Source organism: Pontimicrobium sp. MEBiC06410 (genome assembly GCF_053601615.1).
The window spans coordinates 1-115,343 of the sequence record NZ_JBSHNT010000157.1 but is presented as its reverse complement, the minus strand read 5'-3'; the positions used below and the strand labels follow the sequence as shown (position 1 = coordinate 115,343).

The following is a 115,343-nucleotide window of genomic DNA, read 5'->3' as shown; positions in this document are numbered from 1 at the left end:
GTTATTATGCCTACGGGAGGAGGTAAATCTTTATGTTACCAATTACCAGCTTTAATGAAAGACGGAACTGCAATTGTAGTTTCGCCATTAATTGCATTAATGAAAAACCAAGTGGATGCTATCCGAGGACTTTCTGATGAGAATGGAGTAGCACACGTACTTAATTCTTCTTTAAATAAAACTGAAGTAAAACAAGTAAAAGAAGATATTACCAATGGTATAACAAAACTACTTTATGTAGCACCAGAATCTTTAACTAAAGAGGAGAATGTAGAGTTTTTACGTTCTGTAAAAATTTCATTCATGGCGGTAGACGAGGCACACTGTATTAGTGAATGGGGGCATGACTTTAGACCAGAGTATAGAAACTTAAGAAGTATAATTGGTCGTATTGGAGATAATATTCCCATTATAGGCTTAACGGCAACAGCTACGCCTAAAGTACAAGAAGATATTCTTAAAAATCTAAGAATGGGAGATGCTAAAACCTTTAAAGCATCTTTTAATAGACCAAATCTATACTACGAAATACGTCCAAAAACTAAAAACGTAGATTCAGATATTATTCGTTTTATAAAACAAAACGAAGGAAAAACTGGGATTGTATACTGTTTAAGTAGAAAACGAGTAGAAGAATTAGCACAAGTATTACAAGTTAATGGTATTAAAGCATTACCATACCATGCAGGGTTAGATGCAAAAACAAGAGCAAAACATCAAGACATGTTTTTAATGGAAGATGTAGATGTTGTTGTTGCAACTATTGCTTTTGGAATGGGAATAGATAAACCAGATGTTCGTTTTGTAATACACCACGATATTCCAAAAAGTATAGAAAGTTACTACCAAGAAACTGGACGAGCAGGAAGAGATGGAGGAGAAGGACACTGTTTAGCGTTCTATGCATATAAAGACATTGAAAAACTTGAAAAATTCATGTCTGGAAAACCTGTAGCAGAACAAGAAATTGGACATGCTCTACTGCAAGAGGTTGTTGCTTTTGCAGAGACATCTATGTCTAGACGAAAATTTATTTTGCACTACTTTGGAGAAGAGTTCGATAATGAAACTGGAGAAGGAGGAGATTTAGACGATAACATGCGTCATCCTAAAAAGCAACAAGAAGCCCAAGATGATGTTAAGCTTTTAATAGAAATTGTGCAGGCTACCAATGAAAAATATAAATCTAAAGATTTGGTAAATGTTATAATAGGAAAAGAAAATGCTTTAATAAAATCTCATAAAACCGAAACAAAACCATTTTTTGGAAAAGGAAATTACCAAACCAATAAATATTGGATGGCTTTAATACGCCAAGTTTTAGTAGCTGGCTATTTAAAGAAAGATATAGAAACCTATGGAGTAATAAAAGTAAATCCAGAAGGGATAGATTTTGTTGAAAATCCAGTTTCGTTTATGATGACCGAAGATCATGCTTTTGATGAAAACCATGACGACAACATTGTTACAGCTAATAAAGGAGGCGGAGCTGTTGTAGATAAAGCATTAATGGCAATGCTTAAAAACCTCAGAAAAACTAATGCAAAAAAACTGGGGGTACCTCCTTTTGTTATTTTTCAAGACCCTTCTTTGGAAGATATGGCACTTAAATACCCTATAACATTACAAGAATTAGGAAATGTACATGGTGTTGGTGAAGGTAAAGCAAAAAAATATGGAAAAGATTTTATTGCTTTAATAGAAAAATATGTAAGCGATAATGATATAACACGTCCAGATGATTTAGTTGTAAAATCTACAGGAAGCAACTCTGGATTAAAACTATATATTATTCAAAATGTTGATAGAAAATTACCGTTAACAGATATTGCATCTGCCAAGGGGATGGAAATGGAAGCATTTATTAAAGAAATGGAAGCCATTGTATTCTCTGGAACAAAATTGAATATTAATTACTGGATTGATGATATTTTAGATGAAGACCAGCAAGAAGAACTACACGATTATTTTATGGAATCTGAAACCGATAAGATAGATGTAGCTATGGAAGAATTTGATGGCGATTATGAAGACGAAGAATTACGCCTTTATCGTATTAAATTTATTAGCGAGGTTGCAAATTAAATCTCAAGAAATAAAATAACCCGATAGCTCATTTTATACCATAATACTACTTATAATACTATGCTGAACTTGTTTTAGCATTTCTTAACATCTAAAAACATAGACGCTACATGGTGAGAACCATGAAACACGTTTAAGTAGATGGTAGACTTTATAGTTGATTACGGATATTTAATAAAATAAATATTAAGTTGGATTTTTATCTGCATAAGGTAAAAATTCAACTTTTGTTTTTTTAGCAGACAATACTAAGCCTTTAATTTTGGCTGTATTTAATTTAGGAATGTTGTCTTCATGAACTTCAAAATCTATATTAGTAATATATCTATCAGAAACATTAGAAAAATCAGATTCTAACTCATCCATATCAGATTTTAAAGTTAGTTCAAAGTCGGAAGCTTTTATAGTTAACGAAGCTCCTTTAAATGTTTTAATACGGAACGCTCCAACAATAGTAGTTCTTAAATAATAATAACCACCAAGCTCACTAGAAGCGGCATAAATTACATTTTTATTAGAAATGCCTAATGGTTTGGCTTCAATACTTTTAATAATATGTTCTGTATAGTCTTCTGTTTGTATATCTTCTTTAGCTTTTGCACTTCCTATAGAAGCAAAGAATTTATTAATTTTATTTCTCATACTAATTTTTTAATGTAGTGCAATGATAAAATTTAATTCACTAATTTAAAATGATATAAAAAAATAATTCATAAAACCTTGTTATCTTTGCACCTTAAAAAATAATACAATGCAAGACGGTTTATACGCAAAATTTAATACTACTAAAGGAGAAATATTAGTAGGTTTAGAATATCAAAAAACACCAGGTACAGTAGGAAACTTTGTAGCTTTAGCAGAAGGAAATATGGAAAATGCTGTTAAGCCACAAGGAACACCATACTATGATGGATTAAAGTTTCATAGAGTAATAGCAGATTTTATGATTCAAGGAGGTTGTCCTCAAGGTACCGGAACAGGAAACCCTGGGTATAAGTTTGATGATGAATTTCATCCAGATTTAAAGCACAGTGGGCCAGGTGTACTATCTATGGCTAATTCTGGACCTGGAACTAATGGAAGTCAATTTTTTATAACACATGTTGCTACAGATTGGTTAGATGGTAACCATACTGTATTTGGAAAAGTAGTAGAGGGACAAGATGTAGTAGATGCTATAGCACAAGGAGATGAAATTAAAACATTAGAAATTGTACGTGTTGGCGCAGACGCAGAAGCATACAATGCAATAGAAGCTTTTAGAACATTTGAAGGTGCTCGTGAAGCTCGTATAGCAGCAGAGAGAGCAGCAAAAGCAGCAGAATTAAATAAGTATGCAGAAGGTTTTGAAGCTACAAAAAGCGGGTTACGTTACCAAATTCTTCAAAAAGGAGAAGGTGCTAAAGCCGAAAAAGGGAAAACTGTTTCTGTACACTACAAAGGATCTTTAACAGATGGTACAGTATTCGATTCTTCATACAAACGTAATGAACCTATAGATTTTGTTCTTGGAGCAGGTCAAGTAATTTCAGGTTGGGATGAAGGTATTAGTTTATTAAATGTTGGAGATAAAGCTCGTTTTGTAATCCCTAGCGATTTAGCTTATGGTGCTAGAGGAGCAGGTGGTGTTATTCCTCCAAACGCTATTCTAATTTTCGATGTAGAATTAATGGGAATTAAATAATTAAAAACGCTATTTAATATAACTTCTTTTTAAAATATTTTTTAGAAAGTAAGTAACGAAAATAAATTTTAGGCGTCTCATTTTGCATGAGACGCTTTTTTATGCGTACAATTTATTATTTTCAATCAATCAAAATCAAACCACAATGAAAACTAAATCCTTATTCCTTCTTTTTATAGTAATTATATCTAGCTGCTCTAAGAGTATAGATTATACTCCAGAGTATAAAGCGCAAACAGCTGGGCGTTATTTGTTTAGCCAAGATGAAGTTATAGACGTATATTATAAAGACAATACATTATTTTTAAAATGGAGAGGCGCAGATAAAATAAAGCCTATTGTACTAGATGACAATAAGTTCTCTGTAATAGAAATGAATAAAATGATTCATTTTGTAGAGCATCCAGAAACAAAAAAAAGATACTTGTCTAAAATATCGGAAACAGATGAAACAGCAATCTCTTACGATTATGTAAAAGTAGAAGATAGCTTTAAAGTGCCCAGTATGTATTTAAAAGAAAAAGAGTATAATAAAGCTTTGTTGGGGTATTTAGAAATTCAGAAAAAAGACTCCACTAGTGTATTTTTAAATGAACGTTCTTTTAATAGATATGGCTACAAATTACTGCGAGATAAAAAGTACGAAGATGCTATAGGTGTCTTTAAAATTAACGTAGCATTATATCCAGAAAGTGATAATGTTTATGATAGTTTAGCAGAAGCCTATTTAGGCTCTGGAGATAGTTTACAGGCTTATAATAATTATAAAAAAGCATTAGAGTATAATAATAGTAATAGAAGAGCAAAGCGTTATGTAGAAGAGTATAATAAAATAAAAAAGGATACATTGTAACATCTTTGACTTTACCTCCAAAAACATACATGAAGTTCGCTCTTTTTTTATGCTCTTTTTTGTCTTTTTATTTTTTTTATGCTCAAAATACTCCTGAGCAAAATATTTTGGATGTTTCATATGAAGTATATGAAGATTCTATTAAAAAATATAATAGAGTTGATACTACAAAAGCAATATCGGCTGCAAAACTTTATATTAAAAAAGCAAAAAAAGAAGGAGATCTAAAAAAGGAATGGAAAGGGCTATATTATATTAGTAATATATACAGATACCATAAATATTATGAGTTGAGTAACTCTGTATCAGACAGTATGCTTTCTCTATGCGAAGAATTTGGTTTTTATGATAAGATGGTAGAAACCTATCTTTTAAAGTCTATATCTAGCGAACCTGTAAAGTTTAAACGTAATATTGGTTATATGTATATTGCATTAAACATAGCAAGAAAGTATAATTATGAATATCTAGAATATAAAGTTAAAAGAAGAATTTCTAATATTTTACTTATAGTAAAGGATGACATTACGTCTATTAAATTAAATAAAGAAATTCTTCTCTTTATCAAAAACAAAAAAGATACATTAAAAAACAAAAAAATAGATGTTGATGTTCATTTTAAAGGGACATGTAATTTCCTTGTAAAGAATTATATAAATCTTAAAATAGAAGATTCAGCAAATTACTACAACAATATTTTAAAATCTAAGCTATTTAAAGAAGGTAATAAAGATGCTTATTTTGAAAGAGAATTTTATTTAAATAAATCTGAAATCTACTTTATTAAGGACGATTATGATCTGGCCGAAGAACATTTGAATAATTCTCTAGAATATGCAAGCCCCAATGACCCTATTGGTAGAGAGTTTCAAAAAGCTTATTTATTAGGGAGAATAGCTTTTAAAGAAAAAAAATATAATGAATGCATTAATATAATAGAATCTCATTTAGAAATAAATTCTTGTGTAACAGATAACGAAGGAATGTTTACAAAAGATTGCTACCAGTATTTAGGTCAATCTTATAAGGAATTAAACAATTATGAAAAAGCTAGTTTTTATTATGAAATGCACATAAATTCTATATTAGAATTTGAAAAATTAAGAGGAAAGACAATAGACAAGTATAAAGTAGATGAATCACTCCGGTTTCAAGACGAAATAAAACAGTTAAAGCAAAAAAAGAAAGAACAAAAGAATAAAGTTAACATAACTGTTACCATCGCTTTTTTAGTGTTTTTTAGTTTCATTATATATTCTTTATACAATAGAAGAAAAAATAAGCAGAAGCTTAACAAGCTTCTCATAACAATTAATAATAATAAACCTATTAGACCTAATAATGTTAAAAAATCATTTGTAGTAAAAGATGTTAGTATTTCTATAAAAGAAGAAACAATTAAAAAAATAGAAAAAGGACTTGATAAACTTGAACAAGAAAAGTACTTTTTAAAACCTGATTGCTCTGCTCCAAATATTGCAAAAAAGTTAAAAACAAATGCAAACTATGTTTCTAAAGTTATTAAACAAAAATATCATAAAAAATTTAATGTTTATATAAATGATCTTCGAATTAACTATGCAATAACTCGTTTAAAAGAAGATTCAAAATTTAGATTATATTCTATAGAATCTATTAGTAAAGAATTAGGATATAAAAGTGCAGACACTTTTACTAAACACTTTAAACAGGCTACAGGTGTTTTGCCCTCAAAATATATAAAGAAAGTTAGTTCTTAAGTAGAAGAAAGAAATTTCTTTCTTCTACTTGGTTTGTTTTTTAACAGAATAGGCAACTAAATTTAAAGAATTTTAGCACTTATTTTTTTCCATATCCTCTTTAATAAAAAAGCAGACACTATTGCAGAAATAGTTGTAGATATAGCTAATGTAGTTTCTCCATATATCCAATAACCAGTAGAGAACATACAACTGTATATTAAAACTAATCCTAATAACATAGCAATAATTCCTGAAGGAACACTCCAACCTTCATGATTTTCTATAAGTTCTATATTCTTACTTTGCGCATTTGCTATTACAGATTTCCATCCAGGACCACCAGGCTGTGTTTTTTTATAAAAACTTTCAAGAACTTCTTCCTTTTCAGGTTTAGTTACAAATGTAGCTATTAACCAAATAATAGTAGTTGTAAATACTACAAATGGTAATTCTCCCCATTCTGGAAAGATACCATCAACACTATCAAATAAAAATGATTTTACAGAGTCTATTGTTAAAATTAAAGTAATAATACCAGAAGCAAACATAGCAGTTATTTCACTCCAAGCATTAATACGCCACCAGAACCAACGTAAAATAAATATGAGTCCCGTACCAGCACCAAATACTAATAATAAATTAAAAATTTGCATGGCATTTTGCATTAATAAAGCAACAATAGCACTAATAACCATTAAAACAACGGTAGATATTCTACCAACAGCTACTAATTCTTTTTCTGTAGCTTCGGGCTTAATTTGTTGTTTGTAAAAATCAAAAACAATGTAAGATGATCCCCAGTTTAATTGCGTAGAAATAGTACTCATGTAAGCAGCAATTAAAGAAGCTAATACAATACCAAGTAATCCACTTGGTAGTTTAGTAAGCATGGCAGAGTAAGCTAAATCATGTCCTAATTTATCTTCTGCAATGTTTGGAAATGCTTCATGTATGCTCGCTATGTCTGGAAACACAACTAAAGAGGCTAATGCAACAAGAATCCATGGCCATGGGCGTAAAGCATAATGCATAATGTTAAAAAAGAAAGTGGCACCAATGGCATGATTAGCATCTTTTGCAGCAAGCATTCTTTGTGCAATATAACCGCCGCCACCAGGCTCAGATCCTGGACTCCATGTGCTCCACCATTGCACAGCTAAAGGAATAATTAATAATGTTATTAAAGCTGTTTTATCATTAAAATCTGGTAAAATAGATAATTTATCGGTTACATTTTCGTTAGTTAATAAGGCTTCAAGACCTCCAACTTCAGGGATATTTATTAAATAAACAGCAGCTCCAATAGCACCAGCCATAGCTACGAAAAATAAAATAAAATCGGTGTAAACAACACCTTTAAAACCACCAACAGCACTAAAAATAACAGTAATTAGTCCAGCACTTATTACAGTTTGCCATGGTTCTAACCCTAACATAATACCGCCTATTTTTATAGCGGCTAAGGTTACGGCAGACATTGTTATAACATTAAAAATGACTCCCAAATACAAGGCTCTAAACTTTCTTAAAAAGGTTCCTGGCTTACCAGAATATCTTAAAGCGTAAAACTCTAAGTCTGTATTTACTTTAGATTTTCTCCATAATTTAGCATAAACAAAAACAGTTAATAATCCTGTAATTAAAAAGGCCCACCATACCCAATTTCCAGAAACACCATTAGATCTTACTATATCTGTCACTAAGTTAGGCGTATCTGTAGAAAATGTAGTAGCTACCATAGATAGTCCTAAAAGCCACCAAGGCATTGTTCTACCAGATAAGAAAAATTCTGTAGAATTCTTTCCAGACTTTTTAGAGACCCAGATACCTATAAAAAGGGTAATTGAGAAAAAGATTATAATTAATGCATAATCGAGCATCGATAAATCTACCATAGTTTTAATTGTTGTTTTGATTATTAATATTTAAGATTCTTTCCTTAGTTAGTTTTTGGTAGTTTCTTCCTATAGGAATCTTTCGGTTAGCTATTTCTATTACATTACCTTCAATAGCATCTATTTTATTTATAGAAATAGTATAAGACCTATGCACGCGCATAAAGTTAGATTGTGGTAGCTCTTCTGTTATTGTTGTCAATGATTTATGTACAACATAATCATCTAGAGTTGTAATAACTTTAATATAATCTTTTAAGCTTTCTATTATAAGAATATCATTAAGGTTAACCTTAACTAGTTTTTTATTTACTTTTAAAAAAATATGCGGGTCATGTTGTATTAAAGTGTCATTAGCATTAGTACCAATATAAACTTGTTGATATACCTTATTTATTGTTTTTAAAAAACGATTAAAAGGAATTGGTTTAACCAAATAGTCTAAAATATTAAGCTCATAACTTTTAACGGCATATTCTCTGTAGGCCGTTGTTATTACAATTAAAGGCTTATGTGTTAAATTTTCAATAAAAGTAAAACCAGATATTTGCGGCATGTTAATGTCTAAAAAAATAACATCAATTTTTTCCTGCTCTAAAATACCATAAGCTTTTAAAGGCGAGGTTAAGGTTGCGACTACTTCTATATGATCAAAATTTTTTAAATGATCTTCAATTACCTTTATAGCCAAGGGTTCGTCATCTATTATAACACATTTGATTTTCATTTAATTGGGATTTTAAGAAGTAAGGTATAAGTATCATCAACTATTTTTGTCTCTAAAATATAATCATTCGAAAATAATAAATTTAACCTTCTTTTTGCATTTGTAATACCTATTCCGTGTTTTTCGTTTTGAACTATTTCAGGATTAAAAGTATTAGTTAGTTTAAATTCTAATAAATTATTTTTTAAAACTTTAAAAGCCATATTAATTTTAACAAAATCGTTGTCTTTTAAACCATGTTTAAAACAATTTTCTACAAAAGTTAAAAATAATAATGGAGGAACCTTAACATCTTCAATATTTCCAGTTATATCCATTTCTACCTCTATTTTATCTTTAAAACGTATCCGTTCAATGTCAATATAGTTATTTAAATGGTTTATTTCCTCATGAAGACTTGCTTTTGAGCTGCTCACTTCATACAAAACATACTGCATTAAGCCAGATAATTTTATTATTAAACGTGGCGCTTCATCAGATTTTTCTAAAGTTAAGGCATATAAGTTATTTAATGTATTAAAAAAGAAATGTGGTTGTATTTGTGATTTTAAAAAATTTAACTCAGTTTTTAACTGAATTTCTTTTAATTGCTCAGATCGTTTCCTCTCTAAAATCCATTCGGCAGTTAACTTAATAGTAGTTACTAATGCCACATCGTATATTCCTATTAAAAAAACAACTAAAACATGATTAAAAGAGTAAGCACGTTGAGGTGTTTGAGATTCTGGCCAAACATTTTCATTTATAAATAGGTAAATAAGTTCGGTTCTAACAACATAAAATATAGCAATTGAGATGGTAAAGTAAATAATATACTTTAAATACTTTTTATGTAAAATATATTTTGGATATAATAAGTAGATATTTACATATACTAATAAAGCTCCCATGAAAACGGTTACTAAATTAGATTTAAAGGAGTACCAATAATCTTGATAATAACTTCCCCACCGTATAACATTGAGTACAAACCAACTCACCCAAAAAATAATATGATATTTTATGGGTATGGTAGTACCTATTCTATTTTTAAACAAAGAAACTTCTATAACTTGGTGTTTTTTTAGTTTTTATGTAGCAATTTTAAGAATATAATAATTAAAGCGCAATTAAATTAGCAATAGTTTAATTGTTAAAAATCACTTATCGATGGTTTTGTGCTGTTTGGTTGTAAAGTCATGTTGTTTATATATTTTTTTTCTTCAATTATTTTTTAATAAATAATTTAGGTTCGAATTAAAGACTAAATAATCAAATTATGAAACAAAACTTAAGAGCACTATTCTTGTTTTCTTTTTTATTATTAACGGTACAATTATCTTTTGCCCAAGAAAAAGAAATAATAGGTACTGTTACAGCTAAAGCCGATGGTGAGCCAACACCAGGGGTTAATGTATTAGTAAAAGGGACTACAAATGGAACTCAAACCGATTTTGATGGTAATTATTCGATAAACGCATCGAAAGGAGATGTCTTAACATTTTCGTTTCTAGGAATGACAAGTGTTGATGTTGTTGTTGGAGACTCTAACACCATTAATGTACAATTGGAAGAAGATGCAGAACAACTAGACGCTGTTATTGTAACAGCTTTAGGAGTTAAAAAATCGAGAAAGTCTTTAACTTATGCTGCGCAAGATATTAATGCAGACGAGTTAAATAAGGCTAAACAAACTAACCCAGTTAATAGTTTATCTGGTAAAGTATCTGGTGTAGCTATAACACGAAGCGCTTCAGGATCTGGAGGTTCTGTAAAAGTGGTATTAAGAGGAAACTCTTCTCTTGGAAACAATCAACCGCTCTATGTTGTTGATGGAATTCCTTTATTAAACCCAACAGGAGGGCAACCATCTGACACCTTTGGAGATATAAATGGAGGAAACAGAGATGGAGGAGATGCTTTATCTTTAATTAATCCAGACGATATAGAATCATTAACAGTACTTAAAGGAGCATCAGCCTCTGCCTTATATGGTAGTGCAGGATTAAATGGTGTGATATTAATTACAACAAAGAAAGGAAGAGCAGGAAACTTTAAAGTCGATTTTTCTTCGAATCTTACGGTAGATAGTGCAGCTTATTTTATGGACTTTAATGGAGAAACAGAACGTAATGTAGATGATTTCTTCGACAATGGTATTACTAACATTAACTCTATAAATGTTTCGGGAGGAACAGATAAAGCGCAAACCTATTTTTCATACAGTAATACCAATAGTTCTGGTATTTTACCAACAAATACTTTAACGCAACATACACTTAATATAAGAGAAACTGCACAATTATTTAATGATAGATTAAATATTAATGCTAATGTTTTAGTGTCTTCACAAAAAATAAAAAACAGACCAGTTTCAGGATTATATTTTAACCCTTTAGTTGGAGCTTATGGGTTTGAATCTGATACAGAAAGATTATCAGATTATAGTAATTTTGAAGCGTATGATCCAGATAGAAACATACAAGCACAAAGATGGTTTAGAGCAACATCAGATATAGAACAAAATCCATATTGGATTTTACATCGTAATCCAAGTTTAGATAATAATAAAAAATTAGTAACCTCATTAAATTTAAAATATAAGTTTAACGATTGGTTGTCGCTTCAAGCAAGAGGAACTTATGATAAATCTATTTTAGATTACGAAAAAAGAGTTTTTGCAACAACTGAAGCTACATTGGCGCCAGAAAACGGAAGATATATTACCTCTAACCAAGATTTTACTCAGGTTTTTGGAGACATAATCGCAACAATTACGCCAACAATAAATGACGATATTACATTAACGGCACTAGTAGGGGCAAGTACAACAAGAAATAGAACAGAATTGTTTAATGCAGATTCTGGAACCAATGGTGGGTTACAGTTTGCAAATGTATTTTCTTATCAAAATTTTGAAGGAAACCCACAAGTAAGTTTTGTACAAAACTCATATAGAACACAAGGGTACTCATTGTTTTCAAGTACAACTTTAGGATATAAAAATAAAGTGTATCTAGATATCACGGCAAGAAACGATTGGACTTCTACTTTACCAGAAGCTAATAACTCATTTTTCTACCCATCATTTGGTATTACAGGAATTTTAAGCGAATTATTTAACTTAGGAGATAAAGTGTCTTTTGCAAAGTTACGTACATCGTATGCTGAGGTTGGTAACGGCTTTGGAGCAGATTTAATAGCTCGTAATAGATCTATAATTTTTGGAGGTGGCGGAATAAGTTCTACAGAACCTATTAACCCTTTCCCTGGAACTTTACCAGAACCAGAACGTCAACGTTCTTTTGAAATAGGTACAGAGTGGCGTTTTAATGATAATAAATATGGAATTGAACTAGGATATTACAGAACAAGTACAATTAATCAATACTTTACAGTTAATGTAGCCGCAGGAGCAGGAACCTCAGGGCAAGCTAATATAAACTCAGGAGATATATTAAATAAAGGTGTAGAAGCAACAGTATTCGCTATTCCAATGGAAACAGATAATTTTAGATGGAAAACGACAGTTAATTTTGCTAGTAATAAAAATGAAATTATTAAGCTTATAGATTCTAGTATTCAAGGAGTAGAAACATTATCTAACTTCCCTGTTAGTGCACCAGGAGTAAATACATTTGGGTCGTATTTAGTAGAAGGTGGTGCCTTTGGAGATATTTATGCACAAGTAGTTGATAGAGATGAAAACGGATTACCTATAGTAGATACTTCAGATGGAATTGTGATTCAGCAGCAAGATGACGACGATAGAGTGCCTTCTTTAGAAAAAGTAGGAAATGCAAATCCAGATTTTACTTTAGGGTGGAATAACTCTTTTCAATATAAAAACTTCTCTTTAGACTTTTTAGTTGATGGTAAGTTTGGAGGAGAAACGGTGAGTATGACGGAAGCTGTTGTAGAAGGCTTAAGTAATAACTCTGCTAGAGAATCTGGTAACGGATCTGTAGCAATAGTAAGCCCAGATGGTGTAACATCAACATTATCTGCGCAAGAATATTACAGTGCCGCAGGTGGACGTAATGGATTTACTGGTGAGTATGTATACAGTGCTACTAATGTAAGGTTAGCCGAATTTGCTTTAGGGTATAAGTTTAAACTATCGGACGAATCATTTTTCTCAGGAATAAAAGCATCATTAGTTGGTAATAATTTATTTTTCTTTTATAAAGATGCACCACATGATCCTAATATTTCATTAAGTACAGGTAACGCACTGCAAGGTGTAGATGTTTTAGGACTTCCTTCAACAAGAAGCGTAGGACTAAATATTAATTTAACATTCTAAAAATTAACTCATGAAAAAAATAAACAAATTATTAGCGTGTTTAATTATCATTGGTTTAGTTGGTAATTCTTGTAGTGACTTAGAAGATATCAATAACAACCCAAGAGATATTACACAAGACCAATTAGAGGTAGATTTCCAGCATGTAGGCTCTAAATATAAACCCATATTTGAGAGTATTTATCAATATACTCCAGCATGGTCATACCAATTACAACAAAATTTAAATGCAGATGTCTATTCTGGATATATGACAAACCCACGCCCTTTTGTAGCTGGGGCAAATAATACTACTTACAACTTGGTAAGTGGATGGAATGATTTTATTTGGACCGTACCTTATAACAATGTAATGAATAATGTTAAGGCCATTAGCGATTTAACCCGAGATGATTTTCCTACATTACATGCTACAGCCTTAATATTAAAAGTTGAAGCCATGCATAGAGTATCAGATGTTTTTGGTCCAATTATTTACACCAGTTTTGGAGATTTAGAAAACGTTGGTGTTTATGATTCTCAAGAACAAGCTTATGATGCTTTTTTTGCAGATTTAGATACGGCTGTAGCTAACCTAATGGCAGATATAGATAGTCAAAGATTTTCTGCTTTTGATTTATCGTATGGAGGTGATTATACTAAATGGGTTAAAGCTGCGAATTCTTTACGATTACGTTTAGCAATCCGTATATCTAAGATAGATCCTGTAAAGGCAAAAGTAGAAGGAGAAAAAGCATTGAGTCAATCATTAGGATTAATGGAAACAAATGAAGATAACTTTTTTGTAAATAGTTCATTAAGTCACCCTTTAGCAACAATAGATAATTCTTGGGGAGATATTAGAATGAATGCTTCAATGGAATCCATATTAACAGGGTATAATGATGCTAGAATAGATAGCTATTTTGATGAAGCAGTAGATTACGCTGGTCAGCACAAAGGTATTCGTAATGGATTACCATTATTAGCAGGATATGCAGATGAATTAGCGCAAAAAGCAGATTATATTGGGTTTTCAACTTTAAATGAAAGTGTGAAAACATCATCTGTACAATTAATGACGGCAGCAGAGGTACATTTCTTAAAAGCAGAAGCGGCTTTAAGAGGTTGGACAGGTGCTGGTAGTGCACAAGCAAATTATGAGCAAGGTATTATGACTTCTTTTAACCAAAGAGGAGCAAGTGGAGCAGCAGCATACATTGCAGATAACACTTCAACACCAGCAGATTATGTAGACCCTGTAACACCAGGTAATAATATAGCAGCATTATCTAATGTAACAATAGCTTGGAATGCCGGAGATACAAATGAAGTTAAGTTAGAGAAAATAATTACACAAAAATGGATTGCAATGTTCCCAGAAGGACAAGAAGCATGGAGTGAGTTTAGACGTACAGGATATCCAAAAATCTTTCCAGTAGTAAGCAACCAGAGTGGAGGTGTTATAGATACAGCAATTCAAATTAGAAGAATTCCATTTGTAGATAGCGAATTATCTACTAATGCTGCAGGTGTAGCTAATGCTGTTTCCCTTTTAGGAGGAGCAGACAATGGAGGCACGAGAGTTTGGTGGGATACAGGAGGATCAAACTTTTAATACAAAAACGAGAACAAGTAAATTTTTGAGTTAGTTAATAGAACAAACGGGAATTAATGCTGTTTTTCCCGTTCGTTCTAACTTAGAATAATAAAAATAAAACAATGAGTGTAGAAGTTTCTGATTATAATCGTATTTCATATAAAAAAGCGGGAATGTTTGAAGACTCACGTTATGAAAAAATACATAACGTAATTTTTAACTCTTCAATAGAGGCTTCAATATTAGTAGCCCAAGAAATAGCTGCTTTAATTAGAGAAAAAGCTGCGTTAAACCAACATTGTGTGTTAGGGTTAGCTACAGGGTCGTCTCCAATTAAAGTGTATGAGGAATTAGTTAGAATGCATAATGAAGAAGGATTGAGTTTTGCAAATGTTATAACTTTCAATCTAGACGAATATTACCCGATGGAGAAAAGTAATATTCAAAGTTACTTTTATTTCATGCATGAGCACTTATTTAATCATATCGATATACTTCCAGAACATATTAATATTCCTGATGGCTCTATTAGTACAGATAAAATTTATCAATATTGTATAGATTACGAAATGAAAATTAAAGCCGTAGGTGGGTTAGATTTTCAATTGCTAGGTGTTGGTAGAACGGGACATATTGGATTTAACGAACCAGGGTCTCACTTAAACTCAGGAACAAGAATAATTACTCTAGATCATATTACGCGAATAGATGCTGCTCCAGCTTTTTTAGGAATAGACAATGTGCCTAGAAAAGCAATTACAATGGGTATTGGAACTGTTCGTGATGCTAAAAGAATAGTATTACTAGGTTGGGGAGTAAACAAAGCAGAAATACTTAAAAAAACAATAGAAGGCGCTATAACATCAGACGTGCCTGCTACTTATTTACAACACCACAACAATACAACATTTGTTCTAGATAAAGAAGCCTCCGAAGCTTTAACCCGTGTAAAGACACCTTGGTTAGTAACCTCTTGTGTTTGGAATGAATCCTTAAAATTAAAAGCAGTAGTATGGCTTAGCGAAATGCTTAATAAACCTATTTTAAAACTTACAGATAAAGATTATAACGATAATGGAATGTCTGGACTTTTAACAGAAGAAGGAACAGCTTACGATTTAAACATTAAAATGTTTAATAAATTACAGCATACCATTACTGGTTGGCCAGGAGGAAAACCTAATGCCGACGATTCCAATAGACCAGAACGCTCTTCGCCAGCTAAAAAAAAGGTAATTATTTTTAGCCCGCATCCAGATGATGATGTCATTTCTATGGGAGGTACTTTCGATAGATTGGTTGAGCAAGGACATGAAGTACATGTTGCATACCAAACCTCTGGAAATATAGCAGTATCTGATGAGGAAGCTTTAAAATTTGCTGAAATTTCTAAAGACATTAATGCCAATTCTAAAGAAGTTAATGAAATAATAGACTTTATAAAAAATAAGAAAAACAATGGCGAAAAAGATTCTTTAGCAGTAAGAAAATTAAAAGGGTCTATACGTAAAAGCGAATCGTTAGCAGCTACAAGATATTTAGGTTTACCAGATGCTAATGTTCATTTTTTAAACCTTCCATTCTATGAAACAGGAACTATAAAAAAAGGAAACCTTACAGAAAGAGACATCGCAATTACTTGCAATTTAATAGACAAAATTAAGCCCAATCAAATCTATGCAGCAGGAGATTTAGCAGACCCTCATGGAACTCATAAAGTATGTTTAGATGTTCTATTTATTGCTATAGATCATTTAAAAAACAACTTGTACATGAATGATTGCTGGGTTTGGCTTTACAGAGGAGCATGGCACGAGTGGGAATCGTACGAAATAGATATGGCTGTCCCTATGAGTCCCGATCAAGTACTGAAAAAAAGACACGCTATTTTTTACCATCAGTCTCAAAAAGACGGCGTTATGTTTCAAGGTGATGATTCTAGAGAATTTTGGGTACGAGTAGAAGATAGAAATAGACTAACAGCAAAAAAATATAATGATTTAGGATTGGCAGATTATGCTGCAATTGAAGCATTTAAGCGTTATTACTTTTAGTATATGAATAGAATAATTTTTTTAGCGGTTTTTGCATTAACCTATACATTACACGCGCAAAGCGAGTTAATGGAAAAGTATAATTTAATGCCATGGCCAAAAAAGATAGAAACAACAACAACTAATTTTTTAATTAATAGCAACGTTACGATCTCTATAAATGGAGCAGACGAAGGTAGAGTTTGTAATGTTGCTACTAATTTTCTTAGACGATTAACTAATAGAACAGGAGTATTTATAGATAACGGATTTCCATTATATAATAAACCGGCTTCAATAGAAGTGACATTTAAAACGGTTGCCAGTTTAAATATTAATACAGACGAATCATATAATTTAATAGTAAATAGTAATAACATACAAATCACTTCAAATACAGATGTTGGTGCTATAAGAGGATTGGAAACATTATTACAACTAACTAATTATAATGAAAACGGTTATTATTTTGAAGGCGTAACCATAAGCGATTCTCCTAGGTTTGTATGGAGAGGTTTAATGATTGATGCGGCTAGACATTTTCAACCTATAGATGTTATAAAAAGAAATCTGGATGCAATGGCATCAGTTAAATTAAATGTGTTTCATTGGCATTTAACAGACGATCAAGGATTTAGAGTAGAATCTAAAACATACCCTAAACTTCAAGAGTTAGCATCAGATAAACAATACTATACACAAGAGCAAATTAAAGATGTTGTAGCATATGCTACAAACTTAGGAATTAGAGTAGTACCAGAATTTGATGTCCCAGGACATGCCTCTGCAATATTAACAGCCTATCCAGAATTAGGAAGTAAGGAGGATTACAATTATGCCATAGAGCGTTATGCAGGCGTTTTCGACCCTACTTTAAACCCAACAAGAGATATTACATACACGTTTTTAGAAAATCTTTTTACAGAGATTACACCACTATTTCCAGATGAATATTTTCATATAGGAGGTGATGAAAACGAAGGGAAACATTGGGATGAAAATAAGGAGATTCAAGCCTTTAAGGTAAAACATAAATTAAAAACCAATCACGATTTACAAACCTATTTTAATATAAAACTAGAAAAGATATTAAATAAGCTAGGTAAAAAATTAATGGGATGGGATGAAATAATGACGAAGGATATGCCTACATCTGCAGTAATTCATTCTTGGAGAGGAGAAAATGAAGGTATGGAAAAAGGAGGTTCGTTAATTAAAGCAGCCAAAACTGGATACCAAACAGTTCTCTCTAATGGGTATTATATAGATAGAATGCTTTCTGTAGAGCACCATTATAGCATAGACCCAATAGGCAATGTAAAGCTAACAAAAGAAGAGCGAAAAAGAATTTTAGGAGGAGAAGCAACCATGTGGAGCGAACTAGTAACCCCTTTAACCATAGATTCTAGAATTTGGCCAAGAACAGCAGCAATAGCAGAACGATTCTGGTCACCCAAAACTATTAATAACATAGATAATATGTTACATCGCTTAAAAGATGTAAATAATAAATTAGAAGAATTAGGTATTACCCACATTAAAAATAGAGCAGTAATTCTAAGAAATATTAGTAATCATAACGATAATGAAGCATTAAAAACACTGTCAAGACTCTGTGAGCCATTAAAAGTATATACAAGAAATAAAGGAGGAACAGAATATAAGTCCTTTTCTCCTTTTACTCTATTCGCAGACGCTTGTGTTGCAGATGCAGAAGAAGCTACCGCATTTAATAAACTAATAGCAAGAGAAAACGGGATTACCGAAAATAATTTAGCAGAAATTAAAAACTATTTAAAAAAGTGGGCTACAAATTATGAAGGTTTAACTCCAATAATTAAAAACCCAAACATAAAACCTTTAGAACCATTATCTAAAAACTTATCTCTAACCTCTACATTAATATTAAAAAGTATAAATAATAAAAAAATAACCCAAGAAGATTTGCAAACCTTATCTGTTTCTATTAAGGCACTTCAAGAGCCCTATGCAGATGTAGAATTAGCAATAATAGATGCTTTTAAAACACTAATAAAATATTGTAAAACTAACTATTCAATACACTAATAACCTATGAGAACTAGTAGTGTCACATTAAAAGATATGGCATCAATTTTAAATGTATCTGTATCCACAGTATCTAAAGCTTTAAGTAATAGTCCAGAAATAAGTACTAAGACTAAACAAAAAGTAATTAAAATAGCTAATTCTCTAGATTATAAGCGAAATATACACGCATCTGCATTAAGAAATAAAAAGAGTTTTATAATAGGAGTTATACTACCAGATTTACATGAAGGCTTTTTTTTAAACACTTTAAATGGAATTACAGAAGAATCCTATAAAAATGATTATAAGATTATGATGTATCAAACAAGCAATGATTTTAACAATGAAGTAAAATATTCAAATCTCCTGTCAAGAAGTAATATTATAGATGGGGTAATTTTTGCCTCAACTAAAAAAGAAATCGTAGAAACTAGAGAATGTGAGCATTTAAAAGCATTTATAAATAAAGGCGTTCCTATTATAAACATTACCAAACAAAAAAAAGTAAGCATTAATAGTTGTCGTCATAAAATAGGTTTTGAAATAGGAAGAAATGCAGTTAAAGCACTTTTATTAAAGATTAAAAACCTAGAACTAGATCTTAGTGCTTAAAAAAATAAATAGATTACTTATTACCCATAGGGGATTCTACAAAAATGCGATTAGATGTTGTATAAATATATAAAAGTAGTAAGCTTTACAAGAAGACCTATTAATAAATTTAGTAAATCAGCTAAAAACAAAAAACATATATTAAGTAGCATTACTAGCATAATATAATATGATGAAACTATTACATAAATACAGATTACTAAAACATTTTTGTTATTTATTTTTAATAGTCATTTTATTATCAAGATGCTCCAATACCGAAAAAAAACCGATATCAAAAACTCTTTTTGAACGCGTAGATAGTAAGCATACCAATGTGCAATTTTCTAATACAGTAAAAGAGGATCTTTATTTTAACTTTTTAAATTACTCATACATTTACAATGGAGGAGGTGTGGCCTCTGGAGATGTAAATAATGATGGTTTAGAAGATTTATATTTTACAGCCAATCAACACTCTAATAAATTATACCTTAATAAAGGCAATTTTAAATTTGAAGACATAACAGATAAAGCTAATGTAGAAGACAAAGAAGGGTGGACAACAGGTGTGACCATGATAGATATAAATAATGATGGTTGGTTAGATATATATGTATGTAAATCGGGAGCTTTAAACAACCACGAAAAACGAAAAAACAAATTATTTATTAATCAAAAAAACAACTCTTTTAAAGAAAGTGCTGCCCAATATGGTTTAGATTTTTATGGTTTTTCTATACAATCGTATTTTTTCGATATGGATAACGATGGCGATTTAGATATGTATTTAGTAAATCATCGTGCCGATTTTAGAAATAATACAAGCTTAGATTTAGTTAAAGACAAGCAAATAGAAGATTATGCTTCAGACCAATTGTTTAAAAATGAAAATGGAAAATACATAAACGTAACAAACAGTTCGGGGATTGCAAATAAAGCTTGGGGATTATCCGCTTCAATAGGCGATTTTAATAACGATGGTTGGGCAGATGTTTTTGTGGCTAATGATTTTTTACAACCAGATTACCTGTATTTAAATAATAAAAATGGCACATTTACAGATCACAGCTTAACAACGTTTAACCATTTGTCTAATAACAGTATGGGGTCAGACTTCGAGGATGTTAACAATGATCTTAAATCAGATTTATTGGTGTTAGACATGCTAGCAGAAGACCATATTAGAAGTAAAAAAAACATGGCAACGATGAGTACTAGCAACTTTAATAAGTTGGTAGACGCAGGATATCATTATCAATACATGTCTAATACGTTACAGTTAAATAACGGAAACGGAAGCTTTAGCGAGATAGCTCAACTAGCAGGCGTAGCAAAAACAGATTGGTCTTGGGCACCATTAATAGCAGATTTTGATAATGATGGTTTAAAAGATGTTTTTGTAACTAACGGTATTACAAACGACCTTTCTAATCAGGATTTTAGAAATCAGATGCGTCAAAACATTATGAATAGAAAAAAAGTGAGTTTAGAAGAAGCCATAAGTATGATGCCTTCCAATAAATTGCAAAACTATGCATATAAAAACAATGGCGATTTAACGTTTTCTAAAATGTCTAACGCATGGGGATTTAAAGACAAAATTAATTCTAATGGCGTTGTGTATTCAGATTTAGATAACGATGGCGATTTAGACCTAGTTGTAAATAACCAAGAAGAAGAAGCACATATTTATAGAAACAATACCTCAAACAATTTTATAAGTTTTAAACTTAAAGGAAGTGAACAAAACAAAGATGGAATAGGAAGTGAAATAAATATTTATGCTAAAAATCTACAACAAAGTAAAACATTATATGTAAGTAGAGGCTATCAATCCTCAGTAACAAATAAAGTTCATTTCGGATTAGGAAATATAACCACCATAGACAGTGTCCTTATTAAGTGGCCAGACCAATCGGTACAACGTTTAACTAATATAAAAGTAAACCAGACACTTAGAGTAGATTATATGCCAGATAAGTTCGATGATTCTATAAAAGAAACACACGCACCAAGTTTATTTAAAAGCATAGACCCTACAAAAATAGGAATACACTATAAACAAAAAGAAAATACATACAACGACTTTAATTTACAATTGCTATTACCCCAAAAACAATCAGAAATAAGTTCTCCATTAGCTGTAGCAGATGTTAATAATGACGGGTTAGAAGATCTGTTTATTGGTAATGCAAAAGGAGCAGAGGCAGAATTATACATACAAAAAAGCGATGCTACCTTTATAAAAATAAGCGAGCAAACCTTTAATAAAGATAAAGACTTTGAAGATACCGATGCAAAATTTATAGATATAGATAATGATAACGATTTAGATTTATATGTAACCTCTGGCGGTTATGAATTTGAGGAGAATAGCCCATTTTTACAAGATAGATTATATATAAATGATGGAACAGGACATTTTACTAAAAGTAATGCATTACCTAATTTAAGAGTAAATTCAAGTAGCATTGCAGTTTCAGATTATGACGAGGATGGCGATCTAGATATTTTTGTAGGCGTTAGGGTAGTACATGGTAAATATCCTTTATCTAATCAATCTTATCTATTAGAAAATAAAAACGGAACACTAATAGAGGTAACTAACGAAATAATGGATCATGTTTCAGATTTACGTATTGTTAATGATGCCGTTTTTTCAGACTACGATAATGATGGAGATAAAGACCTATTGGTTGTAGGAGAGTGGATGCCAATTATAGTGTATGAAAATGATGATAAGAAATTCAGAAAAAAAGAAATTGAAGCATTAAAAAACACCAGTGGCTGGTACAACACCATACAAGAAATAGATGTAAATAATGATGGAAATGTAGATTACGTATTAGGAAATTTAGGAATTAACAATAAATTTCACCCAACCATAGAAAAACCATTACATATTTATGCAGATAATTTTGATGCCAATAACACCTTTGATATAGCATTAAGTAAAGTATCTAAAACAGGAGCATTAATACCAGTAAGAGGTAAAGAATGCTCGTCTCAGCAAACTCCGTATATAAATAATAAATTAAAATCGTATAAAGAATTTGCAGTAGCCACCATGCCAGAAATATACGGGCAAGATAAATTAAAAAATGCTACACACTATAAAGCTAGCACATTTGAATCGTTGATTTTAATAAATAATGGTGCTGGCACATTTACAAAACAAAATTTACCAAATAGAGCACAATTAGGACCAACACTTGGAGTAGAAAGTATTGATGTAAATAATGATGGGTTTTTAGATATTCTAGGCGTAGGAAGTATATACGAAGCTGAGGTTGAAACCATAAGATACGATGCCTCTAAAGGCTACATTGTATTAGGAGGTAATAAAGGCGAATTAAAATGGTATAGAGACCGTAGTTTTTTTAATGAAGGAGAAGCTAAAGCCATTAAGCAAATACTTATTAATAATGAAGTACACTTTATTATTCTGAATAAGAATAGTAGTCTTAAAATGTTGAAAATTAACAAGTAGAAAGAAAATAAAACGAAGCATTGTAATGACTAAAAAAAAGGCTGTTTTAAATAAAAAAAAGAAACATCAATTGGTTAAAAGAAAATCGTTAGCCAATAATCAGCTATACAATAAGTTTTTAAATTGGATTAGCGGTGAGTTTGATTTATATTTACAAGAAGAACAAAACGGGTTAAACGTATTTTTTCCAGGAGGGAAATTTAATATTAATAAAGTAACAGAGCTTAAAAATGATATTGTTATAGAAATTAATGTAGAAAGTAAAAATTTATCTCAAACTAAAAGCATTACTAATAAAATAATATCTATACATAAACATTTAGATGATATGTATTAGAAATCACAAAAGCAATATGAGTGTATTACAAATAAAAACACAAGACGCATATAACAAAACATATAAAGAAAGTATTGAAAATCCAGAGTTGTTTTGGGCATCTATTGCAGAAAAATTTACATGGAAAAAGAAATGGGATACTGTTTTAGAATATAACTGGCTAAAACCAGAGACAAAGTGGTTTAATGGTGGCCAATTAAATATAACAGAAAATTGTTTAGATAGACACTTAGAAACAAGAGCAAACCAAACAGCTATTATATGGGAACCTAATAATCCAAATGATGAAGCCAAACATGTAACATATAAAGAACTGCATGAAATGGTATGCAAGTTTGCTAATGTACTAAAAGCAAATAATGTAACTAAAGGAGACCGTGTGTGTATTTACATGCCAATGGTTTTAGAACTAGCCGTTGCCGTTTTAGCATGTGCAAGAATAGGAGCTGTACACTCTGTAGTTTTTGCAGGATTCTCAGCAACTGCATTAGCCGCAAGAATAAACGATGCCTCATGTAAAGTATTATTAACAGCAGATGGAGGGAATAGAGGAAGTAAAATAACACCATTAAAAGATATTGCAGACGAGGCTTTACAATCGTGTAACTCAATAGAAAAAACAATTGTATACAAATGCACAGGGCAAGCTATAAACTGGAATGCTAACGATGTTTGGTGGCATGAAGCATTAAACGAAGTAGATGCTAACTGTCCTGCAGAAACAATGAATGCAGAAGACATGCTTTTTATACTGTACACCTCTGGTTCTACAGGCAAACCCAAAGGCATGGTGCATACTTGTGGCGGTTATATGGTTTACACAGCTTACACATTTCAAAATGTATTTCAATATAATGAAGGCGATGTATATTGGTGTACAGCAGATATTGGGTGGATAACAGGACACAGCTATATTGTATATGGCCCATTGCTAAGCGGTGCTACAACAGTTATGTTTGAAGGCGTGCCAAGTTACCCAGATTATGGACGCTTTTGGGAGGTTTGCGAAAAACATAAGGTTAACCAATTTTACACAGCTCCCACAGCCATTAGAGCACTAGAAAAACACCCTGTAGAATTAGTAAACAAATACAATTTATCTAGCCTAAAAACATTAGGGACTGTAGGAGAACCTATAAACGAAGAAGCTTGGCATTGGTATAACAATAATGTAGGAAAAGGAAACTGCCCAATTGTAGATACATGGTGGCAAACAGAGACAGGAGGAATCTTAATATCTTCTTTAGCAGGCGTTACACCACAAAAAGCAACATATGCAACCCTACCAATGGTAGGTATAAACCCCGTGTTGTTAGATGAGCAAGGCAACGAAATTAACAACACAGAAGCAGAAGGCATATTAGCAATTAAGCAACCCTGGCCATCTATAGCAAGAACCATATATGGAGACCATGAACGCTATAAAAATGTTTATTTTTCTGCATATAAAAACTATTATTTCCCTGGAGATGGAGCTCTAAGAGACGAAAAAGGAAATTATCGTATAACAGGTAGAGTAGACGATGTCGTTATCGTTTCTGGGCATAATTTAGGCACAGCACCAATAGAGAATGCTATAAATGAACATAAAGCAGTCGTAGAAAGTGCTGTAGTAGGTTTTCCTCATGATATTAAAGGAAATGCACTATATAGCTATGTTATTTTATATGATGGCTATGAAGCATCAAATGAGTTGATACAATCTATAAAAAATAAGGTGGCCGAAACTATTGGACCAATAGCAAAACCAGATAAAATACAATTTGTAGCTGGGCTTCCAAAAACCAGAAGCGGTAAAATTATGAGACGTATTTTACGTAAAATAGCTTCAAATGAAACTTCTAACCTAGGCGATACATCAACACTATTAAATCCAGATGTAGTAAAAAACATTATAGATAATAAGTTATAATTTAACATGTTATAACTTAATCTTAATACCAATAAAATACAAGCTCATGTTGTACAACATGAGCTTGTATTTTATTTACGAGTTAGTTATACCATAATTTGGATATAAACAAGAATATAATTTTTATGCTTAAATTGAAAAAAACTATTGAGTCATATTAAAAGACTGATTAGAATTACAAAGAAAAGAAGACGTTGTTCTTTCACTACCTATAAAACCAGTATCGGTGGAACCGCCCACAATTTTAAATAATTGAGTAGTGTTTAACTCTATAATAGTTTGCTTTTTTAAACATAATGTTTTGTTTTCCAAATCTTTCATGCAGTATAATTTTAAGTTAATACTATAAATTTATTTTTATTAATATTGAATATAAAGCAAGAGGTAGCTAATTTTATAAAATTCGCCTAGTATTTTGCTGGCTAAACCTTTAAAAATCTTATAGATGACTCTAAAAAAAACATATATAATATACCTTCTACTTTTCTCTATTATTGTGTCCTGTAAAAAAGAAACAGAAATACATACAAACAAAGAAACAACATTATCAAATGAGGAAAAGGTTTTAGTAGACTCTATAAGAAATAATCTATACACAAAACCAGAAAAAGCCATACCATTTATTAACTCTTTTTTAGAACTCAGTAAAAAAAATAATGAAAAAGATAAAGTTATGATGGCTTATGGTTCTCTTGGAATAGCTTATGATATTATGGATAATGTAGACCAGTGTTTATACTATTATTACAAGGTGTTAAGCTTGTGTGAGTCTTCAGAGTGCGAACTTACGGCAAAATACGATATAGGTAAAATTTTTGAAAAGCGCTATAATTATGAGCAAGCACTAATTCTATACGAAGAATGCTATGCCTTAGTAAAAAAAGAAAAATTAGTTAAAGACTACGATAAAATAGAACGAGCACTAGCTTTTATAAATAATAAAATAGGACTATCTGATAAAGCTATTAAAATACTAGAAAAAAAATACAATAAAGTAAAAGAAGAAAACAATCTAAAAAGTATAAGAATAACAAGAAGAGACCTTATAGAAGTATACATTAGTAATAAAAAACTAGATCATGTTTTTAATTTAATAGATATAGGACTTAAAGATGCAAAAGCTTCTAAAAATGAAGAATTACAATATTATTTATATAAGTTTAAATCTGAAGCCTATATACAAAAAGAAGACTATAATCAAGCCATAGAAGCTATAAATGAAGCAGTAACAATTGCTAATTCTCTTGGAGCAGATAGATTTATAATAGAATCTAATTATTTATTAGCACTAATAAATAAAAATAAAAACAGGCCAGAAAACACAATTAAAATTTTAGAAAAAGTACTTCAAAAAAAGTATACAACCCCAGAGGTGATATCAAAAAGCTACAAACTATTAGCAGAAAGTTATAACGCTATAAATAATACAGAAATGTCATCGCACTATTATAAAAAACATAGTGAAGAAGAGCAGAAAATAAAAAATAAAGGTATTTCTATATTAAACAAAACGCATGATTTAAGTTTAAAAGAATTAACTATTGAAAAAAATAAGCAAGAACAAAGAAAATGGTATTGGAGTGCTATTTCTATAATATTACTTCTCGTTTTATTAACCGTGTTTATAAGAAATAAAAAAGTAAAAAGTAAAAACAAGATTTTGTTTAATAACTTAATGTTAAAGATAAAAGCATTAGAAGAACATAAAACTAAAATAGAAGTAAACCAATCCTCAACATTAAATACCATAACAAAAGAACCTTATATTGCTATAGAAGAAGAGAAAGATGAATCTACATATATTATAGATAATGAAAAAGTAAAGGAAATTATAACAAAACTTGAAAAACTAGAGAAGCAAAACTATTTTTTAAGACAAGACTGCACATTACATAATATGGCAAAACGATTAAAAACGAATACATCTTACCTCTCTAAAATAGTAAATACCACTTATAATAAGTCGTTTAGTGTATATATAAACGAGTTAAGAATAAATTATGTTTTATTAGAACTAAAGAACAATAAACAATTAAGATCTTATTCGGTTAAAGCCATTTCGCAAGAAATAGGTTATAAAAGCACAGACTCTTTTACAAAATACTTTAAGCAAGCTACTGGTATTACACCAGCAGTATACATTAAAAAAGTATCTAATTTATAAAAGAGAAATTTAATTTAATTGGCTTGTATATAGTATTTTATAAGTGTGTTAAGCGTCTACGAATTTTATAAAATTCGTAGACGCTTATTTGTATTTTGGCTTTTTTTAAAATTCCTTTGAGATATCAAAATTTTGAATGGTTATTGTTTTTGTACACTATAATAACCCAAGAAGTACTTAATGATAAATAAGAAACTTTATATGTAAAAAACATACAAGTATAATTTTAATCAGCAAAACATATTATGAAAACACAAAATAGTAAGCAGTTACAGTTTAATAAAAAATCTGTATCTGAATTAAATAGTAAAATGCTAATAAAAGTTAAAGGAGGAACACATACAACATTGCCTAGCGATATTAGGTGTACCTTTCTAGTAACAAGCTCAGGAGGAACTACTTTTTCTAAAATACAATAAACACAACATTATGAAGACAATAAAAAAAGACAACAAATTAAATTTTTCAAAGAAAAATATTATAGAACTAAGTAAAAGCAACTTAATAACTATAAATGGAGGTTGGACAACAACTGTTAATTTAACAACAATAACAAATTTTTCAAAAGACACTCTATGTACTTCAGATGTGCAACAACAATAAAACGCAGATTATAAAAACACAATATAAAAAGCATTACAAAGTTAAATGATAATGCTTTTTGTAAAGCAGCTGTCTAAAAAAATGTATTAAAAAACGTCATTCTGAATTTATTTAACTTCACTAATTTTTTAATTGTTATAAGAATACTAATCCAGTTCGATGTTATAAAGATTCTATTTTTTAGACAGCTTTTTACCATTTAAAAGTTTTTTAAAAATTTATTTTAGTGATAGCATATTTAGCTGTTTCTATAACATTACAATAAAAAGTTCTACAATTTAGGTTAGCGTTTTGTACTCATAAGTATTTAAAAATATTAATTTTAATATTTTTAAACATAAAATACGCTTATGATGACTCCTGAAGCACTTGAAAAATTAAAGTACCCAATTGGCCAATTTAAATGCCCAAACCCAATTACAGAACAACAAGTTGAAGATTGGATTATGGTTTTAGAAACTTTACCTAGTCGTTTAGATGCTTTAGTAAACCATTTAAACGATGAGCAGTTAAATACACCATATAGACCAGAAGGTTGGACTATTAGGCAAGTAATACACCATATTGCAGATAGCCATCATCATAGTTATATACGTTTTAAATGGGCAATGACAGAATATAAACCACTTATTAAAGCTTATAATGAGCAGGATTGGGCAAACCAATTCGATTATAATGCACCAATAGCACATTCACTTTTGCACATAAAAGCGATACATGCTAAATTGGTGTATTACCTTAAAGGTTTAACTTTTAAAGATCTAGATAGAAGTTTTATTCATCCAGAAACTAATAACACTGTTATTTTAAAAGAAAATGTTGGTATATATGCATGGCATAGCAACCACCATTACGCACATATAGAAACAGTGCTAAAACAAAAAGAGTGGCTCAAAGAATAACTTAATTATTTTTAATAAACTCTTTTAGGTCTTTTAAATTGCCATTAAAAACATCAAAATCATTTTCAATGTTATTAATATCGTATGTGTCAGATTTTTGCCAGAAATTCCATCCTTTATTTTGCCAAGCTTCGGGTAAAACTGGAGCGCTTACATTAGTGTAATTGGCTATCCATAATGGGTAGTTGGCAAACTCTGGTAAACTTAAATAAGTGTTTCCTACATTATCATCGGTATAAATCATAGGCTTTCTATTAGTCCTAGTTTCTACGATATTTAAAAAACGAAGTAAATTAATTTGAATACTGTCTATACTTTGAGAGGTATCTATACCTCCTTCTTCAAAATCTACAATTGGTGGAATATTTGTTTTTTTTAGTGATTTAATAGTATTTAAAAAATTGGAAGCTTGAGCTTCAGGATCGTCGGTACTAATGTAAAAATGATAAGCTCCTTTAATAAAACCATTTTTGGAAATGGTTTCCCAATTAGTTTTAAAATCTGGATCTATATATGCTTTGCCTTGTGTAGCTTTACATATTATAAATTGTATACTATCGTTATTTCTACTTCTAGTCATTAAATCAGCTTCGTCTCCTTGATAATGAGAAATATCAATACCGTAAATGTACTTAACACTATTTGTATTGGTAGACTTTACTGGTTTTGTTTCTGTTTGTTTTGTAGCTTTTGTAGGCTGTTTTGTTTTTTTTGAATTCGATTGGCAGTTAAAACTTAAAAATACGAAAAGTAATACTGCTAAATGAGTTGGCGTTTTCATTGTAGTGATTTTTAATAAAATTAGTAAAATAGGGATGTTGAATAAGTTGGGGGTGTAGAGGTGCACTTATTTATAAGCAAGTTACATCTTTTTTTATAGAAATAAAATAGTTTGATAATTATATATTTTATATAAAATATAATTTGTACACAGTTATACTGTGGTTATATTTTAGTATTTAAAAAGACTAACCTCTTTTTCAGGAGGTATTCTTTTTCTAAACTATTGGTTACAGCTAGTAAGGCCATGTCTATATATTTAATAGCTTTTTCTAAGACTCCAGTAGCTTCATAATATTCAGATAATGTACCATAATATAAATAGCTACGTTGGGCAAAATCTTCTGCATTTAATTGATTTAAATAGTGTTTAGATTGTTTATAATCTTTATTTTGAATACAAATTACTGCCATAGTTAGTACATGCGTAGGCATTGGTTGTAAATTGTAGAGGCATTGGTACCAATATAATATTTTATTCCAATTTGTTGCGTTAAAATGATTTGCTCGTATATGTTCTGCAGCAATAGCAGCTTCGTAATGGTAGCATGAAAAGGTATTATACTCTACAGCTTTTGTCATCATAGTATTGCCTAATTCTATTAAAGGTAAATGCCACAAACTACGATCTTGTGTTTTTAAATCTAATATTTGGTTATTTGTATTTATTTTAGAATCTAGTCTAGCAGAGTGAAAGCAAAATAAGGCAAAGAGCGCATAAACCTCTGGGGTACGTGTATAGCTCTTTTTTAAAAGTAATTGGCATAAACGCATAGCTTCACCGCATAACTCTTTACGAATTAGTTTTTCTTTTTTATTAGAATGGAAGCCTTCATTAAAAATAAGGTAGAGCACCTCCATAACGCTTTCTAATCGTTCTGGTAATGCATTACCTTGTGGAATTTTAAACTTTAAATTATTCAGCTGTATGGCTTTTCTAGCTCTAGATAAACGTTTTTTTATAGTGTATTCCTTTGTAAGTAGAGCAGTCCCTATTTCTTTTATACTAAATCCAGATACAGTTTTTAAAGCAAATGCAATACGGTCTTTAGGATCTAATTTAGGGTGGCAAGCTGTAAAAATCATGCGTAGTTGAGCATCTTCAATCTCTGTATCTAAAAAAAGCTCATTAATAGCTATCGCTTCTATACCTTGCTTAAAATTTGGAATGTGTTTTTTTTCGACTTGTAGTTTTCTAAAAAGGTCTAAAACTCTGTTTTTTGCAGCTTGGGTTAACCAAGCTTCTGGGTATTCTGGTTGTTGTTGCCTCCACGAAATGCTTGCTTTAATAAAAGTATCTTGCACAGCATCTTCAATGATTTCAAGATGAGCTAAACCAAAAATGCGTGTTAAAACGGAGACCATCTTTCCGCTGTGATGGCGAAATAGATGGTCTATAAGTTTAGTTTTCATTACTAAGTTTGAGGGCTATTAATGATCGAAAACCATGACTTCACGAATTTCTACTGTACCACCTAAATCGTAATCAGGGAAATCTTGAGCAATTTCTTGTACTTCATCAAAATCTTTTGCAGTTACAATATAATAACCTCCCACTATTTCTTTTACTTCAGCAGAAGTAAGGTCTGTTACTGTACGGTTTTTACCTACAATGCGTCGCATATTAGAATGTAATGCATTTCCGCCTTTGGTAATTCCTGCTTTTTCCATTTTTTCACTCCATGCAAACCATTTTCCCATACGGTTTTGAAGTTCTTCGGGAGAAAGCCCTAAATCTGCATAATCTGCACCGATAAAAATCATCATAAATTCTTTCATAATTTTATGTTTTAAGTTATTTATACTATTAAGACGTTTGTGCTATTATAAAAGGGGACATTTTTTTAATTTTTTTTAAATTAAGCTGTTTTAACAGTTTAACTTTTAAATGATTTCCGGGCTATCTCTATAAATGCGTTTTGCCTAAAAAGTATATTAAACACCTTATAGGCTATCTGCAATTATCTTACGAATCCAATCATTAGGCCTCATATCTATCGTTAAATTAACACGTTCAGTTTGTCCGTAATTATTAACTCTATGTGGGTCTGTTAACTTTAAATACCAACATTCTCCTGGTTGCATTAGTACTGGTGTGCCATTTAAAAAAAACTCTATATTTTCTTTATTAAGGATTGGTATAGTAAGTCGTATTACAGATTTTTCTATCTCTAAACCTAAAGTAGGGTCTGTATGTTCTTTTACAACAGATTGTGGTGCTAAACGAAGCAACCTAACTAAAGTAACATCTGTATGTTGTTTAAAGGTATCTATAACACTTGTTAAATACGGCGATTGCTTTAATTCTGGAGTATCCATCCAATCACACCAAGAGCCATCTGCATAATCTTCTGCGGGAGGAGGAAAGGGAAGCGAAGTATCTACTAAATGTGCTGGAGCACGTAATTGAATAACATTATAATATTCGAAGTGTCCTAATTTTAAGGCTTCAAATTCTGCTAACATTTTATTGACATCGAATGTAAAAGGTAGTTTTATTCGGTCTCTAAATTGTATTTTGGGTTCTTTTATATTTGTCATAATAGCATAATAGTTTATAGTATATTCATTAAATAACAACCAATATACTAAAAAAAGACTATTGGTTTTATGAAATTCTATAAACTAACATACCAGTTAATTACTGCAAAAAAACGACTTCTATTTTCGTTATTTACAAAACCGTCGTTTCTGTACTCAATACCTAGCTCTATTTTATTGTCATCGGAAAAAACATAACCTAAATTGGGATTAATTCTATATTCTAAATCGTAAAGGTTTCCTGTAAAGCTATTTACATATTCGTGATTTAGTTTCAAGTAAAATTCTTTGCTATCTACTGTTAGACCATTTAGGGCTTTATTAAAAGTAATTCTATAACGTATTCGTATTTCTGTAGGTTCCGTTTTACTAAATGTTTGGTCTGTACGTATTCTATGAGCTAGTTTAAAAGTACTGTAATTTGATACTAACGTGAATTGTTGCAAAGCTCTTTGCTTGACTTCCTCGTCTGTTATACGTAGTAAGAAACCTGCGCCTATTGTGTTGTTTAAGCCTACTTTTTTAGAAATATTTAAAGCAAGATCCGTATGTATGTATTCGTATTTATTAATACTTTCACCGTTAAAAACACCTGTTTTAAACAATTGTCTAAATTCTGTTTTTAGATTTAACTTCCAATTGTTTTTTAATGATGTGTTAATGTTAAAACTTGGTAAGCTTCCTATTTGATATTTTACCTGACTGTAGTTTTTTATACTTATTAGTATAATGAGGATTATAAGGCAGTACTTTTTCATTGTTAAAACTCTAAATGGTCTGTGTTTTTAAGAATTATTTTCAAGCTTTTTTCAAAAACACCATCAGAGTTATACGTAAATTCATAGAGGTCTTTAGAGACATCGGTTTTTCCTTTTACTATTAATTCGTATTTGGTTATAATATTACGTTCTTTAATATTACCATCTTTTAAAGCCGTTAAGATAGCTTCAGGTTTGCCAGAATATTGAATTTGAATTTTTTTAATTTTAAATTTTCTAAACACAGATTTCAAATGGGTGTTAATAGCATCTTTTAAGGAGTCTGAAAGTTGTTTGTAATGGAGCACTATTTCAACATCTTGTAACTGTCCTAAAGTATCGAATTCTATACTATACTTTTTAGAGTTGTATTTTGTTTTAGCTTCAATAGATTGTTCTGTTAAACCTTCTTCTAAATACCATTTTACCTTTTTAGATGGTGTTAATTTAAAAACAAATGCTTTAGCATTTTTAGGGACATCATCTATAGTAATTCTAGATTCTTTTTCAAACTTGTCTTGAGAGAAAGCCAAATGTGTTATTATAAGTAATGAAAGCAATAGAGTAATCTTCATTTTTAACCTTTTTTAACAAAGATAAATATTACTATCTTTAAAGTATGAGTAAGAGTATACAATTTGAAGATTTTACAGTTGTAGATATACGGGTAGGGACTATTATAAATGTTAATGATTTTCCTGAGGCTAGACAACCAGCATATCAATTAACTATAGATTTTGGAGCTTTAGGTATAAAAAAAACATCTGCACAGATTACAACACTTTATACTAAAGACATGTTATTAAATAAACAAATAGTAGCAGTTGTTAATTTTCCTAAAAAACAAATTGCTAAATTTATGAGCGAATGTTTAATTCTTGGCGCTGTTGATGGTAAAGATGTTATTTTGTTAAACCCTGAGACTCCTGTTAAAAATGGAAGTACTGTTAATTAGTGACTAAATTGATGTTTTTTAAAATAGTAGTAAAAAACTGAGAATTATCGTAAGGTTTTAATATAATATCATTCATACCTACGGCTACAATTTGTTCTCTTACTTCCTCGGCTTCTACTGCAGTTAATGCAATAATAGGCGTTTTAGTATCAAAACGTCGTATGGATTTAGTTGCTTCATAACCGTCCATTACTGGCATGTTAATATCCATTAAAATTAATTGATAATTATTTGATTTGGCTGCTTCAATTGCTTCTTCACCGTTATTCGCTATGCTACACTTAAATTGTTTTTTTTCTAAGATTTTTCTTGTAATTTTTTGATTTATCTTATTATCATCTACAATAAGTATGTGACAGCCTTTAAAGCAAAGGTCGTTTTCTTCCTCATTAGTATTGTTATTATCTGTTACTCTTTTTACGGTTAAATTAGCTTCTAAAGGCAGTATAAAACTAAAGGCCGATCCTTTATTAACTTCACTTTGAAGCTCTATTGTACTACCATGTAATGCTAATAATTTTACAACTATAGGTAAACCTAAACCAGTACCTTGATAATTGTAATTTTTATTTTGTACTTGAGAGAATTCGTCGAAAATAGCTTTTTGTTTTTCTTTTGGAATACCTATACCATCATCTTTTATTGTAAATTTCGATAAATATTTAGCGTCATGGGTTAATTCAATCAATTCTATAGTAACCCATATAGTTCCATTTTCGTTAAATTTTACAGCATTACCAATAAGGTTCATTAAAATTTGCGATAATCTAATAGAGTCTCCAATAAGCGCATTGGGTAACATTGGATCTATATTTGTATAGAGTTTGTTGTTATTTTGTTCTAGAATAAACGCAAAAGAATTAGTTATACTATTTAATAGCGAATCTAGTTTATAAGGTATTTTTTCAAGTTTTATACCGTTATTTTCCATCTTACTTAACATTAATACATCGTTAATTAAGGCTAATAAGTAATCTGCGGAGAATTTTAGCGATTTTAAATCTGTTTTATGGGTATTGCTAAGTGTTTTGTCTTCTAGTAATATGGAGGATAGACCAATAACACCGTATAAAGGTGTTCTTATTTCATGGCTAATAGTAGAGAAAAATTTTGCTTTAAGCTTGGAGAGGTGTTCTGCTTTATCTTTGGCATCTATTAACTCTTGATTTTTTTTAGATAACGCATCAATATACTTTTTACGGTTTTTTGCTAACCCGAATATAGCAGCCAAACCTATCAATAAAATGGCAGAAAGTATAACAGAGATAATATTTAATAATTTGGATTTTTTTATATAATTATCAGATTTACTTATTTTTTTGGCGTTAGCTTTAATTTTATCTTGATGTTTTTCAAATTCAAATTTAGCATTGGTTTCGGCCAATAAAACGCCTTTTTCTATATTGTATATAGCTTTATCTGTTTCGTTTTGTTTTTTTAAATAAAAGTTTGCTTTTTGTAAGTTTTGTGTTTGTTCGTATGCAATAGATAAATAATTACAAATTTGAGAGTATTGATCTAGATACTTATTATTTGCTAGGGTAATAGCTTTTTCTAAAACGGTAATAGTTTTATTATAATCTTTAATAGCATTATAGTAACGACCAAATAATATATTTAAGTTTAGCGAGAACAATTCGTGAGCTGGTTTTGTTTCAGTTAACTCTTTGGCTTTTAGTAAATACGGATATGCTTTTTTAGGTTGATTTACAATTAGGTAAGCTTCACCAATATTCATATGCTCAGCAATAGGTGGTGTAAAATTTTGCTTTTTGTTATATATAGCAATAGCTTTACTGTAATAATCAATTAATTTGGTATAATTGTCTTTAGTTACAGTTTGTATATTAGCGATATCATTATAAGCCCAAGCAATTAAACTATCTGATTTTGTTTCAATGGCCTTGTCTAAAGCTTGCTGTGTGTATAGGTTAGCTTTGTTAGGGTCATCTAGTAAATGATGTATAAAACCTAGCTCTATGAGTCCTCGAAATTCATAAAAATCATTATTACTTTTTTGAGCTTATTTAATAAGTTTATGCGAGTTTTTTATTGCATTAGAGTACTTATATTTATAAATAGAGTCTTTAATCTGTGTTTTTAGGAGTTCTAATTTTTCTGTTGTGTATGCTTCGTTAGTTTGTGAAAATAAGTCGTTACATACTAGTGTAGCAATAGTTATTAGTAGGGTAGTTATATAGCGCATAGTATGGTTAATTGTCTAGTTTATTCATAATAATCAGTAATAAAACAAAGGGGAACCAGTCTGTACTTGAGTTTAATATACAAAAAAAACCGTTACTAATTTTAGTAACGGTTTTTTTATCTTGAATAGTTATATCTATATATCGTCGAAATCTATATCTGTAAAACGGCTTTCTGCTGTTTCAGAAGCGGGTGTTTCTGTACTATTTAATGCAGGAGTATCGTATTCTTTCTTAAAATCTTTTTGGTGACGATCGCTAATAACTTCATCTCCTTTTTCCGAAATAACATAATCTGTCATTTCTTGAAGAATACTATTAAATTCCTTAAAATCTTCTTTATATAAATAGATTTTGTGTTTTTTATAATGAAACGATCCATCATCATTAGTAAACTTTTTACTCTCAGTAATCGTTAAATAATAATCTCCAGCTTTTGTAGATCTTACATCAAAGAAATACGTACGTCTTCCAGCTCTTAAAACTTTAGAATAAATTTCCTCTTTCTCCATCATCTCGTTATTGTGCATCGTTTTTTTGATTTTATATAGTTATGTTTTTAATAGACTCAAAAATCTAAAAAAAAAAGAAACCATACAACAAATTAGAGCATTTCTTTTGCGCTTAATTGTTTTAAATATAATTCTTTGTAGTAACCATCTATGTTTATCAGGGTTTCGTGAGTTCCTTTCTGTACAATTTTACCATCATCTAATACGATAATATGGTCTGCATTTTTGGCAGAAGAGATTCTATGGCTAACAATAACTGTTGTTTTTTCTTCTGTTAACTTATTAAGGTTATTTAATATTTTCTCTTCTGTTTCTGTGTCTACTGCAGAAAGGCAATCATCAAATAATAGTATTTGCGGTGCTTTTATAATAGCTCTGGCAATAGAGACACGTTGCTTTTGCCCTCCAGAAAGTGTAATACCACGTTCTCCTAATATGGTTTCGTACTGTTTATTAAATTTTTTAATGTTTTTGTGTACTTGTGCATTTTTAGCAGCAGCTATAACTTCTTCGTTTGTGGCGTCTTCTTTACCAAACTTAATATTATTGTTTATTGTATCGCTAAATAAAAAAGCATCTTGAGGAACATAGCCTGTGGCTTCACGCAAGCTATTTAAATTAATTTGGTCTATGGCTGTGTCATCTATTAAAATAGTTCCATTGTCTACATCATATAGGCGCCCTATTAAATCTAATATTGTAGATTTTCCAGAACCTGTTTTACCTATTATAGCTAATGTCTCGCCAGGGTTTACTTTAAAACTAACCCCTTTTAGAGCTTTTATATTAGTATCATCGTAAGTAAAGTACACATCTTTAAACTCAATAGTACCTTTAATAATAGAAGGGGCTTGAACAGTATTAGTAATTTCTGGCTCTAATTTTAAAAACTCATTAATTCTTTTTTGTGAAGCTTCTGCCTGTTGTATAATAGACGTTACCCAACCAACAGTAGCAACTGGCCATGTTAGCATATTTACATAAATAATAAATTCTATAATTGTTCCTAAAGAGATTAGACCATTTATATATTGTTTCCCACCAATATAAATAACAAGTAGGTTACTAATACCAATAAGTAATATCATAATAGGAAAAAAGAAAGCTTGTACCCTAACTAAACTAAGTTGTTTGTCTTTACTAGTTATAGATAATGAGTTAAATTTAGTGGCGGTTTGTGCCTCGATACCATAAGCTTTTATAACAGAAATACCACTAAAACTTTCTTGTGTAAATGTAGACAGTTTAGACAGGTACTCTTGTACAATAGTACTGCGTTTGTGTATCTGTTTGCTAATTTTATAAATTAATATAGATAAAATAGGTAATGGAATAATAGTATATAATGTAAGCGATGGTGCTTGTCTATACATAAATGTAAGCGCAACAACAAATAGCGTTATCGTGTTTATACTGTACATTATAGCTGGGCCTGCATACATTCTAACTTTACCTACATCTTCGCTTATACGGTTCATTAAATCACCAGTTCTATTTTTTTTATAGAAATTTAAAGACAGTTTTTGGTATTGATTATAAATTTCATTTTTAAGATCGAACTCTATATAACGAGAGACATTTATAATAGCCTGCCTCATAAAAAAAGTAAGTATTCCAGTAATTACTGCTGCACCAATAATAATAAGTATATACTTTAGTAATTCGCTTTTATATATAGAAATATCCCTATCTGGGTTTTGGACTTGCTCGTTTACTATGTCTATAATAGAGCCTACTAACTTAGGCACAAAAACTCTAAATAAGTTAGATATTATAGTAATAATAATCCCAGCGATTAATTGTATTCGATATTTATAAAAGTATTTTCTTAAATGCTGTAATTCTTTCATTTACAGGTTTAACTAAATTAATTGTTTGACATTTTCGTAATTTAACATGCATATTTTTGCATTAACACCAATATTAGATTATTTTTGCCCGTTGTTTTTACATAATTAGTAATTAGCAGCTTAAATTAACTTAATTAAAACTTAAATGATTTCAGAAGTTATTAACACAAACGAATTACATAAAGTAGATCCTGTTTTTGGGCAATTATCCTTTGATGGCCATGAACAAATTGTTTTTTGCAATGACAAAGATACAGGATTAAAAGCAATAATTGGTATTCATAATACTGTATTAGGTCCTGCATTAGGAGGAACTAGAATGTGGCAATATAGTAACGAATGGGAAGCATTAAATGATGTTTTACGTTTGTCTCGTGGAATGAGCTTTAAGTCTGCAATTACTGGATTAAATTTAGGAGGAGGAAAAGCAGTTATCATAGGTGATGCTAAAACTCAAAAAACACCTGAGTTAATGAAACGTTTTGGAGAGTTTGTTCACTCTTTAAGCGGAAAGTATATTACTGCAGAAGATGTAGGGATGGAAACAAGTGATATGGATTTAGTAAGAGAAGTAACCCCTTATGTTACTGGTATTTCTGAAGATAAAGGTGGCGCAGGAAACCCATCTCCAATTACAGCTTATGGTGTTTTTATGGGAATGAAAGCTGCTGCAAAATATAAATTTGGAACAGATATTTTAGAAGATAAATCTGTAATAGTACAAGGTATTGGTCATGTTGGTGAATCTTTAGTAGAACATTTAACTAATGAAGGCGCTAAAGTAATTATTTCGGATATTAATGAAGCGCGTTTAAGCGAAGTAAGTTCTAAATATGGAGCAACAATATATAGAGGAAACGATGTATACAGTGAAGCAGTAGATATTTATGCCCCATGTGCTTTAGGCGCAACAATAAATGATGCAACAATAAATAACATAAAAGCTAAAGTAATAGCAGGAGCTGCAAATAACCAATTGGCAGACGAAAATAAGCATGGACAAATGCTTAAAGATAAAGGAATTGTTTACGCACCAGATTTTTTAATTAATGCAGGAGGAATAATTAATGTATATGCAGAATTAGAAAATTACGGAAAAACCGAAATTATGCGTAAAACCGAAAATATATATAATACAACATTAGAAATTTTATCTAATGCAGAGAGTAATGGTGTTACAACACACCAAGCGGCATTAAATATTGCACAAGGAAGAATTGATGCAAGAAAAAAAGAGAATATGAATGCTTAGGTAATTCATAAAAAAGACTATTTTTGCAGGGCAAAAGTTAATATTAACTTTTGCCCTTTTTAATGACTATATATATTAAAAGTAAAAGTTCTTTGTAAACATGTTAAGTAGAAGACACATTAGAGTAAAAGTAATGCAAGTGCTGTATGCATTTAAAGGTACAGAAAGCGATGATTTTGTAAAAGACCAAAAATTCTTACTCTACAGTATAGATAATATGTACAATTTGTACCTATTATTAATCTCTTTAATGATAGAGGTGCAGAAGCGTGCAGAAAATCATTTAACAAAAACACAAAATAAACACTTAGCAACTAAAGAAGAAAAAAATCCTAATCGTAAGTTTATAAATAATGAAGTATTACAGATGCTTAAAACTAATGAGCAACTGCAAGCTAAATTTGATGCGCACAATATTAAAAATTGGGAGCTAGATAATGAATACGTAGAACTTATTTTTAAAGCAATATTAAAAAGTGATTTGTATAAAACATATCTAGAAACGAGAACTTCTAATTTTAAAGAAGATAAAGAGTTTTTAATAGATGTTTTTAAAGAAATCATAGCCCCTAACGAGAAGTTATATGATTATTTAGAAGATAAAAATTTAACTTGGTTAGACGATTTGCCTACAGTAAATACTACCATATTAAAACTATTACGTAAAGTAAAACCTAAATCGGATCAATTTCATTTTATACCAAAACTGTATAAAGATTTAGATGATAAACAGTTTGCTATAGATTTGTTTAGAAAAACCTTACTTAACCAATCTGCATTGGCTAAAGAAATAGAAGGTAAAACGACCAATTGGGATGCAGACCGTATAGCTTCATTAGATAAAGTATTATTAAAAATGGGAGTTAGCGAATTAAAAAACTTTCCATCTATACCTACTAAGGTCACCATAAATGAGTATTTAGAAATTTCTAAAGAGTACTCTACACCAAAAAGTAGCATTTTTATAAATGGTATTTTAGATAAGCTTGTAAAAGACTATCAGGCGTCTGGTAAATTAAATAAAGTAGGAAGGGGTTTGATGTAAATAAAAATTATTGTTATTTTTACATCCCTAAGTTTAACATATATTAAAAATTAAATAAAAAATTATGAAAAAAGTAGTACTAGTATTAAGTGCAATATGTATGGTGGCATTTACATCATGTAAAAAAGATGCAGCAGCGGCAATAGATGATAGCAAAGTAGCAGCAGCAGCAGATAGAGATGCAAATGCATCTAATTTTCCAGTAATACAATTTGATAAAGTAGATCACGATTTTGGTGAAATAATTTCAGGAACTAACGTAGAAACAGTATTTAATTATACAAATACAGGAAAATCTCCTTTAGTAATTACAGACATTAAAAGTTCTTGTGGATGTACTATTCCTAAAGATTGGTCTAAAGAGCCTTTAGCACCAGGAGCATCAGGAAGTTTTACTGTTAAATTTAATGGAAAAGGAGCTAACAAAGTTTCTAAAACAGTAACGGTAACGGCAAATACAGAAAAAGGAAGAGAAACTGTAAGAATTTCTGCTTTTGTTAAGCCAGATCCTAACGCACCTAAAAAAGCAACACCTACAGCATCACCAGTAATTAAGTAATAATGGGAGGAATCGTAGATTTTTTACCATTCATTGCAATGTTTGGTGTTATATATTTCTTGATGATAGTACCGCAAAGAAAGCGTGCTAAACAAGAGAAACAATTTGCTTCAGACTTGAAGCGCGGAGATAAAGTTATTACTAAAAGCGGAATGCATGGTAAAATAACAGACTTAAATGATAAAGACAACAGTTGTGTTATAGAAACAATGGCTGGTAAAATTAAGTTTGACCGCTCCGCAATTTCTATGGAAATGAGTAAAAAACTTAATACTTCAGATAAATAGAAATTTAAAATCTATATAAAAAAAGCTTCCTAAATTAGGAAGCTTTTTTTATGCAATAAAGTGAAGTATAAAACAAAAGCTTATTTTAGTGCATATAAGTTGCTTTAATGCATTAAAAAAGAAAAATAAATGATAACCTTAAAAGAATTAGCGAAGAAGTTAAATGTTTCTATATCTACTGTATCTAAAGCTTTAAACGATAGTTGCGAAATTAGCGAGGAAACCATTAAACGAGTTAAAGAAGTTGCAGCGATCTATAATTATTCACCTAACAAGGTTGCATTAAGCTTAAAAAATAGTAAAACAAAAACTATAGGTGTTATTATTCCGAATATATTAAACCACTTTTTTGCAAAAGTATTATATGGTATAGAAAAAGAAGCTTCAAAACGAGGGTATAGTTTAATAACTTGTATTTCTAATGAGTTGTACGATAAAGAAGTTAATAGCTTAAACTTATTAGCTAATGGTAGTGTAGATGGCTTTATTATGTCTATAGCAGAAGAAACACAAATACAACAAAAATCTGATCATTTTAAATCTATTTTAGATAGAAAATTGCCAATTGTAATGTTTGATCGTACCTCAGAAAAAGTAGACTGCGATAAAGTAATTATAGACGATTTTCAAGCTACCTATAAAGTAACAAAACATTTAATAGATGAAGGCAGGCAACAAATAGTGCTCATTAATAATATTGAAGAATTAAGTGTAGGTAAATTAAGAACTAAAGGATACTTACAAGCAATAGAAGATGAAAATAATTATAAAAATGTACCCCTTGTAGTAAATATCTCTAAGGCAGATAATTTAGAAATTGCTGTAGATTCTATTTTTGAAACTTATAAAAATGTAGATGGTATAATTGCTATAGACAACGTATCTGGAGTAATTGCTTTAAATAAAGCTAAAAAAAGAGGCTATGCTATTCCCGAAAATTTATCAATAATAGGTTTTTCAGACGAAAATATATTACAATTTACAACACCTAAACTGTCTACAGTATCGCAACACTCACAAGACATTGGGGCAGCTTCTGTAAGACTGTTAGTAAAGAGACTTGAAAGTAAAGATAAAATAGAACCTACTACTAAAATTATTGATGTAAGCCTTCATTTAAGAGAAACTACAAAATAAATATAAATTATAGTACTTTATACTTTATGGTTTAACAGTTTTTATACTTATCGTGTAGGCCTTTGTTTTGAAGAATCATTGGCTTAATTTTTTCTAATCGAGATTGTTTTGTAGCCTCTCGTTTTGCTGCAGCTATATGCTCGCAATATTCACGTTGCTTAGAAGGCGACAAGTTATTAAATGCTGTTTTTAAAGTAGTATCTTTTTCTAATTCTAATTTTAACTTTTCAGGTATAATAGTATCTTTCTTAGAGCGATCTGGTTTTATTTCTTTTCCAAGTTTTTGGTTTTCTATAGCTTCTTTTACATACGATAAAACAATATTTTTATTAATAGCTTCAATAGAGTCAAAACGCATTTGTCTCAATGCTTTTGTTTTATTTTCTTGAGCATTAACTAATACTTGCTGTTCGTCTTTTAAAAAGACACCATTAAAAAACCAAATACCAAAGTGTTTTTTAAAAGCACCAAGACCTACAACATTTTTACCATTTGAGGTATATACAGGAGCGCTCCATTTTATAGCTTCTTCTAATTCTGTAGTATTTAAAATCTCTCGTAATAAAGTTAAGGCTTCTGCATAATGCGAATTATTTTCTATATATTCTTCAACTGAATTAACTTTTTTCATAATTAATAATTTAATGTTATTCCCAATAGGTAAGCGTTCTTGTTTCTACATAAATTGGGATGAATTTTTTTGAATTGGATGTATGCGATTTTAAAGCCACCGTTTTTTTTATCCAATTACCAATAGTATCAAAATTATATGTAATCTTTAATTCTTCTTTTAATATATTGTTTTCGTAGTGTTTTTCTTTAATGGGGTTATAATACCTATCGTAAATAACCTCCCTCATTAAATAGGCTTTATCATCTTTAGCAATATTATGTTCGGTAATTTTAAAAACTCTATCATTATTATACGTATAAGTTGTTTTTACTCTAAAATAATTGGATCCATTTATAGACTCAGTAATATTACCATGATTATTGTAGCTATAGGTATTAGTTATAGTGGCTTTTTTTTCCAATATAGCCTCTTTAATGATTTGGTTTTTTGTGTTGTAACTATAAGTTGTTTTTATAGAGTCTTGTTTATTTATTTTAAGTTTTTCTATAATTTTATTTTTAGCATTATAAGTAGAAACAATTTTTGAATATATACTATCATTAATAATGATAGTTTGTATTTCTTTTTTAGTAACACTATCTCTAATTATTGATTTTACCATGTGTTCAGGAAAAACAGAACTTTTAGTAATGGATTTTATTAAATTATTTTTAGAATCATAAACAGCATTAACTGTTTGTTGTGTTTTTCCAAAAAAATCAAAATATTCAGTACTCTCTACATTACCATTTATAGTATAAGTTTCTGTGAAAACAGGGACTGGTTTATCTGTTTTTTTAGTGTTTAAAGTATCTATATTCGCTCTAAACTGTTGTAGTTTTTTTACATTGCTAAATATGTTTTTTGCTTCTAAATCTGTCTTAAAATTTGAATATTTTGGTGTAACATCAAATTCTTTTTGACAGCTTGTAAATAATAGAAGTATAGATATTATGAAGAAGTATTGTTTCATCTCGCTATTTTAAGTAAAACGAAGGTCGTATATTTTAATAAGATATTCAAAATATAGAAACGTTTAACTATGTATTTTGTAGCAAAAGTATTGCTCGTATATACGTTTACTTTTTCTGAAATATACCAAACAATTCATTATCCTGTCTTGGGGCTATAGAATTATAGCATTTGTCGAAGGTGTTTATTTTAAAATATGGAGAAAAGTAGCTTAAATACTCCTCTTTTGTTCCTCCAAATGGACGTTTTTCCATATCCCTCGTTAAAGGGATATCAAACCATACGCCAACTAATTTTCCTTCTGGTTTTAAAAGTGAATTTATCTTTTTAGCATATAACTTACGATTATTTAGTGTAGGAGGAAAGGAACAAAAAAAGGTTTGCTCAAAAATTAAATCGAAACTATTATTATACTCAAAAAAGTTACCCTCTATGAGTTGATTTAGCGGAAAATTTGGGACTCTTTTTAATAATGCTTTTAATGGAGCATTAGCAATATCTAATACATACACATTTTTAAAGCCATTATTAAATAAGTACTCTGCTTCGTATGAATTACCAGCACCAGGAATTAATATTTTTAAATCTTTATTGGTAATTTGATCTATGTAAACTTTTAGTGGAGTAGAAGGCGCTCCAATATCCCAACCAGTTTTATTGTCTTGATAACGTTTAGACCAATAATTCTTTTCTTCTTGTGTATTTGGCATTTTGTGTAAACTTATTTAGTGTCTTCAACTCTAAAAGTATAGGTAGCAATAAGATCTTCTTTTATATATAAATGTACATCATAAAAACCCGTGGTGTTAAATTGATGGTTAAACGATAAATTTAAGTTTTTAATGCGTGTGTTTTCTGGTTGTATTGTTTTACTATTATTGCCATCGTCTATTAAAAGAGAAATGTTATCTTCTACTACAGGTTTTAAAAGCGTATACTTGAAAGCTATACTTTCATCTTTCGCTATTGTATGATGCATTTTTTTTGGAGATTCATGTAGTGCTAGGTTTGTATAGGCTTTGCTATAAATTATTGGCGCTTCTATAAAACTTTCAAACGTAGGCGTTTTTGTATTTAAAAGTAACCATTTAGAGTCTATAGGGTAATGGTTTACAGCAAATAACTCTGGATTAGTTAAGAAATAACCATTATTATATTTAAATACAAAAGTATTGGTTTTGGGGTCTGGTACACCACTAGCCCAAGTGGGGTCGCATAAGTACCATTTATTGTTTAACTTAATAGCATTCCATGAGTGATTAGGAATATTGAGTTTGTCTATATCTGTTGTACTTGTCCTACCATACCCATTAACAATAACACAGCTTAAATTTGCTAGTTCAGAAAGCTCTTTTAGAATATAGGCATAACCAGTACAAATTGTTTTTTCACGTTTTAATAGCTTGCGAAATATTTCTTTTTTAACACGTTCATTCCAAGCGTTTAATTTTCCTGCTTGATGCTGTAATTGTTGTCGTTTTCTACTGTTTTTTAAATAGAGATTGTAATCGTTTGCAATGTTAGTACAAACCCATAAATAAATAGCCCTAAATTTTTCTACGTCTGTATTTAAATTGGAGGTGAGTTTATAAGACAATTGAGGTAAATTATTTAACCCTTCATTTTTGTATGCTAAAGCAATACTGTCTGCTTTGTAAAAATTTACAGTTCCAAAATCAGAGAGTTGAGCATTAGATTGCAATACAATTACAAAGGGCAAAATATACCACAGTGTCTTCATCTGTTTATAGCTATTATAGTGTGTTATTTACGTTTAGATTTGTAGGGACTATCTGTTTGTAGTGCTCCAATAACCTCTATAACATCCGATGTTAAGACTAAATTAATAACCGTTCTGTCTTTTTCAACTTTTACTTCTTGCGTTTCGTAACCTAAATAACTAAACAATAAAATGTCGCCATCTTTTAATGGTTTAGGAAATGTAAAAGCGCCATTTTTATCTGTAGCTGTACCAATAACAGTTCCTTTTTTAATAATACTAACACCTTCTAAACGGCCATCTTCATCACTTACAGTTCCTGTAACTGTAAGTTCTTGATTTGCTGTTGATGTAGTCAAGTTATTCTGAGCATATGCAGTACCAGAAAATAATAGGGCAATAATTAGCATTCCGAAAATACCAAATGTGCTCTTAAAAGCATCAAATCTTGTCTGTGTAAAATTCAATTGTTTTGTCATAATATATAATGTTTTTATCAAATGTATAGACAATGCTATTGTGTATCAAACAACATTGAGTGATCTAAACGATTTAATTAGTAAAAACGACGTTTCAATGAGTATAGAAAAATGTATTTATCTTATTTTCAAAGATAACCATTTTTAAGTGTCTTATAGAAAGTAAAGATATCCTGATTTTTAACAGGTTAGTTTTCAACTTTTATAACTTTGCCTATAATATTATTTGCAGGAATCCAACCATTTAATTTACCTAAATTATTACCAATTAAAATGTTTTCGTTTTGTATGTCTTTAATGAGATGTAATAAATAATTATCTTTCCATTTTACGAAAACAATATCATTAATTACTATTTGTTCAGGTTCTATCCTTTGTATAGTAACTAATTGACCAGATTCTATTCTTCCTTTCATAGAGCCTCCTTGTGGTCTTACTTGGCATTTGTTATTTTTAGATAATTCTTTTAAAGCGTCTTTAACCCATCCCATAATTTTATTTCATGATTATTACAGTAATTTGTTTTTAAGTGTTAATAGTCATTTATATACGCAAGATACATTTTATAAGCAGTGTAGAAAGGTCTAAAATAGCTTTAACCGTTTAAAAAAAAACTACAGTTATGACATATTGTATTAAAAATATACACCCCAAAACTATTATAGTTTTGGGGTGTTATTATGTAATAGTAATTACAAATTACTTTTTCTCTGCAGTAATCTCTGCTATTTTACAAATGACCTCGGTAGCTTTAATCATACTTTCTACAGGAACATATTCGTAACGTCCATGGAAATTATGGCCTCCAGCAAAAATATTTGGGCATGGTAAGCCCATATAACTTAATTGAGATCCATCTGTTCCACCACGAATAGGTTTTATAAGTGGTTTAATGTTTAATTGTTTCATAGCTTCTTCCGCTATATCTACAATATGCATTACAGGCTCCACTTTTTCTTTCATATTAAAGTATTGGTCTGTAATTTCTATTTCTATAACTTCTCTTCCGTATTGCGAATTTAATTCGTTTGTTAGTTTTTGCATCACCTCTTTACGGGCTTCAAAATGTTCACGATCGTGATCACGAATAATATACTGTAATACGGTATCTTCTACTTCTCCATTAATAGAATATAAATGGAAAAAGCCTTCATAGCCTTCAGTATGTTCAGGGGTTTCCATGCGCGGTAAAGAGTTTATAAACTCTGTAGCAATGTACATAGAGTTTACCATTTTACCTTTAGCATAACCAGGGTGTACTATTTTACCCTTTATTCTAACTTTAGCACCTGCAGCATTAAAATTCTCATATTCTAATTCTCCAATTTGGCTACCATCCATTGTATAAGCCCAATCTGCACCAAATTTTTCTACATCAAATTTATGAGCACCACGGCCAATTTCTTCATCTGGTGTAAAGCCTACTTTTATAGTACCATGTTTAATGTCTGGATTATTAATAAGGTGTTCCATGGCTGAAATAATTTCGCAAATACCAGCTTTATCATCTGCACCTAAAAGAGTTGTACCATCTGTGGTAATTAAAGTTTGGCCTTTATATTGTAATAAATCCTCAAAATAATCTGGAGACAGTATAATGTTTTCAGCCTCATTTAAAATGATGTCTTTTCCGTCATAATTATCTATAATTTGCGGATTTACATTTGCACCAGTAAAATCTGGAGTAGTATCAAAATGAGATACAAAACCTATAGTTGGTACTTGATGCTCTACATTACTTGGTAGCGTTGCCATAATGTATGCATTCTCATCTATAGTAACATCGCTCATGCCTATAGCTTTTAATTCTTCTACTAGAGCATTAGCTAAGTCCCATTGTTTTGCTGTACTAGGTGTGGTATCACTTTCTGGGTCCGATTCTGTATCTACTATAACATAGCTTACAAAACGTTTTATTATATCATCTTTAGAAATCATTTAAATATCGTTTAATTTGGTGTTTGTTCAACCTGTAAAAGTCGAAATATGGGTATAAAGTTACAATTTATAACTTTTTTGTCTTTTAGAATTGCTCAATTTTTTATTTAGAAGTACTTTTGCGCAAACATAATTCAATGTATAAAGCATTATTACGACCATTATTTTTTCTTTTTGATCCTGAAAAGATCCATCACTTCACATTTTCCTTAATAAAAACGACTTCTAAATTACCAGGAGTACCAGCTTTATTTAGAAGTTTATATGTGGTTAACGATAAACGCTTAGAACGTAAATTATTTGGGTTAACTTTTAAAAACCCTGTAGGGCTAGCTGCCGGATTCGATAAAAATGCAGTATTATATAACGAATTAGCAAACTTTGGTTTTGGTTTTATAGAAATAGGAACTGTTACACCAAAGGGGCAAGCAGGAAACCCTAAAAAGCGTTTGTTTAGACTTCAAGACGATAAAGGGATTATTAACCGAATGGGCTTTAATAATGAAGGTCTAGAAGCAGCAGTTAAGCAATTAAAACAAAATAAAGGGAGACTTATTATAGGAGGAAATATTGGTAAAAACACTCAAACAAAACCAGAAGATTATACCAAGGACTATTTAGAGTGTTTTAATGTATTACACCCTTACGTAGATTATTTTGTGCTAAATGTAAGTTGCCCAAATGTAGGTAGCCATGCTAAATTAAATGATAAAGACTATTTATTAGAGCTTATTGGTGCTGTGCAAAAGGCAAATACTACATTTGAGACCCAAAAACCAATACTTTTAAAAATAGCTCCAGATTTAAATAACATCCAGTTAGATGAAATTATTGAATTAATTTCTGAAACTAATTTAGATGGTGTAATTGCTAGTAATACTTCTACCGATAGAACAGGCTTAAAAGCTAGCGATGCCCGTTTAAAAGAAATAGGAAACGGTGGTTTAAGCGGACAACCAGTAAAAGATAAATCGACACGTGTTATTAAATACTTAGCCGATAAAAGTAATAAAGCATTTCCTATTATAGGAGTAGGAGGCATACATTCTGCTAAAGATGCTTTAGATAAAATAGAAGCGGGTGCAGATTTAGTTCAAATTTATACAGGATTTATTTACGAAGGCCCTTCATTAATAAAATCTATAAATAAGGCGTTACTCAATAATTAATTTTTGAGTAGTAGTTTCTCCATTTTTAGTATTTAGTTTTACGAGGTAAATGCCTTTATTTAGCGACAAGTTAATTTTTACTGTAGCTCTATTACCATCTAGTAAAACCGTTTTAACTAAACTACCTAGAATGTTATAAATTTTAACATTTTTTAAATGCTTTACAGAGTTACCGCTAATAGTAATAGGTCCTTTTGAAGGATTTGGAGCTATTTTAAAATCGACTTCTTGTGCCTTAAACTTTAAAGAGTTTGAATTATTTTTAGTAGACATATCGTAGTTGTGACTAGTGTAAGAAACATTAGATATATCAGAATCTTGTGCCCATATACCATAAGACATTAATAGAAGTATAATAAGATAACAAGGCGTTTTTTTCATAGATTAGAGGTAATTGGTTTTTAAAATTACAATTTAGATTCAAAAAACACTAATAATAACATGTTAATTTTCACGAATAGTTTACTTTTAATAAAATGTAAAAACCATCTTAAAGTTTAGTTTGTGAATTACGATTTAATCTTCTCCTTTATTTTAGCGACTTCCGCTTTAGCTTTTTCTCCAGGGCCAGATAATATTTATGTATTGATGCTGAGTTTAACCAATGGTAAAGCTTATGGTTTAGCAACTGTTTGCGGGTTAATATCTGGTTGCCTATTACATACTACACTTGTTGCCTTTGGAGTATCAGCAATTATAAAGGCTAACGAAACCCTATTCTTTACTATCAAATTGTTAGGCGCATTGTATCTATTGTATTTAGCCTATAAAGTTTTTAAAAGCGATTCCAGAGTAACTTTATCTAATACTAATGTACCTAAAAAAGGCTTATGGCAATTGTTTAAGCAAGGAGCTATAATGAATGTATTAAACCCAAAAGTCTCTATTTTCTTTTTAGCCTTTTTTCCTGGGTTTTTATATAGCGACACACAAAGTACAGTCACTCAATTTTATGTGCTGGGGTTGTTGTTTATGGCTACTTCGTTTGTTATTTTTTCAGGGATAGCCATACTTGCTGGATTTATTTCAGATTACTTGAAGCAAAATGCAAATGTAGGCGTTATATTAAAATGGCCACAGATAGTTGTGTTTATAGGTATTGCTATTTTAATATTAATATAAAGCATGTTAAAGTATTATATTCCTAACAAATAAACGTTTACAGAGTTGTAGTTATCATTTATAATCTAAGTAAAAATAATTTTACCATAAATCTGTAATGAATAATACTTTCGTAACTACTAATCTTTTTTATCTTTGAAATTGAAATGAATAGTACTAAAGTAAAAGTAATCGAGTGTCCACGTGACGCTATGCAAGGAATAAAAGCATTTATTCCAACAGAACAAAAAGTACAGTATATTCAATCTATTTTAAGAGTAGGTTTCGATACTGTAGACTTTGGAAGCTTTGTATCTCCAAAAGCGATTCCGCAAATGGTAGATACAGCTGAAGTTTTAGCGCAATTAGACTTAAGTAATACTATAAGCAAACTACTAGCAATTGTAGCTAATACAAGAGGAGCAGAAGCAGCATCTCTGCATCCAGAAATTCACTATTTAGGATATCCGTTTTCAATATCTGAAAATTTCCAGATGCGTAATACGCATAAAACAATAGCACAATCTGTAGTAACATTAGAGCAAATTTTAAATATAGCAGATCGAACTAATAAAGAAGTTGTGGTATATATTTCTATGGGCTTTGGCAATCCCTATGGAGATCCATGGAATGTAGATATAGTAGGAGAGTGGACAGAACGTTTAAGCAAAATGGGTGTAAAAATACTATCCTTAAGCGATACTATAGGAAGCTCTAACCCCGAAAACATAGACTACTTATTTTCAAATTTAATTCCACAATATAAGGACATAGAATTTGGAGCACACCTACATACTACACCATCCAGTTGGTTTGAAAAAATTGACGCGGCTTATAAAGCAGGTTGTCGTCGTTTTGATGGCGCCATACAAGGTTTTGGTGGATGCCCAATGGCAAAAGATGAATTAACAGGCAATATGCCAACCGAAAAAGTACTGTCTTACTTAACTACCAAGAAATCTAATGATTTAGCAGCTATGGCTTTTGAAAGTGCTTATAATGAAGCGTCTAAGATTTTTAATGCATATCATTAAAACTTTGAAATTTAATTTATATTGTAATCTTTTGAAAATCAGTTTTTTATTTTTTTTATTTAAATTTAGTCTAAATAAAGTTGCATAAACTATTTTTCAATAGTATTTTTGCTGTCGAAATTAAATCTATTTATATCCAGTCTAAATAAAAACTGAGTAAAAACAAACTGAAAAATGAAGAAATTTGTATTAGGATTAGCAGCATTAGCAACATTAGGTATAACCTCTTGTAGTAATGATGACGATGGAACTGTAACACCACCACCAACAAACACAGTAACGGCACCAGATACTTATGTGTTTACTAGAAATGGTAACACTACAGTAAGTTTTGGAGGTCAAACAACAAGAATACAAATGGCAGAAGAAATTGTTTCTGCATTAAAGAATACATCAAAAACAGAAGCACAATTAGATGCTATGTTTGCACATGTTGAAGGCGCTAATGATTTTAGTGATGCAGATTTAAATGCTTCAGGAAAAAGTGTACGTAGTAAAACAGCTGCATCGGCAGACTATTTCTCTGCAAATACAACAGATGCTAATGCAATAAAGACAGATTTTGATGCTTATATAGAAAACCAAGTAAATAATGTGTATCCTAATTGGGGTACAACTGCATCTGCAGGTGTTGCAGGACAATTACAAGAAGCAGGTGGCGGATCTACACGTTATATAAATGCAAAAGGCTTAGAAAACAATCAAGCATTTGCTAAAGGATTAATAGGTGCTTTAATGGTAGACCAAATGTTAAATAACTATTTAGGTACAGCAGTTTTAGATGCAGGAGATAACAGAGCAAATAATGATGCCGGTACATTAGATGGAGATAAAAACTATACAACTATGGAACACAAATGGGATGAAGCTTATGGTTACTTATACGGTAATGAGGCTAACCCTGCTGTACCAGTTTTAGGAGCAGATAGTTTTTTAAATAAATATGTATCTAGAGTTGAGGGAGATGCTGATTTTTCAGGCATAGCAATGGATATTTACAATGCCTTTAAGTTAGGTCGTGCTGCAATTGTTGCTAAAAACTACGAAGTTCGTGATGCACAAGCGCAAATTATTAGAGAAAAAATATCTCAAATAATTGGAGTAAGAGCAGTATACTATTTACAACAAGGGAAGAACAATTTAGCAACAGATAAAGCTTCTGCATTTCATGATTTATCAGAAGGATTTGGATTTGTATACAGTTTACAATTTACAAGAAAGCCAGGAACAAATGTACCATACTTTACAAAAGCAGAGGTCGATGGATTTATTTCTACATTGATGGCCGGTAATGGATTCTGGGATGTTACACCAGCAATGTTAGATACAATGTCTGATACTATTTCGGTAGAATTTAGCTTTACTACAGCGCAAGCAGGAAGTTAATTATATAAATAATAAGATATATTCTGGGAAATAGTAGTAGCAACATAGTTACTACTATTTTCCTATTTTTGCAAACTTAAAAAGAAACTTAAACTAGTAAGAATATGAAGAAAATAATTGGAGTAATAGTAATCACTTTAATTGTAGTAGCTTGTTCAAAATCTGATGACTCTGGTTCTGGAGGCGGAACAAACGATAATTTTAATAGAGGCGCAATGTTAACCAATATTGCAGATAATATTATTATTCCTGCTTATCAAAATTTAAATTCAGATTTAAATACGTTAGTCAATTCAAAAGATGCGTTTATTGCATCTCCAAATTCAACAACTTTAGAAACGTTAAGAACAGATTGGTTTAATGCATATAAAACCTATCAATCAGTAGAAATGTTTGAAATTGGAAAAGCAGAAGAATTATTTTTTAGAAATAATATGAATGTTTTTCCAACTGACACTGCAAATATTGAAAGTAATATTTCTAATGGAAATTATGATTTAACAAACCCGATTAATAATGATGCTGTAGGTTTTCCTGCTGTTGATTATATGTTGTATGGTTTAGCTAACGATGATACAGCTATATTAAATATGTATACTAATACCAGTTATAGAACTTATCTTTCGGATTTAGTAGACCAAATGCAAACATTAACAGCAGTAATTGTAATTGATTGGACTTCTGGTCATAGAGATGAATATATAGCAAACACAGAGAATTCTGTAACTGGTTCTGTTAATAAATTAGTAAATGCTTACATTTTCTATTACGAAAAACGATTCAGAACTCAAAAAATAGGCCTTCCAGCTGGTGTGTTTTCTACAACCCCTAAACCAAATTTAGTAGAAGCACTTTATAAAGAAGATAATTCTAAAGCATTAGCATTATCAGCTTTAAACGCTATACAAGATTTTTTTAATGGTAAAGCATATACAAGTAATAGTGAAGGAGAGAGTCTTAAAACATATTTAAATTCTTTAAATAGAAGCGATTTGATAGAAATAATTAATACACGTTTAGATGCATCAAGATTGAAAGTACAAGCATTAAATACTAATTTTAAAAACCAAGTAGAAACTGATAATACTAAAATGACTGAGGCTTATGATGCTATACAGTTACTAGTATCTTCTTTTAAATCAGATATGCTTTCTGCATTAAATATTAGCTATAATCCGTCAGAAGAAGATACAGACGGCGATTAATGATAAATAAATAACTTAAAATGAAAAAAAACATCCTATTAATTTTTACCGTATTAATTTTTACCCAGAGTTATTCACAAGTTTCTACTCAAGAGTGTGGGAACTTAAATTCTGCAGGAATTAGCATACCTAACAATAACCAGCAATTTGATTATGAAGGGTATACCTTTGAACGTTATGTACATTGTGGATATAATGTGAAACTTCCAGATAGCCCAGGCACTTCAGCTGATGGCAAACCAATAATTGCAAGAAATCATATAGAGAAAATAAGAGATAAAACTTGGTTCGATAGTAGTTATCCATCAAATTTTAATATTAATACAGGAGAATATCTTAATGGCTACGGTAGAAACACATTACCTGCGAATTTTGATAACCTAACTCCAAACCCCAATTTAGGTAGTGACGTTTACAGTAATTATATTACTTATGATATGTCTTCATTTTTCCATCCTTCAGATATTGAACTCTTTTTAGGCGGAGCTAGTAATTTTCCATCAAATGAGATATTTAGAAAGTTAAGATTTACTGTATATATATATGTGAAACAAGAATTTGCTCATTTATACCCGGGCGGAACTAATAATAGGGTCTACCAGTTTGGAAACGGTTTAGTTGATTCAGATGGAAATAGATATCGAGAAGTCAATTTTAGTATTAATGTAGATATTGATGGTGATGGTGTAGATAATGATGATGACAATTGTCCAAATACACCTAACACAAATCAATTAGATTCAGATGGGGATAATATAGGGGATGTCTGTGATAACTGCCCTAATTATGCTAGTACTAATCAATATGATAGTGATAACGATGGTATAGGAGATGTTTGCGATGACGATGATGATAACGATGGTATCCTTGATGTAAATGATAATTGTCCAAATATAGCTAACCTAGATCAATCTAATGTTGATGGAGATTCAGTTGGAGATGTTTGTGATAATTGTCCTAATAATGCCAATTCAAATCAGCAAGATATGGATGGTGATGGTATTGGAGATGTCTGTGACTCAGATCGTGATGGTGATGGAGTAAGCAATGATAATGATGATTGTCCAGATGAAGTAGGTATGCCAAGTAATAATGGTTGTCCAGGATTAGCAGATTTAGTTATTAATTTAAGTAGTTCTACATCAATTGTTCCAGGTGGAGGAAATACTACTACCCCGTTGACATCAAATATTACAGAACAGATTTATCTTGGAGATGAAATTCAATTCAATTTAAATATTAAAAATGAAGGAGCGTTAAATTCGGGTAATTTCAAAGTAGGCTATTATTTATCTACAGATAATAATATATCTAACGCAAGTCTTCTTTTAGAGGAACAGTTTTTTAATATTAATTCGAATGCTTCATCTTCAAGAAATACAGCAATTAGTCATTGGCATTTTGCTAACCTATTAGGAATATTAGGAACTGCTTATGTGCATATTAAAGTAGATAAAGATAATGAGGTAAATGAAGGTGGTAATGAATCTAATAATTCTTTTACATCACGAATAGTCTATATTCATAATACAGCTGGTAGAATGGCTTATTTAAATATTGGTAGCGGAATTATATCTGTGCCTTTGGGTAATGGTTTAATAATTAGTCCAATTGAGTTGAGTGATAATATATTACAATTAAGCGGAAAGAAAAGTATTAAGAAAAAATATAATAATCTAAAGGTTTATAAATCTTCAGATTTAAGTTTAGTGATAAATCAAAACGTATTTGATGGACAAATTTTAAACCTTTACAGTTTACAAGCAGGTAAGTACATTATACATGTAGATAATTCTTATGTTAAACAATTTAAAAAAGGAATGGGAATATTATTACCAAATTAATATTTTTATTAGAATAAAAAGGTTGCCTTATAAAAGGCAACTTTTTTTTATGCAATATGAAAAGTAATTTAAAAACATATTTAAATAAAACAACGAGTATAGCACCATTAGTGGTATTTCGATTAGGCTTTGGTTTAATGATGTTGTATGGTATTATCAGGTATTGGGCTAAAGGTTGGGTAGAAACCGTTTATATTAATCCAAAGTTTCATTTTAAATACTATGGTTTTGAATGGGTTAAAACTTTAGGGGATTATACTTATATTTTATTTATTATTTGTGGAATAGCTGCATTTTTTGTGGCTATTGGTTATAAATATAGATTAGCCATTATTGCTTTTTTTCTAAGTTTTACTTACATAGAACTTATGGAAAAAACCACTTATTTAAATCACTACTATTTTATAAGTTTACTCAGTTTTTTAATGATATTTCTACCTGCAGAACGCTATTTTTCTATAGATGCTTATAAACAGAAAAAACAATACTTAAAAGTGCCAAATTGGACTATAGATAGTATAAAGTTATTGTTAGGGATTGTTTATTTCTATGCAGGTTTAGCAAAAATTAATTCCGATTGGTTATTTAAGGCAATGCCTCTTAAAATATGGCTCCCATCTAAATACGATTTACCATTAATAGGAGAAAGCCTAATGCAGCAAAATTGGTTTCATTATGCTATGAGTTGGTCGGGTATGTTTTATGATTTGTTAATACCGTTCTTACTATTATATAAAAAAACAAGAGGGGTCGCCTTTTTCTTTGTTGTATTTTTTCATGTCTTTACTAGAGTACTATTCCCAATTGGGATGTTTCCCTTTATAATGATAGTAAGTGCTTTGATATTTTTCGACTCAAGTTTACATCATAAAATTATAGGATACATAAAAAAAGGACTGTTGAAGATTTCAACATTAAAACCAATAGAAATATTACCATTATACTCTATTAAACATCAAAGAGTAATTTTGCCAATGTTAGCATTGTTTTTTGTTTTACAATTAACTATTCCGTTTAGGTATTTACTATACCCCAATGAATTATTTTGGACAGAGGAAGGCTTTCGTTTTTCATGGCGAGTAATGCTAATGGAAAAAATGGGCTATACTAATTTTAAAATTGTAGATGGCAAAACAGGTGCTTTCTTTTATGTTGATAATTCAGACTTTTTAAGACCATTACAAGAAAAACAAATGAGCTTTCAACCTGACTTTATATTAGAATATGCACATTATCTAGGCGATCACTTTACAGCACAAGGTCATAAAAACGTAGAAGTCTATGTTAAAAGTTTTGTTACATTAAATGGAAGATTAAGCCAGCCATTTATAAATGAAGACGTAAATTTGTACGCGGAAAAAGAATCATTTAAACCTAAACATTGGATTTTACCATTTAACGATGAGATTAAAGGACTTTAAACTAACAATTACTTGCTTATTATTCACTTTTGTAGCTTTTGCTCAAACTAAAATTTCTGGTATAGTAACCAATGCAGAGACCAATGCTCCTATAGAATTTACAGAAATTTACGATAAAAATACAGGGTTATTAGCTAAAACAAACGCCTCAGGATATTATGAGTTTGAAACTGATAAGGAAAATATTACACTAGCCTATTTTTTTTATGAGTACGAAGTTGAAGAACGTACACTTACACTCTCAGAAAATAAAACAATAAATATAGCTTTAATACCTATAGCAGAAACCCTTTCTGAAGTACAAATAACTTCAAGAAGAGCAAAAATATTTAGCTTAAAACGACTAAAAGATGTAGAAGAAACAGCCATATACGCCGGTAAAAAAACTGAAGTGGTTTTAGTAGAACAATCTATGGCCAATTTGGCATCAAATAATGCAAGACAGTTGTATAGCCAAGTTTCTGGATTAAATATCTACCAAAACGATGATGCAGGATTACAACTTAACATTGGAGGAAGAGGATTGGACCCTAATAGAACCGCAAGTTTTAACACGAGACAAAATGGTTACGATATTAGTGCGGATGTATTAGGCTACCCAGAAAGTTATTATACACCAGCTGCCGAAGGTTTAAAAGAAATACAAGTGATTAGAGGAGCAGCCTCTTTACAATATGGAACACAGTTTGGAGGATTGGTGAATTTTAAAATGAAAACACCAAATGCTGTAAAGCCATTTGAATTTATTACAAGAAATACTGTAGGAAGTAATGGGTTGTATACCAACTTTACAAGTGTAAGCGGAACAAAAAATAAATTAAGCTACTACTCGTTTTTTAATTACAAAAAAGGAGATGGATTTAGAGCTAATTCTAATTTCGAATCTAAAAATGCTTATGCCCATATAGGATATCAATTTAATGATAAAACCAAACTAACAGGAGAAGTAACCTACTTAAGGTACTTAGCAAAACAAGGAGGCGGTTTAAACGACCAACAATTTGAAGAAGACCCTTACCAAAGTAATAGAGCAAGAAACTGGTTTCAAGTAGATTGGTTATTGTATAATTTTAAGCTAGCACATAAGTTCTCAGAAGCTACTAATTTTACATTTAATTTCTTTGGTTTAAATGCTAACCGTGTAGCTTTAGGATATAGAAATCGTAGAGTAGATACAGTAGATCCAGGAGGAGCAAGAGACTTAATTTCGAGCGACTTTAATAACTATGGTTTCGAGACGCGTTTGCTAACCAAATATAAAGCCTTTAAAAAAGATGCCACTTTTTTAATAGGAGCAAAATTTTATAAAGCAGATAATGGCTATTCACAAGGGCCAGGATCGGCAGGATCAGATCCAGATTTTTCATCTGCAATAAACGAATTTCCCTTTTATAGAAGTCAATCGGAATACGATAACCCTAATTTAAATGTAGCATTATTTAGTGAGAATATATTTTACATAAACGATAAATTATCTATTACACCAGGATTGCGATTAGAGTATATAAAAACGGAAAGTGTTGGGTTTAGAAGAACTTTTAACTTTGATGGAGCAGGTAACCCTATAGATGCAGGAACAGAATCTCAAGACATAGAAAACGAGCGTTCCTTTATTCTTTTAGGAATAGGTTCTAGTTATAAAGCCTCTCAAGCAATAGAGTTTTATGGTAATATCTCACAAAATTACCGCTCAGTAACATTTAGTGATTTAAATGTCGTTAACCCATCAAACGCAGTAGATCCTAATATTGATGACGAAAAAGGATTTACTACAGACATAGGCGTAAGAGGTAATATAAAAAACCTAATAGCTTATGATGCTAACATTTTTGGATTGTTTTATAATGATAGAATAGGACTTATCGATGCACAAATTCCTCCTGTAAATAACGTTGGAAAATTAAGAACAAATGTAGGAGATGCTCGAATTTTAGGAGTAGAATCATTAATAGATTTTAATCTTAAAAATATATTTAAAATGAATAACGGTTTTAGAGCTAACTATTTTATAAATACCTCTTTTGTAACTTCAGAATACACCTCTTCTAATTTCGAAAATACCAGTACAGGTTTTGTAGCAGGTAACAAAGTAGAATTTATACCAGATGTTAATATAAAGACAGGAATTCAATTTGGATATAAAAACCTTTTATCTAGTATTCAGTATACCTATTTAAGCTCTCAATTTACAGATGCAACAAATGCAACAAAAGACGATTTAAACAGCATTGTTGGAGAAATTCCAGCTTACGATGTTTTAGACATCTCTTTATCTTACACATATAAGCGATTTAAGTTAGAAACAGGAATTAATAATGTTCTAGATAAATCTTATTTTACAAGAAGAGCAACAGGTTATCCTGGGCCAGGTATTATACCATCTGTAAATAGAAATGTATTTGCTACACTACAGTTTAAATTTTAAAAAATAAAAATAATAATACATGAAAAACTCTTATTTAGTACTCTTAATAGTCATTTTATTTAGCGCATGTAAAAGCGATAAAAAAACAGAGACACAAGAAGACAATAAAACAGAAGTAAAAAAAGAAGAAGTAAATGTATATACACATAGACACTATCCAGCAGATCAAGAATTATTTGCAAGTTTTGAAAAGCAGACAGGAATTAAGGTAAATGTTGTTAATGCAAAAGCAGACGAGCTTATTCAAAAAATGATAGTAGAAGGAGAAGCATCTCCTGCCGATGTATTAATTACTGTAGATGCAGGACGTATAGTTCGTGCTACAGATAAAGGATTGTTACAAACAGTAAATTCAGAGCTATTAAATAAAACAATACCGCTTAACTTAAGAGGAGAAAATAATGAATGGTTTGCCCTAACAAAGCGAGCTCGTGTTATCGCTTATGCAAAAGATAGAGTAAAACCAGAACAATTATCTACTTACGAGAATTTAGCATCAAGTAATTGGAAAAATAAAATATTAGTAAGATCATCAAATAATATATATAATCAATCACTAATGGCATCTATTATAGCTAATAATGGAGAGGAAGTAGCAAAAGACTGGGCAGAAAAAGTTGTAAATAATATGTCTAGATCTCCACAAGGAAATGATAGAGATCAAGTAAAAGCAGTTGTCGCAGGAGAAGGAGATTTGGCAATAGTTAATACCTATTATATTGGTAAACTATTAAACTCTAAAAACCCTGAAGAAGTAAAAGCAGGACAAGGCGTTGGTTTATTTTTTCCTAATCAAAAAGACAGAGGGACCCATATTAATATAAGTGGCGCAGGTGTTGCAAAATACGCACCCAATAAAGCAAACGCTATAAAATTTATAGAATTTTTAGCAAGCAAAGAAGCGCAAGAAGTATTTGCAGAAGCAAATTACGAATATCCAGTTAACCCAGCAGTAGAGCCTTCAGAGTTACTAAAATCTTGGGGAACTTTTAAAGAAGATGCCTTAAACTTATCTATATTAGGAAAAAACAATAAAAAGGCAGTTATATTATTTGATGAAGCTGGCTGGAAATAAAATTGAAAGAACGTTACAAAACATATTTTAAAAGAGATTTTAATAAATGGTCAATTTATACATTGGCCATTGTTCTTTTTATAGCTTTACCCATAATCACTATATTTTTTAATCTGTTTTCTGGTCCAGGAGAGACATGGAATCATATTGTGAAAAATGTATTATTAGAGTATTCACTTAACTCCTTATGGTTAATTATAGGTTGCACACTTTTAACACTATGGTTTGGAGTCTCTTCTGCATGGATAGTAAGCCGTTATAAATTGCCATTTCATAAAGCTTTAGAGTGGTTACTTATATTACCATTAGCAATACCTTCTTACATAACGGCATATACATACGCTGGTTTTTTTGATTATGGAGGAACTCTAGAATTAATTTTACGACCTCTTGGAATGACAGGGTGGAAAATAAATATTACTAATATTCTAGGGTTAATATTAGTATTAAGCACCTCTTTGTTTCCTTATGTATATGTTAGTGCTAGAACCGTTTTTTTATATCAATCGGGTAGACTAATAGAAGCATCTAAAACCTTAGGGGCAGGAGAAAGAACTACTTTTTTTAAAATAGTATTACCAGTAGCTAGACCAGCAATAATAGGAGGTTTAACGCTAGTGCTAATGGAGGTTTTAAACGATTATGGAGCAGCCAAGTATTATGGCGTTAGTACATTTACTACTGGAATTTTTAGAACATGGTTTGCATTAGAAGAACCCGCTACAGCCATTTATTTATCAGCTGTTTTATTACTTATAGTTTTTATTATTATTATACTAGAACGCTATCAACGCAGAAACAAAAGTTATGCATTAACAACCAAGAGTAGCATAAAATTACCAAAAATTAAAACATCTAAAAAAAACAAAGCTTTACTTTTTATTATAGTTAGTATTCCAATTTTTGCAGGCTTTATATTACCAGTAGTACAATTAATTTACTGGTCTTTTTTAACCTTTAAAACCGTTGCTTCAGCATCATTTTTTACAATAGCATTACAAAGTTTGGGGCTATCATTATTAACCGCTTTATTAACTGTAGTATTTGCATTACTAATTCTTTATTTACCAAAATGGAATAGAATAGAAAGTCTTAAAAAGAGCTCTAGAATAGCCATATTAGGTTATGCCATACCTGGAGCTGTAATTGCGATAGGTGTAATGATACCTACGTTGGCTTTTGATAAGTGGTTGCTTAAAGCATTAAAGCAGTTGGCAAATATAGATGTCGGACTTATTATAAATGGAAGTATTTTTGTTTTATTATATGCATACATTATTAGGTTTCTTGCAGTAGCATATAACCCAATAGAAGCAAATCATTTAAAAATTGGAAATGTACTATCAGAAGCATCAAAACTATTAGGTAAGGGAAATATTAAAAGTTTTTTCAAAATAGATTTTCCCTTATTAAAATCTGGTATATTTAGCGCCTTTGTTCTCGTATTTGTAGATACTATGAAAGAATTACCATTAACTCTTATACTAAAAACATATAATATTAATACATTGGCAGTAAAAGCATACGAATATGCTAGTGACGAACTTATAATGGAAGCAGCATTACCATCATTATGCATTATAGTAACTGGTATTTTACCCGTAATTTTGTTGAACAGACTTATTTTAAACGGTGAAGATTAAAACAATAAATAAGTAAGAACATTATAAAGAGTCAGGAAATATTTTTTGTAAAGACTAATAAATATAGCCCATATAAAAGTTCTATTTAATAACGTAAAATAAAATTGGAAACCATTTTAAACATAACATCGCTTTTTAAGTCCTTTAATAAAGGGAAACTTAAAGTTATTAATGCTATTAATTTATCTGTTAAAAGAGGCGAGATTATAGCATTAGTAGGAGAGAGTGGAAGTGGTAAAACAACATTAACAAGAATTATATCTGGGTTAGAAATACAAGAAAAAGGAAGTATAGAACTAAACGGAATTACAGTTGCAAATGACTCAGTATTTATTCCACCAGAAGAAAGAAATATAGGTATGGTTTTTCAAGACTATGCTTTATTTCCTCATCTTACAGTCTTTGAAAACATAGGATATGGAGTCTCTAAAAATGAAGATAAAATAAAACGTATTCAATACGTATTAGAACTTGTAGGTTTACAGGAATTTAAAAAAAGATATCCGCACCAACTCTCTGGAGGGCAACAGCAACGTGTAGCCTTGGCACGAGCATTGGCATTAAAACCAAATCTTTTAATATTAGATGAGCCATTTAGTAATCTAGATGTGATATTAAAAATGCAGTTAAGAGATGAGATACATAGTATTTTAAAACAAACCAATACAACTACAATTTTTGTAACACATGATATGAAAGATGCTATAGCAATTGCAGATAAAATAGTTGTGTTAAAACAAGGAGAAGTTGTTCAATACGGCTCAGCAAAAAAACTATATAAAAAACCAAATAACTTTTATGTAGCATCCTTATTTAGTCCGTTACTTAAATTAAGTAGTTCAGACCTTTCTTGTTTTAATTATAATAATTATAATAACAAGCAATATGCGTTAAGATTAGAACATATTATAGTAAATAAAGAAACAAAATATATAGCACCTGTAGTACTAAAACAAAGTGTTTTTCTTGGTAAATACTATTTTAATACAGCAGTACTGGAAAATGGAACTTTAATTCATTTTCAATCCAAAACAAAATTAAAAAAAGATATTATAATAGGGTTTAAATCAAAAAACCTTTTAAATTTTGAATAATAAAACTTAAATAATTTATTTATAAGCATATTACAGTAAGCTTTAAAACTTCATTAACTTTGTTAAAAAATTAAATAGCAATGAATACTTCAATAGAACAATTATTAAATAATCAAATAAAATATGAAGCTCAAGCTTCTATGCAATACTTAGCAATGGCATCATGGTCTGATGCAAAAGGCTACAATGGTGTTTCAGATTTTTTCTATAAGCAATCTGAAGAAGAACGATTACACATGACCAAATTAGTTAAGTTTGTTAACGAACGTGGAGGAGAAGTAATAATTCCGCAATTAGATGCACCAAAATCATCATTTGAGGGGCTTAACGAGCTTTTTGAGAAATTCTTAAACAGTGAAGTTTTTGTAACAGAACAAATCAATCATATTATATATGAATGTTTACAACACAAAGACTATAATGTACATAACTTTATGCAATGGTATGTTACAGAACAACTAGAAGAGGAAGCTATGGCTAGAACACTATTAGATAAGTTAAATATAATAGGAAGCGATAAATCTGGACACTATTTGTTTGATAGAGATATAAATAACATAGCAGCTTCGCAAGATAAAGGCTAATTTATTATTGCATATATTTTAAAGATTTCTTTTTTGAAATCTTTTTTTTTGTAAATTTGTTTTTATTTAGAATAAATAAAAATAATGAGAACAAATATTATTTCAGAACCTTCTTTAATGATGCTAAATACTCCATGCATGTTTTCTTGTGGAGAAGGAAAGAAAAAAAAATGTTGCAAAAAATATAAGAAAAAAGGAAAATCTAACTGCAAACGATGCCCAAAAGTTAAATAATATAAAAAACATATTATTTTAAAACAGTCTAAATATAAACAGCTGTAAATTAGTTATTTGTATTTGTTCTAAATTTAATAATGCATAGCTTTAGTAATATTAATTAAAAAGAAAAAGTTATGTCTATAAGAATTGGAAATAGTTGCATTAATTGCGATAATTTAAGCGACAACAAAATGTGTAAAGTTCATGGAGTAAAGGTGAGTAGGAGCTATACATGTGATAGTTTTGAAATGAAAGCAGCTTTAAAAAATGATCCAAACTGTGGAACCTGTGTCCGTTATGAAAGTACTACCTGTGCTAACCCTAAAAAAGCAGCTCCAGGAATGTTATGCTCACAATGGGCGCCACAAAATGCAACAGCATAAGTAAAAAAATAAAATAGACTTAAAAGCGACTTATTTAAATGAGTCGCTTTTTTGTTTCTATCAATATATACACTCCATAAAAAATCATAATTTAATTTGTGTATTTTTATACTACATTCCTATTTAGTTGTATGCGATATATAGTCCTTTTATTGTTATTATGTTTCATTAATACCATACATGGTAAAGAGTGGAAAAGTTTAAGACATTATCAAAAAATCACAAAGAATAAAGCGCTAAGAGCTTCCGATTGGTTATGGTACGATAGAAAACATAATACTTTAATTTGGCAAAAAGCAAACACGTACAATTTGAAACATAATTTGTATCAAGAATATGTGAGTATTGTACAACGAAGAGACTTTTATCGTTGGATGCATTTTAAGTTACAAAATAAAGGACATGAAGTAGTTTGGCCAGCAATGGCTTATTTAATATCTAAAAAACTTCACTTGGTAGAAATCTTTCCATACAATGTATTCACTAAAAAAAAGATAAAAATATATGCAGTAGAAGGAAGCACAGTAGTTTTTAAAAATGCATTTAAAAAACTGTCAGAAATCAATAGTTCAAAAACTATTTTTAAAGGAGACGACGCACTTAAATGGGACAAAGCAATATTATATGAAGAACAATATAGCTGGTTAGAAAAAATATACAGTACAGTAGACCAAAAAACTTTAAAAACAATTAGTCGAATAGCTAAAGGGCAATTTCTGTATAGTTTAGTAGTACCAAAACCAATTAGATTTAAAGGAAACATTTCTATAGCAAAAGACCGTTATAATTATGGGCTTTACACACTTAGAGAATATTGTAAAATGAAAAAGATAAACTAATTTTTAATTTATAAATTATATAAAATAATTCGTTTATATAAACAAAATAAGTAATAATAAAGACGTATATTTGCTTGCAATTAATTCTAATTGCAATGACAGCACACGAAAACAAAATAGTAGGAGAAGGTTTAACTTACGACGATGTCCTATTAGTCCCAGCTTTTTCCGAAGTACTTCCTAGAGAAGTAAACATTCAAACAAAATTTACACGAAACATTACTATCAATGTACCTATTGTATCTGCAGCTATGGATACAGTTACAGAAAGTGCAATGGCAATTGCTATGGCAAGAGAAGGAGGTATAGGTGTGCTACACAAAAACATGACGATAGAGCAGCAAGCTCAAAAAGTACGTAAAGTAAAACGTGCAGAAAGCGGAATGATTATAGACCCTGTAACGTTACCACTTACAGCTAAAGTATCGGACGCAAAACAGCAAATGAAAGAGCATAGTATTGGAGGAATTCCAATAGTAGACGAAAACGGTTTACTAAAAGGAATCGTTACCAATAGAGATTTACGTTTCGAGCACCGTAACGAAAGACCTATTGTAGAGGTGATGACGAGTGAAAATCTAGTTACAGCTCCAGTAGGAACCTCTTTAAAAGATGCCGAAAAAATTCTTCAAGAAAATAAAATAGAAAAACTATTAATTGTTGAAGGTGATAAACTAGTAGGATTAATTACATTTAGAGATATAACTAAAGTAACACAAAAGCCTATAGCAAATAAAGATAATTATGGACGTTTAAGAGTTGCAGCAGCAATAGGAGTAACTGGAGACGCAGTAGAAAGAGCTTCTGCATTAGTAAAAGCAGGAGTAGACGCTATAATAATTGACACTGCACATGGGCACACTAAAGGAGTTGTAGCCGTTTTAAAAGATATAAAAAAACAATTTCCAGAATTAGAAGTAGTAGTGGGTAATATTGCAACTGCTGAAGCAGCTAAATATTTAGTTGAAGCAGGAGCAGATGCAGTAAAAGTAGGAATTGGGCCAGGATCTATATGTACAACACGTGTAGTTGCAGGAGTAGGGTTCCCTCAATTCTCAGCAGTACTAGAAGTAGCAGCAGCAATAAAAGGAAGCGGAGTACCAGTTATAGCAGATGGAGGAATTCGTTATACAGGAGATATTCCAAAAGCTATTGCAGCAGGAGCAGATTGTGTAATGTTAGGCTCACTTTTAGCAGGAACTAAAGAATCTCCAGGAGAAACTATTATATACGAAGGGCGAAAGTTTAAATCGTATAGAGGTATGGGGTCTGTAGAAGCAATGAAAAAAGGAAGTAAAGACCGTTATTTCCAAGATGTAGAGGACGATATTAAAAAACTGGTACCAGAAGGTATTGTAGGAAGAGTACCATACAAAGGAGAATTATTTGAAAGTATTCACCAATTTATAGGAGGCTTACGTGCAGGAATGGGCTACTGTGGAGCAAAAGATGTAGAAACATTAAAAGCAACAGGACGTTTTGTAAAAATAACAGCATCAGGAATAAACGAAAGTCACCCACACGATGTAACAATAACAAAAGAAGCACCTAATTATTCTAGATAGATAATTTAAAAAAGTGAAAAAAGCAGCAATTATAATTATAATTGCTGCTTTTTTTTATGTGTATGGACTCTTAAAATGTTTAAATAAGAGCTAATTTTTCTTTATTAAAAACCCAACGTTTTACAGGTTGCTCAAAATTTAAATACCCCGGAATACAAACATGTTCCTTAACAAACGAAAAACCAATACGCTCTAATGTTTTATTTGGAGCAGGATTTAAAGCATAAGGTTCGCAAAATAATTGCTGTAAATGCAAAGCTTTAAAAAATATAGGAATAGACAATTTTACTAATTGTGTACCTAGCCCTTTGTGCCTTGTTTGCTGCTCCCATAAATGTAAATGCATAAAAGCTTGTTTGTTAAATTCTATTTGGTTTACATTACAATGCCCAATTGCTTTACCATTAAGTAGCCAGATAAGTGCGAATGACTTTTTGTTTTCAATTGGCGTATCTAATTGAGAATTTAACATAGAAACTAAATCTTCCCTACTAGGAAGCTTAGACAAATCCACCCCCATTTTTATAAGGTGCTCATCACTAGATTTTAACCAATAATTAGCTAAAGCAGCTATATCTTTATGTTGTATAGGTCTAACAGATAAGTTCATCATTTATTCTAAATATAATTGACCTCTATGAGGTTTTAAAGCATCTCTAACAGGTTTCATTTCCTCATCATTAACAACCATATAAGCAATAGCATGAGCAGTATTTATGGTTTCAAAACCAGTAATATTTATAGATAATTGCTCTAAAGCAATGTATTCTTTTAAATGAATTTCGTGATGCTCAGCTATTTTTAATGCATCAGGACCACGAAAATCCCATATTAATTTTAGTTTACGCATCTAGAACAGATATGCCATTTTCGGCAAAATTTTTAAAATCAGTTAAATATTTCATGGATTGCTTTTTAAATATACTAGGCATTAATAAAGTAAGCATTCTCATTTTAAAATTTGTAGCAATAAATTCACTCTTAGAAACCCATTTGGTATGCCCATCTGCTGTTTCCGAAAAAGAGTTTTTTTGAATATTATGCATACCTGGAGCATCATAATTTAAATACATTTTATGAGGCAATTTAATATCTACAATAGTTTCAGTAAGAGACATTTTTCTTTTTCCAAACATGTAATTTAATTGCATTTTTGCTCCTGTCTTACCAGGGTTACCAGAAAGATGTTCGTAACTAGTTAACCCACGCTGCCAATGTTTCATGTTATCGTGATTGTCTAGTTTTTTTATAAAGTCATCAAGCGATACTTTAACGATTATTTCAGAAGTATACTTCATCTAATAAAATAATTTGGGGTAATTTATAAAAAAATAAAATAATCTAATTAATCGGGCGTTAAAGTAGTTTTTTTTGATGAAAAACACTGTGAAAATAAAGAAAAATGAAGAATATATTTTTAAGAATGAAAGGAATCAAATAAGAACAGAATTAACTATAATTAAAAAAACAATTTAGAACACTAAATAAACTTTAGTAACGTTAGGTAATATACTTGTATTATAGGCTAATATTGCTATTTTTGTAACCATTGCAAAAACAAAAAAAAGATTATGAAAATTAAATTTGTATTATGTTTTTTAAGTGTCGTATTTGTGCAATCTTTAACAGCACAAAGTAATAACAAACAAATTCTTTTTACTGTAGAAGACACACCTGTTTATGCGTCTGAGTTTATTAGAGTTTATAATAAAAACTTAGAACTGGTAAAAGATGAATCGCAAAAAGATGTAGACGAGTACTTAAAACTTTTCATCAATTACAAATTAAAACTTCAAGAAGCAAAAGCTTTAGGACTAGATAAAAAAGATAATTACCTAAGAGAGTTTGATAGCTATAAAAAACAACTATCTAAAAACTATTTAACAGATACTAAGGTAACCGATGCATTAGTAGAAGAAGCTTATGATAGAATGGGCTATGAAGTAGATGCTAGCCATATACTAATTAGGTTAGATGAAAATGCAACTCCAGAAGATACGCTAAAAGCATACAATCAAATTGTAAAATTAAGAGACCGTGTAATAAAGGAGGGATACAAAGCTGTGCAAAGAGATGTGCATAACGGAAAAACTATTTTCGCTGAGGATTTAGGCTATTTTTCTGCTTTTAAAATGGTTTATAATTTCGAAAACGTTGCATTCAATACAAAAGTAGGAGAGGTGTCAAAACCTTTTAGAACCCGTTTTGGATATCATGTCTTAACCGTTTTAGATAGAAGAGTATCTAGAGGTCAAGTTACCGTAGCCCACATAATGATTAAAGACGACGAGACTAAAATTAATGAAATATATAAAAGAATAGAACAAGGTGAAGCTTTCGAATCTTTGGCTAAACAGTTTTCAGAAGATAAAAGCTCAGCTAATAAGGGAGGAACATTAAAACCATTTTCAAGTGGAGAATTAAGCTCTAAAATTTTTGAAGATGTAGCTTTTAACTTAAAAGAAAAAGAAGTATCTAAACCTTTTAAAAGCGAATTTGGATGGCATGTAGTAAAATTAATTAGTAAAAAAGAAAGAGAGCCATTTAAACAAGTAAAAGGATTCTTAGAAAATAAAATAAAAAGAGATTCTAGATCAAAGCTTATTAACGATTCGCGAATAAGTAAATTAAAGTCTAAATACACAATTGAGGAAAATAAATCTGGAATAGCCTATTTTAAAAGTATTATTAATAATGCTTATTTAAGTGGAAGATGGAGCTTGCCTACAAATTTTGAAGCAGATAAACCATTACTAAAAATACAAGATAGACAATTAACAAATAACGATTTTGCCCAATTTTTATTAAAAAGTCAAAGACAACGCTCTACAGAAAAAAATGTAGATAATGTAATTAACACAGTATACAAGCGTTATTTTGATTATGAATTGTTAAGATATCAAGAAGATAACTTAGAACATGACAACGAAGATTATGCACAAATTTTAGGAGAATATAGAGATGGCTTATTATTATTCGATTTAATGGAAACCGAAATATGGAATGCAGCAACAACAGATTCTATAGCATTAAAAGAATATTACAATACGCATAAAAAAAATTACTTTTTTAAAGAGCGTATAAATGGAATTGTAGCATCATCAGCTAAAAAGGCAGATATAAAAAAGGTTGCTAAACTTTTAAAATCTGGTAAAACTATTGACGAAATTAAGAAAGCTGTAAATACAGAAGAAAAAATAAACGTAAGCTTTACAGAAGACGAAATGGAGGCCAACCATCAAGCATTACCTAAAAAGTTTAAATTTAAAAAAGGGGTATCAAAAATATATAAGCATAACGATGCCTATATAGTTGTTAAAGTTAAAGAGATATTACCAAAACAAACTAAAACTTACGACGAAACCAAAGGCAGGGTCATTAGCGATTATCAAACATTTAAAGAAGAAAATTGGGTGAAAGAATTAGCTAACAAATACAATGTTACAATTAATAAAAACACTTTAAAAACTGTAAAAGCTAACATTAAAAATTAAATAGTTATTAAAAATATACCTTACATATTATTGTTGCTACTACTAGCATCTTGTGAGTATTTTACCCCAACTACACAAGAAAATGCTGTAGCCAGAGTAAATGAACACTTTTTATACGAGGAAGACATTTTAGATGTTTTACCCGAAAATTACACAAAAGCAGACAGTACCATTATTGTAAACGATATGATTAATCGTTGGGCAACAAAACAATTATTAGTAAGTGGTGCAGAACTAAACCTTAAAGAAGACACGCAAAAAGAATTTGATAAGCTTGTTGAACAATATAAAATAGACCTTTACAGTAAAGCCTATTTAGAAGCATTAGTATATAAAAACTTAGATACTGTAGTTTCTAAAGAAGAAGCTGCTTCATATTATGAGAAAAATAAAGAAGCCTTTAAATTAAATGAAGAATTAATTACATTTAGGTATATTAATTTAGATGATAACCGATTGGATATAGAAGACATAAAAAAGAAGTTTAAGCGTTTTGAAGCAAAAGATAAAAAAGAATTAGACTCTATTTCCATTCAGTTTAAATCCTACTCATTAAACGACTCAGTATGGATTCGTTTAAATCAAGTAGTAAATAAAATACCAGTTATAAAACAGGAAAATAAAAGAGAACTGTTAAAAAAATCTAATTTTATACAACTCAAAGATTCATTAGGACTATATTTGATGCAAATTAATGATGTTCTACTAAGAAACAGTACAGCTCCTTTGGAATATGTAAAGCCTACAATAGACCAAATAGTGGTAAATAAACGTAAGTTGGAACTCATTAAAAAGTTAAAACAAGACATTACAAACGATGCCATTAAAAATAAACATTTTGAAATTTACAATTAACTTAAAACACATTATAGCGTTAAGCTTAACTTTTTTTGTAGCACAAGGATTAGTAGCACAAGAAATTATAGAAGAAACTAATGAAGTAAAAAAGCAAGACAGTGTAAAGCCGTTTACAACACAAAAAATAGATGGAGTAGCAGCAGTAGTAGGAGATTATATTGTTTTAGACTCAGACGTAGCCTTAGAATACGAAAAACTAAAATTAAGAGGCGCTAACCTAGAAAACTTTACAGAATGTCAATTGTTTGGAAAACTTTTAGAAGATAAATTATATGCACACCAAGCAATTCAAGATAGTATTGTAATAAGTGAGGCAGAAATAAGAAGTTTTGTTAATCAGCAAATAGAAGAGTTTAAAATTAGACTAGACGGATCGTTAGACGAAGTATTAAAACTATACAGAAAAGAAGACGAGAAAAGTTTAAGAGAGGAGATGATAGAAATTAACAGAACTCAAAAACTTGTTGCAGAAATGCAGAAAAAAATAGTTGATGAAATAGAAGTAACACCAGAAGAAGTACGCTTATTTTTTAATAGAATACCAAAAGAAGAGCGTCCAGTATTTGGAACAGAATTAAAAGTTTCACAAATTGTAATAGAACCTAAAGTAACATTAGAAGAAAAACAAAAAGTAATAGACCAATTAAAAGGATTTAAAACAGATATAGAAGAAAATGGAGCAAACTTCCGTTCTAAAGCAGTATTATACTCACAAGATCCAGGATCTAAAAGAACAGGAGGGTTTTATACCTTAAATAGAGCACGCCCAAGAATGGTAAAAGAGTTTAGAGAAGTTGCCTTTTCTTTACAAGAAGGAGAAATATCAGAGCCCTTTAAAACAGAATTTGGATACCACATTATATATTTAGAAAAAATTAGAGGACAAGAATACGATATACGCCACATATTAAGAATACCTGAAGTATCTTCTAAATCCATACAAGAAGCAAAGGAGAGATTAGAAAACGTTAGAAAAAATATACTAGAAGGTAACATTACTTTTGAAGAAGCAGCAAGAGAATCTAGTGATGAAGTAAAAACAAAGTTTCAAGGCGGAAAACTAATTAACCCAGCAACACAAGATTATAATTTTGAATTAACTAAAATGGATCCAGAACTATATGCACAAATACAAAACTTAAAAGATGGAGAGATTTCTAGAGTTATACAAGACCAAGACAGAACAGGAAACTCTAAATTTAAAATTTTAAGCATTACAGATAGAGTAGACGAACATGAAGCAGACTATTCTAGAGACTATTTAAAAATAAAAGAATTAGCATTAAACGAGAAAAGAATAAAAGCTATAGATAAATGGCAAGATGAAACTATAGAAAACACTTACATAAAAGTAAGTGGAGATTATAGAAAATGCGATTTTAATAGTAATTGGTTAAAAAAATAATCATAAAAAAGAATGTCAGACGTAACAGCAGTAAATCAATTAGTAAAAAAATATAACGATTTAAAACAAGAAATAGCCAAAGTAATAGTTGGGCAAGACGATGTTGTAAATCAAATATTAATCTCCATTTTTTCAGGAGGGCACGCATTACTAATAGGAGTACCAGGTTTGGCAAAAACGCTAATGGTTAATACCATTGCACAAGCATTAGGTTTAAATTTTAAAAGAATACAATTTACACCAGATTTAATGCCTAGCGATATATTAGGAAGTGAGATACTAGATGAAAGCAGAAATTTTAAGTTTATAAAAGGGCCTATTTTTTCTAATATTATTTTAGCAGACGAAATAAATAGAACACCGCCTAAAACACAAGCAGCATTATTAGAAGCTATGCAAGAACGTGCAGTTACTGTTGCAGGGCACCATTATAAGTTGGATTTACCATACTTTGTATTAGCAACGCAAAACCCAATAGAGCAAGAAGGAACATACCCACTCCCAGAAGCACAGTTAGACCGTTTTATGTTTGCAATACATTTAAATTATCCATCATTTAAAGAAGAAGTAGAAGTCGTTAAAGCAACTACAAGTAATGCTAAGCCAAAAGTAAATGCATTATTTACAGCTAAAGAAATTATTGATTTTCAAGACTTAATACGTCGTATTCCTGTAGCAGATAATGTTATTGAGTACGCAGTAACTATGGTAGGTAAAACAAGACCAAATAGTGATGCAGCTTCAGACCTAGTAAAAAACTATATAGATTGGGGTGCAGGACCTAGAGCCTCACAAAACCTAATATTAGCAGCAAAAACACATGCAGCAATACATGGTAAATTCTCACCAGATATAGAAAACGTACAAGCAGTAGCTACAAGTATACTTCGCCATAGAATGATAAAAAATTACAAAGCAGAGGCAGAAGGCATTACAGAAGAAGAAATTATTAAATCACTGTTCTAACAAACAATACATACTATAATATATTAAAATAAACATCAAAGCTTTTAAATTAAAGTTTTGATGTTTTTTTATACAAACTTATTTTAACTTTTTGTTTTTAACCGAAAATGAGATAAAATTTGTTCAGATTGGGCATAATTACTAGTAAAAAAAGCAATGAAATTTTAGCCATTTTTTAAGAAATAGAAGTCAAGATGAGCTCTAAAATAACATTCAAAAAATCAAGCTAATCCTCATTAAATTAAGACTAAGTTTTTCAATAAAGCGCCTAGTATTGTTATTTTTTATAAATAATAAAACATTTCCACTTGTTAATTTAATATTTTTTTAATTGTAATTTTGTCGTATTAGTAAAATTAAGTTGTTAAAAAGGTGTTTTATTGATTAATTCTCAAACATTTCTCAATTTCCTTATATATTTTTTAAATTCTATAGAATTTTGTAAATTTGCAAGACTTTAAAAAAATAAAAACAACCTTAAATTTTTACTATATGGCATTCGATATCGATATGATAAAAAAGGTTTACAGCCAAATGGCAGAGCGTGTTGATGCAGCACGTGACGTTGTAGGTAAACCATTAACACTTTCAGAAAAAATATTATATAATCACTTATGGGACGGAAAACCGACTAAAGCTTTCGAGAGAGGAAAAGATTATGTAGATTTTGCACCAGATCGTATCGCATGTCAAGATGCAACAGCACAAATGGCTTTATTGCAATTTATGCAAGCAGGAAAAAGCAAAGTAGCTGTGCCAACAACTGTACATTGTGATCACTTAATACAAGCTAAAGATGGAGCTGCAACAGATTTAAAAAACGCTAACGATATTAGTAGCGAAGTTTTTAATTTCTTAGAATCAGTATCTAATAAATATGGTATTGGATTCTGGAAGCCAGGTGCAGGGGTTATTCACCAAGTAGTATTAGAAAATTATGCATTCCCAGGAGGAATGATGATTGGTACAGATTCTCACACAGTAAACGCTGGTGGATTAGGAATGGTAGCAATTGGAGTTGGAGGAGCAGATGCAGTAGATGTAATGGCTGGTATGGCTTGGGAATTAAAGTTTCCAAAACTAATAGGTGTTAAATTAACAGGTAAATTATCTGGATGGACAGCACCAAAAGATGTTATATTAAAAGTAGCAGAAATTTTAACTGTAAAAGGAGGTACAGGTGCTATTGTAGAATATTTTGGCCCTGGAGCGACATCCATGTCTTGTACAGGAAAAGGTACTATCTGTAACATGGGAGCAGAAATAGGAGCAACCACATCTACATTTGGATACGATGAGTCTATGGAGCGCTATTTACGTGCAACAGAAAGAGCAGACGTTGCTGATGCAGCAAATCAAGTAAAAGATTATTTAACAGCAGATCCAGAAGTATACGCAAATCCAGAACAATATTTTGATCAAGTTATAGAAATAAACTTATCAGAATTAGGGCCATTATTAAACGGTCCTTTCACACCAGATTTATCTACAGAAGTAGGAAGCTCAATGACTGAAAAAGCAACAGCTAACGATTGGCCTCTACAAGTAGAGTGGGGATTAATTGGATCTTGTACAAACTCATCTTACGAAGATTTATCTAGAGCATCATCTATAGCACAACAAGCCATAGATAAAGGTTTAAAAATGAAAGCAGAATTAGGAATTAATCCAGGTTCTGAAAAAGTAAGATATACAGCAGATAGAGACGGAATCCTAGGAATATTCGAAAAACTTGACGCCAAAATATTTACTAATGCATGTGGACCATGTATTGGTCAATGGGCTAGATATAGTGATCCTAAAAATGCACCAAAAAATAGTATAGTACACTCTTTTAATAGAAACTTTGCTAAACGTGCAGATGGAAACCCTAATACACATGCCTTTGTTGCATCACCAGAATTAACAGCAGCAATAGCAGTAGCAGGACGTTTAGATTTTAACCCGTTAACAGATAAATTAATTAATGAAAACGGAGAAGAAGTAATGTTCGATGAGCCAACAGGATGGGAGTTACCACCAAAAGGCTTTGAAGTAAAAGATAATGGATACTTAGAACCAGTTGCAGATGGTAGTGGTGTTGAAGTTGTTGTGAGTCCAACATCAGAAAGATTACAATTATTAACACCTTTTGAACCAATAGGTAATACTATAGAAGGAGCTAAACTATTAATAAAAGCTTTCGGTAAATGTACTACAGATCATATTTCTATGGCTGGACCATGGTTACGTTTTAGAGGACATTTAGATAATATTTCTAATAACTGTTTAATAGGAGCTGTAAATGCTTTTGGTAAAAAAACAAACTTTGTTAAAAACCAATTAACAGGAGATTATGGAGGTGTACCAGATACAGCTAGAGCATATAAAGCAGCCGGAGTAAAAACAGTAGTAGTAGGAGACCATAACTATGGAGAAGGATCTTCTAGAGAGCATGCAGCAATGGAGCCAAGACACCTTGGTGTAGCTGCTGTAATTGTAAAATCTTTTGCTAGAATTCACGAAACAAACCTTAAAAAACAAGGGATGTTAGGATTAACTTTTGCTAATGAAAATGATTACGATTTAATTCAAGAAGACGATACATTTAACTTTGTAGATTTACATGAGTTTGCACCAGCAAAACAATTAACATTAGAAGTTGTTCATGCAGATGGAAGTAAAGACACTATTATGTTAAATCATACATATAACGATTCTCAAATAGAATGGTATAATGAAGGTTCAGCATTAAACTTAATTAAAAAAGAGAATGCTTAAAAAAAGCTTCTAATCATATAAAAAAACTCCTAATTATTAATTAGGAGTTTTTTTATGCCCAATAATAAGTAAGAAAACATTTAGTATTACGACTACGATAACACTAATAAAAACACAAACACCTTTAAAAAATGAATACACTCTGGTTTTTTGAGGATACTAATCTTTTTAAAATTTTATGTCCTCACAAATTCAAGGCTTATAAAAAAGATCATGAATTTGATGGTTACAAAAAGAAAGATTACATCTATTTTGAAGAAGACTCATCTAATAAAATATTTTTAATAGAAAGAGGAAAAGTGAAGATTGGATATTATAGTGAAAATGGAGACGAAGTTGTAAAAGCTATTTTATCTAAAGGACAGCTCTTTGGTGAAAAAGCTATTCTTGGGGAAGCTAAACGTGATGAGTTTGCGCAGTCCTTAGACAATACAACTTCTATATGTCCAATAGGAGTAGATACAATGCACAACTTAATGAGAGATAATCAAACCTTTAGTTTTAAAGTTTATAAGTTTATAGGTTTTAAATTTAAAAAACTAGAAAGACGATTACAGCTTTTAATGTTTAAAGACACTAAAACAAGGTTAATAGAATTTTTAGATGAGTTATGTAGTGAGTATGGATACAATTGTGAAGAAACAGGAGATCATGTTGTACACCATCCTTACACACAAAGTGATATCGCTTCTTTAATAGGCACTTCTAGACCGACTTTAAATATTCTTTTAAACGAATTAAAAGAAGAAAATTACCTGGATTTTAATAGAAAAGAAATAAGAATATTAAAAAAAACGGCTTAGTGTTAGGTAGCTAACATTTTAATAAAAGCCATTACTATAATTTTGTTCGTATATAATCATGAACATAAAAACTATAAAAATGATAAGAAAAATGATTTTAGGAGCCTTGGCATTAGGTATTTTTGCTAGCTCTTGTAGTAATGACGACGATAACTCGTCACCAACACCACAACCAACAACATCTCCATTAACATTAAATTTAAATGGTCTTGATGCATTAGGAGATGATTTTGTTTACGAAGGATGGATTATTGTAGATGGAAGTCCTGTATCTACAGGTAGATTTACATCTGTTGGATTTCCTCAAGCGTTTCAAGTTAATACTACAGACTTAAATGCTGCAACAAAATTTGTACTAACAATAGAACCAGCAGTAGACCCAGATCCATTACCAGCAGATACTAAAATATTAGCAGGAGACTTTTCTGGAAATGCGGCAAATGTTTGGGTCGCTCCAGTAACTACAGATGCCAATGACTTTACATCTTCATGGGGACGATTCTTTTTAAGAACACCAACAGATGAAGCAATGGGATCTGGAAATAATATGAATGACGAATATGGTATATGGTTTGGAACACCAGGAACTATGCCTCCAGGAGCTGGTTTAGGTTTACCAACATTAGCCGCAGGATGGAAATATGAAGGATGGGTAGTAGTAGATGGTGTAGGACCAGTATCCACAGGAACATTTACAGGGTTTACAGAAGTTGATGATTCTAACGATTTTAGTGGAACAGAAAATAATGCAGGACCACCAATTCCAGGAGAGGACTTTTTATTAAATGCTCCAGATGGATTTACGTTTCCTTTAGATGTTAGAGGGCGTACAGCAGTAATCTCTATAGAGCCATATCCAGACAATTCTCCAGCACCTTTTACAATGAAACCTTTAGCAGGAATGGCTGGTAATGATACAGCACCTACAACATACGATTTAACATTAGATACAAGTTCTTTACCAACAGGAACAGTTTCTAGATAATAGTTTTGTTTTTTATTAGATTTGAAGCGTCTTTTTATATTATATAAATTGGCGCTTCATTAGTTTATTAATATAGTTAAGTAATAGTATAGATATCATGAAAAATAAAAAAATAAACTTAAAAAATATATTATTTTTAGTTTTTATAGTATTACTTATAATACCACAAACAAGGAAAACAATACAAGTAGTAGTACATAAAGGTTTCGCACAATTTAGCCCTAGTATTAAAAGTATAGATGATATTGAAGCTTTAAGTAGTTACAATTGGAAGTTACAAGATACAAAAGGTAATATTCTTAATTTTGAAGACACAAAGCATCGCGTAATAATGGTAAATTTCTGGGCAACATGGTGTCCTCCGTGTATAGCAGAAATGCCTTCTATGGAAGCCTTATATAATGACTACAAAGAAAAAATAGAGTTTGTTTTTGTATCTAATGAAGATAAAGAAACTATTTACAAGTTTTTAGTAAATAAGGGCTATTCGTTTCCAGTGTACTCACCTATAAGTAAGGCTCCCGAGACATTTAATGTAAGGAGTATACCAAGAACATTTTTAATAGATAGAAACGGAAATATTATTATAGATAAATCTGGAGCAGCCAATTGGAATAGTGAAACGGTTAGAACTACAATAGATGAACTCATAAAACTATAGCGTTTTAAAAAAAGCTTTAATAAAAGCAAAAGAAAATAACGAATACATTATTTTCAACTCTTCCCATATAGAAGATTCTTCGTCTAGAAAACGAAATATGGTATTAGTAGAGTTTTTAGAATAGAAATGCTCAAAGAGCCATTCCCCTTTTTTATTCTCATCTAATAATACTTTTAAAAATACTTTGTCGTAAAATTTAAATCGTCTATTAAAAAGCCCAAATGTAGTGGGTTTATCATGTTTTAAATTTTTTATAATTTGAGACACTTTTTTTTCGGTGTGTTTAAACGAATAACCTGTAGAGCCTTTTACCCAACCACCTCCAGTACCAATTTTAGTTAATTTATTTGTCGAGTATTTATTAAAAGGGAAATTTGTCATAGGAATACTTCCTTTTTCAATTTCTAAAATGTTATAACTGTTAACGTTCAAAATATCAGAAATATAGCGTTTTAAAAAAGTGTTATAAATCTCATCTTCTACCATATTTAAAGTAAAGTAAGTGAACTCTACTAAAGCTTTATTTTTAGAGAAAGGAAGTACATACATAAAGGTGGTTTGTTCTCCATCTTTTAGTCTATAATCCATCATAGTAAAAGTATTAAGGCTATTAAATGTATTAGTAGGAGTCTCTATAACCCAACCTTTAAAATGTTGTATAATATTTATGTACTCTTTTTTTTCTGAAAAAAAGGAATGCTCTATTCTGCTATCGAAAACGTGGTTTGCTTTATAAGTATTAGAAGAGGTGGTAACTGTTATAAAGCTCGATTCTTCTTTTGTTAAAAGTACATTATCTATTATAAAATGGATATTATCTTTTTTTTTAAGTTTGGTCTTTACATCGTTATAAAAATCTATAGAGCGTATCATTTTATAACGATAAGGTGCTAGCTTTAGTTGGTGTTTATTTTTTGTGGTGTAAACATCGGCGTTACCCCAAGAGTTATGTACTAATTTGTCCCATTTACCATTACCTTTCTCCCAATAACACCATGTTTTGTCATTAGTTGTTTTATCGTTTTTATCTATTAAAGCGATCTGTTTGTCTTTAAAATATAGATCTTCGGTAAGTGCTAATGCTAATTGAAGTCCAGCTAAACCATTACCAATTATAATGTAATCGAAAAGCATGCTTCTATTATCCATTATTTATAAAGAAGTTATTTTAACGTTTAAAATACTTAAAAGGAACAAAAAGCATCCCAAAACACTCCCCACCATTTTTTCCTAAATGCTTGTGATGCATTTTGTGAGCGCGTCTTAAACCTTTAGCGTATCTATTATTTGCATTACGCAAAAACTTAAAACGCTGATGAATAAAAATGTCATGTACAATAAAGTACGCTGCTCCGTATGCCATAATGCCTAAACCAATGGGTAAGCAATACCATATACCTTCGTAGTTCCATAAATAAAAACAAACCATGCTCACTATTGCGTAAAAAATAAAAAAAGTATCGTTACGCTCAAACCAACTATCATGATCTTTATGGTGGTGGTCTTTGTGCAGCGACCATAAAAAACCATGCATAATGTATTTATGAGTAAACCATGCATTAAATTCCATGATAAAGAATGTGCCTAAAAAAAATAAAATCCAGTATACTGTTTGCATTACATTAAATTAAGTTGATATTTTACATAACCTCTCGTTAAAAGCTCTACTTTTTTGTAGTTAGGAACTCGTATTCGAGCATTTTTTATTTCTAAGGCTGGTGTGCGTTTTAGTTTTTTAAGTAACTGTTTGTAATATCTATAAGCCATAAATACACCAAACTTTGCCTCTATAGGTAATAGCTTAATACCTTTTAAGCCTTCCGCAAAATCTTTTTCTATATCGTTTATAATATCTTGCTTAGAGGATTCTGTTAAGTTATTTAAATCGGTATTTGGAAAATAGGTACGCTCTAATTCATCGTAATCTGCTTTTAAATCTCTTAAAAAGTTTACTTTTTGAAATGCAGAACCTAAAGACATTGCTGTAGATTTTAAAGCACTGTATTTATCGTTGTCACCTTTTACAAAAACCTTTAAACACATAAGCCCTACTACATCTGCCGAGCCATATATATAATCTTTATACTCTTTTTCGGTTAAATAAGTGCTTTTGTGTAAATCTAAACGCATACTTTTCATAAATGAATCTACCATGTGTTTTTCTATATTATGTTTATGGTAGGTATGCTGAAAAGCATTTAAAATAGGATTAAGGCTAATTTTATCTTTTAACGCTTTTTCTAGATCTAACTCGAAATTTTTAAATAAGTCTTCTTTGTTGTAATCATGAAAACTATCTACAATTTCATCTGCAAAACGAACAAAACCATAAATATTATAAATGTCTTGACGTATACAATTAGACAACATTTTTGTAGCCATAGAAAAAGAGGTACTGTAGGACTGAGTTACTATTTTACTACAATTGTAGGATACGGAATCAAATAAAGTCTTCATTAGTTTTCGTTTTGGTTTTTTATTAATTCTGCTACTATTTTTCCTGATATTAATGAAGGAGGAACTCCAGGTCCAGGAACGGTTAATTGTCCAGTGAAATATAAATCTTTCACTTTTCCACTTTTTAATTTAGGCCTTAAAAATGCTGTTTGTAATAACGTATTAGCCATGCCATAGGCGTTTCCTTTGTACGAGTTATAATCTTTTATAAAATCGTTAATACAAAAAGACTCTTTAAAGATAATGGATTTTCTAACATCTTGAGACGTTAACTTTTCAAATCGAGCTATTATTTTTTCAAAATAACGAGCTCTTAATGCCTCATTGTCTTCTATTCCTGGAGCTAATGGAATTAAAAAAATTCCGGCTTCTTTTCCTTCTGGCGCAGAACTTTTATCTGTTATACTAGGAAAACTTGCATAAAATAATGGATTATCAGGCCATTTTGGAGTATCGTAAATGTCTTTTGCGTGGCTATCGAAATCTACATCAAAAAACAGCGTATGATGGTTTACATTTTTTAATTTTTTATCAAACCCTACATAAAATAGAAGAGAGGATGGGGCAAATACTTTTTTAGACCAATACGACTCTGAATATTGTCTGTATTTTTTATCAATTAAGGTTTCGGTATGGTGGTAGTCTGCACCACTTAAAATAGTATCGAAATTAAGAGCGTTATGGTTAACTTTAATACCAGTAGCTTTTCCATTAGAGTCTATATTTATTTTTTCTACTGGAGAATTGGTTTTAATGATAACTCCTAATGATTTAGCAAGTGCTTCCATAGCTAGAATAACTTGATACATTCCTTTTTTGGGGTGAAAGGTGCCTATACCAAAATCGGCATAGTTCATAAAACTATAAAAGGATGGAGTATTGCTAGGTTTAGCTCCTAAAAATAATACTGGAAATTCTAAAATTTGGGCTAACCTATTATTTTTAAATTCTTTTCTTACATCTTTTTTAATAGTACTAAAAAATTGCCCTATTTTTTTTATAGTAACTGGGGTTACTAATTCTAAAGGAGAAACTCCAGGTCTATATACTAAATCTTTTATAGCTACATTGTAATTGTCTTGTGCATTATCTATAAACTTTTTTAGCTTTTTAGAGCTTCCTTGTTCTTCTGCTTCAAATGCAGCATAAATTTTTTCTAGAGTATCTTCAATAGTTATATAATCGTTTTTTCCAAAGTAAACACTGTAAGCTGGATTTAGCTTTTCTAGAGTATAATAGTCATTTGGTGTTTTATTAAAATCAGCAAAAAAACGTTCAAAAACATCTGGCATCCAATACCAAGTTGGGCCAATATCGAAGGTAAATCCTTCTTTTTTTAATTGTCTAGCTCTACCTCCAATAGTTTCATTTTTTTCAAAAATGGTAACTTTATATCCGTACTTAGCCAAATAACAAGAAGCAGCTAATGCCGAAAACCCCGAACCTATAATTGCAATAGTTTTATTCATAATTTATGCCTAACCAACTTGTTGTTTATAGTTATTTAAACTTTCTAGTATTTCTTTTGTTGAGTTGAATACAGATATTTTATTATTTAATGTGTGTAAATCTATATGTTGTGTCTGTCTACCAGATATTAGTAACAGGTTATTGGCCTGTTTTAAAATTTTAGTAGAGAGTTCGTTTAAGTACTTATTTATAATTTCTTTTTCTGGTTTAATTGTAAAGGAAGAAATAAATACAATCTCATCGTAAAGTTCTGTAAGGTATTCTAAGCTATCTATAGGTACACTTTGCCCTAGGTAAATACTTTTATAGCCTCTTAATGTTAATTCGTAATTTATATATAATAGTCCTAACTCATGAATTTCGTTATCTGGCAAGAAGAGTACAAATGTTTTAGTATTTTCACTTTTATTACTATTGTCAATAGCTCTATCTGTATAAATTAAAACTTTCTGTTTAATGAGTTCGAAAATAAAATGTTCATGAGCAGGTGTTATAGTATCTGTTTGCCATAACAGACCTATTTGGTTTAAAAGTGGTACAAAAACATTATGAAATATGTCTGTTAAATTTTGATCTTTGGCTAGTTCTTTAAATGTATTATAGAATAACGTTTGATCAAAATTTAGCATTGCAATTTTAAATAAATCAACGTAGTGATTTTCTGGATCATTGTCTTTTGCAATTTGTTTTACCAAATCTGGAATTTCATCTGGTCTTAATTGTGCTATTTTTGAAACCTTGAAACCATTTCTATTAAGAAAAGTAATATTTAAAAGCTTTTGTAAGCTAGATAAACTATAATATCTAATATTAGTTTCCGTTCTATTAGGTTGAAAAAGATTGTAGCGCTTCTCCCATATTCTTATAGTATGAGCCTTAATCCCAGAAAGATTCTCTAAATCTTTAATGCTGAATTTTGTTTTAATATTGTTCATTATTTAGCTAAAATAGTTAAACAAATTTTAAAAAAATAATTTAAAAAGTAAATTTTACAAATCATTAACATATTTAACAATATTAAAATTGTAGATAATATAATGCTTCAAATTTTTAAATTAGCTTATTAAATCTAATTATTCAGGTTTGGAGACAAATAAACAACTTCTTTTTTTCTTTAGCTTACTAGGTGCGTTTAATGGCGTTTTGCTTTCAATCTATTTTATATTCCTTTCTAAAACTAAAAAAGTATATAATATTTTTTTAGGATTATTGTTGCTAGTTATAAGTATAAGAATTGGTAAATCTGTTTTCTTTTATTTTAATAAGGATTTGTCTAATATTTATATTCATATAGGTATAATGGCTTGTGTGTTAATTGGTCCACTACTATATTTATTTGTAAGAAGTGCGATTATAAATAATAGAACTGTAAAAAAATATGATGTACTGCATGTAATTCCATTACTTATTGTAATAATAATAGCAATACAATATCCTTATTGGGAACATAGAAAGCTATGGGGCAATTTAATAAACCTAATTTATTGGCAATGGTTTGTTTACATTATTGTTGCTGCTTTTAACTTAATGCCTGTTTTTAAGGGGCTGAATAAAAAGTTTAAAACACAAGATAATATTAGTAATGTTTGGTTGCTAAGCGTATTTATTGGTGTTTCAATTATTTGGTTGGCCTATAAAACGTCTCGTTATACATCATATATTGTTGGAGCAGTATCATTTTCATTTGTATTTTATATTTCTGGCTTACTATTATTTAAAATTTCGAAAAAGAAAAAAGAAGTCGTTGAGATTAAAAAAAGTACAAAACAAACTATAGATGGTAAAATTATTAAAGCTATAGAAGATAAACTAGAGCATTTATTAAGTGATGATAAAGTTTATAAAAACCCTAATTTAAAAATGCCAGATTTAGCATTTAAATTAAATGTTTCGCCTCATGTTTTTTCTCAATATTTAAATGAGGTTTTAGATAAAAACTTTTCTCAATTTATTAATGAATATAGAGTTAAAGAAGCAGAGCAACTTTTAAAATCGTCTAATAACTATACAGTAGAAGCTATAGCTTACGACAGTGGTTTTAACTCTATATCTGCTTTTTATACAGCCTTTAAAAATGTTAATAAAGTAACTCCTGCTGCCTTTAAAAAAATGTAATTTAATTATAATTAAAGAGTTATGTTTTGTTTTTTATTCTGATTTATAAATTAGGAGACGCTATTTATAGATTACTAAAGCTTTTACAGGTATAAAATATAGCTTTGATGAAAACTAAATTTATGAGAGCAATAATTACAGCATTAGTATTCATTTTCACTTTTAATAGTTATAGTCAAACCGATACAGAAAAAGTTAAATCTGTTTTAATGGATTATATTGAGGGTACTGCAAATGGGCAAATTAGTAGAATAAAAAGAGCATTTAATAAAGATGCTAATTTATACTCTATTGTAGATGATAGTTTAAGAGCATTGCCTTCTAAAAAGTATATTGGTTTTTTTAAAGAAGGTAAAAAAAATGGACGCTTAGGGCACATAGAGTCTATAGATATAAAAAATGATGCAGCTGTTGGTATTGTTAAAATTGATATGCCAGGGCGTAAAAGACGTTATACAGATTATATGCTATTACTTAAAACAGATGGAGAGTGGAAGATTATTCATAAATCTTACACATGGGAACCGTATGAGAGAAAAGGAAAAGTTTTATTTGTAGTGTCTAATGTTTCTTCTTACGGCAGTAATAATAAGCGTACAGGAACGCATTATGAAGAATTAGTACAACCTTATGATGCGCTTCAAAAAGCAGGTTACGAAGTAGACTTTGTTAGTCCAAAAGGTGGAGAAATACCAGTGGCATACATTAATCTTCAAGACAAATTACAACTACATTATTTTTACGACTCTGCACTTCAATATAAATTAAAAAATACTTTAAAACCGTCTCAAGTAGATTCAAAGTTGTACCAAGCTGTATATTATTGTGGTGGATCTGCAGCAGTATTCGACGTGCCTAATAGCAAAGGAATACAAAAGATAACACAACAAATATACGAAGATCACAATGGTATTGTTAGCTCTATATGTCATGGTGCAGCGGGCTTAGTAAATGTAAAATTAAATAGTGGAGCCTTTTTAGTAAATGGTAAGCGTGTTAACTCTTTTACTAATGAAGAAGAAGGTAATGGCGAGCATCTCCCGTTTTTAATAGAAACTAAATTGAAAGAGAGAGGTGCAGTATTTAAATTTTCAGGAAAATGGGAATCTCATGTAGAGGTTGATGGTAATTTAATAACTGGGCAAAATCCTAATTCTCTAGAAGTATTTTCTAAGGCGTTAATTAACCGATTAAATACTATACATTAATGAGAGTTATTTTTTATATCTCAATAACCTTAATGCATTTATAACCACTAATAATGTAGACCCTTCATGAATAGCTACTGCAACGCCTATGCTTGCCCAGCCCATAATTGTCGTTGGTATTAAGAAGGCAACAACCCCTAAGCTTATCCAAAGGTTTTGTTTAATTATAAGTTTAGATTGCCTACTCAAACCAATAACAAAGGGTAGGTTTTCTATTTTATCAGATAATAAGGCAACATCTGCGGTTTCTAAAGCAACATCGCTACCAGCTGCACCCATGGCAATGCCAACAGTACTATTTGCCATAGCAGGAGCATCGTTAACACCATCTCCCACCATGGCTATTTTAGAATATTTTTGCTTTAATTCTTGTATGGCAGCAACTTTATCTTCTGGTAATAAGTTTCCTCTTGCTTCTGTTAAACCAATTGCCTTAGCTATTGAGTTGCCTACATTTTGATGATCTCCAGTAAGCATAATCATTTTTAGTATACCAATGTCTTTTAATTTTTTTAAAGTGCTTTTTGCTTTAGCTCTAGGGGTATCCATTACACTTAACATACCAATAAGCTCATTTTTATAAGCTACTAACATGACTGTATGTCCTTTTTGAAGCAAGTTTAATAGTTGTACATTAACTTCATTAGAGATGTTAACTCCATAATCTTGCATTAGTTTTGCGTTTCCAATAAACACACTATTACCCTTATATATTGCTTGTATGCCTTTTCCTTGAGTAGCCTTAATATTAGAAGCTGCATTTTTAGTTTCAACATTAAATTGGTTTTTAATGTCTTTAGTAATGGCTTTTGCTAAAGGATGATTGCTTAAACTTTCTACATCTAATACTAAACTTAAAAAATCATTGTTATTAAAATTATTTAAGGAAATTGCATGAGTTAATTTAGGTTTTCCTTCTGTAAGTGTTCCTGTTTTATCAAAAGCAATGGTTGTTAAACTTCCTAAATTTTCTAAAGCTCTCCCTCCTTTAATAAGTACTCCACTTTTAGCAGCTCTAGCAATACCACTTAATACAGCACTTGGTGTAGAAATAGCTAAAGCGCAAGGGCTAGAAGCTACCAAAACACTAATAGCTCTATATAAACTATCATTAAAACTTTCGTCAATAATTAAATAAGCAAAGCATAATAGTATAACTAAAACGATAACGAAAGGAACAAACCACTTTTCAAACTTTTTGGTTTGAAGTTGTGTAGGTGATTTTTTAGTTTCTACCTCGCTTACCATTTTTACTAATCTAGATATAGTACTGTCTTGGTTTAGTTTTAGTACTTTAACTTCAATGACATTGTCTCCATTAATTGTTCCTGTAAAAACGATGTTTTTCTTATTAATATTATCAAAATCAAGGGGCTCCAATACATCTGTAATTGCCGTTTTATCCACAGGTATACTTTCTCCTGTAATTGAGGCTTGATTAATAGTGCTACTTCCTTTAATGATAACACCATCTGCAGAGATTTTAGTATTTGGTTTTACAACGATAATATCATTAATTTTTAGAGATTCAACACTAACCTCAACAATACTGTCTCCTTTTTTTACTAGCGCAGTTTTTGGAGATAGCTGCCCTAATGCTTCTATAGATTTTTTTGCTTTATTCATAGCGTAGTTTTCTAAAGCATGACCAGTACTAAATAAAAACAATAACAAAGCACCTTCTTCCCAACTACCAATGTAAGCAGCTCCTATAGCAGCCACTATCATTAAAAAATCGATTTCAAATTCGTTTTTTCTAATTTTTTCAATGGCTTCAATAGTTGTAAAGTAACCTCCAAAAAAATAGGCAGAAATAAAATTTATTAAAGCGACCCATTCTGGTAAACTAGTAAATTTGTCTATTAATAAGCCAGTAAAAAAGAAGATACCACTTAAAATAGCAAAATAAAGCTCGGTTTTTTCTCCAAATATGCCAACATGTTCATGATTATGTGTATCGTTTTCTGAGTGTTTATGTTTCATTTTTGTATTAATGATTTTACACAAAATTATATGGAATATGTATGCATTGTATGTGCATTTATTCGTTACATTTATCGCAAACACCTTTTATTAGCATATTTATATTTTCTGGTATAAATTTGCTAGGAAGATTTATTTGTGGAATTTGATGCTCTGTTAAACAAACAGTTTCTTTACATTTAGTACAGTGGAAGTGTAAATGTAAATCGTTGTGTTTTTTTGAGTTGTGCTCGTGTTTACATAATGCATATTTAGGAATTCCTGTTCCATCATCTATTTTATGTACAATGCCTTTATCTTCAAATGTTTTTAAGGTTCTGTACAACGTTGTTCTGTCAGATTTGTCGAAATGATTTTCTACAATAGTTAAACTTACTGCAGTATGTTGTGAAGAGATATACTCATAAACCAACATACGCATGGCGGTTGGCCTTATATTATAATCTTGTAATTGTTTTTCTATGGTTTTCATAAGCTGTTAATGTGAGTGCTCTGCTTCACTTTTTTTCATTTCTGCCATTAAATAATAGGCGCCACTTTGTGCTATTAATGGATTGTTTTTTTGAAGTGTATCTTTAAAATTAAAAGCTACATATCCATTATTTATGGACTTTATTATTATTTCTTTAGGTGTAAAGCCCCATGTGTTCTCCGTTTCTTTTTCTGCTATAAATGTATAGTAAGTTTCATCTTCCTGAAATACAGCATCTTCGGGTAAGGCTTGTTCTAAAAGACTATCGGTAATAATTCTAGCATTAACATACATACCCGGAATTAAGTTTTTATCTTTATTTTCTATCTCTGCATGTACATGTAAGGCTTTGGGACCTTCTTCAAACGATTTTCCAACAGAGTATATTTTAGCTGTCATTTCTTTACTTCCTAAAGCCTCTATATTTATTTTAACTAATTGGCCATTTTTAACTTTACTAATGTCTTTTTCAAATACCATTAAATCTGCATGAATGTGCTCCGTATTTACAACTTCAAAAAGAGGCGTTTGCGGCTGCACAAATTGACCAGATTTTATTTTTACCTTTTCTATAAAACCATCTATAGGGCTTTTTATTGGTGCCGTTTGAACGATTTTACCATTTTTTACATTTTTAGGAGATAACCCTAATAAGCGTAACTGACTCTCGTAACCTTTGGTTAAACCTTTAGTGCTTGAAAATTTAGATTTTGCTTGTTGGTAGTCTCTTCCAGAACCTACCTGAGCATCATATAGTTTTTTTTGTCTATTGTAATCTTGTACTAAAAATTGCAAAGTATTATATGCTTGTAAATAGTCTGTTTGTAAACTTATAATATCTGGATGGCTTACATAAGCTAAAATTTGCCCTTTTTTTACTTTATCTCCCTCAACAACTTTAATGTTGTTAATGTTAGCGCCTAATGTAGTTGTAACAACAGCTTCGTTTTGTGGGGGTACGCCTAATTGCCCGTTAACTTGAATATAACCATTCATGTTTTGTTTAGAAAGCGTATCTATCTTTATGTTTAAAATATCTAGTTGCTTATTGGTTAATGTAACTTCTTCTGCATGTTCGGCCTCTTGCTTAATATTGTCTTGAGGCATATTTGTATTTATATGATTGCCTTCTGAGTCATGTGTATGAGATTCGTTAGGGTGCGATTCTTTACAACCTACCGCTAATGTTAAAGCAGTAACTAAAGTGATGATATATTTATATGAATTTTTCATTATTAAGATTTTGAAGTTAAGAAATAGTCTAACTGAATTTTACTGTTTAAATAAGAATTAAATAATTGCCATGTATCAATTTCTAACTCTATGGCAGTTTTTATAGTTTGTAAAAAACCAATATAATCTATGGCGCCTTCTTTATATGATAAAATAGCTCCATTACGTTGTTCTTTGGCTAATGGTAAGGCTTCATTTTTATAATAGTCCCATTTTTTTTGTAACTGGTTATATTGCATTATCATGGTATTAAATGTGTTTTTAAAAGCTATTTTTTTTGCATTGTTTTCTTGTTGAATTATGGCAATATTCATTTTTGAAGCTTTAGCTTCTCCTTTAACTTTATTAAATATTAAAGGGATTTGTATTCCAGCTTGGTAACTACTAAATCCTGTTTTATTCCCTATTTTTTGAAATCCATACTGTACAGACAGTTTAGGTAAAAAATTAGACATACTAACTCTATATTTAGCTTTTGTAACATTTTCTAGAGATTGCCAATAGGAAAATATAGGGTGTTTTTTTAAATCTTCATTAGAAATAAGGAGCGGTTCATCAAAATCATCTAAGTTTATTGTAGCAACATCGTATTGTTCTTTAGAAAGTAACCACTGGTTTAAATGTTGTAAAGCAATTTGGTAACTAGTATATGCCTGTTCCTTTTGTAGCGTTATTAATTTACCTTGATTTGCTGTAGCACTGTATTCTAATTTAGATATGGCTTGAGTTTCGTATCGTAAATCTATAGCTTTATTTAATCCAGAAAAAACAGAATCTATTTTGGCGTATGCTTCATAAATTCGTTTTTTAGAATAAGCATTTGTCCAAGCCTTTTGTATGCTTTGTTTTACTTTAAGGCCATTTAAATTAGCATTATTTTCTGCTAGTTTAATATTTTCTTTTACTAGTTTGTTTTTTGGAGCTATACCAAAAATAGCCATATTATTTTGTCCAATACCTAATGTAGTATATGTAGGAGCATTAGTATTGCCAATTTCTTCTCCAGCGGTAAATAATTGAGTTGAGCCAAAGTCCCATGCTGTAGTTTTTAAAGCTTTTTCTTTTTCTATATATAATTGAGAAGCTTTTAGTGTAGGGTGATTTTCTATAGCAATTTTTACAGCTTCATCTATTGTAATCGTTTTTTGTTGGGCTTGTGCTATTGCAAAACTAAAACCTAATAAAATAACTGTAATAACCGTTTTTGGGGTTTTAAATTTCATTGTGTTATGTGCTTTACTTTCAATCCATTTATATAGAATTGGGATAATAAATAAGGTTAATAATGTTGAGGTTAATAAACCGCCAATAACAACGGTGGCCAATGGTTGTTGTACTTCTGCACCAGATGAGGTAGAGAGCGCCATTGGTAAAAATCCAAGCATATCGGTTAATGCTGTTAAAAGAATTGGCCTAATACGTCTGCGAGTTCCTATTCTTATACGTTCGTTAATATTGGTTACACCTTCAGCTTTTAATTCATTAAATCCGCTAACAAGTACTAATCCATTTAATACAGCAACACCAAATAAGACTATAAATCCTACACCAGCAGAAATGCTAAAAGGCATATCACGTAACATTAATGAAAATATTCCGCCAATAGTTGCTAAAGGAATGGCCATATATATCATTAGTGTTTGTTTAATAGATTTTAAGGCAAAGAAAATGAGTATAAAAATGAGTCCCAATGCAATAGGTACTACTGTTTTTAATTTGCTTGTAGCGCGTTCTAAATTTTCGAAAGCACCACCATATCTTACATAGTAGCCAGTAGGTAGTTTTATTTCTGTATCAATTTTTTGTTGAATCTCTTCAACTAAAGATTTAATATCACGGCCTCTAACATTAATTCCTACATAAGTTCTACGATTAGTATTATCTCTACTAATTTGCATAGGGCCAGGTTTGTAACTTATACTAGCAACTTCTTTAAGTGGTATTTGGCTTCCGTTAGCTAAAGGCACAAATAGGTTTTTTACATGGTTTAAGTCTTTACGTAACTCTTCTTTTAACCTAACAACCAAATCAAAACGCTTTTCACCTTCAAAAATGGTTCCTGCCATACCTCCAGCAAATGCTGTTTGAATTAAGTGATTCAACTCATTTATTTGTAAGCCATATTGCGCTAGTTTATTTCGATTGTATTTAATAGTAATTTGTGGTTGTCCTGTAGTTGCTTCAACTTTCATATCTGCAACCCCATCTACTGTAGCAATAATTTTACCTATTTCTTCTGCTTTTTTTGCTAAAATGTCTAAATCCTCACCATATAATTTTACAGCAATGTCCTCGCGAACCCCAGTAATTAGTTCATTAAATCGCATTTCTATAGGTTGTGTAAACTCGTAATTTACCCCAGGAACTTGTTCTACTTCTTCTTTAATTTTAGTAATAAGTTCTTCTTTTGTAACAGCGCTAACCCATTCAGATTTTGGTTTTAAAATTACAAATACATCAGCAATATCCATTGGCATTGGGTCTGTAGGGACATCAGCTACACCAATTCGGCTAATAATGTCTTTAACTTCAGGAAAGTTAGTTTTTACAATTTTTTCAATTTTTGTAGTAGTTGTAATTGTTTCAGAAAGTGAACTGCCTGGTTTTAAAATAGCATGAAAAGCTAAATCTCCTTCGTCTAATTGAGGAATAAACTCACCACCTATTTTAGAGAAAACATAGCCAGAAATACCTAACAGAACTAATGCAGAAATTACAATTAATCGTCCTCTTTTTAAAGTTCTAACTAAAACGGATTCGTATTTATTTTCTAACCAATGTACAATGTTGTCTCCCCAATACACTTTTTTTGTTTTTGGGGCTTTTAAAAATAAAGCAGTAGCCATTGGAACATAAGTTAAACAAAGTACCATTGCTCCAATCATGGCAAAACTAAACGTTAGTGCCATAGGAATAAACATTTTGCCTTCCACACCTTCTAAGGCTAAAATTGGTAAGAATACAATAAGAATAATAAATTGACCAAAAAATGCAGTATTCATCATTTTAGATGAAGCTTTGTAGGTAATGTTATCTCTATCTTTTGCAGAAACAGGTTTGTTTTTTTGAGTGCGTTGATAGATTAAGAAAACAGTACTTTCTACAATAATAACGGCCCCATCTACAATAATACCAAAATCTATAGCACCTAAACTCATAAGGTTAGCCCATACATCGAAAATATTCATTAAAATAAATGCAAAGAGCAATGATAGAGGGATGGTAGATGCTACAATTAAGCCGCCCCTCCAATTACCAAGGAAAAAGACTAAAATAAAAATAACGATAAGTGCACCTTCTATTAAATTGTTTTTTACTGTAGATGTTGTATTTGCAATTAATTTACTCCTATCTAGAAAGGGTTTTATTGTAATGCCTTCTGGTAAGGATTTTTGTATGTCATTTATACGTTCCGTTACACTTTTTATAACTGTATTTGTACTAGCACCTTTTAACATTAAAATCATTCCGCCTACAGCTTCACCTTCACCATTTTTAGTTAATGCACCATATCTGGTTGCATTGCCAAATTTTACAGTTCCAATATCTTTAATAGTTATAGGAATACCTCCTTTATTAGCTATAACAATATCCTTAATGTCATCTAGCGAGCGCGCTAAACCTTCTCCTCTAATAAAGTTAGCTTGATGATTTTTTTCAATATAAGCTCCACCTGTATTTTCATTATTGTTTTTTAAGGCTAGATAAACATCATTAATAGTTATACCAATAGCATTTATTTCGTTAGGGTCTATAGCGACTTCGTATTGTTTAGCACTTCCTCCAAAAGCATTAACTTCTATTACACCGGGAACCATTGCCATTTGCCTACGAATAATCCAATCTTGAATACTACGTAGCTCTGTAGGGCTATAGTTGTTTTTAAATTTAGAGTCTACCTCTAAAGTATATTGATAAATTTCTCCAAGACCTGTAGAAATAGGGCCCATCATTGGTGTGCCAAAACCTTCAGGAATGCTAGCTTTAATTTCAGTTAATTTTTCTGAAACAAGTTGTCTTGGTAAATAAGTGTCTAGATCATCGCTAAAAACAATAGTAACAACAGACAAACCAAAACGAGAGATAGAACGAATTTCTGTAACTTCGGGAAGGTTTGCAACTGCAACCTCTATTGGGTAGGTTATAAACTGTTCAATATCTTCCGTACCCAAATTAGGAGCTTGGGTAATTATTTGTACCTGATTATTTGTAATATCTGGAACAGCATCTACAGGAACTTGTTTAGCACTATAAATTCCGCCTACAATTAATGCAAGTGTAAACAATGCAATAACAAATTTGTTATTGATTGAAAACTCAATAAGTTTATTAATCATTTGATTTATTTAAGTTTAATTAAAAAGAGGCTTTACTCAAAAATGAGAAAAGAATAATGGTTTCCTAGATTAAGGAAAATCGGACTATTTTTAATTAAACTTGTGGGGGTTGGAAAATAGAATCTAAATACTGATTGGTATAAGAAGAATTATGACTTATAGTTATTTTAGAACTAAAGTATTCTAAATTACTAAATTCAAACTTAAAAACTGAGACTATAACGTTAGAAGAAGTGCAAGAACAAATACAAAAATGACACTCCTTGTCACAATTAGAATCTTCCGGGTGATTTTTATCATCATGATGTTCTTTATGCCCTTCGATATCTATATGATGCCCCTCGTGAATAGTGTTGGTTTCTGTTATATGGGTGATAGCAACCATTTCATCATTATTAATTAAAAATTCATCACCAAACGAAAATATCGATGTTGTTATAATGATTAAGGATAATATGGCTGAAAAAATCTTCACAGTACAAATGTAAAAAGAAAAGTAATGCAATGGGATTGCATTACTATAAAAAGATATTTAGTAAATGCTATAAAACATGTGCGCACGAGAAGATTCGAACTTCCACATCCTAAAACGGATACTGGCCCCTCAAGCCAGCGCGTCTACCAATTCCGCCACGTGCGCTTTTATAAAAGTAAAGGTATAAAAATGTTAGGTATTGCTTAACTTTTTTAAGAAGAGAATTTATAAATTTAATTTTAAAAACTATCTATTTTACTCGTTAAATAAAAAAGCAGCTAACGATTAGGTTAACTGCTTTTTGTGTTGTGACCGGGCTGGGGCTCGAACCCAGGACCCTCTCCTTAAAAGGGAGATGCTCTACCAACTGAGCTACCAGGTCATTTAGTTAAATACATTTGTTTAATGGGGTGCAAATATACTAACCTTTTATTAATAAATAAAACAAAAAATTAATATTTTTTTAGTGCACATGAGAAGATTCGAACTTCCACGACCAAAAACAGTCACTGGCCCCTCAAGCCAGCGCGTCTACCAATTCCGCCACATGTGCTTTTTGTGAAAAATATGAACAAAAAAAAAGCTAAGCAGTGCTTAACTTTTTTGTGACCGGGCTGGGGCTCGAACCCAGGACCCTCTCCTTAAAAGGGAGATGCTCTACCAACTGAGCTACCAGGTCATTATTAACATTAAGTTATTTCCCTAATGCGGGTGCAAATATAAAAGCTTTTATCGATATTCCAACACTAATTTAAAGTTTTTTTTGTTTTTTTGCACTGCAATTTTCTATGCTTTTAATAATCAAATTGATAACAAAAAAATGAATATAATTTTATTGGGATATATGGCCTCAGGGAAGTCATTAATAGGAAAAAAACTAGCAGAAGCCTTACATTATAATTATATTGATTTAGATGCTTATATAGAATCTGAAGAACAGAATTCGGTAAGTGAACTATTTGATAAAAAAGGAGAACTATTTTTTAGAAAAGTAGAACATAAACATTTAAATACGCTGTTAGATACAAGTGAGAAAACAGTGATTTCTTTAGGTGGTGGGACGCCATGTTATTATAATACAATGGCGTTGCTTAAAGCAAACGAGAACTTTAAAACAATATATTTAAGAGTTTCTATTCCAGAATTAGTTAACAGGTTAAAAACAGAAAAGGAGCAAAGGCCAATTATAGCCCATATAGAAACAGAAGAATTATTAACCGAATTTATTGGAAAACATTTATTTGAAAGGTCTAATTTTTATAATCAAGCAGATGTTATAATAGATGCCAATGAAAATCCAGAAGCAATTATAGAAGCTATTTTATTAAAGTTATTTTAAAACAGCTTCATAAGTATCACCTTCTAAAACAACATTTACATGTTCGTTTAAAGAGGTAGATAACGATATGCCTTTAAAATCTGCTTTTACAGGATATTTTTTATGATTTCGGTTTACCAATACAGCAGTTTTAAATTGTTTTAATGGAACATCTAAAAAATGCTTTACGCCATAAATTAAGGTTGTTCCAGAATTTAAAACATCATCTATAAGTATAACAGATTTATTAGTGTAAGCTTCAGGTGTAATTGATGTTTCTATAGTTTGTCTAGGATCTTTTTTATCAATACTAACTTTACATAATATAGGGGTAATAGGGGAGACGTCTTCTAATATTGTTTTTAATTTCTCTGCCAATATATAACCATTACGATCTATACCCGCTAAAATAACCTCAGATTCGTTAACATTACTCTCATAAATTTGATAAGCAATACGTTTTATTTTATGATTTATTTCGTCGTGAGAGAGAATACTATTTTTTAATGCAGTCATAAAGAAATTATTTTAGTCAAATATAAAACAGAAGAAAGAATTAAATTGCTTTTTACGATTCATTTTCTTTATAAATATCGTCAATGTCTCGCCTGTCTTTTTTTGTAGGTCTTCCTGTGCCTTTTTTGCGATAATGATCTTTAGCAAATTTTAAAAGCTCTTGAGCTTCAAAAGCAGACTTTGGAGTTGTATCTACTCTATAGATGTCAACAAGTTTTGCTCCAACGCGGTTAGGAGGAATATCTAAAACTGTTAAACTATAATTAATCTGGTTTTTTCTAAGTTCAATTTTGTCAGTTACATAGACCTCTCTACTTGGTTTTACTGCTTGTCCGTTTACTTTAACATGCCCCTTTTTACAAGCAGTAGTTGCAATATTCCTTGTCTTGTAGTGCCTTACACACCATAAATACTTGTCTATACGCATACAAATAATCTAAAATCTACGTTAATGATATTGTGCAAAATTATATTTAAACTTATCTTGCACCCAAAAATAAGCAATAAATGAATTTAAGAAAACTAACTTTAGCAACTTTATCTATAGTATTATTATCTTTTTCTTGTAAAAAGGATGATGGACCAGAGATTATTCCAGATAGAGACAGACAAGAAGTGTACGATGAAGATCTCATAGAGATAGAAGAATACTTAGAAACACACTTTTATAATTACGAAGAATTTAATGCAAATCCAGAATATTCTTTAGCAAATGATGAGTTTGAATTAGTTTTTGATACAATAGAGGGGGCTAATGCAGATAAGATTCCTTTAATGGATCAAGTTATAGCAAAAACGATTACACAAGATGGTATAGACTATAAGTTATATATACTAAAAGTAAGAGAAGGGCTTAATAAAAATGTACATGGTTTAGATAAAGCAGCCGTAACATATAATGGAACGCTTGTAGACGGTACTTCTTTTGATAGTGCTGTAACACCTGCCTTTTTTAATTTAACAACAGTAGGTTCTCAAGGAGGAGTTGTGGCTGGGTTTAGAGAAGGGTTAACAGAGTTTAAAACGGCAGATGGATTTACAGAAGCAGCAGATGGGTCTGTGGTTTACCATAATCACGGAATTGGAGCAGCTTTTATTCCTTCTGGATTAGGTTATTTCTCTAGACCAGTAGGTTCTATTCCTCAATATGCACCAATTTTCTTTAGGTTTAATGTATACTCTAGAAGTAATACAGATTTCGATTTAGATGGAATACCTTCTTATTTAGAAGACTTATCTATGTCTGGTGATGGACTAGATGATAATACAGATGGTGATTTATTAGTGAATTTTATAGATAATGATGATGATGGAGATGGTGTACTAACCAGAGATGAAGTTATAAAGAAAGCGTATACTAAAAATGAAAGTGATGTAGAATTTGCAACAGAAGCTGATGCACAAATGTATTATGATAATAATGCTGCTGCCGATGAAGTATTTGTTAGTATAGAAATAGAAAATGATGGAACGTACATTTTAAACACTGTTGTGGTGCCTAATACTAATACATCAGATTCTCCAGATTTACCAGATTATTTAGATAATACGGTAACTAATAATTTAAGCGATGATTAAATTTTTAGAATGTAAATAAAATACAAACAGCCAACTCATTGAGTTGGCTGTTTTGTTTATAATAAATAGGTAAAAGCCAGTTTGTTTTCTTATAGCTTATAAGATAAACTTAATATAAGCTGCTCTGGTCTTGTATCTAATCTATCTGCAGCTATTGTTGTGTTATTTGTTATTACAGTGGCTTCATTATTATTAAAACCACGTTCATACCTTAAATCCAGACCTAGTTGGTCTATATTTAGACCTATACCAAAATGTAGTCCAACAGAAAAATCATTTTCAAGCTTGTCTATAACCGCATTGCTTAAATCTGATTCTAGAATGTATTGTAAAGAAGGGCCAGCAAAGACGTGTACAGGACCTATAACTTTTATACCAACTAAAAGTGGTGCATCTAATTTTTGCATAGAGAAATCACCAGCAGTATCATAATCGCTTTTAGTACTGGTATACACTAGCTCAGGTCTAAAATATAGTTTGTTTCCTAATTTCCCGAAAATACCTATATGGTAACCTACTGTAGCTGTAGGATCTTTAGAAGTATTATTTATGGCATCGAAATAACTGCCATTGGCATTGTAATTAACACCACCTTTAAGCCCAAATCCGCTTCCACTTTGCGCGAAAGCGGATGTGGCTATTATTACTGTAAAAACTACAGTTAAAAATATGTTTTTCATAATTTTTCGTTTTATTGATTTCTAAATATAAAACGAAAAGCGTGCCATATTATTTTCTTTGTATCACTTTTTCACAAGCGCTCACAATTGCATCACTATTTAAACCATACTTTTCCATAAGCTGAGCTGGTGTTCCAGATTCTCCAAAAGTATCGTTTGTTGCAATAAATTCTTGTGGTGTTGGTTTGTTAGTTGCTAATACCCTTGCAACACTTTCTCCTAAACCACCTAAATGGTTATGTTCTTCTGCAGTAACTATACATTTTGTTTTGCTTACAGATTCTATAATAGCATTAGCATCTAAAGGTTTTATAGTATGTATGTTAATAACTTCAGCAGAAATTCCTTTTTCATTTAATGCTTTAGCAGCTTCAAGAGTTTCCCAAACTAAATGACCAGTGGCTACAATAGTAACATCTGTTCCTTCAACAAGGTGTACGGCTTTACCAATTTCAAACGTTTGATTTTCTGGAGTGAAATTAGCTACTTTTGGTCTTCCAAAACGTAAGTATACTGGTCCATGGTGTTCTGCTATAGCTAATGTTGCAGCCTTAGTTTGGTTATAATCACAAGGATTAATAACAACCATACCTGGTAACATTTTCATTAAACCAATATCTTCTAAAATCTGGTGGGTAGCTCCATCTTCTCCTAGTGTTAATCCCGCATGAGATGCACAAATTTTCACATTTTTATCAGAATAAGCAACACTTTGTCTAATTTGGTCGTAAACACGACCTGTTGAAAAGTTTGCAAAAGTACCTGTAAATGGTATTTTTCCACCAACAGTTAATCCAGCAGCAATACCTATCATGTTTGCTTCTGCGATTCCTATTTGAAAAAAACGTTCTGGGTTTTCTTCAATAAATTGATCCATTTTTAAAGAGCCAACTAAATCGGCACAAAGTGCAACAACATTAGGGTTTGTTCTACCTAACTCTGTTAAACCAGCTCCAAAACCTGAACGGGTATCTTTACTTCCTGTATTTGTATATGTTTTCATAAGTGTAAAATCGTAATTAGTAAATCTAAAAAGGGTTAGTAATCTCCTAAAGTTTCAGGATTTTGTGCAAGAGCGCTAGCTAATTGCTCGTCATTAGGTGCTTTTCCATGCCAAGCATGAGTGTGCATCATGAAGTCAACACCATTACCCATCATTGTTTCTAATAAAACACAAACAGGTTTACCTTGTCCGGTTTTAGATTTTGCTTCAGCCATTCCTTTTAAAATAGCTTCCATATTGTTACCTTCTTTTATCTCTATAACAATCCAATCGAACGCTTCAAATTTAGCTTTAACATCTCCCATAGGTAATACATCATCTGTAGCACCATCAATTTGTTTTCCGTTTAAATCTATAGTAGCAATTATATTATCTACTTTTTTTCCAGAGGCATACATGATTGCTTCCCAATTTTGACCTTCTTGTAATTCACCATCACCATGTAGGCTATAAATTAAATGATTACAACCATTTAGTTTTTTTGCTTGCGCAGCACCTAAAGCTACAGACATTCCTTGACCAAGAGAACCCGAAGCAATTCTTACACCTGGTAAGTTTTCATGAGTTGTTGGGTGACCTTGCAGTCTAGAATTAATTAATCTAAAGGTATTAAGCTCGTCTACTGGAAAATACCCAGCTCTAGCAAGCACACTGTAATAAACAGGAGAAATATGTCCGTTAGAAAGGAAAAATAAATCTTCTCCAATACCGTCCATGTCAAAACCGTCTTTTCTGTCCATTATGTCGTTATAAAGAGCTACAAAAAACTCTGCGCAGCCTAAAGATCCTCCTGGATGCCCAGAATTTACCTTATGAACCATACGTAAAATGTCTCTACGTACTTGTGTTGTAATATCTTCTAATTGTTGTGTGTTTGCCATTTTTTTAGCGTTATGTTAATTGGGCTCAAAAATAACTTTTTTAAACGCCTTTTACAATGCTTATTTAACTTCATTTATTAACGAATTGACTCGATTTGCTAACAATTGTAAATTTTATTAAATGTTTAAGACCATAAGACATTTTGTTAATTATCTTTGCAGGCGAATGAATTTTATCAAAAAAGAATACTTTTGGAATACTATCTATCATTAGTTGTATTATCTTGATTATAAATTTTACATTTTATCTTCAAGATTAAGAGGTATAGAAATTCAAAACGGAAAGAATGCTTAGCTAATTGCTAGCACAATAAAAACATCGATAATTAATTCGATGTTTATTTTTGTCCCTTTTGTATTATTGTTAATTCATTTTATAATAAAACAGAATAGAAAAATAAGTAGTATAGCTTAATTATTGGTTTTGTATACTTATTTCTATCTCTATTGTAATATTTATATACGATTCGATTAAAATATGACGTTTGATTTAAAAGCAAAGGATCCACAGAGTAATGCAAGGGCGGGAGTAGTAACCACAGATCATGGAGTTATAGAAACTCCTATATTTATGCCTGTTGGTACAGTAGCCTCTGTTAAAGGGGTGCACCAAAAAGAATTAAGAGAGGAAATAAATCCTGATATTATTTTAGGAAATACCTATCATTTATATTTAAGACCACAAACCGAAATTCTTGAAAAGGCAGGAGGTTTGCATAAATTTATGAATTGGGATCGTAATATTTTAACCGATTCTGGAGGGTATCAAGTCTATTCATTATCTTCTAGAAGAAAAATAAAAGAAGAAGGTGTAAAGTTTAAATCGCACATAGACGGAAGTTACCATACATTTACACCCGAAAATGTCATGGAAATTCAGCGAAGTATAGGTGCCGATATTATTATGGCTTTCGACGAGTGTACACCCTATCCATGCGATTATAATTATGCAAAACGATCTATGCACATGACGCATAGATGGTTAAACCGTTGTATAAATCACCTAGAAAAAACACCATTTAAATACGATTACTCACAAGCATTTTTCCCTATCGTACAAGGAAGTACATATAAAGATTTACGTAAACAATCTGCAGAATATATAGCAAATGTTGGCGCAGAAGGAAATGCCATTGGAGGGCTTTCAGTAGGAGAACCAGCAGAAGAAATGTATGCTATGACAGAAGTGGTAACCGATATATTACCAGAAGATAAACCGCGTTATTTAATGGGCGTAGGGACACCTATAAATATTTTAGAAAATATTGCTTTAGGAGTAGATATGTTCGATTGCGTTATGCCAACACGTAATGCTAGGAACGGAATGTTATTTACGGCTTATGGTAGTATAAATATTAAGAACTTAAAATGGCGTGACGATTTTTCTCCAATAGATGAAATGGGAATTACATTTGTAGACACAGAGTATTCTAAAGCTTATTTACGTCACTTATTTACAGTTAATGAATTGTTAGGTAAGCAAATAGCAACCATACACAACTTAGGGTTTTACTTATGGTTGGTTCGCGAAGCAAGAAAACATATATTAGCAGGAGATTTTAGAACGTGGAAAGATATGATGGTTAAACAAATGAATAATCGCTTATAACTCTTGAAAATATTAGACTGGTACATACTAAAGCGCTACTTATTCACATTTTTAATGATGATATTACTGTTTATTCCTATAGGTATAACAGTACATTTAGCAGAAAAAATAGGTAAAATATTAGAAAAAGAAGTTCCTTTTGGAGAGGTAATGGTTTACTTGCTAGACTTTACTATCTACTTTGCACACTTGCTTTTTCCTTTATTTTTATTTTTATCAGTCATTTGGTTTACCTCCAAACTAGCTAATAATACAGAGATAGTAGCTTTTTTAAGTTCAGGGGTATCATTTTCAAGATTTCTAAGACCATATTTAATAGGAGCAAGTTTAGTTGCAGGTTTTTCTATAATATTAGGTTTATATCTGGCTCCTAATGCTAGTAAAGGGTTTAATGATTTTCAATACAAATATTTAAAAGGAAGGAAAGCGGTTGAGAGCGGACGTTTATTAAAACAGATTAATGATAACGATATTATCTTTGTAAGTCATTTCGACTCTAATAAAAAAATAGGGCATAATTTTACCTTAGAGCATTTTGAAGATGGTAAAATGACATATAAAATTGAATCTACTAATATTCGTTATAAAGAAGAAGATAGTACTTATCGTTTAAGGAGCTACTTAAAAAGAACTGTGGGAATTAATGGAGATACCTTAGAATTTAAAAGGAAGAAGGATACATTGTTTTCATTTGATCTAGAAGATTTAACTCCTGAATCTTACATTGCAGAAACAAAAACATATAGCGATTTACGACGATTTATTGAAAGAGAAGAAAAACGAGGTTCGTCTAATATAAGTCGTTATAAATTAGAATTATACAGAAAGTGGAGTTTACCAGTGTCTGTTTTTATTTTAACAATTATTGCTGTAGCCGTATCCTCAAGAAAACGAAGAGGAGGTATGGGGGTAAACCTTGCCTTCGGTATTTGTATAGCCATGATCTTTGTGTTTTTTGATAAAATTTTTGGTACTATGGCAGCCCAATCAGATTTTTCACCATTATTGGCTGTATGGTTTTCTAATATAATATTTGGTATACTAGGTATAATACTTATATACAATGCTAAACGATAAGTTTAAAAACTACCTTCATTTACATCTCTTAGTATTTATAGCAGGTTTTACAGCTATTTTAGGTAAACTAATAACAATAGAGGCTGTTTCATTAGTTTGGTATAGAATGTTAATAGCTACGGTTTTAATGTATATCTACATTAAAATAGTGAAAATAGATATAAAGATTTCAAAAAAATCATTAATTAAATTATCTGTAGCTGGAATAATTATAGCACTGCACTGGATAACCTTTTTTGCAGCCATAGATGCCTCTAACATATCTATTACTTTAGCTATGTTTTCTACAGGAGCCTTTTTTGCTTCTTTTATAGAACCAATGATTTATAAGAGAAAAATAATATGGTACGAAATTTTATTTGGAATTATAGTTATAATTGGCGTATGGATAATTACTCAAAGTGAAATTAAACATATAACTGGAATTATATTAGGAATATCATCTGCATTTTTTTCATCCCTTTTTGCGGTATTAAATGGGAAATTTTTAGAAGAACATTCAGCTACAAAAATTTCTTTTTACGAATTTATTAGTGGTGTTATATTCATTTCTATTTTTATCCAACTGTTTGGAGGAGGATTTTCTGTAGAATATTTTCAAATTAGTAATTCAGACTTTTGGTATTTGTTCATATTAGCATCAGTTTGTACAGCATATGCTTTTATAGCATCTGTATATGTAATGAAACAAATAAGCCCATACACAGTTGTACTAACCTATAATTTAGAACCTATATATGGCATTGTAATAGCAATAATTTACTTCCCAAATTCAGAAAAAATGTCATCAGAATTTTATTACGGAGCGGCAATAATACTGGGCGTTGTAATATTAAATGGTATTTTAAAAAATATAAAAACGATAAAAAGGAAAGCAACTTAATACTAAATTAACAATTAAAGTTTTTATATTTGTCAACTAAACTAAGAACTAAACAAATAATAAATTCCCTATGGAATATTTAGAATTTGAATTACCGATAAAAGAGCTAGAAGAGCAACTTCAAAAGTGTCAGGTTATTGGAGAAGAAAGCGATGTAGATGTTACACAAACCTGCAAGCAAATAGAAAAGAAATTAACTGCGACCAAAAAGGATATATATAAAAATTTAACGCCATGGCAACGTGTACAAATGTCACGCCATCCAAATAGACCATATACTTTAGACTATATTAAAGCATTATGTGGAGATTCATTTTTAGAATTACACGGCGATCGTAACTTTAAAGATGATAAAGCTATGATTGGTGGTTTAGGTAAAATTGGAGACCAAAGCTACATGTTTATTGGGCAGCAAAAAGGCTATAACACCAAAACACGACAGTATAGAAACTTTGGTATGGCTAATCCAGAAGGTTACCGTAAAGCTTTGCGTTTAATGAAATCTGCTGAGAAGTTTGGTATTCCAGTAGTAACATTATTAGATACGCCGGGAGCATACCCAGGCTTAGAAGCTGAAGAACGTGGACAAGGAGAAGCTATTGCAAGAAATATATTAGAAATGACACGTCTTAAAGTGCCAATTATTACAGTAGTAATTGGAGAAGGAGCTTCAGGAGGTGCACTAGGTATTGGTGTTGGAGATAAAGTACTAATGTTAGAGAATACATGGTATTCTGTAATATCGCCAGAATCGTGTTCTTCTATTTTGTGGAGAAGTTGGGAATTTAAAGAAACTGCAGCAGAAGCTTTAAAATTAACAGCAACAGATATGAAGAAAATGAAATTGGTTGATGAGATTGTTAAAGAACCATTAGGCGGAGCACATAGCGACAGAGAAAAAACATTTTTAACTGTAAAAAATGCTATTGTTAGTGCTTATGATGAATTTAAAAACTTATCACCAAAAGATTTAGTAGACCAGAGGATGGATAAATATTCTCAAATGGGAGTTTACAAAGGCTAGTAGCTATAAAACCTAAAAAAATAAAATCTGAAAGCTAGTCTTTCAGATTTTTTTATGCTTATTAACAAAAAAAAAGAGTTATTAACACTATAAATGTTCACTACATGTGAAGATTGAAAGGCGTTTAAATTCTGTTCACATAATCAATTTATTTACTTTCGCTAACTATGAAACAACCACAACAATTTTCCGGCTATAAAGTTGATAAAAGCACTATTATTAGCCTTGAAAAAGGGAAAATACCACCTCAAGCCATTGAATTAGAGGAGGTTGTGCTTGGTGCTATGATGATTGATAAGAAAGGAGTAGATGAAGTCATTGATATTTTAAGCCCAGAAGCTTTTTATAAAGAAGCACATCAACATATTTTTGAAGCCGTTTTTATGCTGTTTCAGGAAAGCGAGCCTATAGACATATTAACAGTTTCTAACCAATTAAAGACCAACGGTAAGTTAGATTTAATAGGAGGAGACTTTTATCTTATTTCATTAACTCAAAAAGTATCATCATCTGCGCATATAGAGTTTCATGCCCGTATTATTCTTCAAAAATTTATTCAACGAAGCTTAATAAAAATATCTAACGAAATTATAGAAGAAGCTTACGATGAAACAAAGGATGTTTTTGATTTATTAGACCATGCAGAATCTAAATTATACGAAGTAACACAAGGTAACATTAAAAAATCTAGTGAAACTGCTCAAGATTTAGTAATACAAGCCAAAAAGAAAATTGAAGAAATATCTAAACAAGAAGGAATGAGTGGAATTCCTACTGGTTTTACTAAACTAGATGAATTAACTTCTGGCTGGCAACCAAGTGATTTAATTATTGTTGCAGCTCGTCCAGGTATGGGAAAAACGGCCCTAACACTAACAATGGCAAGAAACATTGCAGTTAACTCAAATATACCAGTTGCATTTTTCTCTTTAGAGATGGCATCAGTACAGTTAATTACCCGTTTAATATCTAGTGAAACAGGGCTATCCTCAGAAAAACTGAGAACAGGAAAACTAGAAAAACACGAGTGGGAACAACTTAATGTAAAAGTAAAAGATTTAGAAAAAGCACCTTTGTTTATAGATGATACTCCATCATTATCAATTTTTGATTTGAGAGCAAAAGCTCGAAGATTAGCATCTCAACATGGTATAAAAATGATTATGATTGATTACTTGCAGTTAATGACAGCCGCAGGAGCAGGAGGAAACCGTGAGCAAGAAATATCAACAATTTCTCGAAACTTAAAAGCTCTAGCAAAAGAATTAATGGTACCAGTAATTGCATTATCGCAATTATCACGTGCGGTAGAAACACGTGGAGGTAGTAAAAGACCCTTATTATCAGATTTACGTGAATCTGGAGCAATTGAACAAGATGCAGATATAGTATCGTTTATCTATAGACCAGAATACTATAAAATTGATGAATGGGATGATGATGATCATTCACCAACAGCTGGTCAAGGAGAGTTTATTGTTGCAAAACACCGTAATGGTGGACTAGAAAACATTAGACTTAAATTTATTGGTCATCTAGGTAAATTCGACAACTTAGATGATTTCGATACACCATTTGGGCAAGAGTTTCATAGTAAAATGAATGCAGCAGCAAATGATGATACATTTACCCCAGATAACTTTACAGCCTCTCCAGAAGATGCGTTTGGCAGCCCAGACGATGATGATGTTCCATTTTAAATAATATAAAAATTAATTCTAATGCTAAATACTTTATAAAAAGTCAGTTTTAAAGTATTTTTGCGACGTAAATGAAGTTATTACCTAACAATAATTATTAATACAAAATGGATAAGACACGTACTACAAATATGTTACTATTAGTAATAGTAATACCTATAATATTTTATTTATTAAAAGTACTGTCTTTTATATTTATACCATTGGTATTTTCAATGTTTATTGCTTTGTTATTTTTACCATTAATGCGCTTTTTAGGAAAGAAAAAAGTACCTAAAAAAGTAAGTATAGTTATAGTCGTTTTAATAATACTTGGGGGCTTAAAAATAGGAGGAGAGCTAGTAAAAATATCTAGCAGACAAATTTTAGCAACAGAATCTACTTTTTTTGTTAAGGCACAAACTAAAATTAATGATTTAGTATACAATATGGATACTTTTTTTGGTGTTGAACCAGCACCAGACCGTAATTTAAAACTAACTCGTTTTTTTAAAAAAGATGAAGTCTTTAGCAAATTTGGACCTACATTTAATATTGTTAGTAAATTTCTTACCTCCTTATTAATGACAACGTTTTTTGTTGTTTTATGGCTTGGAGAATCAATAAATGTAGAAAAACTACTCAATAAAACACTATTAAAGAAAAAGCACACTTCGATAAAGACATTCAGGAAGATAGAAAAAGACCTTATTAAATTTATAAAAGTAAAATTTTTAGTGAGCTTTTTAACTGGAGTGGGTACAGGTTTGGCATGTTACTTTTTCGATGTAAGTTTTCCAGTTTTCTGGGGATTATTTGCTTTTCTAATTAATTTTGTACAAATGGTAGGCTCATTTATTTCTGTCATTTTGCTATCTATATTTGCATTTGTTGAGTTAGACCCAACAAGCACATTACTATTCTTTGTTTTATCAATTACTGGAGTGCAAGTGCTTTTTGGAGCAATTTTAGAACCTATTTTTATGGGGAAATCATTTTCAATAAATATTATAACAGTACTAGTTATGTTAATGTTTTGGGGCTTTATATGGGGCATACCAGGTTTAATAATGGCAATACCTATAACAGTATTTCTTAAAATCATTTTTGAACAATTTCCAAGTACAAAAGGCATTGCCAGTCTTATCTCTGGATCTGGACAATAAATATCTGCTAATATTTACTTAAAGCCTTAAAATAAAGCACAATTTTTAAGTATCTTTCAAGTTAATTAATTGAAATGATTTAATCTTTATTTACTATAGATTGAAGCATAAAACGATTTAGTATATTTTGAAAAATATAATATCACTTATAATAATATTACTGTTCTCATCACAGGCATTTGCATCCTACATATTAATACCTATGGATGCTGAAACACAAGATAATCACTTAAAAGCTTATGGAATTACCTATTGGACTTTAAAACAAAATTTAAAAGTAAAATGGTTATTAAACTATAGAGGAGGCTCCTTTTTATTACCAGACAATAATGCTATACAGAGGGAATGTAAAATACGAGGTGTTAGTTTTGAAGTCTTAAGTAATACTAAAGCAGAAAGTATACTTGAAGACATTAGTAGCCCAAGTAAAAACATGGAAGCTGTAGTATTAGAAAAAGCCCCTAAAATTGCAGTATATACACCAAAAGGGAAATTGCCATGGGATGATGCAGTAACCATGGTGTTAAGTTATGCCGAAATACCTTATGAAACAGTATACGATAAAGAAGTATTAGAAGATGGTTTGGTATTATTCGATTGGCTGCACTTACACCATGAAGATTTTACAGGACAATACGGTAAGTTTTATCGAAACTATAGAACAGCAGCTTGGTATATAGAAGAAAAAAAGGAAGCCGAAGCATTAGCAACAAGTTTAGGCTACAATAAAGTTTCAGAAGAGAAAAGAGCAGTAGCTTTAAAAATTAGAGATTATGTAGTAGGAGGAGGCTTCATGTTTGCCATGTGTAGTGCAACAGATAGTTTTGATATTGCATTATCTGCAGAAGGTGTAGATATTTGCGAACCAATGTTCGATGGAGATGGAAGTGATGCTAACTATCAATCTAAACTAGATTATAGAAAAACATTCGCCTTTAAAGATTTTATACTAGAGCGCAGTCCAATGATCTATGAGTTTTCAAGTATAGATATGACTAGAAAACGAAAAATACCAAAAGAAACAGATTATTTTTCTCTAATGGATTTTTCTGCAAAATGGGATCCTATTCCAACAATGTTATGTCAAAATCATACAGCATTAGTAAAAGGATTTATGGGGCAAACCACTTCATTTACAAGGGATGAAATAAAACCCAATGTTCTTGTTATGGGAGAAAATAGAACTAACGGAGAAGCAAAATATATACACGGAATAAAAGGAAAAGGTTTTTTTACATTTTATGGAGGGCATGATCCGGAAGATTATACACATAAAGTAGGAGACCCAAAAACAGAACTAGACCTGCACCCAACATCACCAGGTTATAGGCTAATTTTAAATAATGTATTATTCCCTGCCGCTAGAAAGAAGAAGCAGAAAACATAATCTAAAGCATAGTTATAAATAATAAACAAATTGTCCTTTTTGTATCATAATACTACTTATTACATCAAGCTGAACTTGTTTCAGTAACACATACATCTATAAACATAGATGCTTCATGGTGAGAATCTAAAAACAAATTTAGGTAGATGGTAGACTTTATGATTAATTACGGATATTCAAAATAAAAATAATAATAATGTCTAGAAAAGAAAGGATATTAAATAAAATTCAAATACTAATAACCAATCACTTTAATACCCCAGAGGAAGCCTTTAATTTTTTTGATGAAAATGGAGATGGAAAACTATCAAAAAAAGAAATTGTAAAACTTCTTAAGCAAGCAGAAATAAGTGGGTTTATTAGAGGTATAGTGGCTTCTAAATTAATAGAAGGTTACGATAAAAATGAAAATGAGCAAATAGATTGGACAGAATTTAAAATAGCCATAAACGAAATCTCTAAAGATTAACCTAAAGTCGTAAGCATATTGAAAAATAATGTATTACAATTTCTACGCTTACTATTGTGGGCAATAGTATTTTGGATTCTTGCATTGTGTCTATTCATAACTATTAGATACTATGCAATAGGAGAGCTCGAAACAGGAATAGAAAATGACATCTCTATAATACAATGGCTGTTTAATTTCGGAATTATTTCTGGAGTAATAGTAGGTACTTTTTATGCTATAGTCGATTTTTTGTTCGATAAATATGTGTCCAAAAAATTATCAATAGGTTTAGTTTTTATTCAAAAGTCTATAATATATCTATTTAGTTTAATTATTTCTATAACATTTATATCTAGAAAAGTAGAAGAATTTGGAGATGTAAATTTGCCCAATGATGTTTCAGGGTGGTGGATAAAAAGTAAAGTATTTTGGTTAATAATAGTCTATTTTATTATATGCTCGTTAGTTTTTGCATTTATAAAAATAGCAAATCAAAAATTTGGTAAAGGCATATTTATAAAGCTTTTAATAGGTCATTATAAGAAGCCAAGAGAAGAAAAGCGTATTTTTATGTTTCTAGACCTACAAGCATCAACAACAATAGCAGAGCAATTAGGGCATTATAAATATAGTGAGTTTATACAAGAATGTTTTTACGATTTAAATATAGTAATAACAAAGTATAATGCAGATATATATCAATATGTAGGAGACGAAGCAGTACTCAGTTGGCCATACACTAAAGGAATCGTTAAAAATAATTGTATCGAATTATTTTATAGTTTTGAAGCTAGGTTATTAAAGAAAGAAAAGCAATACATGCAAAAATACGGTGTGTACCCGAAATTCAAAGCAGGAGTACATGGAGGAGATTTAATTGTAACAGAAGTAGGCACTGTTAAAAAAGAAATAGCCTATCATGGAGATGTAATAAATACAACAGCAAGAATACAAGGAGAATGTAATAAATACAAACAAAGGTTATTAATATCCGAAAGTCTATTAAGAGATTTAAAATTAAAAAATAACTATAGTACTACAGAAATAGGAAATATAGCCTTAAAAGGAAAAGAAGAAAAGATAACTTTATTTGCAATAAATAAAGTTTAGAATAAAAAAAATCCGATTCAATTAAGAATCGGATTTTCTTTATATAAGCGAAATGATATTAGTCAAGGCAAAATGCCTTATTTAATTTTATTTACTACAGCTTCAAAAGCCTCAGGGTTATTCATTGCTAAATCAGCTAAAACCTTACGGTTTAATTCGATATTATTAGCTTTTAATTTCCCCATAAATTGAGAGTAAGACATACCGTGTAATCTAGCTCCTGCGTTAATACGCGTAATCCATAATGCACGAAATGTTCTCTTTTTGTTTCTACGGTCTCTGTATGCATATTGCATAGCTTTATCAACCGCGTTTTTTGCTACTGTCCAAACGTTTTTACGACGTCCAAAGTAACCTTTTGCTTGTTTAAGCACCTTTTTTCTTCTGGCTCTTTTGGCAACAGAATTTACTGATCTAGGCATAGTTTTAAATTTTTTTGTAGTAGGCGGTCTTTAAATCGACACTTTCTAATTTGTATAAAAATCGTAAATCAAAAATCTACAATCGTTAATCAAATGGCCTAACTCCAGGGTTTATAAATATTAATTTTAACCAATTAAGGTAATGTTACTTTAAACGCATCATTACTTTAATGTTGTTCTCATCTGCAGGGTGTACTAAAGTACTGTGCGTTAGAGCTAGCTTACGTTTCTTAGACTTCTTTGTTAAGATGTGACTCTTAAACGCGTGCTTTCTTTTAATTTTACCAGTACCAGTAAGCTTAAAACGCTTCTTAGCACTAGATTTTGTTTTCATTTTAGGCATCTTGTTTCCTAGGTTTTAATTATCTCGCTTATAATATTTTACACCTTAATTAAGGCTAGTCTTTACTTTTTTGGAGCAATAAACATGGTCATACGCTTACCCTCTAATCTTGGCATTTGTTCTACTTTACCAAACTCTTCAAGATCTTGAGCTAAACGTAATAATAAAATTTGTCCTTGCTCTTTAAACACGATAGAACGTCCTTTAAAAAATACAAAAGCCTTAAGCTTTGCACCCTCTTTAAGAAACTTCTCGGCATGTTTCTTTTTAAATTCGTAATCATGATCATCTGTTTGAGGACCAAAACGAATCTCTTTAATAACAACTTTAGTTGCTTTAGACTTTATAGCCTTATCACGTTTCTTCTGCTCGTATAAGAACTTTTTATAGTCCATGACTTTACAAACAGGCGGATCGGCTTTTGGTGATATTTCAACAAGGTCTAATTCTTGCTCCGTTGCTATTGCTAATGCTTCTCTAGTAGAATATATTCCTACTTCAACATTATCTCCAACTAGACGCACTTTTTCAGCTCTAATTTTAGAGTTAATTCTGTGTTGGTCTTCTTTAATTACTCTTAAAGGGCCTTTTGATCTTTTTCTACGTATTGCTATGACTTCTAAGGTTTTAGTTAAACTTATTTAAAATTGTTTTAATGTCTTATTTATTTCTGTTTTTACAATTTCCGAAAACTCATCTACACTAATTGTGCCTAAATCATCTCCGCCATGTTGTCTAACAGATATTTTATTTTCTTTCTCTTCATTCTCGCCAATAATAATCATATAAGGCGTTTTACTCATCTCCGCTTCTCGTATTTTCTTACCAATAGTCTCATTTCTATTGTCTACAAGGGCGCGAATTTCGTGATTTTCTAACAAATTTAAAACTTTTTCTCCGTATTTTTCATATTTCTCACTAAGAGTTAGCACAGAAACTTGATTTGGCATTAGCCAAAGCGGGAAATTTCCACCAGTATGTTCTAGTAAAATAGCAATAAAACGTTCCATACTACCAAAAGGAGCACGATGAATCATTACAGGTCTGTGTAGCTCATTGTCACTACCCTTATAAGTCAAATCAAAACGCTCAGGTAAGTTGTAATCAACCTGTATAGTACCTAATTGCCATTGTCTACCCAAAGCATCCTTAACCATAAAGTCTAACTTAGGGCCGTAAAAAGCAGCTTCACCCTCTTCAATAACATAATCTAAGCCCTTGTCTTTAGCAGCACTAATAATTGCCAGCTCAGCTTTTTCCCAGTTCTCAACATTACCAATATACTTCTCTGGATTTTCAGGATCTCTAACAGAAACCTGAGCCGTAAAGTTTTCAAAACCTAGAGAGCCAAAAACATATAAAACTAAATCAATAACATTTTTAAATTCCGCATCCAATTGATCTGGAGTACAAAATAAGTGAGCATCATCCTGAGTAAACCCTCTAACACGAGTTAAGCCATGTAGTTCTCCACTCTGCTCATATCTATAAACAGTACCAAATTCAGCATAACGCTTGGGTAAATCCTTATAAGACCATTGGCTGTTATTATAAACCTCACAATGATGAGGACAATTCATAGGCTTTAATAAAAACTCTTCATCATCTTTAGGCGTTTTTATAGGTTGAAAACTATCTTCACCATATTTTGCATAATGACCAGAAGTAACATAAAGTTCCTTTTGCCCAATATGAGGTGTCATTACCATCTCGTAGCCAGCTTTCTTTTGTGCAGCCTTTAAAAAATTCTCTAAACGTTCACGTAAAGCAGCACCCTTAGGTAACCATAAAGGCAAACCAGCACCAACTTTCTGAGAAAAAGTAAATAACTCCAACTCCTTACCAAGTTTTCTATGGTCACGCTTTTTAGCCTCTTCCAATAAATGTAAATACTCTGTTAGCTCTTTTTGCTTAGGAAACGAAATACCATAAACACGAGTCAGTTGTTGCTTGGTTTCATCACCTCTCCAATACGCACCAGCAACAGATAATATTTTTACAGCCTTAATAATTCCAGTGTTTGGAATATGGCCACCACGACATAAATCTGTAAACGTAGAATGATCACAAAAAGTAATTGTGCCATCCTCTAAATTTTCAATCAATTCTGTTTTAAAAGGATTATCCTTATATAAAGCCAAAGCATCAGCCTTAGAAACAGAACGCATTTTAAAATCATGCTTTCCACGAGCAATCTCTAACATTTTAGTTTCAATAGCCTTAAAATCTTTGTCAGAAATAGAAGTCTCACCAAAATCAACATCATAATAAAAACCATTATCAATAGCAGGACCAATCGTTAACTTAGCATTAGGATATAATTCCTCAATAGCCTGAGCTAAAACGTGAGCTGAAGAATGCCAAAATGCTTTTTTACCATCATCCGTCTTCCAAGTATGTAAAACTAAAGACCCGTCGGTGGTTAAAGGCGTAGTCGTTTCAACGGCAGTACCATTAAAATTTGCAGAAATAACATTTCTAGCCAAGCCTTCACTAATACTTTTAGCAACATCCATTGCAGTAGAACGTTCCTCAAAAGATTTAACACTCCCATCGGGTAAAGTAATCTGTATCATAAAAAGTTTTAAAATTCAAGCAACAAAGATAATAGGTTAACAATAGACAAGCAACACATAAAACTGTATTTTTAATATAACTTTTCTCTATGGCGTTCCCTAATCACAAAGCAAGAAAAGCTTAGTAATTAGGTCGGGCTTTCATTACTCGCTCTTTTCAAGGAGCTCAAACAAGCCATTCAATCCCTAACGCAAGAGAGTATTAAACAAAAGAGAAAAAGATAAAGATTGAAGAAATCAATAAACAAAAACAAGAGAGAAGCACAACTTTAAAAGCAGAGATAAAAAAAAGACAAGGCCCTTAAAAAATAGATACCCCCCCACAAGAGTAAAAACCAACCAAAAACGCGTATATATAATAAGGACAAGAAGAGAAAAAACACTCCTTAAAAAAACTAAAAAAAAAGAGTGTATAACCCCTTAAAATTAAGGCTGTTAAAAACTAATTTAAAATAA

At 30.7% G+C, this 115,343-nt stretch carries 103 protein-coding genes and 4 tRNA genes (1 of these 107 running past the window's edge); 58 read left to right on the top strand and 49 right to left on the bottom strand.

The window, feature by feature from the left end; genetic code table 11:
• Nucleotides 1-2,085: the 3' portion of a RecQ family ATP-dependent DNA helicase gene (locus ACVC08_RS12665; RefSeq protein ID WP_452597903.1), read on the top strand. It extends 108 nt beyond the left edge of the window; the window shows 2,085 of its 2,193 coding nt (coding positions 109-2,193); the start codon falls outside the window, past its left edge; it ends in the stop codon at nucleotides 2,083-2,085.
• Between the two features lie 186 nt (nucleotides 2,086-2,271).
• Here ACVC08_RS12665 and ACVC08_RS12660 read toward each other — a convergent pair whose 3' ends face one another.
• Nucleotides 2,272-2,727, bottom strand: coding sequence for a hypothetical protein (locus tag ACVC08_RS12660; protein ID WP_452602279.1), 456 nt, complete (start codon nucleotides 2,725-2,727; stop codon nucleotides 2,272-2,274).
• Between the two features lie 109 nt (nucleotides 2,728-2,836).
• Between ACVC08_RS12660 and ACVC08_RS12655 the strand changes: the two genes are divergently transcribed.
• From ACVC08_RS12655 to ACVC08_RS12645, 3 genes are all read left to right on the top strand, one after another.
• The gene (locus tag ACVC08_RS12655; protein ID WP_452602278.1) at nucleotides 2,837-3,769 is read left to right on the top strand and encodes a peptidylprolyl isomerase; all 933 of its coding nucleotides are present in this window, start codon (nucleotides 2,837-2,839) and stop codon (nucleotides 3,767-3,769) included.
• Between the two features lie 145 nt (nucleotides 3,770-3,914).
• A complete protein-coding gene (locus ACVC08_RS12650) occupies nucleotides 3,915-4,622 on the top strand; it encodes a tetratricopeptide repeat protein (protein WP_452602277.1) in 708 nt (235 codons plus the stop codon).
• Nucleotides 4,623-4,729: 107 nt separating this feature from the next.
• Entirely contained in the window at nucleotides 4,730-6,361 is a 1,632-nt protein-coding gene (locus ACVC08_RS12645) for a helix-turn-helix domain-containing protein (protein ID WP_452602276.1), read from the top strand.
• Between the two features lie 62 nt (nucleotides 6,362-6,423).
• Here ACVC08_RS12645 and ACVC08_RS12640 read toward each other — a convergent pair whose 3' ends face one another.
• The 3 genes from ACVC08_RS12640 to ACVC08_RS12630 are packed head-to-tail and all read right to left on the bottom strand — an operon-like array spanning nucleotide 6,424 to nucleotide 10,002.
• Nucleotides 6,424-8,238: a sodium:solute symporter family protein gene (locus ACVC08_RS12640; protein WP_452599669.1), complete on the bottom strand. Its 1,815-nt coding sequence runs from the start codon at nucleotides 8,236-8,238 to the stop codon at nucleotides 6,424-6,426.
• Nucleotides 8,239-8,242: 4 nt separating this feature from the next.
• A complete protein-coding gene (locus ACVC08_RS12635; protein WP_452602275.1) occupies nucleotides 8,243-8,965 on the bottom strand; it encodes a LytR/AlgR family response regulator transcription factor in 723 nt (240 codons plus the stop codon).
• Nucleotides 8,962-10,002, bottom strand: a complete 1,041-nt coding sequence (locus ACVC08_RS12630; protein ID WP_452602274.1) for a sensor histidine kinase — start codon at nucleotides 10,000-10,002, stop codon at nucleotides 8,962-8,964. Before ACVC08_RS12630 ends, ACVC08_RS12635 begins: the two co-directional genes overlap by 4 nt.
• 221 nt (nucleotides 10,003-10,223) lie before the next feature.
• On the opposite strand from ACVC08_RS12630, the gene ACVC08_RS12625 reads away from it, so the two are divergent.
• The 8 genes from ACVC08_RS12625 to acs all read left to right on the top strand — a co-directional run bounded on the left by ACVC08_RS12625 (nucleotide 10,224) and on the right by acs (nucleotide 25,244).
• Nucleotides 10,224-13,250: a TonB-dependent receptor domain-containing protein gene (locus tag ACVC08_RS12625; RefSeq protein WP_452602273.1), complete on the top strand. Its 3,027-nt coding sequence runs from the start codon at nucleotides 10,224-10,226 to the stop codon at nucleotides 13,248-13,250.
• Between the two features lie 10 nt (nucleotides 13,251-13,260).
• Nucleotides 13,261-14,847: a RagB/SusD family nutrient uptake outer membrane protein gene (locus ACVC08_RS12620; protein ID WP_452599686.1), complete on the top strand. Its 1,587-nt coding sequence runs from the start codon at nucleotides 13,261-13,263 to the stop codon at nucleotides 14,845-14,847.
• 104 nt (nucleotides 14,848-14,951) lie between these two features.
• Nucleotides 14,952-16,883 carry a glucosamine-6-phosphate deaminase gene (nagB, locus tag ACVC08_RS12615; RefSeq protein ID WP_452602272.1) on the top strand — a complete coding sequence of 644 codons (1,932 nt, stop codon included), beginning with the start codon at nucleotides 14,952-14,954 and terminating at the stop codon, nucleotides 16,881-16,883.
• Nucleotides 16,884-16,886: 3 nt separating this feature from the next.
• Entirely contained in the window at nucleotides 16,887-18,929 is a 2,043-nt protein-coding gene (locus tag ACVC08_RS12610) for a beta-N-acetylhexosaminidase (protein ID WP_452602271.1), read from the top strand.
• A 6-nt stretch (nucleotides 18,930-18,935) separates the two neighbouring features.
• Nucleotides 18,936-19,523, top strand: coding sequence for a LacI family DNA-binding transcriptional regulator (locus ACVC08_RS12605; RefSeq protein WP_452602270.1), 588 nt, complete (start codon nucleotides 18,936-18,938; stop codon nucleotides 19,521-19,523).
• Nucleotides 19,524-19,692: 169 nt separating this feature from the next.
• The gene (locus ACVC08_RS12600; RefSeq protein ID WP_452602269.1) at nucleotides 19,693-22,995 is read left to right on the top strand and encodes a VCBS repeat-containing protein; all 3,303 of its coding nucleotides are present in this window, start codon (nucleotides 19,693-19,695) and stop codon (nucleotides 22,993-22,995) included.
• 25 nt (nucleotides 22,996-23,020) lie between these two features.
• Nucleotides 23,021-23,332 (top strand): hypothetical protein, encoded by a 312-nt coding sequence (locus tag ACVC08_RS12595; RefSeq protein ID WP_452599697.1) that lies wholly within the window; start codon nucleotides 23,021-23,023, stop codon nucleotides 23,330-23,332.
• A gap of 16 nt (nucleotides 23,333-23,348) precedes the next feature.
• Complete coding sequence (acs, locus tag ACVC08_RS12590; protein ID WP_452602268.1) at nucleotides 23,349-25,244, top strand: acetate--CoA ligase; 1,896 nt, start codon at nucleotides 23,349-23,351, stop codon at nucleotides 25,242-25,244.
• Between the two features lie 144 nt (nucleotides 25,245-25,388).
• On the opposite strand, the gene ACVC08_RS12585 is transcribed toward acs, so the two are convergent.
• On the bottom strand, nucleotides 25,389-25,565 hold the full coding sequence (locus ACVC08_RS12585; protein WP_452602267.1) for a class I lanthipeptide: 177 nt from the start codon (nucleotides 25,563-25,565) through the stop codon (nucleotides 25,389-25,391).
• Between the two features lie 124 nt (nucleotides 25,566-25,689).
• On the opposite strand from ACVC08_RS12585, the gene ACVC08_RS12580 reads away from it, so the two are divergent.
• From ACVC08_RS12580 to ACVC08_RS12565, 4 genes are all read left to right on the top strand, one after another.
• The gene (locus ACVC08_RS12580; protein ID WP_452602266.1) at nucleotides 25,690-27,408 is read left to right on the top strand and encodes a helix-turn-helix domain-containing protein; all 1,719 of its coding nucleotides are present in this window, start codon (nucleotides 25,690-25,692) and stop codon (nucleotides 27,406-27,408) included.
• Between the two features lie 245 nt (nucleotides 27,409-27,653).
• On the top strand, nucleotides 27,654-27,827 hold the full coding sequence (locus ACVC08_RS12575; protein ID WP_452599701.1) for a hypothetical protein: 174 nt from the start codon (nucleotides 27,654-27,656) through the stop codon (nucleotides 27,825-27,827).
• Nucleotides 27,828-27,837: 10 nt separating this feature from the next.
• Nucleotides 27,838-28,011: a hypothetical protein gene (locus ACVC08_RS12570; protein ID WP_452602265.1), complete on the top strand. Its 174-nt coding sequence runs from the start codon at nucleotides 27,838-27,840 to the stop codon at nucleotides 28,009-28,011.
• Between the two features lie 350 nt (nucleotides 28,012-28,361).
• Complete coding sequence (locus ACVC08_RS12565) at nucleotides 28,362-28,913, top strand: YfiT family bacillithiol transferase (RefSeq protein ID WP_452602264.1); 552 nt, start codon at nucleotides 28,362-28,364, stop codon at nucleotides 28,911-28,913.
• 1 nt (nucleotide 28,914) lies between these two features.
• Here ACVC08_RS12565 and ACVC08_RS12560 read toward each other — a convergent pair whose 3' ends face one another.
• From ACVC08_RS12560 to ACVC08_RS12535, 6 genes are all read right to left on the bottom strand, one after another.
• Nucleotides 28,915-29,694: a GH25 family lysozyme gene (locus tag ACVC08_RS12560; RefSeq protein WP_452602263.1), complete on the bottom strand. Its 780-nt coding sequence runs from the start codon at nucleotides 29,692-29,694 to the stop codon at nucleotides 28,915-28,917.
• A 164-nt stretch (nucleotides 29,695-29,858) separates the two neighbouring features.
• A complete protein-coding gene (locus ACVC08_RS12555) occupies nucleotides 29,859-31,106 on the bottom strand; it encodes an RNA polymerase sigma factor (RefSeq protein WP_452602262.1) in 1,248 nt (415 codons plus the stop codon).
• Nucleotides 31,107-31,124: 18 nt separating this feature from the next.
• Complete coding sequence (locus ACVC08_RS12550; RefSeq protein WP_452599706.1) at nucleotides 31,125-31,472, bottom strand: YciI family protein; 348 nt, start codon at nucleotides 31,470-31,472, stop codon at nucleotides 31,125-31,127.
• A gap of 165 nt (nucleotides 31,473-31,637) precedes the next feature.
• Nucleotides 31,638-32,234, bottom strand: coding sequence for an aspartyl/asparaginyl beta-hydroxylase domain-containing protein (locus ACVC08_RS12545; protein ID WP_452599707.1), 597 nt, complete (start codon nucleotides 32,232-32,234; stop codon nucleotides 31,638-31,640).
• A gap of 77 nt (nucleotides 32,235-32,311) precedes the next feature.
• Complete coding sequence (locus ACVC08_RS12540; RefSeq protein WP_452602261.1) at nucleotides 32,312-32,992, bottom strand: DUF2490 domain-containing protein; 681 nt, start codon at nucleotides 32,990-32,992, stop codon at nucleotides 32,312-32,314.
• Between the two features lie 2 nt (nucleotides 32,993-32,994).
• The gene (locus ACVC08_RS12535; protein ID WP_452602260.1) at nucleotides 32,995-33,567 is read right to left on the bottom strand and encodes a hypothetical protein; all 573 of its coding nucleotides are present in this window, start codon (nucleotides 33,565-33,567) and stop codon (nucleotides 32,995-32,997) included.
• A 44-nt stretch (nucleotides 33,568-33,611) separates the two neighbouring features.
• Here ACVC08_RS12535 and ACVC08_RS12530 point away from each other — a divergent pair, with 44 nt between their 5' ends.
• Nucleotides 33,612-33,947, top strand: coding sequence for a tRNA-binding protein (locus tag ACVC08_RS12530; protein ID WP_452599710.1), 336 nt, complete (start codon nucleotides 33,612-33,614; stop codon nucleotides 33,945-33,947).
• Here the strand turns inward: ACVC08_RS12530 and ACVC08_RS12525 are convergent.
• The 4 genes from ACVC08_RS12525 to ACVC08_RS12510 all read right to left on the bottom strand — a co-directional run bounded on the left by ACVC08_RS12525 (nucleotide 33,940) and on the right by ACVC08_RS12510 (nucleotide 38,513).
• On the bottom strand, nucleotides 33,940-35,685 hold the full coding sequence (locus ACVC08_RS12525; protein ID WP_452602259.1) for a response regulator: 1,746 nt from the start codon (nucleotides 35,683-35,685) through the stop codon (nucleotides 33,940-33,942). The two genes, ACVC08_RS12530 and ACVC08_RS12525, sit on opposite strands and share 8 nt — an antisense overlap.
• A gap of 285 nt (nucleotides 35,686-35,970) precedes the next feature.
• Complete coding sequence (locus ACVC08_RS12520) at nucleotides 35,971-36,153, bottom strand: hypothetical protein (RefSeq protein WP_452602258.1); 183 nt, start codon at nucleotides 36,151-36,153, stop codon at nucleotides 35,971-35,973.
• 135 nt (nucleotides 36,154-36,288) lie between these two features.
• A complete protein-coding gene (locus tag ACVC08_RS12515; RefSeq protein ID WP_452599712.1) occupies nucleotides 36,289-36,681 on the bottom strand; it encodes a PUR family DNA/RNA-binding protein in 393 nt (130 codons plus the stop codon).
• 74 nt (nucleotides 36,682-36,755) lie between these two features.
• Entirely contained in the window at nucleotides 36,756-38,513 is a 1,758-nt protein-coding gene (locus ACVC08_RS12510) for an ABC transporter ATP-binding protein (protein ID WP_452602257.1), read from the bottom strand.
• A 145-nt stretch (nucleotides 38,514-38,658) separates the two neighbouring features.
• Here ACVC08_RS12510 and ACVC08_RS12505 point away from each other — a divergent pair, with 145 nt between their 5' ends.
• From ACVC08_RS12505 to ACVC08_RS12485, 5 genes are all read left to right on the top strand, one after another.
• Nucleotides 38,659-39,765, top strand: coding sequence for a Glu/Leu/Phe/Val family dehydrogenase (locus ACVC08_RS12505; RefSeq protein WP_452602256.1), 1,107 nt, complete (start codon nucleotides 38,659-38,661; stop codon nucleotides 39,763-39,765).
• A 100-nt stretch (nucleotides 39,766-39,865) separates the two neighbouring features.
• Nucleotides 39,866-40,810, top strand: a complete 945-nt coding sequence (nusB, locus tag ACVC08_RS12500) for a transcription antitermination factor NusB (protein ID WP_452599715.1) — start codon at nucleotides 39,866-39,868, stop codon at nucleotides 40,808-40,810.
• Nucleotides 40,811-40,874: 64 nt separating this feature from the next.
• Entirely contained in the window at nucleotides 40,875-41,369 is a 495-nt protein-coding gene (locus ACVC08_RS12495; protein WP_452599716.1) for a DUF1573 domain-containing protein, read from the top strand.
• A 2-nt stretch (nucleotides 41,370-41,371) separates the two neighbouring features.
• Nucleotides 41,372-41,656, top strand: coding sequence for a preprotein translocase subunit YajC (gene yajC, locus ACVC08_RS12490; protein WP_452602255.1), 285 nt, complete (start codon nucleotides 41,372-41,374; stop codon nucleotides 41,654-41,656).
• 129 nt (nucleotides 41,657-41,785) lie between these two features.
• Nucleotides 41,786-42,793, top strand: a complete 1,008-nt coding sequence (locus tag ACVC08_RS12485) for a LacI family DNA-binding transcriptional regulator (RefSeq protein ID WP_452602254.1) — start codon at nucleotides 41,786-41,788, stop codon at nucleotides 42,791-42,793.
• Between the two features lie 31 nt (nucleotides 42,794-42,824).
• Here ACVC08_RS12485 and ACVC08_RS12480 read toward each other — a convergent pair whose 3' ends face one another.
• From ACVC08_RS12480 to pepT, 7 genes are all read right to left on the bottom strand, one after another.
• Entirely contained in the window at nucleotides 42,825-43,424 is a 600-nt protein-coding gene (locus ACVC08_RS12480; protein WP_452602253.1) for a YdeI/OmpD-associated family protein, read from the bottom strand.
• Nucleotides 43,425-43,440: 16 nt separating this feature from the next.
• Nucleotides 43,441-44,379: a hypothetical protein gene (locus ACVC08_RS12475; protein WP_452602252.1), complete on the bottom strand. Its 939-nt coding sequence runs from the start codon at nucleotides 44,377-44,379 to the stop codon at nucleotides 43,441-43,443.
• Nucleotides 44,380-44,485: 106 nt separating this feature from the next.
• Nucleotides 44,486-45,088 carry a methyltransferase domain-containing protein gene (locus ACVC08_RS12470; RefSeq protein ID WP_452602251.1) on the bottom strand — a complete coding sequence of 201 codons (603 nt, stop codon included), beginning with the start codon at nucleotides 45,086-45,088 and terminating at the stop codon, nucleotides 44,486-44,488.
• Nucleotides 45,089-45,099: 11 nt separating this feature from the next.
• Nucleotides 45,100-46,119, bottom strand: coding sequence for a transglutaminase domain-containing protein (locus tag ACVC08_RS12465; protein WP_452602250.1), 1,020 nt, complete (start codon nucleotides 46,117-46,119; stop codon nucleotides 45,100-45,102).
• Between the two features lie 23 nt (nucleotides 46,120-46,142).
• Nucleotides 46,143-46,577, bottom strand: coding sequence for a carboxypeptidase-like regulatory domain-containing protein (locus ACVC08_RS12460; protein ID WP_452599783.1), 435 nt, complete (start codon nucleotides 46,575-46,577; stop codon nucleotides 46,143-46,145).
• A gap of 188 nt (nucleotides 46,578-46,765) precedes the next feature.
• Complete coding sequence (locus ACVC08_RS12455) at nucleotides 46,766-47,068, bottom strand: hypothetical protein (protein WP_452602249.1); 303 nt, start codon at nucleotides 47,066-47,068, stop codon at nucleotides 46,766-46,768.
• A gap of 208 nt (nucleotides 47,069-47,276) precedes the next feature.
• Nucleotides 47,277-48,515 carry a peptidase T gene (gene pepT, locus ACVC08_RS12450; protein ID WP_452602248.1) on the bottom strand — a complete coding sequence of 413 codons (1,239 nt, stop codon included), beginning with the start codon at nucleotides 48,513-48,515 and terminating at the stop codon, nucleotides 47,277-47,279.
• Nucleotides 48,516-48,652: 137 nt separating this feature from the next.
• Between pepT and ACVC08_RS12445 the strand changes: the two genes are divergently transcribed.
• A complete protein-coding gene (locus ACVC08_RS12445; RefSeq protein ID WP_452598148.1) occupies nucleotides 48,653-49,684 on the top strand; it encodes a quinone-dependent dihydroorotate dehydrogenase in 1,032 nt (343 codons plus the stop codon).
• Here the strand turns inward: ACVC08_RS12445 and ACVC08_RS12440 are convergent.
• Entirely contained in the window at nucleotides 49,670-50,065 is a 396-nt protein-coding gene (locus ACVC08_RS12440; RefSeq protein ID WP_452602247.1) for a T9SS type A sorting domain-containing protein, read from the bottom strand. The genes ACVC08_RS12445 and ACVC08_RS12440 overlap by 15 nt on opposite strands.
• 123 nt (nucleotides 50,066-50,188) lie before the next feature.
• Between ACVC08_RS12440 and ACVC08_RS12435 the strand changes: the two genes are divergently transcribed.
• From ACVC08_RS12435 to guaB, 14 genes are all read left to right on the top strand, one after another.
• Entirely contained in the window at nucleotides 50,189-50,806 is a 618-nt protein-coding gene (locus ACVC08_RS12435) for a LysE family translocator (protein ID WP_452602246.1), read from the top strand.
• 146 nt (nucleotides 50,807-50,952) lie between these two features.
• Nucleotides 50,953-51,819: a hydroxymethylglutaryl-CoA lyase gene (locus tag ACVC08_RS12430; protein ID WP_452602245.1), complete on the top strand. Its 867-nt coding sequence runs from the start codon at nucleotides 50,953-50,955 to the stop codon at nucleotides 51,817-51,819.
• Between the two features lie 174 nt (nucleotides 51,820-51,993).
• Nucleotides 51,994-53,205: a DUF4856 domain-containing protein gene (locus ACVC08_RS12425; RefSeq protein ID WP_452602244.1), complete on the top strand. Its 1,212-nt coding sequence runs from the start codon at nucleotides 51,994-51,996 to the stop codon at nucleotides 53,203-53,205.
• Between the two features lie 104 nt (nucleotides 53,206-53,309).
• Nucleotides 53,310-54,410 (top strand): imelysin family protein, encoded by a 1,101-nt coding sequence (locus ACVC08_RS12420; protein WP_452602243.1) that lies wholly within the window; start codon nucleotides 53,310-53,312, stop codon nucleotides 54,408-54,410.
• Nucleotides 54,411-54,430: 20 nt separating this feature from the next.
• Nucleotides 54,431-56,254 (top strand): thrombospondin type 3 repeat-containing protein, encoded by a 1,824-nt coding sequence (locus ACVC08_RS12415; RefSeq protein WP_452602242.1) that lies wholly within the window; start codon nucleotides 54,431-54,433, stop codon nucleotides 56,252-56,254.
• A 56-nt stretch (nucleotides 56,255-56,310) separates the two neighbouring features.
• The gene (locus tag ACVC08_RS12410) at nucleotides 56,311-57,675 is read left to right on the top strand and encodes an HTTM domain-containing protein (protein WP_452602241.1); all 1,365 of its coding nucleotides are present in this window, start codon (nucleotides 56,311-56,313) and stop codon (nucleotides 57,673-57,675) included.
• A complete protein-coding gene (locus ACVC08_RS12405; protein WP_452602240.1) occupies nucleotides 57,656-60,100 on the top strand; it encodes a TonB-dependent receptor domain-containing protein in 2,445 nt (814 codons plus the stop codon). The genes ACVC08_RS12410 and ACVC08_RS12405 overlap by 20 nt, the downstream gene beginning before the upstream one ends.
• 19 nt (nucleotides 60,101-60,119) lie before the next feature.
• On the top strand, nucleotides 60,120-61,175 hold the full coding sequence (locus ACVC08_RS12400) for a Fe(3+) ABC transporter substrate-binding protein (protein WP_452602239.1): 1,056 nt from the start codon (nucleotides 60,120-60,122) through the stop codon (nucleotides 61,173-61,175).
• A 2-nt stretch (nucleotides 61,176-61,177) separates the two neighbouring features.
• Nucleotides 61,178-62,818, top strand: coding sequence for an ABC transporter permease (locus ACVC08_RS12395; RefSeq protein ID WP_452602238.1), 1,641 nt, complete (start codon nucleotides 61,178-61,180; stop codon nucleotides 62,816-62,818).
• 104 nt (nucleotides 62,819-62,922) lie between these two features.
• Nucleotides 62,923-63,912, top strand: coding sequence for an ABC transporter ATP-binding protein (locus ACVC08_RS12390; RefSeq protein WP_452602237.1), 990 nt, complete (start codon nucleotides 62,923-62,925; stop codon nucleotides 63,910-63,912).
• 80 nt (nucleotides 63,913-63,992) lie between these two features.
• On the top strand, nucleotides 63,993-64,496 hold the full coding sequence (locus ACVC08_RS12385) for a ferritin (protein ID WP_452599212.1): 504 nt from the start codon (nucleotides 63,993-63,995) through the stop codon (nucleotides 64,494-64,496).
• A gap of 353 nt (nucleotides 64,497-64,849) precedes the next feature.
• Complete coding sequence (locus tag ACVC08_RS12380) at nucleotides 64,850-65,098, top strand: hypothetical protein (protein WP_452599214.1); 249 nt, start codon at nucleotides 64,850-64,852, stop codon at nucleotides 65,096-65,098.
• A gap of 131 nt (nucleotides 65,099-65,229) precedes the next feature.
• Nucleotides 65,230-65,937, top strand: coding sequence for an Insecticidal toxin complex protein (locus ACVC08_RS12375; protein WP_452602236.1), 708 nt, complete (start codon nucleotides 65,230-65,232; stop codon nucleotides 65,935-65,937).
• Between the two features lie 95 nt (nucleotides 65,938-66,032).
• Nucleotides 66,033-67,502: an IMP dehydrogenase gene (guaB, locus tag ACVC08_RS12370; protein WP_452599216.1), complete on the top strand. Its 1,470-nt coding sequence runs from the start codon at nucleotides 66,033-66,035 to the stop codon at nucleotides 67,500-67,502.
• Nucleotides 67,503-67,581: 79 nt separating this feature from the next.
• Here guaB and ACVC08_RS12365 read toward each other — a convergent pair whose 3' ends face one another.
• The 3 genes from ACVC08_RS12365 to ACVC08_RS12355 are packed head-to-tail and all read right to left on the bottom strand — an operon-like array spanning nucleotide 67,582 to nucleotide 68,800.
• On the bottom strand, nucleotides 67,582-68,115 hold the full coding sequence (locus ACVC08_RS12365; protein WP_452602235.1) for a GNAT family N-acetyltransferase: 534 nt from the start codon (nucleotides 68,113-68,115) through the stop codon (nucleotides 67,582-67,584).
• Nucleotides 68,116-68,352 (bottom strand): hypothetical protein, encoded by a 237-nt coding sequence (locus tag ACVC08_RS12360; RefSeq protein ID WP_452599218.1) that lies wholly within the window; start codon nucleotides 68,350-68,352, stop codon nucleotides 68,116-68,118.
• Nucleotides 68,345-68,800, bottom strand: coding sequence for an SRPBCC family protein (locus tag ACVC08_RS12355; RefSeq protein ID WP_452602234.1), 456 nt, complete (start codon nucleotides 68,798-68,800; stop codon nucleotides 68,345-68,347). The genes ACVC08_RS12360 and ACVC08_RS12355 overlap by 8 nt, the downstream gene beginning before the upstream one ends.
• 273 nt (nucleotides 68,801-69,073) lie before the next feature.
• On the opposite strand from ACVC08_RS12355, the gene ACVC08_RS12350 reads away from it, so the two are divergent.
• From ACVC08_RS12350 to ACVC08_RS12315, 8 genes are all read left to right on the top strand, one after another.
• Nucleotides 69,074-70,996 (top strand): peptidylprolyl isomerase, encoded by a 1,923-nt coding sequence (locus ACVC08_RS12350; protein WP_452602233.1) that lies wholly within the window; start codon nucleotides 69,074-69,076, stop codon nucleotides 70,994-70,996.
• A gap of 30 nt (nucleotides 70,997-71,026) precedes the next feature.
• Nucleotides 71,027-71,851 carry a peptidyl-prolyl cis-trans isomerase gene (locus ACVC08_RS12345; RefSeq protein WP_452602232.1) on the top strand — a complete coding sequence of 275 codons (825 nt, stop codon included), beginning with the start codon at nucleotides 71,027-71,029 and terminating at the stop codon, nucleotides 71,849-71,851.
• Nucleotides 71,835-73,259: a peptidylprolyl isomerase gene (locus ACVC08_RS12340; protein WP_452599222.1), complete on the top strand. Its 1,425-nt coding sequence runs from the start codon at nucleotides 71,835-71,837 to the stop codon at nucleotides 73,257-73,259. Before ACVC08_RS12345 ends, ACVC08_RS12340 begins: the two co-directional genes overlap by 17 nt.
• 12 nt (nucleotides 73,260-73,271) lie before the next feature.
• Nucleotides 73,272-74,225, top strand: a complete 954-nt coding sequence (locus ACVC08_RS12335) for an AAA family ATPase (RefSeq protein ID WP_452599223.1) — start codon at nucleotides 73,272-73,274, stop codon at nucleotides 74,223-74,225.
• A gap of 492 nt (nucleotides 74,226-74,717) precedes the next feature.
• The gene (locus ACVC08_RS12330; RefSeq protein ID WP_452602231.1) at nucleotides 74,718-76,985 is read left to right on the top strand and encodes an aconitate hydratase; all 2,268 of its coding nucleotides are present in this window, start codon (nucleotides 74,718-74,720) and stop codon (nucleotides 76,983-76,985) included.
• A gap of 131 nt (nucleotides 76,986-77,116) precedes the next feature.
• Nucleotides 77,117-77,788 (top strand): Crp/Fnr family transcriptional regulator, encoded by a 672-nt coding sequence (locus tag ACVC08_RS12325; protein WP_452598859.1) that lies wholly within the window; start codon nucleotides 77,117-77,119, stop codon nucleotides 77,786-77,788.
• Between the two features lie 79 nt (nucleotides 77,789-77,867).
• Complete coding sequence (locus ACVC08_RS12320; RefSeq protein WP_452598858.1) at nucleotides 77,868-78,773, top strand: anti-sigma factor; 906 nt, start codon at nucleotides 77,868-77,870, stop codon at nucleotides 78,771-78,773.
• 97 nt (nucleotides 78,774-78,870) lie between these two features.
• A complete protein-coding gene (locus ACVC08_RS12315; RefSeq protein ID WP_452602230.1) occupies nucleotides 78,871-79,434 on the top strand; it encodes a TlpA family protein disulfide reductase in 564 nt (187 codons plus the stop codon).
• On the opposite strand, the gene ACVC08_RS12310 is transcribed toward ACVC08_RS12315, so the two are convergent.
• The 5 genes from ACVC08_RS12310 to ACVC08_RS12290 are packed head-to-tail and all read right to left on the bottom strand — an operon-like array spanning nucleotide 79,429 to nucleotide 84,296.
• Nucleotides 79,429-80,583, bottom strand: coding sequence for a lycopene cyclase family protein (locus ACVC08_RS12310; RefSeq protein WP_452602229.1), 1,155 nt, complete (start codon nucleotides 80,581-80,583; stop codon nucleotides 79,429-79,431). The genes ACVC08_RS12315 and ACVC08_RS12310 overlap by 6 nt on opposite strands.
• Nucleotides 80,584-80,602: 19 nt before the next feature.
• A complete protein-coding gene (locus ACVC08_RS12305) occupies nucleotides 80,603-81,052 on the bottom strand; it encodes a sterol desaturase family protein (RefSeq protein ID WP_452602228.1) in 450 nt (149 codons plus the stop codon).
• Nucleotides 81,052-81,891: a phytoene/squalene synthase family protein gene (locus tag ACVC08_RS12300; protein WP_452602227.1), complete on the bottom strand. Its 840-nt coding sequence runs from the start codon at nucleotides 81,889-81,891 to the stop codon at nucleotides 81,052-81,054. The genes ACVC08_RS12305 and ACVC08_RS12300 overlap by 1 nt, the downstream gene beginning before the upstream one ends.
• Nucleotides 81,891-83,360: a phytoene desaturase family protein gene (locus ACVC08_RS12295; protein WP_452602226.1), complete on the bottom strand. Its 1,470-nt coding sequence runs from the start codon at nucleotides 83,358-83,360 to the stop codon at nucleotides 81,891-81,893. Before ACVC08_RS12295 ends, ACVC08_RS12300 begins: the two co-directional genes overlap by 1 nt.
• A 9-nt stretch (nucleotides 83,361-83,369) precedes the next feature.
• Nucleotides 83,370-84,296: a MerR family transcriptional regulator gene (locus ACVC08_RS12290; protein ID WP_452602225.1), complete on the bottom strand. Its 927-nt coding sequence runs from the start codon at nucleotides 84,294-84,296 to the stop codon at nucleotides 83,370-83,372.
• A gap of 364 nt (nucleotides 84,297-84,660) precedes the next feature.
• On the opposite strand from ACVC08_RS12290, the gene ACVC08_RS12285 reads away from it, so the two are divergent.
• Together ACVC08_RS12285 and ACVC08_RS12280 are read left to right on the top strand one after the other, a co-directional pair.
• Nucleotides 84,661-85,476, top strand: coding sequence for a helix-turn-helix domain-containing protein (locus ACVC08_RS12285; protein ID WP_452602224.1), 816 nt, complete (start codon nucleotides 84,661-84,663; stop codon nucleotides 85,474-85,476).
• A gap of 107 nt (nucleotides 85,477-85,583) precedes the next feature.
• Nucleotides 85,584-86,684, top strand: coding sequence for a nuclear transport factor 2 family protein (locus ACVC08_RS12280; protein WP_452602223.1), 1,101 nt, complete (start codon nucleotides 85,584-85,586; stop codon nucleotides 86,682-86,684).
• 6 nt (nucleotides 86,685-86,690) lie between these two features.
• On the opposite strand, the gene ACVC08_RS12275 is transcribed toward ACVC08_RS12280, so the two are convergent.
• The 9 genes from ACVC08_RS12275 to ACVC08_RS12235 all read right to left on the bottom strand — a co-directional run bounded on the left by ACVC08_RS12275 (nucleotide 86,691) and on the right by ACVC08_RS12235 (nucleotide 95,863).
• The gene (locus ACVC08_RS12275; protein ID WP_452602222.1) at nucleotides 86,691-88,667 is read right to left on the bottom strand and encodes a heavy metal translocating P-type ATPase; all 1,977 of its coding nucleotides are present in this window, start codon (nucleotides 88,665-88,667) and stop codon (nucleotides 86,691-86,693) included.
• A gap of 58 nt (nucleotides 88,668-88,725) precedes the next feature.
• Nucleotides 88,726-89,139: a Fur family transcriptional regulator gene (locus ACVC08_RS12270; protein ID WP_452599855.1), complete on the bottom strand. Its 414-nt coding sequence runs from the start codon at nucleotides 89,137-89,139 to the stop codon at nucleotides 88,726-88,728.
• A 6-nt stretch (nucleotides 89,140-89,145) separates the two neighbouring features.
• Complete coding sequence (locus ACVC08_RS12265; protein ID WP_452602221.1) at nucleotides 89,146-90,372, bottom strand: efflux RND transporter periplasmic adaptor subunit; 1,227 nt, start codon at nucleotides 90,370-90,372, stop codon at nucleotides 89,146-89,148.
• A 2-nt stretch (nucleotides 90,373-90,374) separates the two neighbouring features.
• A complete protein-coding gene (locus tag ACVC08_RS12260) occupies nucleotides 90,375-94,709 on the bottom strand; it encodes a CusA/CzcA family heavy metal efflux RND transporter (RefSeq protein WP_452602220.1) in 4,335 nt (1,444 codons plus the stop codon).
• Between the two features lie 94 nt (nucleotides 94,710-94,803).
• Complete coding sequence (locus tag ACVC08_RS12255) at nucleotides 94,804-95,184, bottom strand: hypothetical protein (protein WP_452602219.1); 381 nt, start codon at nucleotides 95,182-95,184, stop codon at nucleotides 94,804-94,806.
• 79 nt (nucleotides 95,185-95,263) lie between these two features.
• A tRNA-Leu gene (locus ACVC08_RS12250) sits at nucleotides 95,264-95,349 on the bottom strand.
• 144 nt (nucleotides 95,350-95,493) lie between these two features.
• Nucleotides 95,494-95,566 (bottom strand) — tRNA-Lys (locus ACVC08_RS12245).
• Nucleotides 95,567-95,651: 85 nt separating this feature from the next.
• A tRNA-Leu gene (locus ACVC08_RS12240) sits at nucleotides 95,652-95,737 on the bottom strand.
• Between the two features lie 53 nt (nucleotides 95,738-95,790).
• Nucleotides 95,791-95,863 (bottom strand) — tRNA-Lys (locus tag ACVC08_RS12235).
• Between the two features lie 141 nt (nucleotides 95,864-96,004).
• On the opposite strand from ACVC08_RS12235, the gene ACVC08_RS12230 reads away from it, so the two are divergent.
• The gene (locus ACVC08_RS12230; RefSeq protein WP_452602218.1) at nucleotides 96,005-96,523 is read left to right on the top strand and encodes a shikimate kinase; all 519 of its coding nucleotides are present in this window, start codon (nucleotides 96,005-96,007) and stop codon (nucleotides 96,521-96,523) included.
• Here the strand turns inward: ACVC08_RS12230 and ACVC08_RS12225 are convergent.
• Both ACVC08_RS12225 and ACVC08_RS12220 read right to left on the bottom strand, forming a co-directional pair.
• Nucleotides 96,515-97,018 (bottom strand): phosphoribosyltransferase family protein, encoded by a 504-nt coding sequence (locus ACVC08_RS12225; RefSeq protein WP_452598983.1) that lies wholly within the window; start codon nucleotides 97,016-97,018, stop codon nucleotides 96,515-96,517. The genes ACVC08_RS12230 and ACVC08_RS12225 overlap by 9 nt on opposite strands.
• 52 nt (nucleotides 97,019-97,070) lie before the next feature.
• Nucleotides 97,071-97,445, bottom strand: coding sequence for an RNA-binding S4 domain-containing protein (locus ACVC08_RS12220; RefSeq protein ID WP_452598984.1), 375 nt, complete (start codon nucleotides 97,443-97,445; stop codon nucleotides 97,071-97,073).
• A gap of 80 nt (nucleotides 97,446-97,525) precedes the next feature.
• Between ACVC08_RS12220 and ACVC08_RS12215 the strand changes: the two genes are divergently transcribed.
• Nucleotides 97,526-98,596 carry an FKBP-type peptidyl-prolyl cis-trans isomerase gene (locus tag ACVC08_RS12215; RefSeq protein WP_452598985.1) on the top strand — a complete coding sequence of 357 codons (1,071 nt, stop codon included), beginning with the start codon at nucleotides 97,526-97,528 and terminating at the stop codon, nucleotides 98,594-98,596.
• A gap of 89 nt (nucleotides 98,597-98,685) precedes the next feature.
• Here the strand turns inward: ACVC08_RS12215 and ACVC08_RS12210 are convergent, their stop codons facing one another.
• The 3 genes from ACVC08_RS12210 to ACVC08_RS12200 are packed head-to-tail and all read right to left on the bottom strand — an operon-like array spanning nucleotide 98,686 to nucleotide 101,160.
• Nucleotides 98,686-99,276 carry a porin family protein gene (locus ACVC08_RS12210; protein WP_452602217.1) on the bottom strand — a complete coding sequence of 197 codons (591 nt, stop codon included), beginning with the start codon at nucleotides 99,274-99,276 and terminating at the stop codon, nucleotides 98,686-98,688.
• 49 nt (nucleotides 99,277-99,325) lie between these two features.
• On the bottom strand, nucleotides 99,326-100,279 hold the full coding sequence (locus tag ACVC08_RS12205; RefSeq protein WP_452602216.1) for a transketolase family protein: 954 nt from the start codon (nucleotides 100,277-100,279) through the stop codon (nucleotides 99,326-99,328).
• Between the two features lie 35 nt (nucleotides 100,280-100,314).
• Nucleotides 100,315-101,160 (bottom strand): transketolase, encoded by an 846-nt coding sequence (locus ACVC08_RS12200; protein ID WP_452596592.1) that lies wholly within the window; start codon nucleotides 101,158-101,160, stop codon nucleotides 100,315-100,317.
• Nucleotides 101,161-101,638: 478 nt separating this feature from the next.
• Here ACVC08_RS12200 and tgt point away from each other — a divergent pair, with 478 nt between their 5' ends.
• From tgt to ACVC08_RS12155, 9 genes are all read left to right on the top strand, one after another.
• Entirely contained in the window at nucleotides 101,639-102,769 is a 1,131-nt protein-coding gene (gene tgt, locus ACVC08_RS12195; protein ID WP_452602215.1) for a tRNA guanosine(34) transglycosylase Tgt, read from the top strand.
• Nucleotides 102,770-102,772: 3 nt separating this feature from the next.
• Nucleotides 102,773-103,846: an LptF/LptG family permease gene (locus ACVC08_RS12190; RefSeq protein ID WP_452602214.1), complete on the top strand. Its 1,074-nt coding sequence runs from the start codon at nucleotides 102,773-102,775 to the stop codon at nucleotides 103,844-103,846.
• Nucleotides 103,833-104,729 (top strand): DMT family transporter, encoded by an 897-nt coding sequence (locus ACVC08_RS12185; protein ID WP_452602213.1) that lies wholly within the window; start codon nucleotides 103,833-103,835, stop codon nucleotides 104,727-104,729. Before ACVC08_RS12190 ends, ACVC08_RS12185 begins: the two co-directional genes overlap by 14 nt.
• Before the next feature lie 70 nt (nucleotides 104,730-104,799).
• Complete coding sequence (locus tag ACVC08_RS12180; protein WP_452596596.1) at nucleotides 104,800-105,753, top strand: acetyl-CoA carboxylase carboxyltransferase subunit alpha; 954 nt, start codon at nucleotides 104,800-104,802, stop codon at nucleotides 105,751-105,753.
• Between the two features lie 167 nt (nucleotides 105,754-105,920).
• Nucleotides 105,921-107,453, top strand: a complete 1,533-nt coding sequence (dnaB, locus tag ACVC08_RS12175; protein ID WP_452596597.1) for a replicative DNA helicase — start codon at nucleotides 105,921-105,923, stop codon at nucleotides 107,451-107,453.
• 107 nt (nucleotides 107,454-107,560) lie between these two features.
• Entirely contained in the window at nucleotides 107,561-108,598 is a 1,038-nt protein-coding gene (locus ACVC08_RS12170; protein ID WP_452602212.1) for an AI-2E family transporter, read from the top strand.
• A gap of 202 nt (nucleotides 108,599-108,800) precedes the next feature.
• Complete coding sequence (locus tag ACVC08_RS12165; protein WP_452602384.1) at nucleotides 108,801-109,985, top strand: asparagine synthetase B; 1,185 nt, start codon at nucleotides 108,801-108,803, stop codon at nucleotides 109,983-109,985.
• A 196-nt stretch (nucleotides 109,986-110,181) separates the two neighbouring features.
• Nucleotides 110,182-110,454 carry an EF-hand domain-containing protein gene (locus tag ACVC08_RS12160; protein WP_452602211.1) on the top strand — a complete coding sequence of 91 codons (273 nt, stop codon included), beginning with the start codon at nucleotides 110,182-110,184 and terminating at the stop codon, nucleotides 110,452-110,454.
• Between the two features lie 18 nt (nucleotides 110,455-110,472).
• On the top strand, nucleotides 110,473-111,546 hold the full coding sequence (locus ACVC08_RS12155) for an adenylate/guanylate cyclase domain-containing protein (RefSeq protein WP_452602210.1): 1,074 nt from the start codon (nucleotides 110,473-110,475) through the stop codon (nucleotides 111,544-111,546).
• Between the two features lie 77 nt (nucleotides 111,547-111,623).
• On the opposite strand, the gene rplT is transcribed toward ACVC08_RS12155, so the two are convergent.
• The 4 genes from rplT to thrS all read right to left on the bottom strand — a co-directional run bounded on the left by rplT (nucleotide 111,624) and on the right by thrS (nucleotide 114,887).
• Nucleotides 111,624-111,968: a 50S ribosomal protein L20 gene (gene rplT, locus ACVC08_RS12150; RefSeq protein WP_452597981.1), complete on the bottom strand. Its 345-nt coding sequence runs from the start codon at nucleotides 111,966-111,968 to the stop codon at nucleotides 111,624-111,626.
• A gap of 145 nt (nucleotides 111,969-112,113) precedes the next feature.
• On the bottom strand, nucleotides 112,114-112,311 hold the full coding sequence (gene rpmI / locus ACVC08_RS12145; protein ID WP_076733479.1) for a 50S ribosomal protein L35: 198 nt from the start codon (nucleotides 112,309-112,311) through the stop codon (nucleotides 112,114-112,116).
• A gap of 62 nt (nucleotides 112,312-112,373) precedes the next feature.
• Nucleotides 112,374-112,883, bottom strand: a complete 510-nt coding sequence (gene infC, locus ACVC08_RS12140) for a translation initiation factor IF-3 (RefSeq protein WP_452597983.1) — start codon at nucleotides 112,881-112,883, stop codon at nucleotides 112,374-112,376.
• Nucleotides 112,884-112,952: 69 nt separating this feature from the next.
• Nucleotides 112,953-114,887 carry a threonine--tRNA ligase gene (gene thrS, locus ACVC08_RS12135; protein ID WP_452602209.1) on the bottom strand — a complete coding sequence of 645 codons (1,935 nt, stop codon included), beginning with the start codon at nucleotides 114,885-114,887 and terminating at the stop codon, nucleotides 112,953-112,955.
• Between the last annotated feature and the right edge of the window lie 456 nt (nucleotides 114,888-115,343).

What these genes read in the sequence shown, in the direction of transcription:
- ACVC08_RS12660 (WP_452602279.1), bottom strand. Translation starts at nt 2,727, where the DNA reads ATGAGAAATAAAATTAATAAATTCTTTGCTTCTATAGGAAGTGCAAAA.
- ACVC08_RS12655 (WP_452602278.1), top strand. Translation starts at nt 2,837, where the DNA reads ATGCAAGACGGTTTATACGCAAAATTTAATACTACTAAAGGAGAAATA.
- ACVC08_RS12650 (WP_452602277.1), top strand. Translation starts at nt 3,915, where the DNA reads ATGAAAACTAAATCCTTATTCCTTCTTTTTATAGTAATTATATCTAGC.
- ACVC08_RS12640 (WP_452599669.1), bottom strand. Translation starts at nt 8,238, where the DNA reads ATGGTAGATTTATCGATGCTCGATTATGCATTAATTATAATCTTTTTC.
- ACVC08_RS12635 (WP_452602275.1), bottom strand. Translation starts at nt 8,965, where the DNA reads ATGAAAATCAAATGTGTTATAATAGATGACGAACCCTTGGCTATAAAG.
- ACVC08_RS12625 (WP_452602273.1), top strand. Translation starts at nt 10,224, where the DNA reads ATGAAACAAAACTTAAGAGCACTATTCTTGTTTTCTTTTTTATTATTA.
- ACVC08_RS12620 (WP_452599686.1), top strand. Translation starts at nt 13,261, where the DNA reads ATGAAAAAAATAAACAAATTATTAGCGTGTTTAATTATCATTGGTTTA.
- nagB (WP_452602272.1), top strand. Translation starts at nt 14,952, where the DNA reads ATGAGTGTAGAAGTTTCTGATTATAATCGTATTTCATATAAAAAAGCG.
- ACVC08_RS12610 (WP_452602271.1), top strand. Translation starts at nt 16,887, where the DNA reads ATGAATAGAATAATTTTTTTAGCGGTTTTTGCATTAACCTATACATTA.
- ACVC08_RS12605 (WP_452602270.1), top strand. Translation starts at nt 18,936, where the DNA reads ATGAGAACTAGTAGTGTCACATTAAAAGATATGGCATCAATTTTAAAT.
- ACVC08_RS12600 (WP_452602269.1), top strand. Translation starts at nt 19,693, where the DNA reads ATGATGAAACTATTACATAAATACAGATTACTAAAACATTTTTGTTAT.
- ACVC08_RS12595 (WP_452599697.1), top strand. Translation starts at nt 23,021, where the DNA reads ATGACTAAAAAAAAGGCTGTTTTAAATAAAAAAAAGAAACATCAATTG.
- acs (WP_452602268.1), top strand. Translation starts at nt 23,349, where the DNA reads ATGAGTGTATTACAAATAAAAACACAAGACGCATATAACAAAACATAT.
- ACVC08_RS12585 (WP_452602267.1), bottom strand. Translation starts at nt 25,565, where the DNA reads ATGAAAGATTTGGAAAACAAAACATTATGTTTAAAAAAGCAAACTATT.
- ACVC08_RS12580 (WP_452602266.1), top strand. Translation starts at nt 25,690, where the DNA reads ATGACTCTAAAAAAAACATATATAATATACCTTCTACTTTTCTCTATT.
- ACVC08_RS12575 (WP_452599701.1), top strand. Translation starts at nt 27,654, where the DNA reads ATGAAAACACAAAATAGTAAGCAGTTACAGTTTAATAAAAAATCTGTA.
- ACVC08_RS12570 (WP_452602265.1), top strand. Translation starts at nt 27,838, where the DNA reads ATGAAGACAATAAAAAAAGACAACAAATTAAATTTTTCAAAGAAAAAT.
- ACVC08_RS12565 (WP_452602264.1), top strand. Translation starts at nt 28,362, where the DNA reads ATGATGACTCCTGAAGCACTTGAAAAATTAAAGTACCCAATTGGCCAA.
- ACVC08_RS12560 (WP_452602263.1), bottom strand. Translation starts at nt 29,694, where the DNA reads ATGAAAACGCCAACTCATTTAGCAGTATTACTTTTCGTATTTTTAAGT.
- ACVC08_RS12555 (WP_452602262.1), bottom strand. Translation starts at nt 31,106, where the DNA reads ATGAAAACTAAACTTATAGACCATCTATTTCGCCATCACAGCGGAAAG.
- ACVC08_RS12550 (WP_452599706.1), bottom strand. Translation starts at nt 31,472, where the DNA reads ATGAAAGAATTTATGATGATTTTTATCGGTGCAGATTATGCAGATTTA.
- ACVC08_RS12545 (WP_452599707.1), bottom strand. Translation starts at nt 32,234, where the DNA reads ATGACAAATATAAAAGAACCCAAAATACAATTTAGAGACCGAATAAAA.
- ACVC08_RS12540 (WP_452602261.1), bottom strand. Translation starts at nt 32,992, where the DNA reads ATGAAAAAGTACTGCCTTATAATCCTCATTATACTAATAAGTATAAAA.
- ACVC08_RS12535 (WP_452602260.1), bottom strand. Translation starts at nt 33,567, where the DNA reads ATGAAGATTACTCTATTGCTTTCATTACTTATAATAACACATTTGGCT.
- ACVC08_RS12530 (WP_452599710.1), top strand. Translation starts at nt 33,612, where the DNA reads ATGAGTAAGAGTATACAATTTGAAGATTTTACAGTTGTAGATATACGG.
- ACVC08_RS12525 (WP_452602259.1), bottom strand. Translation starts at nt 35,685, where the DNA reads ATGAATATTGGTGAAGCTTACCTAATTGTAAATCAACCTAAAAAAGCA.
- ACVC08_RS12520 (WP_452602258.1), bottom strand. Translation starts at nt 36,153, where the DNA reads ATGCGCTATATAACTACCCTACTAATAACTATTGCTACACTAGTATGT.
- ACVC08_RS12515 (WP_452599712.1), bottom strand. Translation starts at nt 36,681, where the DNA reads ATGCACAATAACGAGATGATGGAGAAAGAGGAAATTTATTCTAAAGTT.
- ACVC08_RS12510 (WP_452602257.1), bottom strand. Translation starts at nt 38,513, where the DNA reads ATGAAAGAATTACAGCATTTAAGAAAATACTTTTATAAATATCGAATA.
- ACVC08_RS12505 (WP_452602256.1), top strand. Translation starts at nt 38,659, where the DNA reads ATGATTTCAGAAGTTATTAACACAAACGAATTACATAAAGTAGATCCT.
- nusB (WP_452599715.1), top strand. Translation starts at nt 39,866, where the DNA reads ATGTTAAGTAGAAGACACATTAGAGTAAAAGTAATGCAAGTGCTGTAT.
- ACVC08_RS12495 (WP_452599716.1), top strand. Translation starts at nt 40,875, where the DNA reads ATGAAAAAAGTAGTACTAGTATTAAGTGCAATATGTATGGTGGCATTT.
- yajC (WP_452602255.1), top strand. Translation starts at nt 41,372, where the DNA reads ATGGGAGGAATCGTAGATTTTTTACCATTCATTGCAATGTTTGGTGTT.
- ACVC08_RS12485 (WP_452602254.1), top strand. Translation starts at nt 41,786, where the DNA reads ATGATAACCTTAAAAGAATTAGCGAAGAAGTTAAATGTTTCTATATCT.
- ACVC08_RS12480 (WP_452602253.1), bottom strand. Translation starts at nt 43,424, where the DNA reads ATGAAAAAAGTTAATTCAGTTGAAGAATATATAGAAAATAATTCGCAT.
- ACVC08_RS12475 (WP_452602252.1), bottom strand. Translation starts at nt 44,379, where the DNA reads ATGAAACAATACTTCTTCATAATATCTATACTTCTATTATTTACAAGC.
- ACVC08_RS12470 (WP_452602251.1), bottom strand. Translation starts at nt 45,088, where the DNA reads ATGCCAAATACACAAGAAGAAAAGAATTATTGGTCTAAACGTTATCAA.
- ACVC08_RS12465 (WP_452602250.1), bottom strand. Translation starts at nt 46,119, where the DNA reads ATGAAGACACTGTGGTATATTTTGCCCTTTGTAATTGTATTGCAATCT.
- ACVC08_RS12460 (WP_452599783.1), bottom strand. Translation starts at nt 46,577, where the DNA reads ATGACAAAACAATTGAATTTTACACAGACAAGATTTGATGCTTTTAAG.
- ACVC08_RS12455 (WP_452602249.1), bottom strand. Translation starts at nt 47,068, where the DNA reads ATGGGATGGGTTAAAGACGCTTTAAAAGAATTATCTAAAAATAACAAA.
- pepT (WP_452602248.1), bottom strand. Translation starts at nt 48,515, where the DNA reads ATGATTTCTAAAGATGATATAATAAAACGTTTTGTAAGCTATGTTATA.
- ACVC08_RS12445 (WP_452598148.1), top strand. Translation starts at nt 48,653, where the DNA reads ATGTATAAAGCATTATTACGACCATTATTTTTTCTTTTTGATCCTGAA.
- ACVC08_RS12440 (WP_452602247.1), bottom strand. Translation starts at nt 50,065, where the DNA reads ATGAAAAAAACGCCTTGTTATCTTATTATACTTCTATTAATGTCTTAT.
- ACVC08_RS12430 (WP_452602245.1), top strand. Translation starts at nt 50,953, where the DNA reads ATGAATAGTACTAAAGTAAAAGTAATCGAGTGTCCACGTGACGCTATG.
- ACVC08_RS12425 (WP_452602244.1), top strand. Translation starts at nt 51,994, where the DNA reads ATGAAGAAATTTGTATTAGGATTAGCAGCATTAGCAACATTAGGTATA.
- ACVC08_RS12420 (WP_452602243.1), top strand. Translation starts at nt 53,310, where the DNA reads ATGAAGAAAATAATTGGAGTAATAGTAATCACTTTAATTGTAGTAGCT.
- ACVC08_RS12415 (WP_452602242.1), top strand. Translation starts at nt 54,431, where the DNA reads ATGAAAAAAAACATCCTATTAATTTTTACCGTATTAATTTTTACCCAG.
- ACVC08_RS12410 (WP_452602241.1), top strand. Translation starts at nt 56,311, where the DNA reads ATGAAAAGTAATTTAAAAACATATTTAAATAAAACAACGAGTATAGCA.
- ACVC08_RS12405 (WP_452602240.1), top strand. Translation starts at nt 57,656, where the DNA reads ATGAGATTAAAGGACTTTAAACTAACAATTACTTGCTTATTATTCACT.
- ACVC08_RS12400 (WP_452602239.1), top strand. Translation starts at nt 60,120, where the DNA reads ATGAAAAACTCTTATTTAGTACTCTTAATAGTCATTTTATTTAGCGCA.
- ACVC08_RS12385 (WP_452599212.1), top strand. Translation starts at nt 63,993, where the DNA reads ATGAATACTTCAATAGAACAATTATTAAATAATCAAATAAAATATGAA.
- ACVC08_RS12380 (WP_452599214.1), top strand. Translation starts at nt 64,850, where the DNA reads ATGTCTATAAGAATTGGAAATAGTTGCATTAATTGCGATAATTTAAGC.
- ACVC08_RS12375 (WP_452602236.1), top strand. Translation starts at nt 65,230, where the DNA reads ATGCGATATATAGTCCTTTTATTGTTATTATGTTTCATTAATACCATA.
- guaB (WP_452599216.1), top strand. Translation starts at nt 66,033, where the DNA reads ATGACAGCACACGAAAACAAAATAGTAGGAGAAGGTTTAACTTACGAC.
- ACVC08_RS12365 (WP_452602235.1), bottom strand. Translation starts at nt 68,115, where the DNA reads ATGATGAACTTATCTGTTAGACCTATACAACATAAAGATATAGCTGCT.
- ACVC08_RS12360 (WP_452599218.1), bottom strand. Translation starts at nt 68,352, where the DNA reads ATGCGTAAACTAAAATTAATATGGGATTTTCGTGGTCCTGATGCATTA.
- ACVC08_RS12355 (WP_452602234.1), bottom strand. Translation starts at nt 68,800, where the DNA reads ATGAAGTATACTTCTGAAATAATCGTTAAAGTATCGCTTGATGACTTT.
- ACVC08_RS12350 (WP_452602233.1), top strand. Translation starts at nt 69,074, where the DNA reads ATGAAAATTAAATTTGTATTATGTTTTTTAAGTGTCGTATTTGTGCAA.
- ACVC08_RS12335 (WP_452599223.1), top strand. Translation starts at nt 73,272, where the DNA reads ATGTCAGACGTAACAGCAGTAAATCAATTAGTAAAAAAATATAACGAT.
- ACVC08_RS12330 (WP_452602231.1), top strand. Translation starts at nt 74,718, where the DNA reads ATGGCATTCGATATCGATATGATAAAAAAGGTTTACAGCCAAATGGCA.
- ACVC08_RS12325 (WP_452598859.1), top strand. Translation starts at nt 77,117, where the DNA reads ATGAATACACTCTGGTTTTTTGAGGATACTAATCTTTTTAAAATTTTA.
- ACVC08_RS12320 (WP_452598858.1), top strand. Translation starts at nt 77,868, where the DNA reads ATGATAAGAAAAATGATTTTAGGAGCCTTGGCATTAGGTATTTTTGCT.
- ACVC08_RS12315 (WP_452602230.1), top strand. Translation starts at nt 78,871, where the DNA reads ATGAAAAATAAAAAAATAAACTTAAAAAATATATTATTTTTAGTTTTT.
- ACVC08_RS12310 (WP_452602229.1), bottom strand. Translation starts at nt 80,583, where the DNA reads ATGGATAATAGAAGCATGCTTTTCGATTACATTATAATTGGTAATGGT.
- ACVC08_RS12305 (WP_452602228.1), bottom strand. Translation starts at nt 81,052, where the DNA reads ATGCAAACAGTATACTGGATTTTATTTTTTTTAGGCACATTCTTTATC.
- ACVC08_RS12300 (WP_452602227.1), bottom strand. Translation starts at nt 81,891, where the DNA reads ATGAAGACTTTATTTGATTCCGTATCCTACAATTGTAGTAAAATAGTA.
- ACVC08_RS12295 (WP_452602226.1), bottom strand. Translation starts at nt 83,360, where the DNA reads ATGAATAAAACTATTGCAATTATAGGTTCGGGGTTTTCGGCATTAGCT.
- ACVC08_RS12290 (WP_452602225.1), bottom strand. Translation starts at nt 84,296, where the DNA reads ATGAACAATATTAAAACAAAATTCAGCATTAAAGATTTAGAGAATCTT.
- ACVC08_RS12285 (WP_452602224.1), top strand. Translation starts at nt 84,661, where the DNA reads ATGGCTTGTGTGTTAATTGGTCCACTACTATATTTATTTGTAAGAAGT.
- ACVC08_RS12280 (WP_452602223.1), top strand. Translation starts at nt 85,584, where the DNA reads ATGAAAACTAAATTTATGAGAGCAATAATTACAGCATTAGTATTCATT.
- ACVC08_RS12275 (WP_452602222.1), bottom strand. Translation starts at nt 88,667, where the DNA reads ATGAAACATAAACACTCAGAAAACGATACACATAATCATGAACATGTT.
- ACVC08_RS12270 (WP_452599855.1), bottom strand. Translation starts at nt 89,139, where the DNA reads ATGAAAACCATAGAAAAACAATTACAAGATTATAATATAAGGCCAACC.
- ACVC08_RS12265 (WP_452602221.1), bottom strand. Translation starts at nt 90,372, where the DNA reads ATGAAAAATTCATATAAATATATCATCACTTTAGTTACTGCTTTAACA.
- ACVC08_RS12260 (WP_452602220.1), bottom strand. Translation starts at nt 94,709, where the DNA reads ATGATTAATAAACTTATTGAGTTTTCAATCAATAACAAATTTGTTATT.
- ACVC08_RS12230 (WP_452602218.1), top strand. Translation starts at nt 96,005, where the DNA reads ATGAATATAATTTTATTGGGATATATGGCCTCAGGGAAGTCATTAATA.
- ACVC08_RS12225 (WP_452598983.1), bottom strand. Translation starts at nt 97,018, where the DNA reads ATGACTGCATTAAAAAATAGTATTCTCTCTCACGACGAAATAAATCAT.
- ACVC08_RS12220 (WP_452598984.1), bottom strand. Translation starts at nt 97,445, where the DNA reads ATGCGTATAGACAAGTATTTATGGTGTGTAAGGCACTACAAGACAAGG.
- ACVC08_RS12215 (WP_452598985.1), top strand. Translation starts at nt 97,526, where the DNA reads ATGAATTTAAGAAAACTAACTTTAGCAACTTTATCTATAGTATTATTA.
- ACVC08_RS12210 (WP_452602217.1), bottom strand. Translation starts at nt 99,276, where the DNA reads ATGAAAAACATATTTTTAACTGTAGTTTTTACAGTAATAATAGCCACA.
- ACVC08_RS12205 (WP_452602216.1), bottom strand. Translation starts at nt 100,279, where the DNA reads ATGAAAACATATACAAATACAGGAAGTAAAGATACCCGTTCAGGTTTT.
- ACVC08_RS12200 (WP_452596592.1), bottom strand. Translation starts at nt 101,160, where the DNA reads ATGGCAAACACACAACAATTAGAAGATATTACAACACAAGTACGTAGA.
- tgt (WP_452602215.1), top strand. Translation starts at nt 101,639, where the DNA reads ATGACGTTTGATTTAAAAGCAAAGGATCCACAGAGTAATGCAAGGGCG.
- ACVC08_RS12185 (WP_452602213.1), top strand. Translation starts at nt 103,833, where the DNA reads ATGCTAAACGATAAGTTTAAAAACTACCTTCATTTACATCTCTTAGTA.
- ACVC08_RS12180 (WP_452596596.1), top strand. Translation starts at nt 104,800, where the DNA reads ATGGAATATTTAGAATTTGAATTACCGATAAAAGAGCTAGAAGAGCAA.
- dnaB (WP_452596597.1), top strand. Translation starts at nt 105,921, where the DNA reads ATGAAACAACCACAACAATTTTCCGGCTATAAAGTTGATAAAAGCACT.
- ACVC08_RS12170 (WP_452602212.1), top strand. Translation starts at nt 107,561, where the DNA reads ATGGATAAGACACGTACTACAAATATGTTACTATTAGTAATAGTAATA.
- ACVC08_RS12165 (WP_452602384.1), top strand. Translation starts at nt 108,801, where the DNA reads ATGGATGCTGAAACACAAGATAATCACTTAAAAGCTTATGGAATTACC.
- ACVC08_RS12160 (WP_452602211.1), top strand. Translation starts at nt 110,182, where the DNA reads ATGTCTAGAAAAGAAAGGATATTAAATAAAATTCAAATACTAATAACC.
- rplT (WP_452597981.1), bottom strand. Translation starts at nt 111,968, where the DNA reads ATGCCTAGATCAGTAAATTCTGTTGCCAAAAGAGCCAGAAGAAAAAAG.
- rpmI (WP_076733479.1), bottom strand. Translation starts at nt 112,311, where the DNA reads ATGCCTAAAATGAAAACAAAATCTAGTGCTAAGAAGCGTTTTAAGCTT.
- thrS (WP_452602209.1), bottom strand. Translation starts at nt 114,887, where the DNA reads ATGATACAGATTACTTTACCCGATGGGAGTGTTAAATCTTTTGAGGAA.